Source organism: Gracilibacillus saliphilus (genome assembly GCF_010994085.1).
Taxonomy (GTDB): domain Bacteria; phylum Bacillota; class Bacilli; order Bacillales; family Amphibacillaceae; genus Gracilibacillus; species Gracilibacillus lacisalsi.
This window is the reverse complement of the sequence record NZ_WJEB01000016.1, coordinates 1-115,343: the sequence shown is the minus strand read 5'-3', so window position 1 is coordinate 115,343 and position 115,343 is coordinate 1. Positions and strand designations below refer to the sequence as shown.

Annotated in this window: 99 protein-coding genes, 1 pseudogene and 3 riboswitches (1 of these 103 running past the window's edge); of the genes and pseudogenes, 75 read left to right on the top strand and 25 right to left on the bottom strand. The window is 37.6% G+C overall.

The genetic code is table 11. The annotated features are described in order from the left end of the window. Positions 1-737, top strand: the end of a protein-coding gene (locus GHT08_RS12725; protein ID WP_163581770.1) for a transglutaminase TgpA family protein. 1,477 nt of this gene lie to the left of the window's left edge; only the last 737 of its 2,214 coding nucleotides appear in the window; its start codon lies beyond the left edge, outside the window; the stop codon is at positions 735-737. A 61-nt stretch (positions 738-798) separates the two neighbouring features. Continuing rightward, positions 799-900, top strand: a riboswitch (purine riboswitch). A 42-nt stretch (positions 901-942) separates the two neighbouring features. On the opposite strand, the gene GHT08_RS12720 is transcribed toward GHT08_RS12725, so the two are convergent. Then, entirely contained in the window at positions 943-1,596 is a 654-nt protein-coding gene (locus GHT08_RS12720) for a ribosomal eL19 family protein (RefSeq protein WP_163581769.1), read from the bottom strand. A gap of 149 nt (positions 1,597-1,745) precedes the next feature. On the opposite strand from GHT08_RS12720, the gene guaA reads away from it, so the two are divergent. Together guaA and GHT08_RS12710 are read left to right on the top strand one after the other, a co-directional pair. Further along, the gene (gene guaA / locus GHT08_RS12715) at positions 1,746-3,266 is read left to right on the top strand and encodes a glutamine-hydrolyzing GMP synthase (protein WP_272953896.1); all 1,521 of its coding nucleotides are present in this window, start codon (positions 1,746-1,748) and stop codon (positions 3,264-3,266) included. Between the two features lie 1,532 nt (positions 3,267-4,798). Then, positions 4,799-6,514, top strand: coding sequence for a hypothetical protein (locus tag GHT08_RS12710; RefSeq protein ID WP_163581767.1), 1,716 nt, complete (start codon positions 4,799-4,801; stop codon positions 6,512-6,514). Here GHT08_RS12710 and GHT08_RS22210 read toward each other — a convergent pair. The 4 genes and pseudogenes from GHT08_RS22210 to GHT08_RS12690 form a co-directional block, all read right to left on the bottom strand. Next, positions 6,511-6,795 (bottom strand): annotated as a pseudogene (locus GHT08_RS22210) (site-specific integrase); the annotation flags it as partial. The gene GHT08_RS12710 and the pseudogene GHT08_RS22210 sit on opposite strands and share 4 nt — an antisense overlap. 270 nt (positions 6,796-7,065) lie before the next feature. Beyond that, a complete protein-coding gene (locus GHT08_RS12700) occupies positions 7,066-9,408 on the bottom strand; it encodes an ABC transporter permease (protein ID WP_163581766.1) in 2,343 nt (780 codons plus the stop codon). Beyond that, positions 9,408-10,115: an ABC transporter ATP-binding protein gene (locus GHT08_RS12695; RefSeq protein WP_163581765.1), complete on the bottom strand. Its 708-nt coding sequence runs from the start codon at positions 10,113-10,115 to the stop codon at positions 9,408-9,410. Before GHT08_RS12695 ends, GHT08_RS12700 begins: the two co-directional genes overlap by 1 nt. Before the next feature lie 91 nt (positions 10,116-10,206). Then, on the bottom strand, positions 10,207-11,004 hold the full coding sequence (locus GHT08_RS12690) for a MerR family transcriptional regulator (RefSeq protein WP_163581764.1): 798 nt from the start codon (positions 11,002-11,004) through the stop codon (positions 10,207-10,209). A 993-nt stretch (positions 11,005-11,997) separates the two neighbouring features. On the opposite strand from GHT08_RS12690, the gene GHT08_RS12685 reads away from it, so the two are divergent. Further along, positions 11,998-12,714, top strand: coding sequence for a DNA alkylation repair protein (locus tag GHT08_RS12685; protein WP_163581763.1), 717 nt, complete (start codon positions 11,998-12,000; stop codon positions 12,712-12,714). A 724-nt stretch (positions 12,715-13,438) separates the two neighbouring features. Here the strand turns inward: GHT08_RS12685 and GHT08_RS12675 are convergent. After that, positions 13,439-13,960 (bottom strand): GNAT family N-acetyltransferase, encoded by a 522-nt coding sequence (locus tag GHT08_RS12675; RefSeq protein ID WP_163581762.1) that lies wholly within the window; start codon positions 13,958-13,960, stop codon positions 13,439-13,441. A gap of 447 nt (positions 13,961-14,407) precedes the next feature. Between GHT08_RS12675 and GHT08_RS12670 the strand changes: the two genes are divergently transcribed. The 7 genes from GHT08_RS12670 (at position 14,408) to GHT08_RS12640 (ending at position 22,299) form a co-directional block, all read left to right on the top strand. Further along, entirely contained in the window at positions 14,408-15,409 is a 1,002-nt protein-coding gene (locus GHT08_RS12670) for a ZinT family metal-binding protein (RefSeq protein WP_163581761.1), read from the top strand. Positions 15,410-15,597: 188 nt separating this feature from the next. After that, positions 15,598-17,253 carry a metal ABC transporter solute-binding protein, Zn/Mn family gene (locus tag GHT08_RS12665; protein WP_163581760.1) on the top strand — a complete coding sequence of 552 codons (1,656 nt, stop codon included), beginning with the start codon at positions 15,598-15,600 and terminating at the stop codon, positions 17,251-17,253. A gap of 52 nt (positions 17,254-17,305) precedes the next feature. After that, entirely contained in the window at positions 17,306-18,016 is a 711-nt protein-coding gene (locus GHT08_RS12660) for a metal ABC transporter ATP-binding protein (RefSeq protein ID WP_420370977.1), read from the top strand. Further along, positions 17,962-18,804: a metal ABC transporter permease gene (locus GHT08_RS12655; protein WP_163581759.1), complete on the top strand. Its 843-nt coding sequence runs from the start codon at positions 17,962-17,964 to the stop codon at positions 18,802-18,804. Before GHT08_RS12660 ends, GHT08_RS12655 begins: the two co-directional genes overlap by 55 nt. Positions 18,805-19,016: 212 nt before the next feature. Beyond that, the gene (locus GHT08_RS12650; protein WP_163581758.1) at positions 19,017-19,583 is read left to right on the top strand and encodes a DUF3267 domain-containing protein; all 567 of its coding nucleotides are present in this window, start codon (positions 19,017-19,019) and stop codon (positions 19,581-19,583) included. A 71-nt stretch (positions 19,584-19,654) separates the two neighbouring features. Continuing rightward, a riboswitch (purine riboswitch) is annotated at positions 19,655-19,757 on the top strand. Between the two features lie 99 nt (positions 19,758-19,856). Beyond that, the gene (locus tag GHT08_RS12645) at positions 19,857-21,158 is read left to right on the top strand and encodes an NCS2 family permease (RefSeq protein ID WP_163581757.1); all 1,302 of its coding nucleotides are present in this window, start codon (positions 19,857-19,859) and stop codon (positions 21,156-21,158) included. Positions 21,159-21,384: 226 nt separating this feature from the next. Further along, a complete protein-coding gene (locus GHT08_RS12640; RefSeq protein WP_163581756.1) occupies positions 21,385-22,299 on the top strand; it encodes a BMQ_0737 family morphogenetic spore coat protein in 915 nt (304 codons plus the stop codon). Positions 22,300-22,392: 93 nt separating this feature from the next. On the opposite strand, the gene GHT08_RS22005 is transcribed toward GHT08_RS12640, so the two are convergent. Beyond that, positions 22,393-23,799 (bottom strand): BclA C-terminal domain-containing protein, encoded by a 1,407-nt coding sequence (locus GHT08_RS22005; protein ID WP_193568294.1) that lies wholly within the window; start codon positions 23,797-23,799, stop codon positions 22,393-22,395. Between the two features lie 110 nt (positions 23,800-23,909). Next, positions 23,910-24,290: an S-Ena type endospore appendage gene (locus tag GHT08_RS12630; protein WP_337747526.1), complete on the bottom strand. Its 381-nt coding sequence runs from the start codon at positions 24,288-24,290 to the stop codon at positions 23,910-23,912. 387 nt (positions 24,291-24,677) lie between these two features. Between GHT08_RS12630 and GHT08_RS12625 the strand changes: the two genes are divergently transcribed. The 5 genes from GHT08_RS12625 to GHT08_RS12605 all read left to right on the top strand — a co-directional run bounded on the left by GHT08_RS12625 (position 24,678) and on the right by GHT08_RS12605 (position 30,427). Next, positions 24,678-26,261 carry a glycoside hydrolase family 43 protein gene (locus tag GHT08_RS12625; RefSeq protein WP_163581754.1) on the top strand — a complete coding sequence of 528 codons (1,584 nt, stop codon included), beginning with the start codon at positions 24,678-24,680 and terminating at the stop codon, positions 26,259-26,261. A 2-nt stretch (positions 26,262-26,263) separates the two neighbouring features. Continuing rightward, on the top strand, positions 26,264-26,914 hold the full coding sequence (locus tag GHT08_RS12620; protein WP_163581753.1) for a ThuA domain-containing protein: 651 nt from the start codon (positions 26,264-26,266) through the stop codon (positions 26,912-26,914). A 13-nt stretch (positions 26,915-26,927) separates the two neighbouring features. Further along, on the top strand, positions 26,928-28,040 hold the full coding sequence (locus GHT08_RS12615) for a Gfo/Idh/MocA family protein (RefSeq protein WP_163581752.1): 1,113 nt from the start codon (positions 26,928-26,930) through the stop codon (positions 28,038-28,040). Between the two features lie 267 nt (positions 28,041-28,307). Beyond that, on the top strand, positions 28,308-29,276 hold the full coding sequence (locus GHT08_RS12610; protein WP_163581751.1) for a sugar phosphate isomerase/epimerase family protein: 969 nt from the start codon (positions 28,308-28,310) through the stop codon (positions 29,274-29,276). Continuing rightward, positions 29,267-30,427, top strand: a complete 1,161-nt coding sequence (locus GHT08_RS12605; RefSeq protein WP_193568293.1) for a Gfo/Idh/MocA family protein — start codon at positions 29,267-29,269, stop codon at positions 30,425-30,427. The genes GHT08_RS12610 and GHT08_RS12605 overlap by 10 nt, the downstream gene beginning before the upstream one ends. Before the next feature lie 50 nt (positions 30,428-30,477). On the opposite strand, the gene GHT08_RS12600 is transcribed toward GHT08_RS12605, so the two are convergent. After that, a complete protein-coding gene (locus GHT08_RS12600) occupies positions 30,478-30,909 on the bottom strand; it encodes an Hsp20/alpha crystallin family protein (RefSeq protein WP_163581750.1) in 432 nt (143 codons plus the stop codon). 102 nt (positions 30,910-31,011) lie between these two features. Between GHT08_RS12600 and GHT08_RS12595 the strand changes: the two genes are divergently transcribed. The 16 genes from GHT08_RS12595 (at position 31,012) to GHT08_RS12520 (ending at position 47,045) form a co-directional block, all read left to right on the top strand. After that, positions 31,012-31,620, top strand: a complete 609-nt coding sequence (locus GHT08_RS12595) for a DUF2179 domain-containing protein (RefSeq protein ID WP_163581749.1) — start codon at positions 31,012-31,014, stop codon at positions 31,618-31,620. Continuing rightward, positions 31,610-31,774, top strand: a complete 165-nt coding sequence (locus GHT08_RS12590) for an NETI motif-containing protein (protein WP_163581748.1) — start codon at positions 31,610-31,612, stop codon at positions 31,772-31,774. The genes GHT08_RS12595 and GHT08_RS12590 overlap by 11 nt, the downstream gene beginning before the upstream one ends. A 121-nt stretch (positions 31,775-31,895) precedes the next feature. Further along, complete coding sequence (locus GHT08_RS12585) at positions 31,896-32,591, top strand: hypothetical protein (protein ID WP_163581747.1); 696 nt, start codon at positions 31,896-31,898, stop codon at positions 32,589-32,591. A gap of 204 nt (positions 32,592-32,795) precedes the next feature. Then, positions 32,796-32,894: riboswitch (purine riboswitch) on the top strand. A gap of 281 nt (positions 32,895-33,175) precedes the next feature. Continuing rightward, positions 33,176-33,667, top strand: a complete 492-nt coding sequence (purE, locus tag GHT08_RS12580) for a 5-(carboxyamino)imidazole ribonucleotide mutase (protein ID WP_163581746.1) — start codon at positions 33,176-33,178, stop codon at positions 33,665-33,667. Then, entirely contained in the window at positions 33,654-34,781 is a 1,128-nt protein-coding gene (gene purK / locus GHT08_RS12575; RefSeq protein ID WP_163581745.1) for a 5-(carboxyamino)imidazole ribonucleotide synthase, read from the top strand. The genes purE and purK overlap by 14 nt, the downstream gene beginning before the upstream one ends. A gap of 13 nt (positions 34,782-34,794) precedes the next feature. Next, complete coding sequence (gene purB, locus GHT08_RS12570) at positions 34,795-36,090, top strand: adenylosuccinate lyase (RefSeq protein ID WP_163581744.1); 1,296 nt, start codon at positions 34,795-34,797, stop codon at positions 36,088-36,090. Positions 36,091-36,103: 13 nt separating this feature from the next. Next, complete coding sequence (purC, locus tag GHT08_RS12565; protein WP_163581743.1) at positions 36,104-36,817, top strand: phosphoribosylaminoimidazolesuccinocarboxamide synthase; 714 nt, start codon at positions 36,104-36,106, stop codon at positions 36,815-36,817. Continuing rightward, positions 36,814-37,065 carry a phosphoribosylformylglycinamidine synthase subunit PurS gene (purS, locus tag GHT08_RS12560; protein WP_153836399.1) on the top strand — a complete coding sequence of 84 codons (252 nt, stop codon included), beginning with the start codon at positions 36,814-36,816 and terminating at the stop codon, positions 37,063-37,065. The genes purC and purS overlap by 4 nt, the downstream gene beginning before the upstream one ends. Next, positions 37,062-37,745: a phosphoribosylformylglycinamidine synthase subunit PurQ gene (purQ, locus tag GHT08_RS12555; RefSeq protein ID WP_163581742.1), complete on the top strand. Its 684-nt coding sequence runs from the start codon at positions 37,062-37,064 to the stop codon at positions 37,743-37,745. The genes purS and purQ overlap by 4 nt, the downstream gene beginning before the upstream one ends. After that, entirely contained in the window at positions 37,729-39,957 is a 2,229-nt protein-coding gene (gene purL / locus GHT08_RS12550; protein ID WP_163581741.1) for a phosphoribosylformylglycinamidine synthase subunit PurL, read from the top strand. Before purQ ends, purL begins: the two co-directional genes overlap by 17 nt. After that, positions 39,933-41,345, top strand: a complete 1,413-nt coding sequence (gene purF / locus GHT08_RS12545) for an amidophosphoribosyltransferase (RefSeq protein WP_163581740.1) — start codon at positions 39,933-39,935, stop codon at positions 41,343-41,345. Before purL ends, purF begins: the two co-directional genes overlap by 25 nt. A 161-nt stretch (positions 41,346-41,506) precedes the next feature. Further along, a complete protein-coding gene (gene purM / locus GHT08_RS12540) occupies positions 41,507-42,535 on the top strand; it encodes a phosphoribosylformylglycinamidine cyclo-ligase (RefSeq protein WP_163581739.1) in 1,029 nt (342 codons plus the stop codon). Beyond that, positions 42,528-43,100: a phosphoribosylglycinamide formyltransferase gene (gene purN / locus GHT08_RS12535; RefSeq protein ID WP_163581738.1), complete on the top strand. Its 573-nt coding sequence runs from the start codon at positions 42,528-42,530 to the stop codon at positions 43,098-43,100. Before purM ends, purN begins: the two co-directional genes overlap by 8 nt. A 2-nt stretch (positions 43,101-43,102) precedes the next feature. After that, the gene (gene purH / locus GHT08_RS12530) at positions 43,103-44,638 is read left to right on the top strand and encodes a bifunctional phosphoribosylaminoimidazolecarboxamide formyltransferase/IMP cyclohydrolase (protein ID WP_163581737.1); all 1,536 of its coding nucleotides are present in this window, start codon (positions 43,103-43,105) and stop codon (positions 44,636-44,638) included. A gap of 185 nt (positions 44,639-44,823) precedes the next feature. Beyond that, positions 44,824-46,080 (top strand): phosphoribosylamine--glycine ligase, encoded by a 1,257-nt coding sequence (gene purD / locus GHT08_RS12525; RefSeq protein ID WP_163581736.1) that lies wholly within the window; start codon positions 44,824-44,826, stop codon positions 46,078-46,080. A gap of 116 nt (positions 46,081-46,196) precedes the next feature. Then, positions 46,197-47,045, top strand: coding sequence for a VOC family protein (locus GHT08_RS12520; protein WP_163581735.1), 849 nt, complete (start codon positions 46,197-46,199; stop codon positions 47,043-47,045). 828 nt (positions 47,046-47,873) lie between these two features. Here GHT08_RS12520 and GHT08_RS12515 read toward each other — a convergent pair. Beyond that, positions 47,874-48,749, bottom strand: a complete 876-nt coding sequence (locus GHT08_RS12515) for a helix-turn-helix transcriptional regulator (RefSeq protein WP_163581734.1) — start codon at positions 48,747-48,749, stop codon at positions 47,874-47,876. A 141-nt stretch (positions 48,750-48,890) separates the two neighbouring features. Between GHT08_RS12515 and GHT08_RS12510 the strand changes: the two genes are divergently transcribed. The 4 genes from GHT08_RS12510 to GHT08_RS12495 all read left to right on the top strand — a co-directional run bounded on the left by GHT08_RS12510 (position 48,891) and on the right by GHT08_RS12495 (position 51,553). Then, positions 48,891-49,826 carry a WD40/YVTN/BNR-like repeat-containing protein gene (locus GHT08_RS12510; RefSeq protein ID WP_163581733.1) on the top strand — a complete coding sequence of 312 codons (936 nt, stop codon included), beginning with the start codon at positions 48,891-48,893 and terminating at the stop codon, positions 49,824-49,826. Further along, positions 49,810-50,670, top strand: coding sequence for a hypothetical protein (locus GHT08_RS12505; protein WP_163581732.1), 861 nt, complete (start codon positions 49,810-49,812; stop codon positions 50,668-50,670). Before GHT08_RS12510 ends, GHT08_RS12505 begins: the two co-directional genes overlap by 17 nt. Before the next feature lie 54 nt (positions 50,671-50,724). Then, a complete protein-coding gene (locus GHT08_RS12500) occupies positions 50,725-51,234 on the top strand; it encodes a MogA/MoaB family molybdenum cofactor biosynthesis protein (RefSeq protein ID WP_163581731.1) in 510 nt (169 codons plus the stop codon). Positions 51,235-51,316: 82 nt separating this feature from the next. Next, positions 51,317-51,553, top strand: coding sequence for a hypothetical protein (locus GHT08_RS12495; protein ID WP_163581730.1), 237 nt, complete (start codon positions 51,317-51,319; stop codon positions 51,551-51,553). A 134-nt stretch (positions 51,554-51,687) separates the two neighbouring features. On the opposite strand, the gene moaC is transcribed toward GHT08_RS12495, so the two are convergent. Further along, the gene (moaC, locus tag GHT08_RS12490) at positions 51,688-52,173 is read right to left on the bottom strand and encodes a cyclic pyranopterin monophosphate synthase MoaC (protein ID WP_163581729.1); all 486 of its coding nucleotides are present in this window, start codon (positions 52,171-52,173) and stop codon (positions 51,688-51,690) included. A 111-nt stretch (positions 52,174-52,284) separates the two neighbouring features. Between moaC and modA the strand changes: the two genes are divergently transcribed. From modA to GHT08_RS12460, 6 genes are all read left to right on the top strand, one after another. Next, positions 52,285-53,052, top strand: a complete 768-nt coding sequence (modA, locus tag GHT08_RS12485; protein ID WP_163581728.1) for a molybdate ABC transporter substrate-binding protein — start codon at positions 52,285-52,287, stop codon at positions 53,050-53,052. Next, on the top strand, positions 53,027-53,677 hold the full coding sequence (gene modB, locus GHT08_RS12480; protein ID WP_163581727.1) for a molybdate ABC transporter permease subunit: 651 nt from the start codon (positions 53,027-53,029) through the stop codon (positions 53,675-53,677). Before modA ends, modB begins: the two co-directional genes overlap by 26 nt. 95 nt (positions 53,678-53,772) lie before the next feature. Next, positions 53,773-55,515: an adenine deaminase C-terminal domain-containing protein gene (locus GHT08_RS12475; RefSeq protein WP_163581726.1), complete on the top strand. Its 1,743-nt coding sequence runs from the start codon at positions 53,773-53,775 to the stop codon at positions 55,513-55,515. A 122-nt stretch (positions 55,516-55,637) separates the two neighbouring features. Beyond that, positions 55,638-56,687 (top strand): DUF3048 domain-containing protein, encoded by a 1,050-nt coding sequence (locus GHT08_RS12470; RefSeq protein WP_163581725.1) that lies wholly within the window; start codon positions 55,638-55,640, stop codon positions 56,685-56,687. Between the two features lie 18 nt (positions 56,688-56,705). Then, positions 56,706-57,002: a YerC/YecD family TrpR-related protein gene (locus GHT08_RS12465; RefSeq protein WP_018932368.1), complete on the top strand. Its 297-nt coding sequence runs from the start codon at positions 56,706-56,708 to the stop codon at positions 57,000-57,002. Between the two features lie 186 nt (positions 57,003-57,188). After that, positions 57,189-58,175, top strand: a complete 987-nt coding sequence (locus GHT08_RS12460; RefSeq protein ID WP_163581724.1) for a Gfo/Idh/MocA family protein — start codon at positions 57,189-57,191, stop codon at positions 58,173-58,175. A gap of 90 nt (positions 58,176-58,265) precedes the next feature. Here GHT08_RS12460 and ahpF read toward each other — a convergent pair whose 3' ends face one another. Further along, the gene (gene ahpF / locus GHT08_RS12455) at positions 58,266-59,792 is read right to left on the bottom strand and encodes an alkyl hydroperoxide reductase subunit F (protein ID WP_163581723.1); all 1,527 of its coding nucleotides are present in this window, start codon (positions 59,790-59,792) and stop codon (positions 58,266-58,268) included. Positions 59,793-59,979: 187 nt separating this feature from the next. Beyond that, positions 59,980-60,543, bottom strand: a complete 564-nt coding sequence (ahpC, locus tag GHT08_RS12450; RefSeq protein WP_018932371.1) for an alkyl hydroperoxide reductase subunit C — start codon at positions 60,541-60,543, stop codon at positions 59,980-59,982. Between the two features lie 291 nt (positions 60,544-60,834). Between ahpC and GHT08_RS12445 the strand changes: the two genes are divergently transcribed. The 23 genes from GHT08_RS12445 (at position 60,835) to GHT08_RS12335 (ending at position 87,360) form a co-directional block, all read left to right on the top strand. Beyond that, positions 60,835-62,328 (top strand): nitrate/nitrite transporter, encoded by a 1,494-nt coding sequence (locus GHT08_RS12445; protein WP_163581722.1) that lies wholly within the window; start codon positions 60,835-60,837, stop codon positions 62,326-62,328. A gap of 389 nt (positions 62,329-62,717) precedes the next feature. Then, positions 62,718-63,236 carry a MauE/DoxX family redox-associated membrane protein gene (locus tag GHT08_RS12440; protein ID WP_163581721.1) on the top strand — a complete coding sequence of 173 codons (519 nt, stop codon included), beginning with the start codon at positions 62,718-62,720 and terminating at the stop codon, positions 63,234-63,236. 14 nt (positions 63,237-63,250) lie between these two features. Next, positions 63,251-63,736 (top strand): hypothetical protein, encoded by a 486-nt coding sequence (locus GHT08_RS12435; RefSeq protein WP_163581720.1) that lies wholly within the window; start codon positions 63,251-63,253, stop codon positions 63,734-63,736. 241 nt (positions 63,737-63,977) lie between these two features. Continuing rightward, positions 63,978-64,889 (top strand): ABC transporter ATP-binding protein, encoded by a 912-nt coding sequence (locus GHT08_RS12430; protein WP_163581719.1) that lies wholly within the window; start codon positions 63,978-63,980, stop codon positions 64,887-64,889. Continuing rightward, positions 64,882-65,607, top strand: coding sequence for a hypothetical protein (locus GHT08_RS12425; protein WP_163581718.1), 726 nt, complete (start codon positions 64,882-64,884; stop codon positions 65,605-65,607). The genes GHT08_RS12430 and GHT08_RS12425 overlap by 8 nt, the downstream gene beginning before the upstream one ends. A gap of 2 nt (positions 65,608-65,609) precedes the next feature. Then, positions 65,610-66,245, top strand: a complete 636-nt coding sequence (locus GHT08_RS12420) for a CPBP family intramembrane glutamic endopeptidase (RefSeq protein WP_163581717.1) — start codon at positions 65,610-65,612, stop codon at positions 66,243-66,245. Between the two features lie 73 nt (positions 66,246-66,318). Next, positions 66,319-66,783 (top strand): hypothetical protein, encoded by a 465-nt coding sequence (locus tag GHT08_RS12415; protein WP_163581716.1) that lies wholly within the window; start codon positions 66,319-66,321, stop codon positions 66,781-66,783. A 20-nt stretch (positions 66,784-66,803) separates the two neighbouring features. Next, entirely contained in the window at positions 66,804-67,802 is a 999-nt protein-coding gene (locus GHT08_RS12410) for an efflux RND transporter periplasmic adaptor subunit (protein ID WP_163581715.1), read from the top strand. Positions 67,803-67,820: 18 nt separating this feature from the next. Next, positions 67,821-69,008: an ABC transporter permease gene (locus GHT08_RS12405; protein ID WP_163581714.1), complete on the top strand. Its 1,188-nt coding sequence runs from the start codon at positions 67,821-67,823 to the stop codon at positions 69,006-69,008. A 14-nt stretch (positions 69,009-69,022) separates the two neighbouring features. Next, complete coding sequence (locus tag GHT08_RS12400) at positions 69,023-69,712, top strand: ABC transporter ATP-binding protein (RefSeq protein WP_163581713.1); 690 nt, start codon at positions 69,023-69,025, stop codon at positions 69,710-69,712. Positions 69,713-70,069: 357 nt separating this feature from the next. After that, positions 70,070-70,750 (top strand): heptaprenylglyceryl phosphate synthase, encoded by a 681-nt coding sequence (gene pcrB / locus GHT08_RS12395; protein ID WP_163581712.1) that lies wholly within the window; start codon positions 70,070-70,072, stop codon positions 70,748-70,750. Between the two features lie 15 nt (positions 70,751-70,765). Further along, positions 70,766-73,009 carry a DNA helicase PcrA gene (gene pcrA, locus GHT08_RS12390; protein ID WP_163581711.1) on the top strand — a complete coding sequence of 748 codons (2,244 nt, stop codon included), beginning with the start codon at positions 70,766-70,768 and terminating at the stop codon, positions 73,007-73,009. 18 nt (positions 73,010-73,027) lie between these two features. Further along, the gene (gene ligA / locus GHT08_RS12385) at positions 73,028-75,040 is read left to right on the top strand and encodes an NAD-dependent DNA ligase LigA (protein WP_163581710.1); all 2,013 of its coding nucleotides are present in this window, start codon (positions 73,028-73,030) and stop codon (positions 75,038-75,040) included. Continuing rightward, positions 75,040-76,209, top strand: coding sequence for a CamS family sex pheromone protein (locus GHT08_RS12380; protein ID WP_163581709.1), 1,170 nt, complete (start codon positions 75,040-75,042; stop codon positions 76,207-76,209). The genes ligA and GHT08_RS12380 overlap by 1 nt, the downstream gene beginning before the upstream one ends. Before the next feature lie 249 nt (positions 76,210-76,458). After that, a complete protein-coding gene (gene gatC, locus GHT08_RS12375) occupies positions 76,459-76,749 on the top strand; it encodes an Asp-tRNA(Asn)/Glu-tRNA(Gln) amidotransferase subunit GatC (protein WP_018932386.1) in 291 nt (96 codons plus the stop codon). Positions 76,750-76,761: 12 nt separating this feature from the next. Then, entirely contained in the window at positions 76,762-78,231 is a 1,470-nt protein-coding gene (gene gatA / locus GHT08_RS12370; protein WP_163581708.1) for an Asp-tRNA(Asn)/Glu-tRNA(Gln) amidotransferase subunit GatA, read from the top strand. Then, positions 78,231-79,664, top strand: coding sequence for an Asp-tRNA(Asn)/Glu-tRNA(Gln) amidotransferase subunit GatB (gatB, locus tag GHT08_RS12365; protein WP_018932388.1), 1,434 nt, complete (start codon positions 78,231-78,233; stop codon positions 79,662-79,664). Before gatA ends, gatB begins: the two co-directional genes overlap by 1 nt. A gap of 184 nt (positions 79,665-79,848) precedes the next feature. After that, on the top strand, positions 79,849-80,763 hold the full coding sequence (locus GHT08_RS12360; RefSeq protein WP_163581707.1) for a diacylglycerol kinase: 915 nt from the start codon (positions 79,849-79,851) through the stop codon (positions 80,761-80,763). A 192-nt stretch (positions 80,764-80,955) separates the two neighbouring features. After that, the gene (gene rlmD / locus GHT08_RS12355; protein WP_163581706.1) at positions 80,956-82,335 is read left to right on the top strand and encodes a 23S rRNA (uracil(1939)-C(5))-methyltransferase RlmD; all 1,380 of its coding nucleotides are present in this window, start codon (positions 80,956-80,958) and stop codon (positions 82,333-82,335) included. A gap of 73 nt (positions 82,336-82,408) precedes the next feature. Next, on the top strand, positions 82,409-82,906 hold the full coding sequence (locus GHT08_RS12350) for a YehS family protein (RefSeq protein WP_163581705.1): 498 nt from the start codon (positions 82,409-82,411) through the stop codon (positions 82,904-82,906). A gap of 321 nt (positions 82,907-83,227) precedes the next feature. After that, positions 83,228-84,208, top strand: coding sequence for a tRNA dihydrouridine synthase (locus tag GHT08_RS12345; RefSeq protein WP_163581704.1), 981 nt, complete (start codon positions 83,228-83,230; stop codon positions 84,206-84,208). A 221-nt stretch (positions 84,209-84,429) separates the two neighbouring features. Next, positions 84,430-85,725: a hypothetical protein gene (locus GHT08_RS12340; RefSeq protein ID WP_238343567.1), complete on the top strand. Its 1,296-nt coding sequence runs from the start codon at positions 84,430-84,432 to the stop codon at positions 85,723-85,725. Between the two features lie 501 nt (positions 85,726-86,226). Then, positions 86,227-87,360: an alcohol dehydrogenase catalytic domain-containing protein gene (locus GHT08_RS12335; RefSeq protein ID WP_163581703.1), complete on the top strand. Its 1,134-nt coding sequence runs from the start codon at positions 86,227-86,229 to the stop codon at positions 87,358-87,360. An 830-nt stretch (positions 87,361-88,190) separates the two neighbouring features. Here the strand turns inward: GHT08_RS12335 and cudC are convergent. Next, on the bottom strand, positions 88,191-88,769 hold the full coding sequence (cudC, locus tag GHT08_RS12330; RefSeq protein WP_163581702.1) for a choline uptake/conversion transcriptional regulator CudC: 579 nt from the start codon (positions 88,767-88,769) through the stop codon (positions 88,191-88,193). Positions 88,770-88,979: 210 nt separating this feature from the next. Here cudC and betB point away from each other — a divergent pair, with 210 nt between their 5' ends. Next, entirely contained in the window at positions 88,980-90,446 is a 1,467-nt protein-coding gene (gene betB, locus GHT08_RS12325; RefSeq protein ID WP_163581701.1) for a betaine-aldehyde dehydrogenase, read from the top strand. 61 nt (positions 90,447-90,507) lie between these two features. Continuing rightward, positions 90,508-92,193: a choline dehydrogenase gene (betA, locus tag GHT08_RS12320; RefSeq protein WP_163581700.1), complete on the top strand. Its 1,686-nt coding sequence runs from the start codon at positions 90,508-90,510 to the stop codon at positions 92,191-92,193. Positions 92,194-92,484: 291 nt separating this feature from the next. Here the strand turns inward: betA and GHT08_RS12315 are convergent, their stop codons facing one another. Next, positions 92,485-93,396 (bottom strand): glycine betaine ABC transporter substrate-binding protein, encoded by a 912-nt coding sequence (locus GHT08_RS12315; RefSeq protein ID WP_163581699.1) that lies wholly within the window; start codon positions 93,394-93,396, stop codon positions 92,485-92,487. Between the two features lie 629 nt (positions 93,397-94,025). Here GHT08_RS12315 and GHT08_RS12310 point away from each other — a divergent pair. After that, positions 94,026-96,746 (top strand): GTP-binding protein, encoded by a 2,721-nt coding sequence (locus GHT08_RS12310; protein ID WP_163581698.1) that lies wholly within the window; start codon positions 94,026-94,028, stop codon positions 96,744-96,746. A 369-nt stretch (positions 96,747-97,115) separates the two neighbouring features. On the opposite strand, the gene GHT08_RS12305 is transcribed toward GHT08_RS12310, so the two are convergent. The 6 genes from GHT08_RS12305 to GHT08_RS12285 form a co-directional block, all read right to left on the bottom strand. After that, complete coding sequence (locus tag GHT08_RS12305) at positions 97,116-97,730, bottom strand: GNAT family N-acetyltransferase (protein WP_163581697.1); 615 nt, start codon at positions 97,728-97,730, stop codon at positions 97,116-97,118. Beyond that, positions 97,714-98,274, bottom strand: a complete 561-nt coding sequence (locus tag GHT08_RS12300) for a hypothetical protein (RefSeq protein WP_163581696.1) — start codon at positions 98,272-98,274, stop codon at positions 97,714-97,716. Before GHT08_RS12300 ends, GHT08_RS12305 begins: the two co-directional genes overlap by 17 nt. A gap of 59 nt (positions 98,275-98,333) precedes the next feature. Continuing rightward, complete coding sequence (locus tag GHT08_RS12295; protein ID WP_163581695.1) at positions 98,334-98,918, bottom strand: TetR/AcrR family transcriptional regulator; 585 nt, start codon at positions 98,916-98,918, stop codon at positions 98,334-98,336. Positions 98,919-99,100: 182 nt separating this feature from the next. Next, positions 99,101-99,553: a CBO0543 family protein gene (locus GHT08_RS22605; protein WP_420370976.1), complete on the bottom strand. Its 453-nt coding sequence runs from the start codon at positions 99,551-99,553 to the stop codon at positions 99,101-99,103. 14 nt (positions 99,554-99,567) lie between these two features. Beyond that, on the bottom strand, positions 99,568-100,032 hold the full coding sequence (locus GHT08_RS12290; RefSeq protein ID WP_163581694.1) for a hypothetical protein: 465 nt from the start codon (positions 100,030-100,032) through the stop codon (positions 99,568-99,570). A gap of 5 nt (positions 100,033-100,037) precedes the next feature. Continuing rightward, positions 100,038-100,826, bottom strand: a complete 789-nt coding sequence (locus GHT08_RS12285) for a hypothetical protein (protein ID WP_163581693.1) — start codon at positions 100,824-100,826, stop codon at positions 100,038-100,040. A 546-nt stretch (positions 100,827-101,372) separates the two neighbouring features. On the opposite strand from GHT08_RS12285, the gene GHT08_RS12280 reads away from it, so the two are divergent. Then, positions 101,373-101,573, top strand: a complete 201-nt coding sequence (locus GHT08_RS12280) for a cold-shock protein (RefSeq protein WP_018932407.1) — start codon at positions 101,373-101,375, stop codon at positions 101,571-101,573. Between the two features lie 178 nt (positions 101,574-101,751). Further along, positions 101,752-103,194 carry a DEAD/DEAH box helicase gene (locus tag GHT08_RS12275; RefSeq protein ID WP_163581692.1) on the top strand — a complete coding sequence of 481 codons (1,443 nt, stop codon included), beginning with the start codon at positions 101,752-101,754 and terminating at the stop codon, positions 103,192-103,194. Positions 103,195-103,335: 141 nt separating this feature from the next. Here the strand turns inward: GHT08_RS12275 and GHT08_RS12270 are convergent, their stop codons facing one another. After that, positions 103,336-103,848 carry a type 1 glutamine amidotransferase domain-containing protein gene (locus GHT08_RS12270; RefSeq protein WP_163581691.1) on the bottom strand — a complete coding sequence of 171 codons (513 nt, stop codon included), beginning with the start codon at positions 103,846-103,848 and terminating at the stop codon, positions 103,336-103,338. A 485-nt stretch (positions 103,849-104,333) separates the two neighbouring features. Here GHT08_RS12270 and GHT08_RS12265 point away from each other — a divergent pair, with 485 nt between their 5' ends. Then, on the top strand, positions 104,334-105,005 hold the full coding sequence (locus GHT08_RS12265; protein WP_163581690.1) for a deoxynucleoside kinase: 672 nt from the start codon (positions 104,334-104,336) through the stop codon (positions 105,003-105,005). A 118-nt stretch (positions 105,006-105,123) separates the two neighbouring features. Here GHT08_RS12265 and GHT08_RS12260 read toward each other — a convergent pair whose 3' ends face one another. Beyond that, the gene (locus GHT08_RS12260; RefSeq protein WP_163581689.1) at positions 105,124-106,218 is read right to left on the bottom strand and encodes a hypothetical protein; all 1,095 of its coding nucleotides are present in this window, start codon (positions 106,216-106,218) and stop codon (positions 105,124-105,126) included. A 731-nt stretch (positions 106,219-106,949) separates the two neighbouring features. Here GHT08_RS12260 and GHT08_RS12255 point away from each other — a divergent pair. Beyond that, on the top strand, positions 106,950-107,879 hold the full coding sequence (locus GHT08_RS12255; protein WP_193568292.1) for a DMT family transporter: 930 nt from the start codon (positions 106,950-106,952) through the stop codon (positions 107,877-107,879). A gap of 86 nt (positions 107,880-107,965) precedes the next feature. Here the strand turns inward: GHT08_RS12255 and GHT08_RS12250 are convergent, their stop codons facing one another. Together GHT08_RS12250 and GHT08_RS12245 are read right to left on the bottom strand one after the other, a co-directional pair. Further along, complete coding sequence (locus GHT08_RS12250; protein ID WP_163581688.1) at positions 107,966-109,057, bottom strand: copper resistance D family protein; 1,092 nt, start codon at positions 109,055-109,057, stop codon at positions 107,966-107,968. Then, positions 109,054-109,638, bottom strand: coding sequence for a copper resistance CopC family protein (locus GHT08_RS12245; protein WP_163581687.1), 585 nt, complete (start codon positions 109,636-109,638; stop codon positions 109,054-109,056). The genes GHT08_RS12250 and GHT08_RS12245 overlap by 4 nt, the downstream gene beginning before the upstream one ends. A 330-nt stretch (positions 109,639-109,968) precedes the next feature. Between GHT08_RS12245 and GHT08_RS12240 the strand changes: the two genes are divergently transcribed. The 3 genes from GHT08_RS12240 (at position 109,969) to GHT08_RS12230 (ending at position 115,190) form a co-directional block, all read left to right on the top strand. After that, positions 109,969-111,879: a PTS mannitol transporter subunit IICBA gene (locus GHT08_RS12240; protein ID WP_163581686.1), complete on the top strand. Its 1,911-nt coding sequence runs from the start codon at positions 109,969-109,971 to the stop codon at positions 111,877-111,879. Positions 111,880-111,966: 87 nt separating this feature from the next. Further along, on the top strand, positions 111,967-114,045 hold the full coding sequence (locus GHT08_RS12235; protein WP_163581685.1) for a BglG family transcription antiterminator: 2,079 nt from the start codon (positions 111,967-111,969) through the stop codon (positions 114,043-114,045). 5 nt (positions 114,046-114,050) lie between these two features. Beyond that, positions 114,051-115,190: a mannitol-1-phosphate 5-dehydrogenase gene (locus GHT08_RS12230; protein WP_163581684.1), complete on the top strand. Its 1,140-nt coding sequence runs from the start codon at positions 114,051-114,053 to the stop codon at positions 115,188-115,190. Positions 115,191-115,343: the final 153 nt, after the last annotated feature.

The window sequence follows — 115,343 nt, the reverse complement described above, 5'->3', positions numbered from 1 at the left end:
ATATCCCAGCACGGTGGGTGAAAGGATTCACTGGAGGCGTGGAAGCGGCAGATCAGCCTCCACTTCCAGACGACTATTCTTTATATGAAGTGACGAATAATAACGCGCACTCATGGGTAGAGGTATATTTTCCTGAAACTGGCTGGGTACCTTTTGAACCAACAAGTGGTTTTACGAATCCAACTGACTTTTATCTAGAAACGAGCGGAGATGTGAATACAGAGGATTATATGATCGATGAAGAGGAAACGGAAGAAGAAACTGAGCAAGAATCAAGTGAAGTAGAACAGGAAAATGAACAACTAAATCCAGCTGAAGATGAAAGTGAAGTTGGTGGTGCCGATAATGAGGAGAAAGGAAATGGTGGGAACTATTATTGGATAGGTGCTGTACTGCTTATCTTAGCGATTCTTGCTACCATCATTTATCGTAAACGTACGGAACTAAGAGATTGGTATTTGTTAAAGAAATGGGATCGATTAAAACAAAGGTTAGAGATAGAAGCATCTTATGTCTACCTACTGGAAATACTAGAAAAAAGAGGCATGCCTAGAACGAAAGGGCAAACTTTACGACAGTATGCCAAAGAAGTAGACAGACGTTTAGGAACTTCAGAAATGTATGATATCACACTAGCATATGAAGAATACTTGTATCGTGATCAAACATCATTAGCAAAGGATAACAAGCGATTACATGGTTTATTCCAACAAATGATTGATCAAATATTAGCTTGACCAGTCTCGTATCGATTGATAGAATAGATAAAAATTAAAGCGAATATTCGATGCAGTCTTCCCTGCATCATCATATCACCTTCATATATGTTTGAGAATAAGGCTCAAACGTTTCTACTAGAACACCGTAAATGTTCGGACTATGAAGGCGGGGGTCTTGCCGGGATTTCTGCCTTTCTGTTTATTATGAAGAAAGGCAGATTTTTTATGATAAAGATGATTTCGCAATAAACGATGGGGATTTCGCAATAAAGGTAGCGAGTTTCGCAATAAACGATGGGGATTTCGCAATAAAGGTAGCGAGTTTCGCAATAAACGATGGGGATTTCGCAATAAAGGTAGCGAGTTTCGCAATAAACGATGGGGATTTCGCAATAAAGGTAGCGAGTTTCGCAATAAACGATGGGGATTTCGCAATAAAGGTAGCGAGTTTCGCAATAAACGATGGGGATTTCGCAATAAAGGTAGCGAGTTTCGCAATAAACGATGGGGATTTCGCAATAAAGGTAGCGAGTTTCGCAATAAACGATGGGGATTTCGCAATAAAGGTAGCGAGTTTCGCAATAAACGATGGGGATTTCGCAATAAAGGTAGCGAGTTTCGCAATAAACGATGGGGATTTCGCAATAAAGGTAGCGAGTTTCGCAATAAACGATGGGGATTTCGCAATAAAGGTAGCGAGTTTCGCAATAAACGATGGAGATTTCGCAATAAAGGTAGCGAATTTCGCAATAAATGATGGAGATTTCGCAATAAAGGTAGCGAGTTTCGCAATTAAACGATGGGGATTTCGCAATAAAGGTAGCGAGTTTCGCAATAAACGATGGAGATTTCGCAATAAAGGTAGCGAGTTTCGCAATAAACGATGGAGATTCCGCAATAAAGGTAGTGAGTTTCGTAATAAACAATGGAGATTTTACAACAAATAATGAGTAACTATCATCATGCATGTATGATATAGAATGTAATAAAACTGAAGGAGTGGACAACTTGGAAGTAAACAATGAAATGATATTAGTATTAGATTTTGGTAGTCAATACAATCAATTAATTACACGACGTATCCGTGAATTTGGGGTATATAGTGAACTGCATTCTCATCGTTTAACAATCGATGAAATAAAAGAAATGAATCCAAAAGGAATTATTCTATCAGGTGGTCCTCACAGCGTGTACGGTGAAAACAGCTTCCGTTGTGATGAGCGTATTTTTGATTTAGGAATACCGGTTTTAGGTATTTGCTACGGCATGCAGTTGATGACCCATCATTTCGGCGGTGTAGTAGAACGTGCTAATGAGCGCGAATATGGTAAAGCAGATATTCATGTCAAAGAGGGAGCATTACTTTTTGAAGGAACTCCGGAAGAACAAGTAGTTTGGATGAGCCATAGTGACAAGATTATCGAGCCTCCAAAAGACTTTGATATTGAAGCAACAAGCTCTTCCACCCCAGTTGCAGCAATGAGTAATAAAGATAAGCAGCTATTTGGTGTACAATTCCATCCAGAAGTACGTAACACGGAATATGGCAATGACTTATTAAAATCATTTGTTTTCCAAGCTTGTAACTGTGCAGGCGATTGGACCATGGCAAACTTCATTGATATGGAAGTAGATAAAATCAGAGAGCAAGTCGGTGACCGTAATGTACTATGTGCATTAAGTGGTGGTGTTGACTCTTCAGTTGTTGCTGCACTTATTCATAAAGCGATCGGTGATCAGTTAACATGTATTTTTGTTGATCACGGCTTATTACGTAAAGATGAAGGTGAGACAGTAATGCGTACCTTCCGTGATCAGTTTAATATGAATATTATCAAAATCGATGCCCAGGAACGTTTCCTTTCCAAGTTAGAAGGTGTGTCCGACCCTGAACAGAAGCGTAAAATTATTGGTAATGAATTTATTTATGTTTTTGATGATGAAGCAGCAAAGCTAGAAAACATGGATTTCTTAGCTCAAGGAACGCTTTATACGGATATTGTTGAAAGTGGTACGGAAACAGCCCAAACGATTAAATCTCACCACAATGTTGGTGGGCTACCAGAAGATATGGAGTTTAAATTGATAGAACCGTTGAACACATTGTTTAAAGACGAAGTACGTGCTTTAGGGACAGAACTTGGAGTGCCTGATGAGATCGTATGGCGTCAACCATTCCCGGGACCTGGCCTTGGTATTCGTGTACTAGGTGAAATAACGCCAGAGAAAGTAGAAATTGTCCGTGAATCAGATGCGATCTTGCGTGAGGAAATTAAAAAAGCTGGATTAGATCGTGACATCTGGCAGTACTTCACGGTCTTACCAGACATTCGCAGTGTAGGTGTCATGGGAGATGCGCGTACGTATGATTATGCGATCGGTATCCGTGCCGTAACGTCGATTGATGGAATGACATCTGATTGGGCCCGAATTCCGTGGGATATCTTGGAGAAGATATCCGTACGGTTAGTTAATGAAGTGGATCATATTAATCGTGTGCTGTATGATGTGACGAGTAAGCCGCCTGCTACGATAGAGTGGGAATAATTCACTAGAGGCATTCGAAGTGAAACCGTTGATTTGACTGCATTTCAATGGTACGTAAAATGGATGAAATGATTAAAAATGAATAGGTTCTCCGCCAAGATTCCGCCAGAGGAAATGGAGAAAAATGAGAGATATTGTGTAAAAACAATATCTCTTTTTTATTCTGAATTTAGTTTTAAGCCGTTATTTATTAGTGTTTGTCGCACATGTGTGATTAGAAAGTGATGAGAGTAAAATTAAATAAATAAATCTATTTATAAATGTCCCTTGAGGCTTCTCTCCGTCAAAATGGTACTTTTACAGTTGTGACTGACTCTAGGAATGGCAGAAGATGAAATATAAAACTATCCATGCTGATTTATAGAGAACGATATAAAATATAAAAAGCGGCTCGGTAAGAAATCTATCAACTCCATACATGTGGGGTGTGTATCGTTGCTACAAAGAGAAACTATATAGAAATCCTTAGTTTTAAACACTTTAACAAGCATTTCGTGTTTGTAAGAGAAGGTGAAAAAACGAGAAATAAAGTACTGAAAAATCACATTACCATTTCGGTGGTAATTGATCTGGGGTGTGGGAATACAAGAGGTAAATTATAAAATTCAATATTGGTGATATTAATTTTAACGGCGACAATAAGATAAGAAAATTTATTATCGCCGTTTTTCTATTTAATAATAATGGATGATTTATCGATTTTGAAATCAGTGTAAACAAATTGAAGATTGTAGTAATAACCAATGTATTCAGATAAAATATCAAAGTGATCCAGTCATAATAAGTTTAAATAATCCTTCATAAGGCAAAATTATTTGGATCATTGCTACTATTTCACTCTACTCTCACTGTAACCAAATAGAGAACAATATCATTGATTTAAAAGGGATTTCAGGAAGTGTTAGTGCTTAGAATATGATATGAAAAATTCTTAAAAATATAATTTTTAATGCAAATCACAGTTTGGAGTTATCACTATAAATAATTGATATCTTCAACAAAAGGGTAATGCACCCAAACAGACTAACTTCATCTCCTTATTAGAACCAATTTAGTATTTTTGATCCATAGAAATCGTGTATGTGAAAGTTGAATGGATAAAGTTAAGTGAAGGACTTTTATGAATAATTAATTGGAGAAGGTAAAATGAAACATATAGTCACGTTTGTGTAAGCAAAAGTACGTTGGTTATTAATAACCATAAAAGCTGTATATTTGAAGATGAATAAGAGCGCTCTGAAGCGGATTTCGAAATTTTTTATAAGCGAATCGTATCGTTGGAACAACAATATTCAGTGACAGATTTTAAACGAAGTTGTAATTGATAATGCATTTAGTCCGGATTAGGTGCGGTATCACTATTGTATAATTTTACTTTATTATATGTTAAAACTCTTTTGTAAAAGAGAATATTTGAAAAGTTCCCTCGTGTTTTTTGCTATACTATAATTAGTTTTACCAAGATGGAGTAACAGAAGGAAAGAATTCAAGAAATGAATATATGTTATAAATAGAGAAAAAAGGAGTTTTTTATGTTCAATTTAAGAGAAAATATTATATTAAACATGATTACTGAAAATACCTCTATAAATATTGAAGAGAGTAATTATGATGAAATAATAAAAACCATTCAAAAAGTGATTATTGGACAATTACGTGATTTAAATGACAATGAAGAACTTATGAAAGAGTTTGGTCCATTTTTTGATATTAATTCTTTGAACTATACTTCTTCTAAAATTATAGGAACAATAATTGAGGTTAACGGCTTTGATATTATCCCATTTGATTTCAGTTCATTTAGTAATAGAGATTTTAGAGACTTTCTAGATTTTATTGGTAATGAAATAGACATAGAGATTGAAAGGTATACTATCAATCATACAGCGGAAGAATTGTTGATAGAAGTTCTTAAGTTTGCAAGTGTTCTAAGTAGGTTGACATTCTTAGTATACGCAGAGGATAGCGAAGGTATAAACTTGAATGAAAGTTTCGAAAACACTGTGTTTTGGTTGCGGATGATAGATAGGAGTAATATTGATGATATTAGGGGGATTATGGGAGAAATAAAAGGGTCGTTAGAATGTGCTGTGGATTCAATTTTGTTAAGTAAAGTGAAGTTTAGCGATGAAGCGACAAAGAAGCCAGTCGACTTTTTTAAAATCCTAACACTATTTCATGCGAAAAACATACTCTATCAGATAGGTGAAGCTATTCCAATATTAGGAAGTGATCGTAAGGATTTTAAATTAGACAAAGAAAAGGGTATTATGCTACCGGAAAAAATATTAGAGGCATTCTCTTTATACAGTAATAAAACAAAAGGTGAAAAGGTACGAGTGGAAAACGACTTCACTAAAAAACTATTTGATATTTTTAAAGAATCTCTAGGTTTTCAGCCAAAAGATATAATTAAATATGTTACTACAAATGAAGGAGAACGAGCATTTAGAATACTTGATAATTATGTAAGTATAGCTGATAAAGAATTATTATCTATTGATATAATGCTAAACCAAGAACTTACATCCCAGGGTGTGAGTAACTTAATGAATGTTTTTACACTAAACAAAGAGGAATTTTATAAACAAAATGATGCTGATAAAGATAAAAAGACGAAACATAATATGGGGAGTGCAAATAGTCGACTTTTTAGAACGCCAATAATTAGATTGGAAACAAAAATTCTTGTTCCGACTTATACATGGCTAGAATCTCTGAATTACCTATCCCTTAGAATATTGAATAGAGATATATACTCAGATATGGTTACTAATACATGGAATGAGTTAATTAAGAAATCTTATGATGAGTATGATCTTCCAGAATTGGAACTATTCCTTCATGAAAAGAATATCAATGCACAGATAAATATAGATTTAGCACAAATTCCAGAAATAAAAAAAGATATAAAATCTATAAAAAAAATGCCTCATGAAATAGACTTACTATATTTTGAGAAAAATTCACTTGTTATTATGGATTTAAAAAATTATGGTATTCAGCATAATTTTATGGATGTTAGAAAAGTTGTAGATAAAATTAATCAACAAAAAACAAAAATGAATAAGCTAAGGCAGTTTGTATTAGACAGAAAAAATGTTTTTGAGCAGATTTTGGAATCGGAATTTAATGAAGTCAATGTGGGAATTTTAACTGTCAATCCTACCGTATATCCATATATTCAAAAAGGTGATAGTCTTGTAAAAGTTCTTTCTGTTCAGAGTTTTAAAGAGGTATTTGAGTAATTGAAGTAATCTTCCTTATAGAAAAAAGAGAGAACTTTTTCGAATTCTTCTTTTGTCCAAAAATCTATCTTTGTCTTTGTTTTCTTCACATTTCCCACAATTTTGGAAAGATTACTCTCAACTAATCCTAAAACAACAGAACGATCCATTGCGAGAGAAAACAACCCTTGTACAATTCTAATATAGGAAGGTGCATATCCTTTTTTGGATAAAAATAATTGCCACTTTTGCACATGAAGTGGGGTGATTTCTGTTATCAAAAAATCATAAAAATAAGAATAAGATAAAAACCACATTTAAAAGGATTTTTATCCAATATAGATGGATAACCTTTTTCGGAAAGGTTTCAAAACTCAAATATTTTTTGACTGTCAGTATATTGTATGAAGATTACCTCCTAATAGCCGTCATCTGTGAAAAGAGTATTCAATTAACGCATGAAAAGGATACTGCCGGATAACGGTTTTTTTAATTACTATCTGCCAGTAACTTTTCTATGATTGACGTTTGCCAGGACTAATTGGATAGGTTTTACTGTCTTTCAGAAAAACCTATTCAACACTCTTCAATGATTCAATCATATCGATTTTCATTATTTTTCTTCTGAGCAATAAATTCGATATGAATGTTAATACAAATGTAAGTAAGATTGCCAAACCTATTGAAACAAAACTAAGAGTATCAGGAATTTGTTGATTGGAACTGGATAATGCTTGAACAACCACTCTATACACATAACCGCTGATTGGTAGAGCAATAATAACTGCAATTGAAGTCAATATGATATTTTCAACAAAAATAATACGATTGATATTATTCTTTTGATAACCTAGTACTTTTAAGGTTGCTAATTCACGTGTACGCTCATAAATATTAATCGAGGAAATGGTAAATATTGCACCAAAGGATAATAAAATTGCACAAAGGATGAATATAATAAAAACTGGATTATTCTGCTCAATAATATTGTCCACTGATTTTTCAATATCACTCTTATCAGAAATCCTATCAACAGAAGAATCCTGTTCAAAATGATGTTGAACACTGTCTATATTTGCATTATTGTTCAAGTGAACCAACAAGGAAGATGGATTGTAATCAACACCAAGACTTTTGATGTACTCAGGAGTACTATAAAAAGACGGATTCGTATATTGAGTTGATATTTTAGCTACGTTAATATTGATATGCTGTCCTTGCTGCTCAGAACCAAGTAATTTAACTTTTATTGTATCTCCTTCTGATATATCATATATATCAGCATATGACTTTGGTACTAGCACACCCGTGTCATCTAATACAATATTGTTAATCCGATTATCAAAGAAGTGAATTAAATTATTCTCTTTTTCCGTAATAACCATGGAGGCATTATTTTCATCAGTAAAATCTACAAGCTCGATAGGGATCGTTTCAATTTCAAAATATTTATCAACATCAGGTGGCAAATTTACAGTCTCAAGTAATATTCCATCTTTATAATCCACTTTAAAATCATATTTATAAACTTTATTAATTTGGGAAGCAATAGTTTTCATGGAGCTTTCAAAGCCAAAAGCAGTGATTAAGAGAATTACACAAACAATTACTCCAACAGAGCTTGCTAAAGCCTTCTTTTTGTTTAGAAAAATGTTTCGCAGAATCAATTTATTTCCATAGGATAACTTTTTCCAAAATCCAGGGATTCTTTCCACTAAAATTTTTGTCGTTTTTTTTGGTGGTTTCGGTCTTAATGCCTGTGCTGCTCGTTCCTTTAAAATACTTCTTCCACTTAGAAAGCAGGCAATTACTCCGAAAAATATAGAAACAATAATTGGTGGAAATATAGTATAGAACGAAACTGACAAGCTAAGATTCGGTAAAGAATAGGTTTGTTCGATTACTGAGTTAAGTACATTAACAAGGGTTACGGCAGTAATTAACCAACCTAAAATAGAACCAGCAATTCCTATCAAAACAGGATATCCCATATAATGCAGTAAAATCTTACTGTCTTTAACACCCAATGCTTTCATAATACCAATTTGATTTCTTTGAGAGTCGATAAGTCTTGACATGGTTAGAAAAATGATAACGGCAGCAACCATAAACAGTATGAGAGGAGCCACAGTACTCATTAATTTGTTATTACTAATGGTTACGTTTATTGCAGAATAGCTAACTGCTCTTTCTTTATTTATCAAGTAAAGGTAAGGAAGTTCTTGTGAATATTCTTCAATGGCATTACTGATATGATTCATCTCATATCCCTCTTGTACATCTACAATTAATTCATTGTAATAAAATCCGCCTGCCATTTCTTCTATTCGATCTTCATGGATATAGGCCACACCATACGTATTGTGGTTTGGAAGAACAAGGGATGGGTCCTCAATATTAAATGCATGCTCCACGTTTTCTCCCAATCCGCTAATAATAAAATCAAAACTTCCATCATCTGTATGAATCGTGATCTTGTCACCAATTGCATAATCATGAGCTTCCCCATAACGGGAATCTAATAAGATCTCTTCTTCACTGGATGGAGTGCTGCCACTCGTTACAGCTATGGTGTTGATCTGGTTATTCTGCGGGATGCTATGTATTTTCAAGGATGTATGATAATCATCAAAAATTTGACTTGCCTCAAACGTATATCTGCCTTCAATATTATTAATCCCCTCAATATCCTGTATCGGAGATATTTCACTTTCCGTAATTTCACTGTAATAGACATTGAAATCTGCTAAATTATGTTCTTCAAAATAATTATCGGTATATTCGCTAAGATCACTGCTTATTGTAACTAATCCAGCATAAAAAAAAGCACCTACCGCAATAACCAACACTATTGATAAAAATTGCCCCTTGGACTTTCTTATATCTCTTCGTAATTTTAAATTTAACTTTCTCATTACCACTCAATCTCCTCTATACTCTGAGTTACATCATTAGTTTTCACTTCCTCTATTTTTCCGCTTTTCACTTTTATAACTCGATCAGCAATAGGAGCAATAGCAGCATTATGTGTAATTAAGACAATGCATTTTTGGATTTCTTTATTTAAATCCTGCAAAAGTTTTAAAACCGATTTACCTGTTTTGTAGTCCAGTGCACCAGTTGGTTCATCACAAAGCAACAGTAAAGGGTTTTTTGTAACAGCTCTGGCTATAGCAACTCTTTGTTGTTCGCCTCCAGAAAGTTGTGATGGAAAGTTATCCTTACGTTCATCAAGTCCAACTTCACCTAATATTTCATTTGCATTCAGATGATTTTTGCACACTTCAGAAGCAAACTCTACATTTTCAAGTGCAGTCAGGTTGGGAATCAAATTGTAAAATTGAAACACAAAACCTACATCTTCGGCACGGAATACCGTTAATTTTTTTTCGTCATATTGAGTAATTACATTTCCATTGACAAACACTTCACCTGACGTAACTGTGTCCATTCCACCTAGAATGTTTAAAATAGTACTTTTGCCAGCACCACTTGCTCCCAAAATAACAACCAACTCGCCCTCATAGATTGAAAAATCCACCCCATCTAAGGCTTTAATAGTCATGTCACCCATTTTGTATTCTTTCGTTACATTTTCAAATTCTATTAATTTCTTTTTCATCATAACCCACTCCTAAAAAATGAAGATGTTAGTAAAATTTTACTAACATCTTCATTCTAAACCTGTGGGTTACCCCCAGCTCAAGTCTTTTTTATTGTTTTATGGGAGCATACATTTCTAAAAACACACGTTCAAGTCCATTTTCATATGTAGTCAATAGTATGTTTATATAAGCTATTCCTATTAATTTATAACCTTTTTCTTGTGCTTCTTTTAAAAGACTTTGTCCCACTTCATGATCAATATTTTTTTCACCATTAACAAATCTACCATCTTCTATTACCGTATAAATACACTTTGAATGGGAAAGTACTTCTCCTTTTAGACTATTGTCGGTATCTTCTATTTCTCTTACAACGATGAATCTCTCCTTTTTTATCCCTTCTTCATCAAAATGTATTACACGTCTAGCACTTGTTAAAGTAACTGCTTTCTTTAAACTCTCGGTACTATTTCTTATAATTTCATATTCATCGTAAGCAGCATATTCAGTTAATTCACCTTTTACTTCTATTGGTTCCATCTCTTTAACCGTAAATTCACCTAAGTGTTCTTTAATTTTACAATAATCTTCCTTCACAGAATTTATCTTCTTTAAGAGACGTTTTTTATATGCAAGTTCCTCAAGTATTTTCGCTTCTTGCTCCACTAATAAAAATTCTAAATCATCTACGCCTTTACATTGCCTTATCTCTTGAATTTTCTTGATCTCTATATCTAACTCTCTATAAAAATTCGTCGTGATGACATCATGGATATCATAGGCATTATATTTTCTATAACCATTTTCATTATCATACTTAGGTTTGACCAATTCTTTTTCTTCGTAATACTTTAATGTTTCTCTTGAGACTCCTAAAAAATTACCTACTTGACCGATAGTATACATAATACTCCCCCCCATATTAATTGAGATGTAAGCACTTATTTAATATCCCTAATTTAATAAAATAATACTGCACTAGAAGAAGCTTAACTCTATGCTACCTTCATATTTAGAATATAATAAAAAATTTGTTTACACCACCAATATATGGTTGTTATCTGTCTAAATTCAGATTAGATTTCAATGATTAGTTTCCAGTTATAATAAATCGAAAATAAGTGAATTCAATTATAGGAGAAGACATTAAGCTGAAAAAAGAGGAGAAATATAAATTGTATATTCAGTAGGATTGAAATTTCTAGAAAGGGAACAAAGGCTAATTTTTCTTTGCTCCTTCATTTTACTTATTAAGTTGAAAAGAGAATAACATTGTATTATTGACCTCCACTGCTTTTAGCCATTAGCTCTCTTTTATAAACGATTGGGAGAAATGCAATAAAAATACAAGCAACTCCACGATCTCTACTAAGTTATCAGCGATCGGGACCCTGCCCCCAATCACTAGATAACTTAGTAGAGGCACTGCAGTAAAGGAAAAGCAGCTTTGCTGTGGCTATTGTAGTGGTAAACTTATTGTCAATCATTGGTAAAACAAGTGTCGGTGGAGGACATGCAGATGATTAATTCTAATAGGTTTCTTACCAAATTCCCTACCAATAAAAAATTTTGGTAGGGATTATTTTGGTGTTCGGCTTAGTAGTCTTATATTCGAAGATAATAAAGTTGTCTACCTTTATGGTGTCACTTCATCATTTTTTAAAGAACTAGTGGTAGTTTCTTAGCTAAATCAAATACTTTTTATTCTAAAATCATCAAACGGAACGGAAATGTCTCGTTTAAGAAACAGATCAGTCTGAGCAAATAAAGCGCAGTTGATAGCTCGTTGTTCGCGTTTATTTAAGGAGTGATTCCTCGCTTGTAGCAATCTAGAAGAAATATGGGAATCGTTAGTATGCTATACTTTTATTCCAACAAATCGAAAGGAGTTTTGCATTCTTGGATACTTATACCTCTGAACGCTTTATACATGAGTTGCAGCAACATCAAAATGAAGCGGAAATCGAAAAAGTGAAAAAGTTTTTTAAAGATTCGGATGAAAACACGAAGTGCTTAGGTCTTAACATGCGTACGGTATTCCAAATTGCTAAGCAATTTAAGGATATGACTTTAAGCGAAGTCGAACGGCTTCTGGAAAGCGATTATTATGAAGTGAGAATGGGCGCTGTGAGCATTATGGATTTTCAGGCCAAAGCCAAGAAACTCCCGGAGGAAAACAGGCAAGCTTTGTACGATCTATATATACGGAGACATGATCGAATCAACAACTGGGATTTCGTTGATAGAGCGGCACCTTCTGTAATCGGGACTTATTTGTTGGATAAACCAAAGGATAAACTGTACGAAATGGCACACTCCTCTAATATTTGGGAACGAAGAACAGCTATGGTAAGTACGTATAGCTTTATCAAAGCCGGCAACACGGAGGACACATTTGCTATCGCTGAGATTTTGGTACATGATCCTGAAGATTTAATCAACAAGGCTGTGGGCAGTTTTATTCGTGAAGCTGGCAAGAAAGACGAAGATAAGCTGAAATCTTTCTTAAATAAACACGCTCACACCATGCCCAGAGTCACCTTGAGATACGCTATAGAGAAGTTTGATAAAAGTACAAGGGACTACTACTTAACTCTAAAGAAGAAAGAGAGGTAGCAATGATGAAGCCTATGTCAGGGAAAGTGGCTTTGTAGCTGGAGGAACTCGGGGGGCAGGCATAGGTAGCGCCATTGAATTGGGGGCTACAGGTACAACGGTCTATGTCACTGGACGTACAACAAGGACGAGGTGCTCTGAATAAAACCGACGAAAACGAGTGAAGAAACCGCTGTATTGGTTGATCAGGCGGATGGCACCGGAATTGCGGTGCCAATCGATCACCTCGATCCTATTCAGATTCAGGCTTTAATCGCTGGAATTGAACGCGGGCATGGTCAACCGAATAATTTGGTCAACAATATCTGGGGCGGCGAATAAATGGTAGAGTGGAATGTCCCTGTGTGGGAACATTCATTAGAAAACGGGATGCGTATGCTAAATCTGGCCATAGACATCCATATCATTATAAGTCACTACATGCTGCCGCTACTAATCAGCAACCCCAACGGGCTTGTTGTTGAAGTCACGAACGGCACGAAACTCTATAATGAAACAAACTATCGGTTATTGTTATTCTAAGATTTGGCGAAGAACTCCGTCATCCGAAAGCCAAGTCTTTGGAAAATGAACTCGCCCCCTTCCAAGGAACTGCCCTATCCGTATAACCAGGGCTGGATTGAGTCCAGTTGAATACCGAACTCAATTCAGCCAATCAGCTTCATAATAAAACTCTAACTTTGGGGGTAACCACCATCGGTTTGGGCTATTTTTAGTCTAACTATCAATCAAGCAAAAGCTGGTATGCTTTACGCTCACCGTGTTCAATAGGAAAATAGATCATTCCCCTATAATTAAATCCTGCATTCACAATCACTTTTTGCATAATCTCATTTTTCGGATATGTATCAACACGTACATCTTTAAATTCCATTTGACGTGAGAGTACAATTAAATCATGTAATAATATTTTAGATAACCCTTTCCCACGGACCTGTAAATCTACCGCGATTCTATGGATAACGATGTAAGAATCTTCTTGTTCTTCCCATGATCCTTCCGTTATATTTTCGTAAGGCGCTTCTGGTCCAGGAACTAACGCACCGTACCCCGCTACCTTGTTATCGTAGATTAAGACATGTGCATATCCTTTTTCGATATCCTGTTTAATTAATTCAAGTGTCGGGCCTTCTCCATTTTGCCATTGTGGCACCTTTTGCTCCTTTAAATAGGCAATTCCATCATTTAAAATCGACATGATTGCTTCTGCATCATGTAATGTTGCTTTTCGTGTATAGACGAACATAGTTTAATCCTCCGTTTTTTTTAAAATGTGTTTTTTTATTATTAACGAGTTTATACCGCTTTAACAAGCAAAACGCATTTCTTAAAGATAGCAAATGGTTTTAAATTGTGTGCTTGCTGTTCTTCATACCGATTAAAGCTAAAAGAATAATAGTTTTTATCAAAAGATGACCAACTTCCTAACGACTCCCAAACAAAATGACTAACATCGCATAAATCATAATCATTACTATTTACGTTTTGGTTTCAATGGTTTATAATATCATATAATCGTAATGGTTACGATTTATGTAGTTTTTTTGGATAGTTAAATTGATTCTTTATAGAAAGGAGAACGTTGCTAGGTAGGTTTAAACTTAAATCTATTGGTCGAGAAGATAAATAAATGCTGCTATCCAAAACGTAATAATGATGATTAAAGAAAAAATGTATAGGAGAGGAAAGAAAAATGAAAAGGTTACTCACAAGTTTATCAATTTTATTGTTAATCAGTTTCCTGACAGCATGTCAAGGTACAGAAAGTGAGCAAGTGGATGGAACAGAGGAAGGAGAACAAGAAGTACATACAGACGAAGAACACGACCATCATGAAGACGAAGGACAAGAGATAGAAGCACCAGAAGGTATTGAAATCGAAGGAGTTGCTGACCACTATCATACAGGAGATACAATTGAGTTATCTGCAGTCTTAGAGGAAGATTCAGAGTTCGATCATTGGCACTGGTATAGTAGAGAAAGTGAAGACGCTGAATGGGAAGTTGTGTCAGGACAAGAAACAGAAACGTTTACAGGAGAAGCGACAGTAAACGGGTTAGAAATTAAAGCTGTTTTATTTGATGATGATCACGAACCGAGTGTTCAGTCTGCGTCAGTTAAGGTTGTTATTGATGACCATCATGGACATGATGAAGAAAGTCAACAAATCTATGAAGGTTACTTTGAAGATAGTCAAGTAGAAGATCGTGAATTGTCTGATTGGGAAGGAGATTGGCAATCGGTTTATCCATATCTTTTATCTGGAGATTTAGACGAAGTGTTTGAACATAAAGCAGAAGATGGAGATATGACAGAGGAAGAGTACAAGGAATACTACACTATTGGATACAAAACAGATGTTGAACGCATTATTATTGAAGATGGCCAGGTAACCTTTTTTGAAAATGGGGATGAATATACAGGAGAGTACAAATCAGATGGTTACGAGATTCTTACTTATGAAGCAGGTAATAGAGGTGTACGATTTATATTTGAATTAGTAGATGGATCAGATGAAATGCCTCAGTATATTCAATTTAGTGATCATAATATATTCCCGGTTGATTCTCATCATTATCACTTATATTGGGGAGACGATCGTGAAGAACTGTTAGAGGAAGTTACGAATTGGCCAACGTATTATCCTTCCGAATTAGATAAGGATGGAATCGTTCAGGAAATGCTAGCACATTAATTGTTTGAATGGCGTTATTACAATGGTTGGATAAGAATTTTTTAACCCTCAAGGGCTAACAAACCTGCTGAGGGAAGTCTGACTTTATCATAAGATAATAAAAAATGTAAGGAATATAACAAAGAAGGTATTTTTTTAGTGTTTAAATCGTAATCATTACGTATAAAGTGGTGTAAGGAGAATGGATAATGAAAAGAAATTGGTTAGTCACTGTTTTATTTAGTTTCATTATGTGTGCTACTCTCTTGGGATGTAATCAAAATGAGGGTGAAAGCACTGCAAATGAAAAGTTATCAGTTGTCACATCGTTTTATCCAATGTATGAATTTACTCAACAAGTAGCAGGGGATCAAGCGGATGTATCACTGATGGTCTCTGCCGGTGAAGATGCACACCATTATGAACCAAGTGCACAAGATGTAGCAGGTGTCAATGAAGCAGATGCATTTGTATACAGTAGCGAAGAAATGGAACATTGGGTTGAGAGTTTATTAAATACCATAGAGAACGATGAGCTTGTAATAGCTCGTACAGCAGATGGTGTTGATTTAGTTGATACTGAAGGATCAGACCATGGCCATGACCATGATCATGAGGATGAGGAAAATCATGAAGCTACTGGAAATATAAACATTCAAGGTGTTGCGGATCATTATCATACTGGTGACATGATCGAATTAACAGCGGAACTAGATGAAGATGTAGAATATGATCACTGGCACTGGTATACAAGGGAAAATGCTGATGAGCAATGGGAAACTATTCCGGATCATGGAGGACCTGAATTCGAATATGAAGCCTCAGGAGAAAGTTTCGAACTCCGAGCGGTACTGTTCGATGGCGAACATAATGAATATGCAGAATCAGAACCAGTAGAAATTGTCATTGATGATCATGATGGTCACGATGGTCACGATCATGACCATAGCGAAGAAGAACACGATCATAATCATGGTGACGAAGGCGGGCATGATCACGAACATGGTCAAGACGAGGAACATGATCATGACGAGGAATCTGGTCAGGATCATGAAAATGGAACTGGTGCCATTGAAATCGCCGGCTTGGCGGATCACTATCATACAGGAGATGTAGTTACACTTGTTGCTCAGCTCAATGAAGATCTAGAATATGATCATTGGCACTGGTTTACACGTAAAAGTGAAGAAGAGGAATGGGAAGTTGTATCTGGTCAAGATACCGATCACTTTGAGTATGAAACGACTGGAGAAAGTTTCAAAGTACAAGCGGTACTTTATGACAACGATCATAATACGTATGCGGAATCAGAGCCGGTGTCCGTTGTCATTGATGATCATGAATCACACGATCCACATATTTGGCTAGACCCGGTATTAGCACAAGAACAAGTGAATGTTATTCGTGATGCACTAATTGAAGCAGATCCAGATGGGAAAGAAATTTATGAAGAAAATGCAGAAGCCTTTAATGAAGAGCTTCAAGCATTAGATGAAGAATATCAGACTGCTCTTGAAGATGCAGAGAATCGTGCGTTTGTAGTGCAACACCAAGCATTTGGATACCTAGCACAACGATATAATTTAGAGCAAATCGCAATTGGCGGTTTATCTACAGAAGTAGAACCAAGTCCATCGCGTATTGCTGAGATTGGAGACCTTGTGAAAGAGTATAATGTTCCAGTTATTTATTATCAACAGGGTGCTAATTCAGCAATAGCAGAAACGGTCGCTACTGAAACAGGAACAGAGACAGCAGCTTTGTATGATTTAGAAGTATTGTCTGAAGAATTACAAGCAGAGGATTTAGGATATGTGGATGCGATGCGTCAGAATTTGGAAGCTTTACAATTAAGTGTTCAATAACAGGATTTTTAAATCATAAGTCGAAAGAATATCATAAAAGAAAGGTCGCTTAATGGTGCATTATATTGAAGTGAAAAACCTTGCCTTTCAGTACGAAGAAGAACCAGTGTTAGAAAATATTTCATTTGAAGTAGATGCAGAAGATTTTGTAATGCTAACAGGTGAAAATGGTGCAGCAAAAACGACACTATTACGCAATATTTTGGGATTACTTAAGCCATCGAAAGGTAGTGTCCAAATTGCTTCCCAAAATCGTTTGGGTGAGAAGTTAGTTGTCGGATATGTCTCTCAGCAAGTTGCTTCTTTTAACGCTGGCTTTCCAAGCACTGTACTGGAGCTTGTACAATCCGGTCGCTATCAGAGAGGTAAATGGTTTAAACGTTTAGATAAAGAAGACAAGGAGCATGTCCAACGTTCACTTGAATCAGTGGGAATGTGGGACATGCGTCATAAAAAAATAGGGGAGTTATCTGGTGGACAAAAGCAGCGGATTTCTCTCGCACGTGTATTCGCAACAGATCCTGATTTATTTGTGTTGGATGAGCCTACAACGGGAATGGATGTGAATTCTCGTGAGGAATTCTATAAATTATTGAAGCATAATAGCAGTGAACATGGTAAGGGAATTTTAATGGTTACACACGATCATGAAGAAATTCGCCACTATGCTGATAAACATATTGAGCTAGTGAGGAAGGAGGACTCACCGTGGAGATGTTTTTCCATGGATTCATGCAAAGAGCTTTCCAAGCCTCACTCTTAATATCATTAATTGCACCAGTTTTAGGCTTGTTTTTAATTTTACGTAGACAATCTCTAATGGCAGACACGTTATCCCATGTCTCCTTAGCAGGTGTAGCACTGGGCTTGTTAATTGGTGTTAATCCAACATGGACCAATATGTTAGTGGTAGCGGTGATTGCGATATTACTGGAATATTTGCGTGCGGTGTACCGCACCTATTCGGAAATTTCTATTGCGATTTTGATGTCAGCCGGAATGGCTCTAGCATTAGTCCTGATGGGATTAAGTGATGGCGGGGCAACTTTAAGTATCAACCAATTTTTATTTGGTTCGATTGTTACCATTAGTGAACAGCAAGTATGGATGTTATTAATGCTTACCATTATTATTAGTCTACTATATTTAGTTTTTCGCAAGCCTATGTATATTTTGACATTTGATGAAGAAACAGCCTTCACCGCTGGGCTGCCTATCAAAACGATGTCTGTTTTGTTTAATGTATTAACAGGAATAACAATTGCTGTGATTATGCCTATCGTTGGGGCTTTGTTGGTTTCAGCCATTATCGTTTTACCTGCTGCTATCTCGATGCGCTTAAGTAAAAGTTTTAATGGTGTTATTTTAATCGGAATAGTTATTGCATTAATTGGGATGTTAAGTGGCTTAGTCGCTTCTTATGAAGTAGGTACTCCCCCGGGAGCTACGATTACATTAATTTTAATTGTCGTTTTTGCTATCACAGCATTTATCAAGAATGTATTTGGTTACATTAAATTTGAAAGATTTTTTAAGAAAAGTAATATATGAGAATAGAAAAGAAGTCGCGACTTTAGAAAATGTTGCGACTTCTTTTGACTTCTGTTCATGACTAAACACAACATTTCCCAAAGTAGATGTCTCAGTTAAACCGACTTTTCTGGTTTATAGCTCTGCGCTTAGCTAAGAACATTAAAGTGATAAAGTTCTAGGATTTTCTATTCCAATTTATGCTAAAATAAAAGAAAAAAGGTGGAATACAATTGAACCTAAAGTTGATTGATGAAATCAATATCTTGGTTGATCGAAAGTTAGTTATATGGTTGAATGTATGGGCTATGGTGATGTTCTTCGTGTTGTTAGTTGGTGGATTTGGTTTATTCTTGCCTCCAGAAGGGTCTGTCCCTATTACTGCATTAGGTTTACTCAGCTTCTTCATCACTTTAGTCCTTACCTTCTTCTTGCATGAATGGATTCATGGCATCTTCTTTAAAATTTTTGCTCCTGGGTCCAAAGTGCAATATGGATTTAAAATTGGCATGCTTTATGCAGCTAATCCGGGCACGAAATACAACAAACAACAATTCACTGTGATTGTGACCATGCCTTTTGTTATTATCACTTTATTAGTTTTTTTGTCGTTTATTTTTCCCATTAATCGGGTGGCCCTCTATTTACTGTTTGCGATACATACATCTGGTTGTGTTGGGGACTTTTACTATTGCTATAAGTTATGGCGTAACAAAAATCGCCCGATTCTGATAGAAGATACTGCAGAAGGGATTAAAATATTTGAGGTATTAAAAACGAACAATACTATAGAAAGATAAAAAAATATTCGGATTTAGTCTTGACTAAATGAAAGCTGCCTAGTAATATAGTAATATATTAATGCAACTTCATATTAACCATAATCATTCGTCGTATAATGTTGGGAATATGGCCCAAGAGTTTCTACCAGAGCACCGTAAATTGCTCTGACTACGAGGAGGATGTAGGATATATTATTTTTATTTAAACTACGCCGAATTGTAAAGAAACACTCTTGGAATCTCTAAGAGTGTTTTTTGTTTGGCTAATGAATTATAGGGGGGAAAGTAAAAGTGAGAAAATATTTTGAATTTGATCGATTGGGGACAAACTATCGTACGGAAACAGTAGCAGGTATTACTACCTTTTTAGCTATGGCCTATATTTTGTTTGTTAATCCTGATATGTTAGCTACAGATGGAACAGGTATGGATAAGAATGCAGTATTCGTTGCAACAGCTCTAGCTGCAGCAATTGGTACGTTAATTATGGGGGTTTTTGCTAAATATCCTATTGCGCTTGCGCCAGGGATGGGATTAAATGCATTTTTTACTTATTCAGTTGTTCTAGGTCATGGAATCCCATGGGAAACAGCGTTAGCGGGTATTTTCGTATCAGGTATTATCTTTATTATTTTGACACTTACAGGTATTCGTGAAAAAGTAATTAATGCAATTCCTTCTGTTTTAAAGCTGGCAGTTGGTGCAGGTATTGGTTTGTTTATTGCATTTATTGGTTTTCAAAATGCTGAAATTATTATTGCAGATCCGTCTACCTTAGTTGCATTAGGTGATTTGACGGTGGGGACTACTTTGTTGGCGGTTTTTGGTATTGTGATCACTGTTATTCTACTTGCTATCGGGATGAAAGGTGGCGTATTTTACGGGATGATCATCACAGCCATTGTTGGGATGATCTTTAGTCAGGTGCCAATTCCTGAGCAAATTGTTGCGCCTGTACCTAGTATGGCTCCAACATTTGGTGCAGCATTTGCTCATTTAGGGGAAGTATTTACTTTAGAAATGCTAGTCGTTATTTTAACGTTCTTATTCGTAGACTTTTTTGATACGGCAGGTACGTTAGTTGCAGTTGCTTCGAAAGCAGGTTTATTAAAGGATAATAAACTACCAAGAGCAGGAAAAGCGTTATTCTCAGATTCAGCTGCTACTGTTGTGGGTGCAACTTTAGGAACATCTACAACTACTTCATATGTAGAATCTGCAACAGGTGTTGGTGCAGGTGGACGCTCTGGTTTTGCATCGGTTATCACAGCATTATTATTCATTTTAGCATTATTCTTTTCCCCATTGTTAGGAGTAGTTACTTCTGCGGTGACAGCACCAGCATTAATCATTGTTGGGGTATTAATGGCATCATCCTTAAAAGACATTCCATGGGATGAATTTGATGTGGCTGTACCAGCGTTTTTAACAGTTGTAACCATGCCATTAACATACAGTATTGCCACAGGTATCGCGGTAGGTTTTATTTTCTACCCGATTACAAAGGTAGCGAAAGGTAAAGCAAAAGAAATTCACCCAGTGATGTGGTTCCTATTTGTTATCTTCGTCTTATATTTGGCATTTTTACATTAAAGTAATGGAAAGCTCTGGCATTTGTCAGAGCTTTCGTTTTGAGTGAATTTCCGCTATCATCCCTCTCAAAACTGTTTCTATCCAAACTAGTTGTTTGTGCTTCACTATTTTACCTATTTCTTATTTGTTATACCTATTTATTTTACGTAACTATGAAAGACTGACTACACAGGCTATGTTAGACGGGCATATACTACTATAAACTAATAGACGGGAGAGTGTTTGAATGCCCGAACATTGTGTAAAAGTGCCAATTGTTTATGATTGGATTACAATAGATGACAAAATTAGCAAATGCAAATTCATTCCGGTGAGACAGAGTGTCAAAGAAATGGAAGATTGTATTTGTATAAATTTTAATGTCAATTGCCAGAACAACTTCCCAACAACTATTTGGCAGGCTGTTGGAGATACGGTTAATGCAGCAACATTTTCGATTGAGCACAAAGGAAGTTGTTCGTGCGATTTGATTATATTTGCTAACGATGAAGAAATAGCACAAGTATCGGAAAGTAATACGTTCAGTGGGACGATTGGTGAATTAGAAAAACTTTCTGTGTTATGTGCAAATGGTTGTGGGGACGAAATAAATTGTGAGGCAATGTTAACAATAGTTGTCCATTACCTGATTTGTGAAGAAGCAAATGTAGATGACAATCCAAAGGAAGTTTCATGCTTTTTATCAGATGAAAATGGAGATCCAATACGGACAGATAGAGAGAATCCGTTTGTGTGCAGAGAGATTAGTCGAAGTATAACGAGGCGAAGTGAGACTTTTCATACGTCAAGAAGCGGGAAAATATCTTTGCAGAAAGTAAGTATACTATTAGAAGGTCATGTAACGGTGAAAATTGTGAATGCAAGTGATGATTGTGTTGTATTGTGTACGTTTCCCATATCTATTATGAAAACAGTGCTTCTTTGTGCACCTGAAGGCACACAGGTTAAGTGTTCAATAGATCAAATTAATTGCAGTGCCAATATTATCGATGAAAACCGTTATAAAAATTGTTGGAAAGTATGTTTGAATATAGATTTTTGCTTAAGTGTTCAATCCTTTTATAAAGCAATTGTTCATATAGAAGGAAACTTATGTGAACCAAGAAAAGATATACGTGAAAGTGTCTATAATTGTTATTAAGGTTTAACATGCTATTCATTGTCTGTAATCTCCTCTACTTAATCCATAAAACAAAGGCTTTTCGTCTAATACTGACGAAAAGCCTTTTGTTCATTACACAAGTGTGTCATCTAATCGTACGATGGTTAATGCAGCACCTTGCCCAGCTTGTAATGTTGCTAGCCCTAGTAAACCGAAAAGTTGAAGTGTTACGGTATCTCCAGCATTTAAGTTTGTAATAACAAATGCGCTTAGATTACTAACTGTAAGAACTGGGTTTCTTTCCGAACTCTCTAACGGTGTACCATTTATTAAAAGGCGTGCACCAACTAATAGTCCTGCCGTGAAGTTTACATTGAATTGAATAAAGTATCTACCGGTTTCAGAAACGGTGAAAACCGTATTTGCGGCATTGGCTGTGATGCCATTTAAATTCTGTGCATTTGGTAAAGGTACAGGTGTACCTCCAAGTATAACTGAAATAGCTGATTGTGAAGTGTTAGCTGCAAAACCAGAAGTTTCAGTTATTACAGGTCCAGCCGGTCCTTCGGGTCCGATCGGTCCAGCAGGTCCCTCAGGTCCAGCCGGTCCTTCGGGTCCGATCGGTCCAGCAGGTCCCTCAGGTCCAGCCGGTCCTTCGGGTCCGATCGGTCCAGCAGGTCCCTCAGGTCCAGCCGGTCCTTCGGGTCCGATCGGTCCAGCAGGTCCCTCAGGTCCAGCCGGTCCTTCGGGTCCGATCGGTCCAGCAGGTCCCTCAGGTCCAGCCGGTCCTTCGGGTCCGATCGGTCCAGCAGGTCCCTCAGGTCCAGCCGGTCCTTCGGGTCCGATCGGTCCAGCAGGTCCCTCAGGTCCAGCCGGTCCTTCGGGTCCGATCGGTCCAGCAGGTCCCTCAGGTCCAGCCGGTCCTTCGGGTCCGATCGGTCCAGCAGGTCCCTCAGGTCCAGCCGGTCCTTCGGGTCCGATCGGTCCAGCAGGTCCCTCAGGTCCAGCCGGTCCTTCGGGTCCGATCGGTCCAGCAGGTCCCTCAGGTCCAGCCGGTCCTTCGGGTCCGATCGGTCCAGCAGGTCCCTCAGGTCCAGCCGGTCCTTCGGGTCCGATCGGTCCAGCAGGTCCCTCAGGTCCAGCCGGTCCTTCGGGTCCGATCGGTCCAGCAGGTCCCTCAGGTCCAGCCGGTCCTTCGGGTCCGATCGGTCCAGCAGGTCCCTCAGGTCCAGCCGGTCCTTCGGGTCCGATCGGTCCAGCAGGTCCCTCAGGTCCAGCCGGTCCTTCGGGTCCGATCGGTCCAGCAGGTCCCTCAGGTCCAGTAGGTCCTTCGGGTCCAGCCGGTCCTTCAGGTCCAATTGGTCCCTCGGGTCCAACCGGCCCAGCAGGTCCTTCGGGTCCGATCGGTCCAGCAGGTCCCTCAGGTCCAACCGGCCCAGCAGGCCCAACCGGTCCTTCAGGCCCAACCGGTCCCTCAGGTCCTCGAGGTCCACGTGCGCATCCTCCACCACTACTATCATGAAAATTAATGCCTGACAATGAATCATCACCTCTTTAATATTTGTTATGCAGAAAAACTACCTCCAGAAAACAGATCACAGTTAATAGTGAAGTATGAAATTTAGCTAACAGAGTTAAAAACAATGGAACTAAAAATCACATTCTATTTGATAACGCGGCGTAATACATAATTGTCCTATTGCTATATCGCCTTCAGCGCCCGGCGGTACAGTTACTTCGATTCGGGTAAAATTAATACTGGTGAATGCTACACTACTACCCTCATATACTGTTAGTGGCCCCCCCACTAGTTCACCACCATTGAAAAAGCTAAAAGTTACAAAATCTGAAGCCCCTTCATCATATGCTAAGTAACCTGAAGCTACTATATTCAAGCCGGAAGCGACATATATATCCTGTGAAACGCCTTGAGGAGAACTCCAACCAACACAAACTTGATCCATTACAAAATTACAATCTGGAGCCTGAGAGCAAACAGATGAATGACAGTTGCTGCAAATTTTCCCCATTTTCCCATTACTCACCCTTTCATCCAAGTTATTCATTATGAGTAGGAAGAAAAAAGATTAAGGGATTTGTTGTCATCTGGGAATCTATTAAATGAGAACAAACGAGTGATTCTCCTTCCTTCTCCATGTATCACTCGTAGTATATGCGGAAGGAGATAAAGAAATATGGACCAATATATTGGATAAGCTTCATTTGGACGAAAAAATATAAATAAGTAAGCAACTATGTCAATAATATAAAAGTTAGTTTTATATTATTGAACGAAATCTCGGATTATGTGAGCCCTTACATTTGGAAGTTTACCTTTTTTATTGGTATACTTTATAGCATAAGGGAAATAGTAACTGGACTTGAAGCAAGTTCAGTGAAAGGCTAAGGAGGCAAAAATGAAAACGATAACAAATCCAGTGTTACCTGGCTACCATCCTGATCCGTCAATTGTAAGAGTGGGAGATGATTATTATATTGCCGTTTCCACCTTCGAGTGGTTTCCAGGTGTGCAAATCTATCATTCTAAAGATCTAATAAATTGGGAGCTAATAGGTTATCCGTTAACAAGAGAATCACAGTTAAATATGTTAGGTAATGTTAATTCAGGAGGCGTTTGGGCGCCATGCTTATCTTATGCCGATGGTGTTTTTTACTTAATCTACACGGATGTCAAAAGCAGACAGGGAGCATTTAAAGATACCCATAATTACCTAGTAACAGCGAAGAATATCGAGGGACCATGGTCAGAACCTATTTATCTCAACAGTAGTGGGTTTGATCCTTCTCTTTTTCATGATGACGATGGTAAGAAGTGGCTTGTAAATATGATTTGGGACCATCGCAAAGGAACGAATTCTTTTGCAGGTATAGCTTTACAGCAGTATTTGCCTACTGAACAAAAATTAGTTGGCCCAATTAAGAATATTTTCAGAGGTACGGAACTAGGATTAACAGAGGCCCCTCATTTATATAAGCGAAACGGCTACTACTATTTGTTAACTGCTGAAGGTGGTACATGGTATACTCATGCAGCTACAGTAGCACGTTCCAAATCGATTGATGGTCCATATGAAGTGGATCCCACTAATCCAATTCTAACTTCTGATAAATCGCAAGAAAATCAGCTCCAAAAAGCGGGGCATGGTTGTTTTGTAGAGACACAAGACGGTGAATGGTATATTGCCCATTTATGTGGACGTCCTGTTATTGACGACAAGTGTATATTAGGGAGAGAAACAGCGATACAGAAATGCTATTGGACAGATGATGACTGGATTAGAGTTGTAGATGGACCACATCCAAGCAATATAGTCGAAGCTCCTAATCTACCAGAATTTGAAGCGGAAAAACTGCCAAACTATGATGATTTTAATGATATTAAACTACTAAAATATTGGAATGCATTGAGACGGACCTTTGATGGAGATTGGTTTAACTTAACAGACAGACCTAGTTATTTACGTTTGTTTGGTGAAGAATCAGTAAGTTCGTTCCATCGACAAAGTATGTTGATGAGAAGGCTGGAACATTTCGATGTAGAGGTCGAAACCAAAATTGATTTCCATCCCGATCATTTTCAACAAATGGCTGGACTAATGATTTACTACGATACCAATGATCTTGTCTATTTACGAGTAACAGAGCATGAGGAGCATGGTAAATGTTTAGGTATCATCGAAACGAAGTATGGTGAGTATGATGAACTGCTCGGTAAAGATGTCGCATTACCAGAAAACACGGAAATATATTTAAAAGCAGAGATTCATTGCCACCTTTTACAATTCTTTTACGCGACAGAAGAAGGAAACTGGCAAACGATCGGAGAACAAATAGATATAGGGCATCTTTCCGATGATGACGCCGAATACATTCGTTTTACTGGAACATTTGTTGGAGTGGCCGCTCAAGATTTAAGTGGTCAGCGCAAACATGCAGATTTCGATTATTTTCACTATAAAAGATTACTAATGGAGGGATAGTCATGAAGAAAGCGCTTATTTTTCAAGGTGGCTGGGAAGGTCATGAACCAAAAGAAGTGGCAGATATTTTAGGTGACATTCTTAAGGAAGAAAACTTTGATGTTAAAATAACGGATACGTTAACAACATTGCAAGAAGATGATTTAACCCAATATGACTTAATTGTTCCGAACTGGACACAAGGTACAATCGAAAAAGAACAACTGCAACCTCTATTAGACGCAGTGGCTCAAGGTACAGGTTTAGCTGGTTTACATGGCGGTATGGGAGATTCATTCCGCTGGGAAGTAGACTATCAATTTATGGTCGGTGGCCAATGGGTAGCACATCCGGGTAATGACGGTGTTTCCTATCATGTACATATAGTAGATCCAGATCACCCGTTAACAGAAGGGATGGAGGATTTTACCGTTGTATCGGAACAATATTATATGCATGTTGATCCTGCTGTGAAGGTGCATGCGACAACGCGTTTTCCAGTAGCAGAAGGGCCTTATCAGACCAATGGTGAAGTAGATATGCCGGTAGTCTGGACGAAAAAATGGGGCGAAGGAAAAGTGTATTACTGTGGGTTAGGTCATGTAGCTGAAATTGTCCGTATGCCAGAAGTAATGAAATTAATGAGAAACGGAATGACTTGGGCAAGCAGATAAAGGGGGAGTCAACATGAAGGTTGGAATTATAGGTTGCGGTAATATCAGTCGTATTTATTTACAGAATGCAGCAAGGTTTGGCAATTATGAGATTGAAGCAGTTGCAGATATTGTAAAAGAACGTGCAGAGGAACGTGCTCAGGAATACGGAATTCCGAAGGCATACACAACAGAAGAATTGTTAGCGGATTCAGATATTGAGTTAGTTATTAATTTAACAATTCCAGCAGTTCATGCAGAAATAGCGATTCTAGCATTAGAAAATGGCAAGCATGTTTATGGTGAAAAGCCGTTAGCAGTTAGCCGAGAAGACGGTAAGCGGATGTTAGAAGTGGCACAGGAAAAAGGATTATATATCGGTAATGCTCCAGATACCTTTTTAGGAGCAGGGATTCAAACGTCACGTAAATTGATCGATGATGGTTGGATTGGAAAGCCAATCTCTGCCACAGCATTTATGATGATTCCGGGTCATGAGAGCTGGCATCCTGACGCTACCTTCTATTATCAGGAAGGCGGAGGACCAATGTTTGATATGGGACCATACTATATAACGGCTCTTATCAATTTGATGGGACCGGTATCCCGTATTACTGGCTCTGCTCAAATGACTTATAAGGAAAGAACGATCACAAGTGAACCGAATTACGGTAAAAAAATTCAAGTAGAAGTTCCTACTCAGATTAACGGGGTACTTGATTTTGAATCTGGTTCAGTTGCTTCTATTATTACAAGCTTTGATACTTGGCACCATCAGCTTCCGAAAATTGAAATTTACGGTACAGAAGGTACGATTTCTGTCCCGGATCCGAATAATTTTGGTGGTCCTGTTTATATAAGAAGAAAAGAGCATAAAGAATGGTCTGAAGTACCTTTGACACACGGTTTTAGTGATAATAGCCGTGGGTTGGGTCTCGCAGATATGGTTGATGCTATTGAGAATAAGCGGACGGCAAGAACAGATGGACAGTTGGCATTTCATGTACTTGATATTATGCACGGGGTACATGATGCATCACGTGACAATAAACATTATGTATTAACAAGCAGTTGTAAACAACCCGAACCATTACCAATAGGCATTGATGAAACATTCTTTAATAAAAATACGTCGATCTCCAGGTAACTTAGGCAGAACGCGGACATTTGTTCCGCTATTTGTGACAAAAATGACGTTTTTAGGCTATCAGCGGACAGCTATTCCGTTATTCATCGAAGTTAATGCTGATTTTTAACGAAAGGTACCAAATAAGGGATTAAATGCCCGCCAACATCGAAAATAGGCTATTATTCATCTAAATAACGTACTAAATGTCCGCTCAACAAACGTTAGCAATAGTTATCTATCGGGCTTTTGTCCGGTTAAAAAAAATTACTTAATGAGGTGAATGAAATGAAGTTAGGAGTATTTGCTGTTTTGTTTGGTGATAAGTCGTTAGAAGAAGCACTTGATCAGGTAAAGGACGCAGGTTTGGAAGCTGTTGAAATAGGGACAGGAGGATATCCAGGGAATGCCCACTGTAATCCGACAGAGCTTTTAGCGGATGAAGCAAAATTAGCGGCATTTCAGCAAGCTTTTACTGAAAGAAATATTGAAATAAGTGCACTTAGTTGTCACGGTAATCCATTACATCCTAATCAAAATATCTCCGGTCAGCATCATCAACAGTTTGAAGAGACAGTGTTATTAGCCGAGAAGATCGGTGTCGACACGGTAGTTACCTTTTCCGGATGCCCAGGAGAATCGGAGTATTCTCAATATCCAGTATGGGTAACTGCTGCTTGGCCAGAAGATCATCCTGAAGTTTTAGAATGGCAATGGCAAGAGAAAGTCATTCCTTACTGGAAAGAGCAAAATGACTTTGCCGCACAACACAATGTCCGTATTGCCATTGAACCTCATCCAGGGTTTGTCGTATTTAATAATGAAACCGCTTTGAAGCTTCGTGATGCATGTGGGAAAAATATCGGTGTCAACTTTGACCCAAGTCATTTATACTGGCAGCAAATGGATCCTGTCGCTAACATTAAAGAGCTTGGAGAGCATGATGCGTTGTTCCATTTCCATGCGAAAGATACGGCAATTGATCCGCAAAACACAGCAGCAAATGGTGTGTTAGACACAAAACCATATAGTGATGAACTAAATCGTTCTTGGATTTTTCGTACTGTTGGTTATGGTCATGGTGAAGAAGAATGGAAAAGAATTATTAGTGCGCTGCAACTAGTAGGCTATCAAGGTGCTGTAAGTATTGAACATGAAGACAGTTTAATGTCTGTTGAGGAAGGATTCCAAAAAGCAGTAGCAATTCTGAAAAATGCTTTAATTAAAGAAAAGGTTGGTGAAATGTGGTGGGCGTAAATCAAAAAGTAAGAATCGGTATGATTGGTTATCAGTTTATGGGTAAAGCACATAGCCATGCTTATCGTGATCTTCCCTTTTACTTTGATAATCCGTTGGTACCGGAGTTAAAAGTGATTGCTGGTAGGAACGTAGAGGCGGTCAAAGAAGCCCAAGAGAAAATGGGATGGGAAAGCTATGAAACGGATTGGAAAAAGGTAATCGAGCGAGACGATATTGATGTGATCGATATCGTAACACCGAACCATACTCATGCTGAAATTGCGATTGCAGCAGCCAAAGCAGGAAAACATATTATTACCGAAAAACCACTAGCACTAACTGTAGAGGAAGCAAAAGAAATGCTTCAAGCGGTTGAAGAAAATGGTGTAAAACATATGATTTGCCATAATTATCGCTTTGCACCAGCTGTTCAATATGCCAAAAAATTAATTGAAGACGGTAAAATAGGCCGTGTCTATCATTATCGAGCGAATTATTTACAAGATTTTATAATGGATCCTAATTTTCCATTGGTATGGAGACTAAAAAAAGAAGTATCCGGATCTGGTGCGTTAGGTGATATCGGCGCTCACAGTATTGACCTTGCTCGCTTCTTAATTGGTGAATTCGCGGAAATCACTGCCACGATGGAAACGTTCATTAAACAGCGTCCAATCGGCGAGATGACTGGAGGTCTTAGTGCCAAAGGTGATACAAATGAAATGGGTGAAGTAACCGTTGATGATGCTGTAGCCTTTCTTGCCCGCTTTGAAAATGGCGCATTAGGTACATTTGAGGCAACTAGATTTGCTGGAGGAAACCGCAACAAAAACAAATTCGAAATTAACGGTGAAAAGGGCTCAATCCGTTGGGATATGGAAAATATGAATAATTTAGAAGTCTACTTTGCGGATGATGAGGAGGGTACACAAGGCTTTCGCCTGATCAATTGTACCGAAGAAGTCCATCCATATGTTGGAGCATATTGGCCACCAGGACATATTATTGGATATGAACATACCTTTATCCATTTAATTGATGAATTTTTCCGTGGTATCGCAGAAGATTATCAACCTGCTCCAAACTTTGAAGACGGTGTGAAGAACCAAGTCATCTTGGAAGCAGTAGAGAAATCATCAGAAACGAAATCATGGGTATCCATTAAATAATATGGAAAAACAGGAGAGACGACACTGATGGTTTCTCCTGTTTTTATCATCTACTCCTCAAATTCCTCAATGTCAATGGCATGCTTTTTCTTCTTATTATTTACCAACCGGTGAAGGTGGATCGTCATCAAACCTTGTTTCAATGTCGCTGTAATACGATCCTCCCTTACTGGAAAAGGTAAGTCAATTTTTCTTGAGAATTCTCCATGTAAGATTTCCTGCTTTATTAATTTTCCCGATTGTTTAACAGGAAAAAGCGTCCCCTTTAATTCCAATACCTCATAATCAACGAAAACTTTCACGTGTTTACGATCCTTAATTCCGGGCAAATTAACATAAACGATTACTTCATTGTCTAATTCGTACATATTAACTGCTGGAATTGGCGGTTTAACCATATGTTCAAAGTCGTCCCAAAAGTTGCCGCCAAAGAATTGATCTAAGTTATTTTTCCAATCATGCATATGTTGAAACGGATCCAAAATTACCTCTCCCCTTTCTCTTTTTGCTGTGATAAAATGGTTTCGCTATGTTATAAGATATGACTTTGACAAATCGTTGTGCATTAGCGGAGGTGTGTTAAAATGCTTGAAAACGCGTTTATGATGATTACTATTATTATGATCATCAATATTGTCTATGTATCGTTATCCACACTAAGAGTAATTCTTATGTTAAAAGGTAGACGATATATTGCCGGAGCAATAAGTATATTCGAAATCATGATCTATACGCTAGGTCTTGGCATCGTGTTAGATAACTTAGGAGAGATTCAAAATCTAGTGGCTTACGGGCTGGGCTATGGCCTTGGTGTAGTCATCGGTTCAAAAATAGAAGAAAAATTAGCGCTTGGATATATTACGGTTAATGTGATTTCTTCAGATCCAGATATCTCATTTACAAAACAGTTAAGAGATAAAGGCTATGGCGTAACGAGTTGGTATGCGTACGGCATGGACGGCGACCGGTTATCGATGCAAATTTTATCACCGAGAAAATATGAGCTTCATTTATACGAAACGATTAAATCGATTGATCCGAAGGCCTTTATTATCGCCTACGAACCAAAACAAATCCATGGTGGGTTCTGGGTAAAACAAGTTAAGAGAGGGAGGATTCGCAAAAGTGTCCAAAAAGCAGAAGAACAACAACAAGAAGCCAGCCAAGAAGAAGTTCGAAGTAATGGAGAATGAAACCATTGATGATTGCTTAGATAGAATAAAACAGGAAGGGTATCAGCCGACAAGGCGGGTGGAGGAACCAGTTTTCATAGAAGAAAATGGTCAACCAGTTCCTAATGGCAGAAAGATAGTATTTGATGCAAAATTAGTAAAACACGAACATTAAGAGACATTACCATACGTGAATGGTTCGCTTCATTCTGTTCTTTTTAATTTTCTGATGATAATAATCAACCTCTTGTAAATAATAATTTTGAATGATTGTAACTATTTAAAGGAGGATGATTATGAATCGTTTTAGATGGGGGATAGCTGTAGTTTTTCTTTTAGTAATAATTATGACTTTGAATTACACAGGTATTCTTAATTCTAGAGATGCAAATTCAGTAAGTGCAGTTGAAACAAGGACATTTACGAAGTATCACAAGCAGGAAGCTGTTCCGGTGTTTTTAAATAAGAAAGGTGAAGAAGAGAAAGAGAAAGAAGAAGACGTTGAAACGAAATTAAAGGAGCAAGCAAATCAAATTATAGAATTATTAGCAAATCAAAACTTTGAAGAGCTTGCAAACTATGTACATGAGGAGAAGGGACTCTTATATTCTCCATATGTTAATGTGAGTGAAGATGATCTTGTTTTTGAGCCAAGCGAAGTAGCAGCATTCAAGGAAGATACAGAAGAGTATGTATGGGGTGTGGAAGATGGTAGTGGATTTCCTATTGAGTTAACTCCAGTCGAATATCATGAAGAGTATGTCTATCAAGCTGATTACCTTAATCCGGATGAGATAACGTTTGATAACACGGATAGCCGTGGAAATATGGTCAATAATATTAAAGAATTCTTTCCAGATTCGCATCAAGTAGAATTTTATAAAGAAGGTCAGGAAGAGTTAGATTGGAGCAGCTTGCATGTCGTTTTTGAGCCAAATGAACAAGATGAATGGAAACTCATTGCATTGGTGAATGATGAATGGACGATATAAAAACAGGAGCTTGTATGGCCAAAGAGGCAGCAAGCTCTTGTTTTTAGCATTTAAACTGGTATCACTCTTGTTTGCTTCCTATTGAATAGAATTCAGACTCTTGTTTTCTTAAAAACCGAACATTGATATAAACTATTATTTTAATGTTCGATTTTTTGTTGACAGAATTCGAGTGCTCTTGTTATCATAACAGTGTAGTAAAAAAACCTAACAAAGTAACGACCTCATATAATTTGAGAATACGGCTCAAAAGTTTCTACCCATCACCGTAAATGATGGACTATGAGGGAAGATGACCGATGATTTTATCAAGAAAAATCATCAGGATAGTTATGGAATCACCACCTATTCATCTTCTCTCCTGATAGAGAAATGGATAGTTTTTTTTGTATCCAATGATTTATTAATTTCGATGAACGGAGTGGACATTTAATCCCTTATTCAGTTCCTTTCTGTTTAAATAAACGGTATTTTCCTTGAATAGCGGAGTAGATGTCCGTGAATGTATCAAAGTTCATGTTAATTGCAGTATATACTAATTATAAGCTTCAAACAGATATTAAATAGAGGGAAGTGGGAATTGTATGGCACAAGTTGGTGTTATTATGGGGAGCATATCGGATTGGGAAACGATGAAACATACTTGTGAAGCGTTAGAAGAGCTAGGCATTAGTTATGAGAAAGAAGTCATCTCTGCGCATAGAACGCCGGAAGATATGTTTGAATATGCCGAAACTGCACGTGATAGAGGATTAAAAGTAATCATCGCAGGAGCAGGTGGTGCAGCACACTTACCAGGCATGGTCGCATCCAAAACAACCTTGCCAGTCATCGGTGTACCAGTGAAAACAAGCACACTCAGCGGTGTTGATTCACTCTATTCTATCTTACAAATGCCGGGTGGAGTACCAGTCGCCACTGTCGCCATCGGTAAAGCAGGAGCGAAAAATGCAGGCATTCTCGCAGCGCAAATCATTGGCACAAACAATCAAGAAACCGCAGCACGATTAGCCGATCATCAAAATCAATTAAAAGAAAAAGTGGCAGAAATGAGGGACAATCTTGCAGAACAATAAATTATTATTCGGATCTACTATCGGAATTATTGGTGGTGGCCAGCTAGGACGAATGATGACAACAGTAGCTAAGCATATGGGATATCGTGTTATGGTTCTCGATCCTACTCCAGATTGCCCAACTGCACAAGTAGCTGACGAGCAAATAGTCGCAGCTTATGATGATTTAGACGCTGTCAGAGAACTTGCTGAGAAAAGTGATGTTGTGACATACGAATTTGAGAATGTTGATTTAACAGCAGCACAAATTATAGAAGACGCCGGAATTCTTCCACAGGGGGCAAACTCGCTGAAGGTTACTCAAGACCGTGAATTAGAGAAAAAAGCAATGGTTGATAGTAATCAGCCAGTTGCCGATTTTGCAATTGTCACAACCCCCGAAGAATTACAAACAGCAGTTGAACAAATTGGTTATCCATCTGTTGCCAAAACATGCCGTGGAGGATATGACGGAAAGGGTCAAGTGAAACTTTCTAATAAAACAGACATTGAAACCGCAGTTGAAATGTTACAACAAGCAGATCGTTTAATTATAGAAAAATGGGTACCTTTTGATAAAGAAATCTCGATTGTTTTTACAAGATCACTAGCAGGAGAAATCACTTATTTTCCAGTAGCCGAAAATATCCATCGGGATCATATTTTACACGCAACAATTGCACCTGCTCGAGTTTCTGAACAGATTGCTAAAAAAGCTCGGCAAGCGGCAAAAGCTATCGGAGAAACGATCGGTGTTGTTGGCACATTCGCCATCGAAATGTTCGTTTGTGGAGAAGATATCTTAATCAATGAATTAGCACCAAGACCACATAACTCAGGGCATTTTACGATTGAAGCATGTGATGTCTCGCAATTTGAGCAACATGTTCGTGCAATTTGCGGATTACCATTAATACCTGTTCACTCTCATGGTGGAGCAGTAATGGTTAACTTACTAGGAAAAGATGTAGAGCCTTTTTTCAATCAATTAGATGATCATCCACATGCACATATTCATATGTACGGAAAAGCAGAAAACAAGCCATTGCGTAAAATGGGGCATGTAACTTTTATTGGGGACAATCCTTTAATCATATATAATAAACTAGTGGAAAAAAAGATAATCGAAAACTAGGAGGAAACATTTTATGATCGAACGTTATACAAGAGAAGAAATGGGCAAGATCTGGACTGATGAGAATCGCTTTAACGCATGGCTTGAGGTGGAAATATTAGCATGTGAAGCATGGAGTGAATTAGGGATCATCCCAAAAGAAGATGTCAAAAAAATTAGAGAAAATGCATCTTTTAATATCGAACGTATTTCTGAAATCGAACAAGAGACTCGCCATGATGTGGTAGCATTCACTCGCGCTGTTTCGGAAACATTAGGTGAAGAGAAAAAATGGGTACACTACGGTCTTACTTCAACAGACGTTGTCGATACCGCACTTTCATATATGTTAAAACAAGCAAATCAAATTATCCGTCGTGATATTGTAAACTTTATTGAAATTTTAAAAGAGAAAGCAATCGAGCATAAAAATACCGTTATGATGGGTCGTACACATGGTGTACATGCTGAACCGACAACTTTTGGCTTAAAAATGGCACTATGGTACGAAGAAATGAAACGTAATCTTGAACGCTTTGATGCGGCAGCAAAAGTAATTGAAACAGGGAAATTATCAGGTGCAGTTGGTACCTATGCAAATATCGATCCGTTCGTTGAGAAATATGTTTGTGAACAATTAGGGTTGCAGCCAGCACCGGTTTCTACCCAAACATTACAGCGTGATCGTCATGCGCAATATATGTCCGCACTGGCATTAGTTGCAAGCTCTATCGAAAAATTCGCAACCGAGATCCGCGGTTTGCAAAAAACAGAAACAAGAGAAGTGGAAGAATTTTTTGCGAAAGGTCAAAAAGGTTCATCCGCAATGCCGCATAAACGTAACCCAATCGGATCTGAAAACATGACGGGGATGGCTCGTGTTATCCGTGGTTATATGATGACATCGTACGAAAATGTGTCCTTATGGCATGAACGTGATATTTCTCACTCTTCTGCAGAACGTGTCATTTTACCAGATGCAACAATAGCCTTGAATTATATGTTGAACAGATTTGGTAATATCGTGAAAAACTTAACGGTATTCCCGGAAAATATGAAACGGAATATTGATCGCACGTACGGTGTCATTTTCTCACAACGCGTATTGCTTTCTTTGATTGATCAAGGTATGAGTCGTGAAGAAGCATATGACATTGTACAACCGAATGCGATGCAGGCATGGGAGACAGCAACACCATTCCGTCAGCTGATCGAACAAGAAGATCGTATCAATAGTACATTATCGAAAGAACAGTTAGATGATTGCTTTGATTACACGTACCATTTAAAAAACGTTGATCAGATTTTCAAAAAAATAGGCCTGGCATAAGGAGAGGAATCCAATGAAAGACAAGCTGTTATATGAAGGAAAAGCAAAGCAAGTATTTACGGTAGCGGATAATCCGAATTTATTAGTCCTGTCTTACAAAAATGATGCAACAGCCTTTAATGGCGAGAAAAAAGCGGAATTTCAAGGGAAAGGACGCTATAATAATTTAATTTCTGCTAAAGTATTCGAATATCTCCATCAAAAAGGGATTAATAGTCATTTTAAAGAAGCATTAAATGAAACGGAACAATTAGTAGAAAAAACAACGATTATTCCGCTTGAGGTTGTCATTCGGAATGTTGCGGCGGGAAGTATCGTCCGCCGTACGGGCATTAAAGAGAAAACGATTTTTGATCCGCCGTTAGTGGAACTTTTTTATAAAAAAGATGAGCTTGGTGATCCGTTAATCAATGATGATCATGCATTGCTTTTAACAGATGTAAACGAAGCAGACCTTGTAAAAATTAAAAAAATGGCCCTTCAAGTAAATGAGCAATTGCAAGCTTTCTTCAAAGAAATCAATTTACAGCTTGTCGATTTCAAATTGGAATTTGGACGCAATGCTAGCGGGGAAATTGTGCTATCAGACGAAGTGAGTCCTGACACTTGCCGTCTTTGGGATATCGCAACAGGTGAGAAGATGGACAAAGACGTATTTCGTGAAGATTTAGGTGATTTAGTTACTGTATATGACAATATATTATCGAGACTGGAGGCAAAACAATGAAACTAGTAAAAGTACACATTACATTAAAAGAGGGTGTATTAGACCCACAGGGTAAAGCAGTTCAAGGATCTTTAAATACATTAGGCTATGACAATGTGAAGGAAGTTCGTGTTGGGAAATATTTAGAATTAACAGTGAACGATGATGCAAATATTGAAGCAGAAATCGAGGAAATGTGTAACAAGCTACTCGCAAATCCAGTTATCGAAAATTATAAATATACAGTAGAAGAGGGGGTTGCTCAGTGAAATTTGCTGTAATTGTCTTTCCTGGATCTAACTGTGACCGCGATATGTATTATGCAGCAAAGGATGCACTGGGTGAAGAAGCAGATATGCTTTGGTACCAGGAAGCAAACTTGGAAGGTTATGATGCGATTTTAATCCCTGGTGGCTTCTCTTACGGTGATTATCTTCGTTCTGGCGCAATTGCTTCTACATCCGATATTGTCGTGCAATTACGAGAACAAGCAGACAAAGGAGTTCCGATTCTCGGTGTCTGCAATGGGTTTCAAATATTACTAGAATCAGGTTTATTGCCAGGTGCAATGCTACGCAATAAGAATCTGAAATTTATGTGTCATTTTGAAAACTTAATAGTGGAAAACAATGATACCCTTTTTACCTCGAAATATGAAAAAGACGAAGTTGTCTCGATTCCGATCGCACATCATGATGGAAACTATTATTGTGATGAAGAGACACTTGCAAGATTAAAAGAAAACAATCAAATCGTCTTTACGTACCAAAATAATCCGAATGGTTCTGTTAGTGATATTGCCGGAATCACCAATGAACAAGGTAATGTATTAGGAATGATGCCACACCCGGAACGTGCAGTAGAAGCGATTTTAAATAGTGATGACGGTTTTAAACTATTCCAATCAATGCTAGAAAACTGGAGGGAACGTTATGTTGCAGGCGCCTGAAATTACTCCTGAATGGATAGAACAAGATAAAGTCTATCAGGAAATGGGATTAACAGATAAAGAGTATGACATGATTAAAGATATTATGGGTCGTCGCCCTAACTTTACTGAAATCGGTATTTTCTCGGTAATGTGGTCGGAACACTGCAGTTATAAAACTTCTAAACCATTATTAAAGAAATTTCCGACGGAAGGACCACAAGTTGTGCAAGGTCCTGGTGAAGGTGCCGGAGTTGTTGATATCGGTGATGGCCAAGGTGTCGTATTTAAAGTGGAAAGCCATAACCACCCTTCAGCAGTAGAGCCGTATCAAGGGGCGGCAACAGGTGTCGGTGGTATTATCCGTGACGTTTTCTCGATGGGGGCTCGTCCGATTGCCTCTTTGAACTCATTACGTTTCGGTAATCTTAACACTGGTCGGGTTAAATATCTTTTTGATGAAGTGGTTCACGGAATCGCCGGCTATGGTAACTGTGTAGGAGTACCAACTGTCGGAGGAGAAGTACAATTCGATGATTGTTATGAAGGTAATCCACTTGTTAATGCAATGTGTGTCGGTTTAATTGATACGAAAGATATTCAAAAAGGGATCGCATCAGGACTTGGAAACACGATTATGTATGTTGGTTCGAAAACAGGTCGTGACGGAATCCATGGTGCAACATTCGCTTCGGAAGATTTATCTGAAGACTCTGAAAGCAAACGTTCCAATGTACAAGTTGGCGACCCTTTTATGGAAAAATTATTAATTGAGGCATGTTTGGAAGTAATTCATTCTGACGCATTAGTTGGCATTCAAGATATGGGGGCAGCTGGACTTACTTCATCCGCAAGTGAAATGGCGAGTAAAGCTGGCATGGGAATGGAAATGAACCTAGATCTAATCCCGCAGCGTGAAGAAAACATGACAGCGTACGAAATGATGCTGTCAGAGTCACAAGAACGTATGCTATTATGCGTAAAAAAAGGTGAGGAACAAGAAATTGTTGATATTTTCAAGAAATATGGATTAGAAGCGGTAGCAGTAGGTCATGTTACCAATGATAAAATGTTCCGTTTATTGCATAAAGGAGAAGTTGTGGCAGACATTCCTGTTGATAATTTAGCAGAGGATGCACCGATTTTCCATAAAGAATCGAAAGTACCAAGCTTTTATGAAGAATACCAAAGAATGCCTGCATATATTCCAGAAGTGAAAGATCATGCAGAAACATTGAAGAAGTTATTACAGCAACCAACGATCGCAAGTAAAGAATATGTTTATGATCAATATGATTCAATGGTACAGGCGAACACCGTATTCTCTCCAGGTTCAGATGCGGCAGTTGTCCGTGTTCGCGGATATGACAAAGCTATTGCGATGACAACGGACTGTAATTCTCGGTATATTCATTTAGATCCAGAGGCAGGCGGCAAAATTGCGGTTGCAGAAGCAGCACGAAATATTGTTGCATCTGGTGCGAAACCATTAGCACTTACAGACGGATTAAACTTTGGTAATCCGGATAAACCAGAAAACTTCTGGCAAATGGAGAAAAGTGTAGAAGGTATGAGTGCAGCAAGTCAAAAGCTAAACACCCCTGTTATTAGCGGTAATGTTTCGCTTTACAATGAATCAAATGGTCAGGCAATTTTCCCAACTCCAGTTGTTGGGATGGTGGGATTACATGAATCGCTTGACCACATTACACCGTCCCATTTCCAACAGGAAGGTGATTTGATTTATGTAATTGGTGAGACAGAAGCAGAATTCGGTGGTAGTGAATTACAAAACCTTTTGGAAGGTAAATATTTCGGTAAAGCGCCAGCGATTGATTTAGAAATAGAAGCAAAACATCAAGAGCAATTATTAGCTGCGATCCGTGCTGGCCTTGTTTCCTCAGCTCATGATATTGCAGAAGGTGGACTTGGTGTTGCATTAGCAGAATCCCTTTTTACTGATAAAGGTCTTGGTGTAGACGTCCAAGTAGAAGGAGATTTAACAACGGTATTGTTTAGTGAAACACAATCACGTTTCATCGTATCGATTCCAGAGAAAGATCGTGAAACGTTCGAAGCTAAAGTAGAAGATGCAGCATTATTAGGAACAGTAACAAATACGAATAAACTAGTGGTTCAAAACGGAGAAACAGAAGCAATCACAGAAGATGTAAGATCATTACAACAACTGTGGAAAGGAGCTATCCCGTGCTTGCTGAAATCAAAGGCTTAAATGAAGAGTGTGGTGTATTTGCGATCTGGGGACATGAAAAAGCAGCCGAAATGACCTATTATGGTCTGCATGCACTCCAGCATCGTGGTCAAGAAGGTGCCGGTATTGTCACAACAGATGGTGAGAAATTAAATGTTCACAAAGGTGTCGGTCTTGTTAATGATGTCTTTTCAGAAGATCAGTTTTCCCGCCTGCAGGGGCACGCAGCAATCGGTCATGTTCGTTATGCAACACAGGGTGGCGGTGGTTTTGAAAATGTCCAACCATTAGTCTTCCGTTCTCAAACGACAAGTATGGCACTAGCACACAATGGTAATTTAGTAAATGCACATCAATTGAAAAGTCAACTTGAAGCACAAGGTAGTATTCTACAAACAACATCTGATACCGAGGTGATTGCACACTTGATTAAGCGGAGTGGTCATCTTCCGTTAGAAGACGCTATCGCCTCAGCATTAGGAATGATTAAGGGAGCATATGCTTTTTCGATTTTGACAGAGGATCAAATGTTTGTTGGATTAGACCCACGCGGTTTACGACCATTATCAATCGGACGTTTAGGTGATGCATATGTTGTAGCTTCTGAGACTTGTGCTTTTGATCTAATTGGTGCAACATATGTGCGCGAAGTACGTCCTGGTGAATTGATTATCATCGACGAAGATGGCTTCCGAACGAAAGAATTCACGTCACCATTACAACGTACCCTTTGCTCAATGGAATATGTCTATTTTTCTCGCCCTGATAGTGACTTAAATGAGAAGAATGTTCATGCTAGTCGAAAAACAATGGGAAAACAATTAGCAAATGAAGCACCAATTGAAGCAGATGTTGTCACAGGTGTACCGGATTCCAGTATATCAGCAGCAATCGGTTTTTCTGAAGCAACTGGTATTCCATATGAGTTAGGCTTAATCAAAAACCGCTATGTCGGTCGAACGTTTATCCAACCATCACAAGAACTACGCGAGCAAGGTGTAAAAATGAAATTATCCGCCGTACGAGGGATTGTAGAAGGAAAGCGTGTCGTTATGGTAGATGATTCAATCGTCCGTGGCACAACAAGTCGGCGAATAGTTCGATTATTAAAAGAAGCAGGAGCCACAGAAGTACATGTTCGAATCGCGTCTCCTCCAATTCAAAATCCGTGCTACTACGGTATTGATACATCGACAAAGGGAGAGTTAATCGCAGCAAATAATACGATCGAAGAAATGCGCGAAATTATCGGAGCAGACAGCTTATCCTTTTTATCAACAGAAGGATTGGAAATTTCAATCGTAGAGGACCGTGATCGTATGCAACATGGTGTGTGCCAAGCATGTTTTACAGGAAATTACCCGACCGAAATCTATCCAGATACCGTAATTCCTGCTTATAAAGAATAAAAGTGTCCAGTAAATGGGCGAAAGTGTCCAATAACTTCTGGAAAGTGTCCAATAAATAGCAAAAAATGTCCAGTAAATGTTGAAAAGTGTCCAATAAACAATGAAAAGTGTCCAATAAAATCAGACAATAAAAATTCCGCACCAAAAAGGAGTCTATAGGAATGAGTGATATCTATAAAGATGCAGGCGTCGATGTGAACGCAGGATACAAAGCAGTTGATTTAATGAAAAAACATATCGCAAAGACGAATCGCCCTGAAGTGATCGGAGGAGTCGGTGCTTTCGCCGGCCTGTTTGACTTAAGTAAATTCTCATATGAAGAACCAGTCTTAGTTTCTGGAACAGATGGTGTCGGAACAAAACTGAAGCTTGCCTTTATGTTGGATAAACATGACACGGTTGGCGTCGATCTTGTAGCTATGTGTGTCAATGATATTGTTGCCCAAGGTGCCGACCCACTCTTTTTCTTAGATTATATTGCTTGTGGTAAGAACCAGCCAGAAAAAATCGAGCAAATTGTAAAAGGCATAACAGATGGTTGTGTCCAATCCGGTGCTGCACTAATTGGTGGCGAAACAGCAGAAATGCCAGGCATGTACAGTGAGGATGAATATGATCTCGCAGGCTTTGTTGTTGGAATTGCGGATAAAAAACAAATTATTACTGGGGAAAAGATAGAAGCTGGTGATAAAATCATTGGTTTGACTTCATCAGGAGTACACTCCAACGGTTTTTCCTTAGTCCGTAAAATAATTGATGATAAAGGGTTACATTACCAAGATCAAGTACCAGAGTTGAGCAAAACATTAGGCGAAGCACTTTTAGAACCAACAAAAATTTACACGAAAGCAATCCAACAATTAAAATTAGACCTCACGATCAAAGGGATTAGTCATATCACTGGTGGTGGCTTCTATGAGAATTTACCACGTGCTATTCCAGAACATCTTGGTGTAAGAATCGAGAAAGGATCATGGCAAAAGCCAGCTATATTTGATTACTTACAAAAACAAGCAGATTTACAAGAAGAAGAGATGTACGGTGTCTTCAATATGGGTATCGGCATGGCGGTTATCGTTGAGGCACATGAAGCAGATATGGCACTTCAATTATTAAAAGATATCGATGAACAAGCAGCTATTATCGGAGAGGTGACAGAAGAAACTGGGGTGACATTCTCTAATGAATAAATTAGCGGTGTTTGCATCAGGTGCCGGCAGTAATTACGATGCTATTATCGAAGCAACGAAAAATGGTACACTTGAAGCGGAAATAGCCTTACTTGTTTGTGATAAACCGAATGCAAAAGTAGTAGAGAAGGCAAAGCAAAATGGAACACCTGCTTTTGTATTTGATCCAAAGCAATATCGAAATAAGCAGATGTTCGAAGCGAAAATAGTGGAAGTGCTCCAAACAGAAAAAATCGATTGGATCATCCTTGCAGGCTACATGCGCTTAATTGGTGACACTTTATTACGTCCCTTTGAAGGGAAGATCATTAATATTCATCCTTCGCTTTTACCAGCCTTTCCAGGATTGGACGCTATCGGACAAGCATTTGATGCGGCCGTAAAAGTGTCAGGTGTTACGGTTCATTACGTCGATTCAGGTATGGATACGGGAAAAATTATTGCACAACAAGCGGTAGATGTTGAAGACGGCATGACAAGGGAAGAATTGCAAAAAGCCATTCAGCAAGTAGAACATCAGCTTTATCCAGCTACGATTCAAAAACTGATCACGAGAGGAGAATAACGTTGAAAAAACGTGCATTACTAAGTGTTTCTGACAAAAGCAATTTAGTTCCTTTTGCAGAAGGATTAGATAAATTAGGTTATGAATTAATCTCAACAGGTGGTACATTAAGAGCATTACAAGATGCTGGATTACCTGCAAAAGGTGTTTCGGAAATCACCAATTTTGATGAAATCTTAGATGGTCGTGTTAAAACGTTACACCCATATATCCATGCGGGACTTCTTGCACGTCGAGACCAAGAGTCACATGTCAAGCAATTAGAAGAGCGTGACATCACACCGATTGATGTTGTCGTTGTTAATCTTTATCCGTTTAAAGAAACGATTGCAAAAGAAGATGTAACAGAAGAGGATGCAATTGAAAATATTGATATTGGCGGTCCAACGATGCTACGATCTGCATCGAAAAACTTCCGTGATGTCACGGTAGTAGTGGATCCATCTGATTATGATGCGGTGTTAGACAACTTAGGCAATAATGGTGGAACAGTTGAGTTTCGTAAACAACTAGCGGCAAAAGTGTTCCGTCATACCGCAAACTATGATGCAATGATTGCGAACTATTTTGTCGATATTACAGGTGAAGAGGATCCGGAAACATTTACTCAAACTTTCGAAAAAGTTCAATCCCTTCGCTATGGTGAAAATCCACATCAAAAAGCGGCATTTTACAAAGAAGGTAATGTAAAAGGCGCGTCTATCGCCAATGCAAAACAATTACATGGTAAAGAATTATCATATAACAATATTCAAGATGCGAATGCCGCTTTAGAGGTGGTACTTGAATTTCCTGAACAACCAGCAGCGGTAGCCGTAAAACATATGAATCCGTGTGGAGTTGGTATCGGTGACTCAATTTCTGATGCCTTCAAAAAGGCTTATGCCGGTGATCCGGTATCGATTTTCGGTGGTATTGTAGCATTAAACCGTGAAGTCGACGAAGCTACTGCCAACCAATTGAAAGAAATTTTCTTAGAAATCGTCATTGCGCCAAGCTTTTCTGAGAAAGCTCTCGAGATTCTAACAGTGAAAAAGAACATTCGTTTACTGGAAACACCAATGCAAGTAAACGAGAATGATACGAAAAAAGTAGTCAGCGTGATTGGCGGACTACTCGTTCAAGACCGAGACAATGGCAAAGTGTTAGCCGAAGATATCGAAGTTGTGACAGATCGGAAACCACATGCAAAAGAAATCGATGAACTTCTCTTTGCATGGAAAGTGGTAAAACACGTGAAGTCTAATGCAATTGTTGTTGCCAAAGGGGACCAGACTCTTGGAGTTGGTGCTGGACAAATGAACCGTGTTGGTGCTGCAGGAATTGCCTTTGAGCAGGCAGGAGAAAAAGCAGAAGGTGCAGTCATGGCATCAGATGCATTCTTCCCAATGCCAGACACCGTAGAAAATGCTGCAAAAGCAGGGATTAAAGCAATTATTCAACCAGGTGGATCCAAGCGTGACCAAGATTCCATTGACGAATGCAACAAACACGGTATCGCAATGGTATTCACAAAGATGCGTCACTTCAAGCATTAAGCAAAAAGGATTCTCAATAATTTGGGAATCCTTTTTCTCAGATTAAGCATTCTCATGGACAAAAGAAAGCGAAATCTGCAAAAAGTGTCCACGAGAAGTACTCTCTTGGACAAAATAATCCCAAATCCATAAAAAGTGTCTATGAGAATCTTCCCTTGTTCATAGATAGAAAAAGGAGGCCTCCTATGAAAATACTAGTAATCGGCGGCGGTGGTCGCGAGCATATCATCGTAAAAAAATTAAAGAGTAGTCAGCGTGTAACAGAAATTTTCGCTGCACCTGGAAATGGCGGTATTGCACAAGATGCCACATGTGTGCCAATCAAAGATGATGCAATTGAAGAATTAGTGGCATTTGCGCAAAAGGAACAAATCGATTGGACGATTGTCGGTCCTGAAGTTCCCTTAACAAAAGGTGTAGTAGATGCTTTCCAGGAAAAAAATCTAAAAGTATTCGGCCCTAAAAAAGACGCTGCTCTTATCGAGGGAAGTAAAGACTTTGCTAAAGCATTTATGAAACAATATGATATTCCGACAGCGAAATACCAGACGTTTACTGATGTAGAAAAAGCAAAGGCGTATATACAACAAGAGGGTGCACCAATTGTAATTAAGGCAGATGGACTAGCGGCCGGAAAAGGTGTAGTCGTTGCCATGACAGAGCACCAAGCGTTAGACGCTGTTGAAAACATGCTGATTGACAATAAATTTGGTGAAGCTGGAAGCAGAGTTGTGATTGAAGAATATTTAGAAGGAAAAGAATTCTCCCTTTTTGCTTTTGTTGATGGTGAAAATGTCTATCCGATGGTTCCTGCTCGTGATCATAAACGCGCCTATGACAATGATGAAGGGCCAAACACGGGTGGTATGGGGGCTTATTCTCCCGTACCGGATTTAGATCCAAAGCATATTGAGTTTACAGTGGAAAAAATCTTAAAGCCTGTTGCCAAAGGAATGAAAAAGGAAGGGCGCACCTATACCGGTGTTCTTTATGGTGGTCTGATTGAGACGAAGGAAGGACCTAAAGTAATCGAATTTAATGCTAGATTTGGTGACCCAGAAACACAAGTTGTTCTGCCACTATTGGAAAATGACTTGATCCAAGTGATTGAGGATGTCACCGCTGGAAAAGATCCACAGTTAAAATGGAAGAAAGGCTATGCAATCGGGACAGTAGTGGCTTCAAAGGGTTATCCTGGTTCATATGCTAAAAATGTAAGCCTCCCAGATCTTATGGCAGATGATCAAGTTTATGTAATCCATGCTGGAACAGGACGTACAGAAGATGGCTCATTCTCCTCGAAAGGTGGTCGTGTTCTTTTGGTAGGTTCGATCCAGGACAGTCCGGAGCAAGCACAAAAAGAGATTTATCAATACTTGGAACGATTTGATCAAAACGATGATTTCTTCTATCGAAAAGATATAGGCTTCTCTAAACAATAAAATAACGAACAAAAGGGAAAGCTACTATTCATGACAGATTAGTAGCTTTTTCTTGATATATCATACTTACAAAAGTATAATTACTTACATAAAATAACCTAAAAAGGAGACAAATAATGAATTTTCATCGAAAACCGATCACATTTGTCAGCAATGTCACCGTAAAAGTGCAGGATTTAACTAGATCGATAGCTTTTTACCAAAAAGTTATCGGGTTTGATATATTAGAAAAAAACAACACAACAGCTGAGCTAACTGCAGATGGTAAGACAAGTATTCTTACCTTAGAACAACCCGATAATGCTGAGCCGAAACAGACACGAACAACAGGTTTGTACCATTTTGCTATATTACTACCAACTAGGAGGGACCTCGCAAACTTTGTTTTTCATAGTATAGATGTAGGCTTACCTTTAGCATCGTCTGATCATTTAGTAAGTGAAGCATTATACTTCTCAGATCCAGATGGAAACGGAATTGAAGTTTATCGTGACAGAGATCCCGCTGGATGGACTTGGCAAGCTAATCAAGTAGAAATGGCTGTCGATCCATTGGACTTTGAAGATCTTTTACAAGCAGGAGAAAAAGGTGGATGGCAAGGACTTCCGAAAGAGACTGTGATGGGTCATATCCATCTGCATGTTGCAGAAATGGAGCATACCAAACATTTTTATGAAAAAGGTTTAGGTTTCGAAACGGTATCCCAATTCGGTAATCAAGCATTATTTATCTCAACAGGGAAGTATCATCATCACATTGGTTTGAACACATGGAATGGAGTAGGTGCCCCGCAACCTTCAGAAAATAGTGTCGGTTTGCAATCTTATACGATCAGCTATCCAACAAAAGAAGCGGTCCATCATACGGTACAAAATTTGAAGGCAATTGGTGCTTCAGTTGAGGAAGAAGAAAAACAGGCTATTACGAAAGATCCGTCTGGGAATAAGATTATTATTACTTCTTAAGGCAACTGATGTCATAAACGAAATGAAGGACAGAAAATAGGTAAATCCGAAAAAAGTATCCATCACAAGCGAAATGAAGGACAGAAATTAGATGAATCCGAAAAAAGTGTCCATCATAAACGAAATGAAGGAGAGAAATTAGATGAATCCGAAAAAAGTGTCCATCATAAACGAAATGAAGGACAGAAAATAGGTACATCCGAAAAAAGTATCCATCACAAGCGAAATGCAGGACAGAAATTAGATGAGTCCGAAAAAAGTGTCCATCATAAACGAAATGAAGGAGAGAAATTAGATGAATCCGAAAAAAGTGTCCATCATAAGTAAAATGAAGGACAGAAAATAGGTAAATCCGAAAAAAGTGTCCATCATAAGCGAAATGAAGGACAGAAATTAGATGAATCCGAACAAAGTGTCCATCATAAGCGAAATGAAGGACAGAAATTAGATGAATCCGAACAAAGTGTCCATCATAAGCGAAATGAAGGACAGAAATTAGATGAATCCGAACAAAGTGTCCATCATAAGCGAAATGAAGGACAGAAATTAGATGAATCCGAACAAAGTGTCCATCATAAGCGAAATGAAGGACAGAAAATAGGTGAACCCGAAAAAAGTGTCCATCATAAACGAAATGAAGGACAGAAAATAGGTGAACCCGAAAAAAGTGTCCATCATAAGCGAAATGAAGGACAGAAAATAGGTAAATCCGAAAAAAGTATCCATAATAAACGGTATGAAGGACAGAAATTAGAGAAATCAAAATAATATGTCTATCACAAATAATGCTATAGAAGGAGAAAAAGCTTGGTCTGCACCAAGCTTTTTTTACTTTTCAAAATTTAGGTTGGTTGGTTCATCCAGCAGTACCACATTAATCTCTAAATGTGTTGTAGGCACATTGTTATCTACCTCTTCAAACTTTAGTCCATCCAACCATACTTTACCTGCTCCTGTTAGTAAAATTCCGTATGAGATGGTGGCACTGTTTTCCGGAACATCAAGTATGATAGCATAGTGATTCCAATTATTTGTTCCCGTAATGGGACGATCATGCATGTTGTCAAATTGTAATAGGTCCTCTGATGCACTATTCACCCTCATCCACAAACCTGATAAAGTTGCTACATTTTCAGATTTGATAAAGCCTGAAAGCTTTATTCTTTTTCCTTTGTACTTGTCTGCATTAACTTGTCGCATTAGTGTTGCAAATTGGTCGTTTTCATCGACTGTAAGTGATTCTAAGTAAGCAGAAGCATTACCCTGGTGAACCTGTTCGCGATCAATTCCGCTTTTGTAAAAGTGCGGATGACTTCCGCTGATAAACCATCCATTAATTTCTTCATGCATGTGAAGTTCCTCCTTTTTTACAATCATTTGCTTCATGAATTTTCGATATTGTCCAGGGGGAAGGTGATATATTTTCTTAAATGCTCTAGTAAATGCTTCTTGAGATTCAAATTGATATGTTAATGCAATATCAAGGATTCTATCTGATGTATGTAGTAATTTCATTGCTGCATGAACGATTCTTCGTAATCGAATGTACGAAGCAACTGATATTCCTACTTCATTCTGAAAAATACGATGAAAGTGATATCTAGAGAAATGGCTGACTTTGGTAACATCGTCAATATGAATCTCTCTTTGAAGGTGCTGTTCGATCCAGTCAATTGTTCTTTTTATTGCTTCATTGTATGACAATATGAATTCCCCCTCACACATTCATTATAAAAGCACAATATTTTCTTTTTTTGATTTTTTTTGCTTCGAATATGGAAAAAAACTAATAATCCCCTTAAATGTAAGAAAATGTTGTATAATTCGATTAAGGAGGATCACATTATGCAAAAAGTATTAATAGCACTTAGTTGTATGATCGTTCTAACGATTATCTTAACCATTTTTTATGAGCAAAGTCGCGAACCAGTCCCTTTACCTTACTATAATGTTGAACAGAACCAACAACAAGAGGAAAGCAATACACCCGAAGAAAAGGAATCACTGGATCCGATAAAGGTAGATGTGGAGGATACAATAGGTTATAGCCTTCAAAATGATGAATTACAATTGACTTATGATGACGGTAATACATGGACGACTGTTCCTGTTGAAAAGAATCTACTTTTCCAAGGAGAATATCAAGGCGGAGAAACAGAGTTAATCGAAAATAGTTTTATTCTAACGGAGGATAATGTTGCTTTTCTTTATTCAGAAGGTGGAATAAAAGTGATCTATTCACAGAATCAGGGGGAAACATGGGAAGAGAGCATTGTAGATAATGGGATTCCTGTCATCAGGTTCAGAAAAATAGAATTCATGGATGATCAATTCTGGTATGTTATTTTATCTAATAATCGAACGATGTCACAGGAAAGATCATTGATATATATATCTACTAATCAAGGTGAAAGCTGGAAATCTATCAATATGCCGGCTACAACAAGACTAGTAGCGGATGGTGGGTTTGTTAATGAGGAGACAGGCTTTATGTCCTACGGTACGATAAACCCTGAGGCGCCTGATTTATATGTGACAAATAACCAAGGGGAGACATGGGAACAGGCAGTATTTAATATGCCTTCTCAATATGATAGAGTCTTTGTCATAGCCAGAGCACCATATAAAGAAGAGGATCACCTAGCGTTAATAATGGATCAAGGACCTAATGGTGATTACTACCAAGATGGATTGATTAGAGCAAAATTTATTTCAATGGATAATGGACGTACATGGGAGTTTGCAGAGGAGGTTGTGCCGGAAAATGAAGACATGGGTTAAGTGGATCGGGATCAGCTTATTGTTAATAGCTACCTCATTAACCGTATTGCAAATAGGTAGTCTAATTGTTCAATCATACTATCAGGCGGAGTACATTGATAATCGCTTACTTTATATTTTAAATATGATTATTGCCGTTAGTCTAGCGCTCAGTCTGTTGTTACTATTATCATTTAAGAAAATGGGAAATAGTATTCTTGTCGTGATAACGATAATAATCATTAGTGTAAATGGTTATCTGATGTCTCAAAGCAATCAAAAGATTGAAAATATCACAAGTATTTCACCAGATATGAAGCAAGTTTTCTCGTTGAAGAAAAATACCGATAAGAATGAAGCGGTCTATTATCGTAGTTATTATCGGATATTAGCTCGTCCGAAAGAAGCATTGCCCAGTTCGATTACTACTGCAGGAGAGATAAAATGGTTAGCGGATGATATTGCTGTTTTTACGTATAAAGATAATCAGAATCATATTCAGCAATTTGTAGGTACATATGGTGATCGAAATGACGGGTTATCCTATTCTTATGTTGGAGCTCAAATTCATGGACAATGGAAAGGGGAGAATACGGAAGTAACTGCTAGTTCAGAGGGGATCATGGTCGTCCATCATGATGACCAACATCTGTTTAAATGGGAACAGGTACATCAATATGGTACATTGGCTATCGTGTTAGTAGAAAATAACGAAGCTGTATGGACGATTGGATTAGGGGATGATTTTTACTTTGATCAAAACACAACAGATTCTCCTACCGGTGAAATTATTCTATACCCAGCAACAATTGTATATAATAAAATAATCCGATTACAGTACCAAGGAGAGGCACCGCTACGCTAGTTTTCTATGATAAAATGAACGAAACAGCTTTCTCTAAAAAAGGAGTTTAATAGCATGTCACAAGTACACAAAGCAGAAGCACCTAAAATAGTAAGATGTAAAATCGTTACCGTCAGCGATACAAGAACAAAAGACACCGATAAAAGTGGGAAACTAATGCACCAATATTTAGAAGAACACCATCATCAAGTGAATGCGTATGATATTGTAAAAGATGAACAAACAGAAATTAAACGAGCGATCGAAAATGGTATTCAGCAGACTGACATTGATGCAATCTTAATCAATGGCGGTACAGGAATTGCCAAACGTGATGTGACCATTGAAGTGATTGAATATATGCTAGATAAAGAAATACCAGGATTCGGAGAAATTTTTCGTATGCTAAGTTACACCGAAGATATTGGTTCAGCAGCGATTCTTTCCCGAGCAACAGCAGGAGTAGTGCAGGATAAAGCTATTTTTGCTACGCCAGGTTCCTCAGGAGCTGTTAAATTAGCGATGGAAAAATTGATTATTCCAGAATTGGGACATGTTATGAGGGAGATTAATAAGGATATCTAACGGTACTAATCATTCGTAAACCACCCGTTTGAGAGCATAGTGCTGCTTATACTTTTAAAATATTTGAAAGGTGGTAAGGATGTTGAGAAAAATGAAAATGGAAGACTTGGAGCAAAGAATTGAAGAAAACCGTACACAAGCAAATGCTATCATCCGAGAATCTCGACCACCAGGAAGACGAAAAAAATCCCGAACACGCAGTCCCGGAGAACGAAAAGCACTGGATAAAATCGCAATAGCGAGATGGGAAAAGGCTGTTGCAGAAGGTAAAATAAAACGGATCTCAAAAAGGAAAATGTATTATGATTACCGTGAATGAAATAAAACAGGTATTTCCTAAGCTAGAAGCAACTAATGTTTGGTCATATATAAAAGAATGGATGATATAATTGTCTATTCTTTATCATGTATAGGTAGATGCAGGTAGAGACGGAGAAAAGCCCTATTGAAGCTTTACTCTCCTCTCTTATATACCCCACTTTTCCCACCAGTTTTTTCAACTAAATAAGTCTGGCCAATGACCATACCTTTATCAACTGCTTTACACATATCATAAACGGTTATCGCTGTAACAGAAGCAGCGGTTAAAGCTTCCATCTCCACACCGGTACTTCCTTTAGTCTTGGCTTCTACTGTTATCACTAACTCATATGTATCCTCATCGTTTTTCCAGTCAAAATGAATGTTGACCCCGCTTAATGGTAACGGATGACACATTGGAATAATTGTCGATGTTTGCTTGGCTGCCATAATTCCGGCTACTTGTGCAACAGAAAGGACATCCCCTTTACCAATGGTTTGATCTACGATTTTCGTGTAAATCTCCTTGCTTAGCAAAATACTAGAGCGGGCAATCGCGGTCCTGCTCGTTGCCTGTTTGTCTGTTATATCCACCATTTTTGCTCTACCTTGTTTATTTATATGAGAAAATTCAGTCATGCTATCACCAACCTTCATCCCTATTATACGATAACAACTTGTGATACTCCTCACCATTATACTATAACAAAACATGTTATAATAGAAAGATCTTGACAGGAAGGGTTACCAATGAACATGAAACGAATACTATACATAATATTAGCTCTTGCCTTAATAACGGCATGTCAGCAGGAAAAAGAAGAAATAACGATTTCGGCAGCGGCATCCTTAACGGACACATTACAAGAAATTATAAATCAGTTTGAAGAGGAAAACCCTCATATCACCGTTTCACTTAATTTAGGCGGATCAGGTTCATTGAGTCAGCAAATTATACAAGGGGCACCAGCAGATATCTTCTTTTCTGCGTCTGTTCCACATTTTGAACGTGTTTTACAAGAAGGGTTAATCGAGGAAGAGAATGCTCGCGCTTTATTAGCTAATGAACTAGTGTGGATTCAGCCACAAAGTGATCAACTAGCCACTGCTGTGGAATCATTTGATCAAATAGCAATGGGTACACCAGAAACAGTACCAGCTGGTAACTATGCAAAACAAGCATTGGTTGCTCAAGGGATTTATAAGGAAATAGAAGAGCAACTCATTTTTACGAAAGATGTTAGACAAGTCGTGCAATATGTAGAAAGTAATAATGTAGAAGCTGGGATCGTATATAAAACGGATGCCATGATCTCTGATAAGGTGCAAATCAATGAAACTCTGCCATTGGGAGAGTATGAACCAATCATATACCCCGTAGGTATCATTAAGTATTCCCAAGCGGTTGAAGCTTTTTATAACTATTTACAGTCAGAAGCAGCACTCGAAATATTTCAACAATACGGATTTCAAGAAATAGATGGTGACACAGATGGAAGCATTTTTTCAACCGATTAAATTATCATTAATTGTTGCAAGTATAGCATTATTGATCGTCTTTATTTTAGGCGTTTCAGCAGCATGGCTGATGTCCAGAAAAGAGTTTAGGGGCAAAGTATTGATTGAAACAATATTATTATTGCCAATTGTTTTACCTCCAACAGTAATTGGTTTTATTTTAATTATGTTATTTGGTCAAAACGGAATATTGGGTACATTAACGAATCTGCTCTTTCATCAATCACTTATGTTCACGATTTGGGCAGCTATTATCGCAGCTGTAGTAGTTGCTTTTCCACTTATGTATCAGTCTGTTAAAACAGGTTTATCATTTGTGGACCGTCATATTGAGGATGCTGCAAGAGTAGATGGCTCCACCGAATGGGACGTTTTTCGGTATATCACCTTACCATTAATTCAGAAGCCTATTCTTTCGGGTGTGATTCTTAGCTTTGCCAGAGCGTTAGGCGAATTTGGAGCTACATTAATGTTTGCCGGAAATATTCCCGGACGAACACAGACAATACCAATGGCGATTTATGTGGCCTTTGAATCCAATAAAATGACATTAGCATGGTCATGGGTTTTGTCTATCATTGTCGTATCTTTTGTTATGCTATTTTTTATACGTAAATCTGCCTAAAAAATAGTCATAAATTTGTAAAAACCACACAATGCAAACGCTATCAAAGCGTGTTAGAATAGAAGGAAATCACAAAAGAAGTTGAGGAGATTAGGATGAATGATCATTTATATAGATGGAGAAATAAAGAAATTCGTAAGCAAGTAGCTGTTATTGATGATAAAGAGTCACCTACACTGATTTTGACAAATGCCTATTATTTAAACGTTTTTTTAAGAAAATGGCTGGAGGCTCATATTTGGATTTACCATGACCGAATTGTATATGTGGGTTCGAAATTACCAACATCCTTAACAGGTATAGAAGTAGTGGATTGTACAGGTAAATATGTGGTGCCAGGATATATTGAACCACATGCACATCCATTTCAACTTTATAATCCTTATGAATTAGCTATGTATGCCGGTCAAACAGGAACAACAACATTGATGAATGATAACTTACCATGGCTTTATTTAACTAACAGAGAGAAAGCGTTTACATTGTTAGAGGATTTCATGAAGCTCCCTGTATCCATGTATTGGTGGGCAAGATTTGATTCACAATCTGAAATTAATGAGGAACAAGAGATTTTTAAGGATGAGGAAGTGCAAGCATGGTTGCAGCATGAAGCCGTCGTGCAAGGAGGAGAATTAACGGCATGGCCGCAAGTCATGCGTGATGATGACCGTATTCTTTATTGGATGCAGGAAGCAAAGCGACTTCGTAAGCCGGTGGAGGGGCACTTCCCAGGTGCTTCTGAGAATACATTGGTAAAGCTAAAACTTCTCGGTGTCAGCTCAGATCATGAAGCATTATCTGGTGAAGAGGTATATAATCGTCTATCAATGGGGTATCGCGTAGGTTTGCGCAATTCTTCGGTACGCCCTGATTTGGCAAAGTTGTTAAAAGAACTACAGGATCTCGGAATCCATTCTTATGATTTCCTAACGATGACAACAGACGGTTCTACACCTGCCTTTTATGAGAACGGCATCATTAATCAATGTATTCAGATCGCAATAGACAGTGGGGTGCCGGCGATTGAAGCATATATGATGGGGACATATAATGCAGCAGAGCAATTCCATTTAGAGGAACGACTCGGTGGCATTGCACCAGGTCGAGTAGCACACCTAAATATCTTATCAGAAGTAAACAATGCCACACCTGAATCTGTTATTGCTAAAGGAAAATGGTTGAAAAGAGACGGACAATTGGTTGAGCAAGATATCGAAATCGATTGGGATAAATACGGATTAGGAGAGCTTAGCTTAGATTGGCAGTTAACAGAAAAAGACTTGCAATTCTCGATGCCGGTTGGACTGAAGATGGTTAATGATGTCATCATGAAACCATATCCGATTACGATTGATGCCAATACGGAAGAAATTACAAATTCAAAAAATGAATCGTTCCTGATGTTAATCGATCGTGAAGGACAGTGGCGAGTAAACACGATTATAAAAGGATTTACGAAAACATTAGGTGGATTGGCCAGTTCCTATTCGTTAACCGGCGATATTGTGTTAATTGGGAAAAGTAAATCAGATCTGCTACTAGCGTTTTCAAGAATGAAGGAAATTGGCGGTGGGATTGTCCTTGTACATCAAGGAAAAGTTGTTTTTGAATTACCTTTACAAATTGCTGGCATGATGTACGCTGGCAAGATGCCAAAACTGATAGAAGAAGATAAGCAATTAAAGGAAATTTTAATCAATCACGGCTATCAATATGAAGATCCACCTTACAATTTACTTTTTTTATCGTCGATGCATTTACCTTTTGTCAGGATTACTCCGTTGGGCATAATAGATGTGAAGAAAAAAGACATACTCTTTCCAGCGATTATGCGTTAAGAAAAGAGGTTGGCGATTAGTCAACTTTCCTCTATAATAGAATTAGTTCTATCGGCATGCAGTGAATAAGCATGCCGATATTCCGTTTAAACTATTTTTAGAGATTAGAAAAGGTGGCCTTTATGAAGAAATGGTGTGTGCTTTTTTTTATTGTATTATGTTCACTTGTAGCATGTTCTCATGATGAAGAAACGACAAACGAGCAAGATCAGGAAGAACCAGAAGAAATTGTGGAAGAAGAGCCGATTGAGCCTAAAGAACCGGAGAAACCAGAGCATATTTACCCTTTAACAGGGCTTGAAGCGGAGGAGGATGTGACCGATCGATTAATTGCTGTTATGGTCAACAATCATCCAAAAGCAAGACCGCAAACAGGCCTTTCTCAGGCAGATATAGTTTTTGAAATTTTGGCAGAAGGCAACGTAACTCGATTTATGGCGCTCTATCACAGTCATATGCCTGTTCGTGTTGGCCCTGTCAGAAGTGCAAGACCATACTATTTTAATCTAGCAAACAATTATAATGCGCTCTATGTCTATCACGGTGCTGCAGATCATATTGAGAATATGGTTCAATCTGGAGCAGTACAGGGACTAAATGGCATGTACTATGATAATGATAAAGTGTTATTTGAAAGATCAACGGATCGTAACCCACCGCATAATTCGTATACCTTATTTGACGGTATCTACCAGCGAGCAGAAGAGAAGGGATTTTCAATTGACGCGGAGTATCAACCGATGACATTTTTAGAGGATGAGCCGGTAGAAGGTGAAGTTGCGACTGATATCAGCTTTTCTTATGGTAATAATAGTGTAAGATACAAATATGATGAGACAACAGAGAAATATTTGCGATATAGCGATGGTGTACAAACAGTAGAATATGCAGACAGTTCACCTATTCAATTGGATAATGTATTAATCATGGAAACAGCCCATCAAGTAATTGATGACGAGGGACGTCGTGAAATTGACTTTAACTCTGGAGGAAAAGCTTTATTGCTACAGCAAGGTAAAGTACAAGACGTGCAATGGGAGCGAAATGATGGTAGAATAATCCCAACGAAAGATGGAGAGCCTGTTCCGTTTGTTCCAGGTCAAACGTGGATCAATGTGATTCCTACGAGCCCTGGTATTGATGGTGTAGAACTTTCAAACACGGCGGAGTAAAAAGGAGAGATGTATACCATGCAAATCGATAAATTGCGTGGCAAACAATTAGATCAATTATTTGATGCTATTTTATCGCTGGAAGACCGGGAAGAATGCTACCGCTTTTTTGATGATATTGCAACAATGAACGAAATTCAATCATTGGCACAACGCCTGCAAGTAGCGAAAATGCTTGACGAAGGCAGAACTTATACGGCTATTGCAGAAGAATCTAGCGCATCTACGACAACTATCTCTCGAGTGAAGAGATGCCTTGCTTACGGTACCGATGGATATCGTATGGTGCTAGACCGATTGAAGGAAAAAGAGTAAAATCAGGAGTGCCTTCTTAGTTGAAGGGACTCTTTTTAGGTAGTGTCCAGAAAAATGACGAAAGTATCCAGATAACAGTGGAAAATGTCCAGATAATGCACATAAGTGTCCAGAAAGAGTTGGATAGTGTCCAGATAATCTTTGAAAGTGTCCAGAAAATATAATAACAAAATGGAGGCAATATATATGATTAGCTTTGGAGTAATAGGTACGAATTGGATTACCGATCGTTTTATTGATGGAGCAAGTAAATTAGACGATTTTAAGTTAAATGCTGTTTATTCACGAACGGAAGAAAAAGCAAGAGCGTTTGCGAGTAAGTATAATGTCGAGCATACATATACAACTATTCAGGAGTTGGCAGACAGTGACAAAGTCGATGCCGTTTATATTGCTTCACCGACAGCTTATCACTGTGAACATGCGATAGCTTGTATGAAAGGTGGTAAACACGTTATTGTTGAAAAACCTTTTGCCTCTAATCAGCAAGAGGTACAAGCGATGATTGATACCGCAAAACAACAAAATGTCACGCTGATGGAAGCAATGAAAACGACACATACTCCTAATTTTAAGCTTATTCAAGAAAGTTTAGCAAAAATTGGACCGGTTCGCCGCTATGTTGCGAACTTTTGTCAATATTCCTCTCGTTATGATAAATACAAAGAGGGAATTGTATTAAACGCATTTAAACCAGAATTGTCAAATGGGTCATTAATGGATATTGGTGTATATTGCATTTATCCGATGGTCGCTTTATTTGGCGGACCAGACCGTGTAAAAGCAACAGCATATATGTTGGAATCGGGCGTTGACGGTGAAGGAACCGTGACAGTGGACTATCCCTCATTGAACGGTGTCTGTATGTTTTCTAAAATTACGAACTCTGCTATCCCATCAGAAATTCAAGGGGAAAAAGGATCTATTGTTATTGAGAAATTTTCCGATATGACTGAAGTGAAAATTGTGTACAAAGATGGTTCTCAAGAGGTTTTAGATGCTGGACAAGAAGATAACACGATGTATTATGAAGCAAAATCATTTATCGAGTCAATTGAACAAAAGAAGCTTGAAAATGACATCAACACATGGGAGAATTCCCTTACAACGATGCGAATACTAGATCAGGCACGAAAAGAAATAGGTCTAGTATTTCCGGCTGATAAAAAATAAATCTTACGGACAAAAAATGCAACCATCACTAAAACTTGTCTATAAGAAACGAAAAAGGCTGTCATTATTGTGACAGCCTTTTTTCTTATGTTAATTACGAATCAAATGATCAAATGCGCCCAATGCTGCAGTAGCACCAGATCCCATTGAAATAATGATTTGCTTATAAGCGCTATTCGTACAGTCACCTGCTGCAAATACACCAGGGATACTTGTGGTACCACGCTCATCGACTACAATCTCGCCAAACTTATTTAACTCCAAGGTACCTTTCAACCATTCTGTGTTTGGAACAAGTCCAATTTGAATGAAGACACCTGCAAGCTCAATTTGTTTCTCTTCTTCTGATTCACGATCTACATATTTTAGTCCTTCGACTTTGTCAGAACCATAGATTTCAGAAGTTCTTGCGTTTGTAAGCACTGTTACATTGGATAGACTATATAGGCGGTCTTGTAAAACGTTATCTGCTTTTAATTCTGGAGCGAATTCAATCAGTGTTACATGTTTAACAATACCTGCTAGATCAATAGCTGCTTCGACACCAGAGTTTCCACCACCGATTACAGCAACATCTTTTCCTTCAAAGATGGGACCGTCACAGTGTGGACAGTATGCAACACCTTTGTTCTTGAACTCGGCTTCGCCAGGAACACCGATATTACGCCAGCGAGCACCGGTTGAAAGTACAACAGTTTTACTTTTAAGTGTTGCACCGTTTTCTAGTTCTACTTCAAAGAGATCTTTTTTCTCTAAAGATTTTGCACGCATAGAATTCATGATGTCCACATCATAATCTCGAACATGCTCTTCCATGTTAGCAACCAGCTTAGGACCTTCTGTATAAGTTGTGGTGATGAAGTTTTCAATACCAAGTGTGTCTTGTACTTGTCCACCAAAGCGTTCTGCCAATATACCAGTACGGATACCTTTACGAGCAGCGTAAATAGCAGCACTGGAACCGGCAGGGCCTCCACCAACGACTAATACATCATAAGGATCTTTATCGTTTAGCTCGGAAATATCAGCACTGCTTCCTAGTGCTTCAAGGATGCTTTCGATTGTTTGTCGACCATCAACAAACTGTTCGCCATCTAAATAAACGGAAGGAACAGCCATGATGTCTTTACTATCTACTTCCTCTTTAAAAGCAGATCCTTCTACCATTGTATGAGTAATGTCAGGATGTACAACACTCATAATGTTAAGTGCTTGAACGACATCAGGACACTTTTGGCATGATAAGCTTACATACGTTTCGAAGTTAAGTGGACCTTCTAGTTTTTTGATTTGTTCAATAATAGAATCATCCACTTTAGGTGGACGTCCACTTACTTGTAATAATGCCAACACAAGAGAAGTAAACTCATGACCAAGTGGGACACCAGCGAAAATAACGCCAGTGTCCTCGCCTGCACGATTAATACTAAAGCTAGGAGTACGGTCAAAGGAGCCTTTCTCTACTGTGATTTTATCAGACATACTTGCAATTTCATTTACTAGTTCGTCTACTTCTTTTGAAACATCGTCAGAACCGACGCTTGCCTTGATGACAATATCATTTTCTAATAGTTTCAAATATTCATTAAGCTGTGATTTTATTTCTTGATCAAGCATTTTGACCCTCTTTTCTTATATTTCTGAGAAAGAATATATGAAATGTCTACGCAAGCGCCCAGAAACTATGCGACTTCACGAATCGACCTACGATAAGTCATCATCGGTTCGCAAAGCTCACCGTGATTCCTTTATCTCAGTTGATTCTGAAGTCGCTACGTTTCTAAACGGACGCACTAAGCTTTTCTTATATTTTCCCTACTAGATCAATACTTGGTCTAAGTGTTTCGCCGCCTTCTTCCCATTTAGCTGGGCACACTTCACCAGGATTGTTACGTACGTATTGAGCTGCTTTAATTTTATTAATTAGTGAGCTTGCGTCACGACCAATACCTTCTGCATTGATTTCCGCTGCTTGGATAACACCATCAGGGTCAATAATGAATGTTCCGCGATCAGCTAAACCTTCGTCTTCGCGTAGTACATCAAAGTTTTGAGAGATGATGTGTGAAGGGTCACCAATCATTGTGTATTCGATTTTGCCAATTGCATCAGAGCTTTCGTGCCATGCCTTATGTGTAAAGTGAGTATCCGTTGATACAGAGTATACTTCTACACCTAGCTTTTGTAATTCTGCATACTGATTTTGTAGGTCTTCTAATTCTGTTGGGCAAACGAAAGTAAAGTCTGCGGGGTAGAAGCAAACAATGCTCCATTGACCTTTAAAATTTTCTTCTGTTACATCTACAAAGTCTCCTTGACGGAATGCAGATGCTTGAAATGGTAGTACTTCTTTACCGATTAATGACATAATGATTGTCCTCCTTGTGTATTTTTTTATTTTGAATACTTATTCTCTAAAAAAAGTATTCATTACACAACAATTATTATAAAATAAATTATCTTATAAGTGTAATGATACAAATGATATTTCATAAATTCGTAAAAATAAATCTATCTATTCTACCATTTTGAACGGAAAGTTCATGGTTTATTCACAATTATAAAATTATTATTAAAGATGTGAAGAAGATCACACACTTTTTAAAAGAGAGCCGATATTATGACAATAACAAAACAGTGTAAGAAAGGATGGGCGAACATGAAGAATGTGAATAAAATGCAACTACCCTTACAAACGCTTAGCCTTGTCGTCGGCTTTATGGTCTGGGTATTACTCTCATCTTTAATGAGTTTTATTAAGCAAGATATTAGCTTAACAGCAGGACAAATATCGTTTGTTACCGCAGTTCCTGTTATCTTAGGTTCTGTGTTACGAATTCCGCTAGGTTTTTACACAAATCGTTTTGGGGCACGCGGTTTATTTGTGTTAAGTTTACTTTTTTTAATTCTGCCAGTTGGTTATTTAGGCATGGCAAATAGTTTCACAGATTTAATTCTATCAGGATTATTCCTTGGTATTGGTGGAGCGGTATTCTCTGTCGGGGTTACGTCGTTACCGAAATATTATCCGAAAGAAAAACACGGATTCGTGAACGGTATTTATGGTGTTGGGAATATCGGGACGGCGATTACTTCATTTGGTGCACCAATTATCGCTGGAATGTTTGGTTGGCGAATGGCAGTATTTACATTTATTATTCCCTTATTACTGTTTGCGGTTCTCAACTTTATATGGGGAGATCGCCATGAACCAAAAGTTCAAACTTCATTAAAACAACAGATGTTAGGAGTTTATAGAAATAATAAACTATGGTTTTTAAGCTTCTTTTACTTCTTAACATTCGGGTCCTTTGTTGCTTTAACCGTTTATTTACCAAACTTTTTAGTGTCGGAATTTCAACTATCTGAAGTTGATGCCGGATTACGAACAGCAGGTTTTATTGCATTATGTACATTACTCAGACCTGTTGGCGGCTGGTTAGGAGATAAGTTTAATCCCTTTAAAGTGTTAATGTTCGTTTTTACAGGCTTAACGATTTCTGGTATTCTGTTATCTTTTTCACCAACGATACTGCTATACACAATTGGCAGTTTATCAGTGGCACTATTTGCTGGTATTGGCAATGGGACGATTTTTAAACTAGTTCCTTTATATTTCACTAAACAAGCAGGGATCGTCAATGGTATTGTGGCTGCCATGGGAGGATTAGGTGGATTTTTCCCGCCGATTATTCTCACTTTAGTTTATGATATCAATGGTCACTATGCGATTGGCTTTATGGCACTATCCCAGTTTGCACTTGCGAGTTTAATCATCATTATTTGGATGTATTATACTGATAAATTGAATTTGTCCAACTATATTGTGAATAATGCGGGACAAGGCATTTTAGTGACAGATGAAAATGGCAGAATTACAAAGATAAACCGTGCTTTTGAACGAATAACCGGTTATCGCGAAGAAGAAGTAATTGGTCAGAATCCTAATATATTAAGCTCTGGACAGCAAGATCCACGTTTTTATGGTGGAATGTGGAAGCAGTTGAAAGAGAAAGACATTTGGCAAGGTAAGATTACCAATAAGCGTAAAAGCGGAGAACTCTATACGCAATGGTTGTCCATTAGTGTGCTAAAAGATGCAGGGGATAATATAACTAATTATGTCGGAGTATTTAGTGAATTAAATGAGTGACCAGTTACCTATTGGTAGCTGGTTTTTTTCAAATGGAAAGAAACTATATAATCTCTGGTACCATCTTATTTTGAACTATGATAAGCGAAACTTGAGAATAACCAAATTGCTAGGTCTAACATTTGTTGTAGAGCAGGTCTTAGCTGAAGTGGTGGTCAAGCTGTTCAAGTATTTCATAATGGATGCTAGTGAAATGATAAATCTTTAGCTTTTTGACTAATGATTCACTACCAAATAGTAAAATGGTTATAAGTAGAAAGTATGGTAAATAATTACCAAGCGTTAACGTTTAATTAAAACTCTCTTAACATATAATTGTTATATTATAAGTAAGCAAAAACCTCCAAGACTTTCTTCCCCAAAAATATATAGATGGAGTGGAATGACATATGTCATGGATTGCGGTAGGACATGCATTTGTAGTCATCTATTTCTTATTCTCAAGCTTGGCTAAACTAGTCCATTACCCTTATTTTGTAGGACAGCTACCAAAGACTTTAGTCCGTCCCTATTCACATCTAATCGCGCTGATGATTTTAATTACAGAACTTACATTAACGATAGCTCTTATTTTTCATTTTTACACCCATATCATGTTAGCCGGTCTTGTGATGCTTGTCTCCATTTTTACCGTTTATCTTATCATCATGATTCAAAAAGGGATAACGAAAGAAGATTGTGGTTGCTATGGTGGTTTTCTAAAAGAACGGCTTGACTATCAAAAAGTAATCAAAAACATCTTGCTTATTACCTTTTTAATCGTTCTTCTATTACAAGCTTCTGCTGCAGTACAGCTTAGAGACTATGGTGTGGCCACTGTCGGATTTGTCACCTATTTGTTCGTACATCACTTATATCAGAAACTCCAACAGAACCAAGTGAAATTGGCGAAAATCAAATCGATGTAAGGAAGGAGAAGCATGTGTATATTCTAATTGGTATTCTCACAATCATTGTTATTGGTCTTGCTGTTATTTCTTGGATTCTTTATCAGCAAATACAGCAGCTCTATCTCTTCTTCTTCCATTATTCAGGTGTGGCAGTTGGTCAGCAAGCACCAGCCCTCCAGAATGTCAATATGGATAAAGAAATAGTACTAATTTTTGCAGACATAGATTGCCCTAAATGTCGCAAAGTAATGGAAGAAATAAACCGTAAAAAGAATCGCATCAAACAAACGTACTGTATCGTGATGATACGTAATCAACAGGAAATAGACACATTTTTAGCAGACAAAGGCTGGAATATCGTTGTGAAGTCAGTAACCGAACGAGAGAAGGAAAGGTTTCAAGTTATTGTGAAGCCCTTTTTCTTTCTGGTAAAGGAAGGGGTTATTCATAAAAAAGGATTAATAGACTCGCTTGAAGACATATTGATGAACGAGTCGTCAGAAGCTCAAGCGAGTTAATATCACTTTGAAAGGAGGTGAAACAAATGAAAAAACGTTTAGGTTGTGTTTCTCTTGTTGTTTTTGGTAAACGCATCGAAAAGTGCTATGGTCCATCATGGTTAAGAGTTTAATACTTAATGCTGGAGGTATTTTGTGGCCGCAAGATACCTCCTCTAAAATGTATGAATGTAATTATATAATATATTACTAATTTTTTCTCTTTTTGTAAATATATATGCATAGTGATGAGGTGATCAAAATGAGTCCACCGTTATTAGAGGTTAATCAAATCACGAAGCGTTTTGTTAGTAAAAAGCAAGAGATAATGGCAGTAAATAATGTTAGCTTTGAGATTAGTTCTAACGAAATTGTAGGACTTGTTGGACATAATGGTTCGGGAAAGACAACGATTTTGAAAATGCTTGCAGGGTTACTGCATCCAGATGAAGGCATTATCAAAATAGAAGGTGAGCTTTGGAAAGAGAAGCAAGTTAAAGAGACCGTTGCTATTCTATTAGAAGGTTCGCGTTCCTTCTACTGGAACTTAACGGGCAGACAAAATTTAGCATACTTCTCTGTGTTAGCAGATGTTAAGCATGTGAAGGATAGAATAGCGGAATTAATCGAATTGTTAGGGATGTCTGCTTTTGTTGATCGAATGACAGGAACCTATTCAAGAGGAATGCAACAGAAACTGTCACTTGCTATTGCCTTATTACAGCAACCGAAACTATTAATCTTAGATGAACCTAGTAATGGACTTGATTATGAATGGTCACAATTGTTAGCTGAATTGTTACAGGATTTAACAGCAAAAGTGAACATGAGCATCATCGTTGTCAGTCATGACTTTCATTTTCTATACCAATTTGTCAATCGAATCTTACATCTCAAACAAGGAAAGTTGGTTCGAGAACTGCCTGTTTATCGGACCAATATACAGAGTAGGGAGCAGTATGTTGCTTTCCATTTACAAGGCGAACTCCCGGCAAATATCGATATTCCTGTTTCTTTACTAGTACAACAAAAGAAAAACGGCTGGATTGTTAATGGTAATCCAGATTCCACCGAGGTTTATCATTTTATCAGTCTGGCGGTATCAAATGGTCTTACAGTAGAACAAGTAACCACATCATTCGCGGCTATAGGAAAGGAAGAAGCTTATGGCTAAAGTGGTGATGGCAGAGTTCCTTAAAGGTTTTCAACTACAATGGAATTATCCATTCTCTTTTTTATTACATACGATTCAGAATTTAATCATTACTGGTGTGCTGATTTGGATGCTTAGCGGTTTAACATCATTGGAGCAGGTGATTGGCTTATTATTTTGGCCAGTCGTCATTAGTGCTATTTCATCCAGTGCACAATCGGTTCAGGACGATATGCAATATGGGACATTTGAGAGAATTGCCGCCAGTAAAAGAAGTTTATCCTTTATTTTATTAGCAAGAAGTTTGTCAGACTTTATTTTTTCTGCATTATTAACCATTATCGCAATTGCAGGAGCAACTCTGTTATTTGATATTTCGCTAAGGATAGAAGCTGTCGCGGCATGTCTGTTTATTGTTTTGTTTACTGGTACTGGATTAAGTTTCATTTTAACTGGCTTGCAAATTTACTACCGAGACATCGGACCGTTAGGGAACATGATCGTATTTGGTTCGGTAGTTGTTTTACTGTTGCCGTGGGATCAATGGCTTCAATTTTTTGAAGTATTTGTTTATCTCTTCCTTCCATTCACAGCTAGTGCCATGTATCTTCAGTCATTGGAAGCTAGTTATCTAGTTTACGCATGTATCAATAGTTTGCTTTTTTTTGTGGTAGGTTTAGTCTATTTGCCATTTATGGTTAGAAAAACAAAAACTAAAAAGGGATTAGGGAGATATTAACAATGGGTACTACTGTTGCTTTTGGTGGTGAAATGAGCAAAATTCATTATCTTCTATATACGCTTAACCTTGTTGTAGGGTGCTTTGGTATCTCTATTATTCTGCCATTCATCATCATGTATGGTATGGATCGATTTGCTGTTTCGGAAGATCTATCCATACTATTTCTGTTTACCATTCCAGCATTTATTGGTTTTATTCTCTTTCCGCTATTATGGTATATCCTTTCTGATAAACTCCAATTACAGGATATCGGAATGGTTCATCGCCTAAATAGAACCACTATAACAATTTGTGTCATTTCCTTTGCGGTAATTATTTATAGCTGTATACAAATACAAGACATACCGTGGATCATGTTGGTACATTTTGCGGTGATTGGTTTAGGAGAAGAATTAGTCTTCAGAGGGATATTACTTTATCGACTACAACAGGTGATGAATAGCTGGTTAGCCATCTTGATATCAGCCGCTGTATTCGCTTTTGTTTTTCATTCAGGTCAGCCATTCTTAGACAATGTCAGTTACAGACTGATCCTAGGTGTTGTATTTGGCTTTATCTTTTTACGTTCAAAAAATATATGGGGAGTGGCAAGTATTCACTTTGCTTATAACTTTTTTGTAACCTATCAATTATAAAGTGAGACTTCCATCAAAGTGGAGGATTAACCCATTGATGGTAATCGTCTGTGATAAATAGGAGGAATTAATCTTGAAAATGAATAGTTTTTTAGCTGTTATAGCTAGTCTATTTTTAATCGTAAGTTATGGATTGTTTTTAGTATTAATGGATACAGAGAGTAGTTCTTTACTTTTTTATGACGTAGTAACCATTTGGCTACCTATTGGGGTTATCGTTGCCATTGCTTTTATTGCGACACAGCGCGGACCTTTAATTAAAGACAGTAGTTTATTAACAGGCGCATTTGTAGCTTTCGTTACACATATCTTTTTTTATTTAGTTTTGGTTATTTCTCGAAATTTGGAACATGTTCAAGAATTTCTTACATATTATGGGAATGAACGAAATAATGAAGTAATGGAAACTATTGTCAATCAGACATGGAGTATTATTTTACAAGGTTATTTTACGGAATTAGTTATGATGGTTTTATTGGGATCAATTGGCGGATGGCTAGGAAGTAAAATGGGTCGCAATAAAACTGAGAGTGCTTAACAGATTGGAGTAGGTCAGGTATGAAAAAGAAATGGATTATTCGCACTGTACTAATGGTACTTGTTCTGTCACTAATTGGCTATTTTGTATTTGGTGGAACAGACCCGGTACCGTGGAAAGTAGTGCAAGCAGAAGTAAAACAGATGACGAATGCGAATCAAGTAACAGCTACGGGAGTGTTTCGTTATAAAAATACAGTAGAACAACAGGCGGCTGATAGTGGTATGTTAGTGGAACGCCATGTTGATGTGGGAGATGAAATAGACGAAGGAGATAAACTGGTAGATTTAGAGGTTTCTTTAGGTAATGATACCGAAACAGTCGAAGTAACTGCTATTACTGATGGTGAGGTTTTATCTATACATGGAGATAAAGGAAGTTATATTCACACAGGTGATCCTTTAATCATGTTCGGTGAGCAGGATCAATTAGAAATTTATGGGGAATTGTCTGAATTTGATTATGACAGTGTGGCCAAAGGAGATAAGGTCTCCATTGAAAGTAATGCATTTAATGAAGTAATGCAAGGAAAGGTAACAGAGGTTGACCAAGAAGTGACAGAATCAGATTTGTCAGATGGTTCAGTGATAAAAATGCGAGTGGAATTGGAAGATACATCTGGTCAAAATCCAATTCCAGGATTACAGGCGTTTTTAACGATTGAAACAGAGCAACAAACAGCTGAAGTAGACGAGGCATTTATGATACCGGAGACTGCTTTAGTAGAAGAAGAAGGGCTTTTTTATGTCTATACGGTTGAGGATGGAAGTATTACAAAGAAAGAAGTGACACTTCAGTCCGTACCAGTTTTAGCTTCTGAAGACGAAGGAATTGGCAATGATCAATTTAGAATTTGGGTAGAACAAGAAACAACTGATGAGGAAATCTTAGCTAATATGTTAGAAGTAGATGAGGGAATTACAGCGGATGATTGGATTATCGCTAATCCAAAAAATGATATCGAAGAAGGATCATCCGTTGATACAAATAGTATGGAAAGATTAGATGTCACCTCGTAAATAGAAGGAGTGCCGGATATGCAAATAAAAAATACGTTGCGTTTAGCTTTAGAACAGCTAAAAGCTAATAAGCTACGCACTTTTTTAACGTTAATCGGAATTATTATCGGGGTGGGATCTGTAGTCGCAATTCTATTAATTGGTGAGAGCGGACGAAAGGACATAATCGGAGAATTCGAGCAAGATGCCAATCAATTATTTTATTTACACCTTGATACGAGTGAACAATCTAACACGCAGCAAGCTTCTCTTAGTTGGCGGGATATCAGTTTATTGCGTGAAAAATATCAAAGTCAGGCACAGGTTGCTGCCTCTTATTTAGATCAGAAAGAAGTAGTATTTGAGCAAAACACAGAACAAGTAGATATTACAGCAGTAACCGATAATTATAGTCAAGTTTCCAATATGTTCGAGATAGCGTACGGCAGTTTTTGGGAGGAAGGGACCAATCAGAATGTTGTCCTTATAAATGAGGCGTTAGCGGAGAAATATTTTGGCAGAGCAGGTCAAGCAATTGGACATTCGGTCATAATAGATAGAATTCCTTTTACGATTCAGGCGGTATATACAACAAATGATTTTATTCAAAGTGGTTCTCAAGCGAATCTATATGTACCATTGCAGGCATGGTATAAAATCCATTATTTAACCGATCAACCTGTCCATAGTATCGAAGTCCTCACTTTATCTGAGAACCATTTTGATCAACTTCGTACAGAAATGGTCAGGACTTTAGCAGAGTCAAAAGGTGTAGTAGAATCCACTTTTCGTACACAGGCGGTGGCCGATCAGTTAGATATGGTAAATAATGTTTTGCGCATTTTTACAGCTATTATCAGTTCTGTCGCGGGTATTTCATTATTAGTTGGCGGTATCGGTGTCATGAATATTATGCTAGTATCAGTCATGGAGCGGACACGGGAAATCGGAATTCGCAAAGCAATCGGCGCTAAGCCACGGCATATTCTCCAACAATTTTTAATTGAAACATTGGTGTTAACTTCACTTGGTGGTTTAATAGGCTGTTTGTTTGGATTGGGATTGGCACTGTTAGTCACACAGTTAGCTGAAATGAGCTTTGTGTTCTATTGGCCTGTGTTTCTGATCAGTTTTTGCATTACGACCATTATTGGTATTTTGTCAGGGTTCTATCCAGCCAAGAAAGCAGCTAAACTTGATCCGATCGTTTCATTACGTTATGAATAACAGGAGGCATATGCATGGCATTAATTGAATTGAAAAGAATTACAAAGCAATATATCACTGGGGAAGAAAAGGTAGATGCATTAAAAAGTGTCGATTTAACAATTGAAGAAGGCGAATTTACTGCGATAATGGGAAGTTCAGGTTCGGGTAAATCGACTTTATTAAATATATTAGGTTGTTTGGACCAGCCGACTTCTGGTGAATATTGGCTGAATAATAAGGATGTACAGCATCTAAATGTAAATCAGCTATCAGATATCCGTAATCATTATTTAGGTTTTATCTTTCAATCATTTCACCTACTACCTAGGTTAAACGTATGGAAAAATATAGAGCTGCCAATGTTATATCAAAATATTGGAAAACAAGAGCGTAAACAACGTGCAAAAGCCTTGGCAGAACGAATGGGGCTCGGCGAACGTATGCAGCATATGCCTAGCCAATTATCGGGTGGACAACGGCAACGCGTAGCAATCGCGAGGGCATTGGCTAATAAACCGAAATTATTATTAGCAGATGAACCAACTGGTAATTTAGATTCCAAAACGACGGTTGAAATCATGGATATTTTGCAAGAACTAAACCAATCTGGTGTTACCATTATTCTCGTCACACATGAGGACGAATTAATAGATTACACAAAACGAACGATCATATTGCAGGACGGGATCGTTATAAAAGACGAGAAGAAACAGCTTGCTTAATGATACACTCTTTTCGTGAAGAACACTGTACAATACCGGAAGCCACGCTTTTAAGGATGTGTCTTTTACCCTTTTGATTTTGGATGCAGGCTACGGTAGAAGGTTTTTCTTAGTAACTTACGGACAATTTAAGCTATGTTTGGAGAAAACTGTCCATAAGAATAGATCTTATGGACAGTTTTCTTCTATTTTAAATGATTGTGTCCGTAAGAACCTCGTTGCAGCTCTCTTTATCAACTCCTATAAAAAAGATTACGATGTTTTCTTAAATTCTCTCCTATATCATTCTAAAAAGGTGTATATTTTTGCTATAATGAAATAATGGATATAGAATCGTCATTATTGGAGGATTATAAGGTGTATAATATCGACGAATGGAAACATATCTTCAAGCTAGATCCAGCTAAAGAGATCTCTGAGGAAATGATAGATAAAATATGTGAATCAGGAACAGATGCGATCATGGTCGGAGGTACAGACGATGTAACATTGGATGGCGTCTTACAATTATTAAGCAGAATTCGCCGTCATACAGTGCCTGTTATCTTAGAAATATCGAATATTGAATCAGTGACACCAGGTTATGATTATTACTTCGTACCACTGGTGTTAAACAGTCAAGATAAAAAATGGATGATGGATGTCCAACATCAAGCAGTAGTAGAATATGGCGATATCATTAATTGGGAAGAGATGTTTGCTGAAGGCTACTGTATTATGAATGAAGAATCCAAAGTGTTTCAGCATGCAGGCTGCAAGCTGCCGACACAAGATGAAGCAATCGCCTATGCAAGAATGGCAGAACATTTATTCCGCTTGCCTTTTTTCTATTTAGAGTATAGTGGTACATATGGTGATCCGTCATTAGTTCAATCGATCAGTCAAGAACTCGGGCACACGAAATTAATATATGGCGGTGGGATTGAAACAAAAGAACAAGCCGCTGTAATGAGCGAATATGCGGATATCATTGTGGTCGGTAATGCCCTATATGATAATCCAAAAGAAGCATTAAAAACGGTTAAAGTAACAAAGTAAAAGGACGGTGTTACAATGAGTCGGATGATGCACGACTTGTTAAAAGGATTAAATAAAGAACAGCGTGAGGCTGTACAACATACAGAAGGCCCCTTGTTAATCATGGCTGGTGCCGGAAGTGGGAAAACACGTGTACTAACCTACCGTATTGCTTATTTATTAGATGAAAAGGAAGTTTCACCAAGAAACATCTTAGCGATTACGTTTACCAATAAAGCGGCACGTGAAATGAAAGACAGGATTGCAGGACTTGTTGGACCATATGGAGCGGATATGTGGGTATCAACCTTCCACTCGATGTGTGTACGTATCCTGAGAAGAGATATTGATAGAATTGGATATAGTCGTAATTTTTCGATACTCGATAGCAGTGATCAGCTAACGGTAATCAAAAATATCGTAAAGGATAAAAATATTGATGCGAAAAAATTTGAACCAAGAGCAATACTAGGTATGATCAGCAGTGCGAAAAACGAACTAATAACACCTGAAAAATTTGCGGAATCAGTAAACAACTTTTTTGATCGCCAAGTTTCCGAAGTTTTTACCGAATATCAGCGGCGATTACGGAAAAATCAAGCTCTAGATTTCGATGATTTAATTATGCAGACTATTCACCTTTTTAAACGGGTACCGGAAGTATTGGAGTACTATCAGCGTCGTTTTCAATATATTCATGTTGATGAGTACCAAGATACTAACCATGCCCAATATTCACTAGTAAAACAGCTGGCAGCTCGTTTTCAAAATCTCTGTGTAGTTGGGGATTCCGATCAATCAATCTATGCATGGCGTGGTGCTGATATTTCTAATATCCTTTCCTTTGAAAAGGATTATCCGTCCGCCCGTGTTGTCATGCTCGAACAAAATTATCGTTCAACGAAATCGATTCTTCAGGCTGCCAACCAAGTTATTGAAAATAATATGGGCAGAAAACCGAAAAATCTCTGGACAGAGAATCAAGACGGGAACAAAATTCGTTATTTCCAAGCATCAACAGAACGAGAAGAAGGATTATTTGTTGCCGAGCGGATTGAAGAATTAATCAAGGAAAACAAATATAAGCATAAAGATATTGCGATTCTTTACCGTACGAATGCCCAATCCCGTGCAATAGAGGAAACCTTTATGAAAGCTAATATCCCCTATCAAATGGTAGGAGGCACGAAGTTCTATGATCGTAAGGAGATTAAAGATTTGCTCGCCTACTTACGTTTGATCGTCAACCCAGATGATGACATCAGCTTTGTCCGTGTTGTCAATGTGCCAAAACGAGGTGTGGGAAAAACAAGTATGGACAAGCTCCAAGCTTATGCTACGGCAAATGATATTTCCTTATATACAGCCGTGCAGGAAGTAGACTTTGTCGGTGTCAGTGCTAAAGCTGCAAAATCGTTAATGGAGTTTGGCCAAATGATCAAAAACTGGGAACAACAGCAGGAATTTTTATCCGCAACTGATATGGTTGAACAAGTCATTGAAAAAACAGGCTACGAAGAAATGCTCCATAATGAACGAAGCATTGAAGCACAGACACGTTTAGAAAACATTGAAGAATTCAAAACCGTTACGAAACATTTTGAGGAAACCAATGTGGACAAAACATTAGTCAATTTCCTGACAGACTTAGCATTGATCTCAGATATTGACCGGATGGATGATGATCCGACAGCAGATGACAGTGTCACGATGATGACCTTGCACGCAGCGAAGGGGTTAGAGTTTCCTGTTGTCTTCCTGATTGGTATGGAAGAGAGTGTTTTTCCACACAGTCGGTCGATGATGGACGAAGAGCAGATGCAGGAGGAGCGCCGCCTCGCTTATGTAGGAATTACTAGAGCTGAAGAGCTCCTTCACGTATCCCATGCGAAGATGCGGACATTATTTGGTCGAACGAATATGAACCCAATAAGCCGTTTTATTGATGAAATCCCGGCTGATTTATTAGAAGGTAAAGAAGAGATACAGGAATCGAGGTTTGGCTCCTTCGATAAAATAGCGATTCAAGATCAAGATCTACCTTTTGAAAAGCAGCCAGAAAAACCGAAACGTCAACCAATGCGTCATGTCAATCAAACAACAGGTGGGGAGAAAGAAGCTTGGAATGTTGGTGACAAAGCGAACCATAAAAAATGGGGACAGGGAACAGTTGTCAAAGTGGAAGGTTCTGGTGATGCGATGGAATTAGACATTGCTTTCCCGGCACCAACTGGTATTAAACGACTACTCGCCAAATTTGCCCCGATTACGAAAGTGTAAAAAGGAGGTGTTCGTCCAATGTCAGAACAAGAGGTACGCGAGAAATTAGCAGCGCTAAGAGAAGAATTAACCGAATATAACTACCAATACCATGTGTTAGATAACCCGAGTGTTTCAGATGCCGAATATGATGCGAAAATGAAGGAATTAAAAGCAATAGAAGCAGAATTTCCTGATTTGATTACACCTGACTCACCTTCCCAACGTGTTGGAGGAGAACCTTTAGAACAATTCGAAAAAGTAACCCATCGTGTTCCGATGTTAAGTTTAGGTAATGCTTTTAATGAAGAAGAGCTAAAAGATTTTGACCGCCGTGTTCGTGAAGGTTTAGCCACTGACGATGTGACGTATGTTTGTGAATTGAAAATAGATGGGCTAGCGATTTCCCTACGTTATCAGGATGGTCTTTTCGTCCAAGGGGCGACCCGTGGCGATGGAACTACTGGTGAGGATATTACCAGTAATTTAAAAACGATCAGAAGTATTCCGCTTAGAATTAAGGATCCTTCCCCGATTGAAGTTCGTGGGGAAGCATATATGCCACAGAAAGCATTTGTCTCTTTAAATGAAGCGCGTGAAAAAAATGGAGAAGAGCCTTTTGCCAATCCACGAAATGCCGCGGCAGGTTCATTACGTCAGTTAGACCCGAAAATCGCGGCCAAACGTCATTTGGATATTTTCTTATATGCTGTTGGTGAATGGGAATCCGGTTCATTAGAAACACATAGTGAACGTCTCACTTATCTTCAAGAGTTAGGTTTTAAAACAAATCCAGAATGGCGAAAATGTCATGGTATTGAAGAAGTGATTCAATATGTCGAAGAATGGGTAGAAAAAAGAGCGACCCTTTCCTATGATATTGATGGTATCGTGATAAAGGTAGATAATCTCGAAGCACAAGAACAGCTTGGCTTTACAGCGAAAAGTCCGCGCTGGGCAGTTGCTTATAAATTCCCAGCAGAAGAAGCGGTGACGAAGCTTACCGATATCGAACTAAGTGTTGGCAGAACGGGTGTTGTTACACCTACAGCTATCCTAGAGCCGGTTAAAGTGGCTGGTACTACCGTTCAACGAGCATCATTGCATAATGAAGATTTAATCAAGGAGAAAGATATCCGTATTGGGGATACAGTTGTTATTAAAAAAGCTGGCGACATTATCCCTGAAGTGGTTCGGGTAGTCGAGGATATGCGAACAGAGGAACAGGAACCTTTTGCGATGCCAGAAGCATGCCCATCATGTGGGGATGAACTCGTACGTTTAGAGGAAGAAGTTGCACTAAGGTGCATTAATCCAAATTGTCCGGCGCAATTGAAAGAAGGTTTGATTCACTTTGTTTCAAGGCTTGCGATGAATATCGACGGACTTGGAGAAAAAGTTATAGAGCAACTTTTCCACGCTGAATATATTCACACCATTGCCGATCTTTATCGGTTACAGCGTGAGGAATTGCTGAAGCTGGAGCGTATGGGTGAAAAATCTGTAGAGAACTTGTTAACTGCGATTGAAAAGTCAAAGCAAAACTCACTGGAACGATTGCTCTTTGGTCTAGGTATACGCTTTGTCGGTTCCAAAGCAGCAAGAACATTAGCAGAACACTTTGAAACAATGGACCGTCTGCAGCAAGCAAGCTTTGAAGACTTAATTACGATTGATGAAATCGGCGATAAAATGGCGGACTCGATTGTTCATTATTTTGAAGATGATCAAGTAAAACAGCTTATTTCCGAGTTGAAAGATTTAGGCTTAAACCTCACCTACCAAGGACCAAAAGTAAGTGAAGTGGCAGCGGACAGTCCTTTTTCAGGTAAGACTGTTGTCTTAACAGGTAAATTAGCAATCTATACTAGGCAGGAAGCGAAGCAGCAAATTGAAGCGCTTGGCGGTAATGTTACAGGCAGCGTAAGTAAAAAGACAGATTTGCTGATTGCCGGAGAAGATGCTGGATCTAAATTAGATAAAGCGAAAAAATTAGAGGTTGAAGTTTGGGATGAGGCAAAACTCCAAGAAATATTAGAGGAGGAAGCATAATGAAACAAATACTAGCTAGCCTCTTCATCGTTGTATTAATTTTAGCCGGTTGTGCACCTGATTTTGGAGAACAGGAGGAAGCCGTAATTGATGAAAGTATCGACGATGAATCGTTAGAAGAGACAGCGATTGTTCCAAAATATAATTTGGAAGATAATTATCGGGTATTGATTGACTCTAATTTAAGTCAGGCAAGAGGTGTGATTACGAACCAAGTGGCAAATCGACTCGATATCGATGAACTTGAAGAAGGATTACGTCGTCACTCGATGGAAGTATATGATCCGGATACTTATTACTTTCAAGAAGGTCAATATTTGACTGATAACATATTATATCAGTGGTTAGATCGCTATGATGAAGAGGATAACCCACAGGGATTGAACCCAGAAGCAGATGAATCTAAAGACGATGATGAGTTAATAGAAGAAGAAAAAGACAATCCAAAATACTTGTCACACATTTTGGAACAAAATTATTTAAGAAAGACAGAAGATGATTCTGTTGAGTTAGCAGGAATTTCAATCGGAATTGCGATGAAATCTGTTTATCGTTTTCGAACACAATTTGATGACGGTACATACTCCCCCTATTATGAAGAAGAGATATCAGAAAGTGAGATGCGGTCAGAAGCAGAGGAAATAGCGGATGAAGTAGTACAACGAATTCGTCAGATGGAAGGGTTAGGAAATGTCCCAATAATGTTAACGATCTTCCGTGAAGAGTCACAAAATTCCCTTGTCCCTGGTAACTTTTTAGCTAAGGCAAATGTCGCTGGTGATAGTTCATCTGTTGATGACTGGCAAGAATTAAATGAAGAGAATGTCTTGTTCCCGTCTAATTATGGAGAAAATACGTATCCGGATGTATGGGCGACATTAGTGGACTTTGAGTCAGATATCGCTTCGTATTTTCCTAACTATGTCAGTGTAATCGGAAAAGGCTTTTTCCAAAATGGTGAGCTGCGTAAATTAACAGTAGAAATTCCAGTTTCATTTTACGGAAAGGCCGAGTTAATTGGTTTTACCCAATATGCTTATGGACTTGTATTATCAGGCTTTCCTAGCGATTATCAGTTGGAGGTAAATATTACTTCAGGAGATAAACAAGAAGCCTTAATTGTAAGAAAGGCAGGAGAAGAGGAAGGATTTGTCCATGTCTACCGTTAATTCTATTCAAAAAAGTTTTGCAAAGATAGGATTAATGATAGAATAAAGTGAGAATATGATCAGTGGGGAATTTCCCCATTGATTATTAACGAAACTTATCAGGGTGTTAGCGTCTGATAACCCCCACTTGGCTTCCATGTGTTACGGGAAGCTTAAAGTGGGGGCTTACAGACGTTTAGGACTGTGGTAAACGTTATGGATTTTACTAATAAATGAATGATTTTCAACTATATATGGAGGTGAAGCAATATGACAGAAATCTCAAAAGAACAAGTAAAACACGTTGCCAATTTAGCACGCCTAGCATTAACAGAGGAAGAAGTAGAAACATTTACCCAACAATTAGGAGATATCATCAACTATGCAGAGCTTTTAAATGAGTTAGATACCGATAATGTCGAGCCGACTACTCACGTTTTAGATTTAAAAAATGTAATGCGTAAAGATGAGCCGAAAGAATGGATTAAGAAAGAAGATGCATTGAAGAATGCACCAGATCAAAAAGATGGTCAATTCCGTGTGCCATCAATTCTTGAATAAGGAGGGTTTCTTTTGTCACTTTTTGATTATACGTTAAAAGAATTACAAGAAAAACTACATAACAAAAAAATTACTGTTAGTGATCTTGTCGAAGCTTCATATAAACGAATTAATGAAGTAGATGATCAAGTCAAAGCATTTTTGACATTGAATGAAAAAGAAGCAAAAAACCAAGCAAAAGAGTTAGATGAAAAATTAGGTTCCGATGCATCGATCCTATACGGGATGCCAATCGGAATCAAAGATAATATCGTAACAAAAGGATTGCGAACCACTTGTGCGAGTCAAATCCTTGATAACTTGAATGACCCTTTGTATGATGCAACCGTCATACAAAAGTTAAACGAAGAAAATACGGTGAACATCGGGAAATTAAACATGGACGAGTTTGCGATGGGTTCTTCAACAGAGAACTCCAGCTATGAAAATACTCGCAACCCTTGGAATACAGATTATGTTCCTGGTGGTTCTAGTGGTGGTTCTGCGGCAGCTGTAGCAGCAGGAGAAGTATTTTTCTCACTAGGGTCTGATACAGGTGGTTCCATTCGTCAACCAGCAGCATTCTGTGGTGTGGTTGGAATGAAACCTACATATGGTCTTGTATCGCGTTTTGGTCTTGTAGCGTTCGCATCATCACTCGATCAAATTGGACCAATTACAAGAACAGTAGAAGACAATGCTCACTTATTACAAGCAATTGTTGGTCATGACAACATGGATTCCACTTCTGCTAATGTAAATATTCCAAACTATAGTGATGCATTTAAAGAAGATGTGAAAGGTCTACGTATTGCGGTACCAAAGGAGTACTTACAAGAAGGGGTAGACCCGGAAGTAAAAGAAGCGGTCCTTACGGCATTAAAACAATATGAAGAATTAGGTGCAACATGGGAAGAAGTATCGTTACCACACTCTAAATATGCGGTTGCAGCCTATTACTTACTAGCTGCATCAGAAGCAAGTGCCAACCTAGCACGTTTTGATGGGGTTCGCTACGGTAAACGTACAGAGAAAAATGTTGATATGATTGATATGTTCAAAGAGTCTCGTGCAGAAGGCTTTGGTGACGAAGTGAAACGTCGTATTATGCTAGGTACCTTTGCATTAAGCTCCGGTTATTACGATGCTTATTACAAAAAAGCTCAAAAAGTACGTACCCTAATTAAAAATGACTTCGAAAAAATCTTCGATGAGTACGATGTAGTAATTGGACCTACAACTCCAACACCAGCATATAAAATCGGAGAAAAAATCGATGATCCATTAACGATGTATACAGATGATGTTTTAACAACACCTGTAAACCTTGCTGGACTTCCGGGAATGTCGATCCCTTGTGGATTCTCAAGTGAAGGCTTACCGATCGGATTACAAATCATTGGCAGACACTTTGATGAGTCAACGATCTATCGCACGGCTTACGCATATGAGCAGGCAACAGATCATCACAAGAAACGTCCTAATTTAGGAGGTGACAGGTAATGACAAATTTTGAAACAGTTATTGGTTTAGAGGTACACGTCGAATTAAAAACAGCGTCCAAAATCTTCAGTCCAAGTCCGAATGCATTTGGTTCAGAGCCGAATGCGAATGTCAACCCCATTGACTTAGGATACCCAGGTGTATTACCTGTTTTAAATGAAGAAGCAGTTAACTACGCGATGAAAGCAGCAATGGCAATCAATTGTGACATCGCAACAAATACAAAGTTCGACCGTAAAAACTATTTCTATCCAGACAACCCGAAAGCTTACCAAATTTCCCAATTTGATCAACCAATCGGGGAAAATGGTTGGATTGAAATTGAAGTTAACGGTGAAAAGAAAAAAATCGGCATCACTCGTCTTCACTTAGAAGAAGATGCAGGGAAATTAACCCATGGTGATGACGGATATTCGTTAGTGGATTATAACCGTCAAGGTACACCACTAGTAGAGATTGTATCCGAACCAGATATCCGTACTCCAGAAGAAGCATATGCTTACTTGGAAAAATTAAAAAACATCATTCAATATACAGGCGTATCTGACTGTAAGATGGAAGAAGGTTCTCTACGTTGTGACGCCAACATCTCGATCCGTCCAGTAGGGCAAGAAGAATTCGGTACAAAAACAGAATTGAAAAACTTAAACTCTTTCTCTTTTGTACAAAAAGGATTGGAATTTGAAGAAAAGCGTCAACGTGAAGTATTACTAAACGGAGGCGAAATCCTTCAAGAAACTCGTCGTTACGATGAACAAAAGAAGGAAACAATTCTTATGCGTGTCAAAGAAGGTTCTGATGACTATCGTTATTTCCCTGAACCAGATCTTGTTCCACTTTATATTGATGATGCATGGAAAGAGCGTATTCGCGCTGAAATTCCAGAATTACCAGATGCTCGCCGTGAGCGTTATGTGAAAGAGTTAGACTTGCCAGCTTATGACGCAGGTGTATTAACAAGTACAAAAGAAATGTCTGACTTCTTTGAAGAAGCGATCGAAGCAGGTGCAGATGTAAAACAAGCATCTAACTGGCTCATGGGTGAAGTTTCTGCTTATATGAACAAACAACAAGTTGAAATTCAAGACTTAAAGATGACGCCAGCAGCCCTTGCGAAAATGATTCAGCTTATTGAGGATGGTACCATCTCCTCTAAAATGGCGAAAAAGGTCTTCGCAGAGCTTGTAGAAAATGGTGGAGACCCAGAAAAAATCGTCAAAGATAAAGGCCTTGTACAAATCTCTGATGAAGGTCAACTTCGCGAGATCATCACAGGAATCCTTGACGAAAATGAACAATCGATCATCGATTTCAAAAATGGTAAAGACAAAGCCCTTGGTTTCCTTGTTGGTCAAACCATGAAAGCTACAAAAGGACAAGCCAACCCACCGATGGTTAACAAGATCATCAAAGAAGAAATCGAAAAACGATAATATGAATAAAGGAAGGCTGTGTTCCATCGCACAGCCTTCTATTTAATTGATATATTTATAAGTGGCCATAAAAGTATGAAAAGTGACCATAAAAAATTTATGGTATCATTTTGAGTAAAGATTTGCATTTTTATCCAAAATGATTATGATTAAGGTAGGATGTAACACTTAGAGGAGAATGAGTATGAAACGTGCACGCATTATCTATAATCCAACGTCTGGTCGTGAGGCTTTCAAAAAGGAGCTGCCAGAGGTATTGAGGCGCTTTGAAGAAGCTGGATATGAAACATCAGCCCACGCTACTAAATGTGAAGGTGATGCGACAAACGCTGCGAAAATTGCAGTAGATCGTAAATTTAATTTGATAATTGCTGCAGGTGGGGATGGTACCATTAATGAAGTCATTCATGGTATGGCAGAGCAGGAATATCGGCCACAGCTAGCGATTATTCCAGTTGGGACAACCAATGATTTCGCCAGAGCACTAGGGATTCCTCGTGAGATCCAGAAAGCTGTTAGTGTGATCCTCGAGCATCATACTCGCAAGCTTGATATCGGTAAAGTAAATGATCATTACTTCATGAATATTGCAGGTGGCGGCAAGTTAACAGAATTAACCTATGAAGTTCCAAGCAAATTAAAAACGATGCTCGGCCAGCTCGCTTATTATTTGAAAGGTATTGAGATGCTTCCATCTTTAAAACCAACCAAAGTTCAAATTGAGTATGATGGAAAATGGTTTGACGATGAGATCATGCTTTTTCTTGTCTCTAATACCAACTCGGTAGGCGGCTTTGAGAAAATTGCTCCAGAAGCTATAATGGATGACGGTTATTTTGATTTAGTCATACTTCGCAAGACGAATCTAGCCGAATTTGTTCGCATTGCTAGTCTTGCTACTAAAGGTGCCCATCTAGACGACAAAAATATTTTTTACACGAGAGCGAACCGGATTAAAGTCCATACTGAGGAAAAAATGCAGCTTAATCTAGATGGAGAGTATGGCGGTCTGCTACCTGGTGAATTTGAAAACCTGTATCAGCATATCGAATTTTTCGTTTCCGAGGGATTTATCGAAAAACAAGCAAAAATTGAATAGTTAAAAATGGTGCATTCTGTCGGAGAGTGTACCTTTTATTTTTCGATAAAATATTTCCCAGGAAATGATTAAATTAGACACGGAAATTTTCTATTTGTCATTAGCTATGATAAAATTTGGACAACATATGATAAGAGAGAATGTCGACTGACGAAAGAAGACATTTTACCTGAGAAAAAGGACGTTGATATTATGACAAAAACAACCCCACCTGTAACAAAAAATCAAACAATCGAATTAACTTTTGAAGATATAACTCACGAAGGTGCCGGAGTCGGCAAGATAGATGGCTACCCACTTTTTGTGCCTTATGGATTACCTGGTGAAAAAGCTGAAGTGAAAGTAACTAAGGTCAAAAAGAATTTCGGATTTGGTCGATTAATTGAAGTGACAGAGGAAAGTGAAGATCGTGTCAAACCACCGTGTAATGTGTATTATCAATGTGGTGGTTGTCAGTTGCAGCATATGAGTTATGAGATGCAACTCGACATGAAACGAAATCAAGTACAAAACGCTTTGAAAAAGATCGGACATATTGAAGATATCCCGATTCATTCAACGATTGGTATGGAGGATCCATGGCGATACCGTAATAAAGTTCAAATGCCAGTAGGATCGAAAAATGGTCAATTAATTACAGGATTTTATCGAAAAAGAAGTCATGAAATTATTGATGATATGGCTCGCTGTATTATCACGGATGAAGTAAATGACCGCATGGTAGAGGCAGTCCGTGAAATTGCCAATCGATTAGGGATCCCGGCTTATGATGAGAAAAATAACCGTGGTATTTTGCGACATATTATGGTGAGATCTGGCCAGGAAACAAAGCAGACAATGGTCGTATTAGTTACAAGAAAAGAAAAAGTAAATGGGTTAGAGACATTAATCAAGGAAATAACGGAAACCAATCCTCATGTTAAATCAATCGTCCAAAATATTAATCCTGATCGTACCAACGTGATTCTTGGTAAGAAAACGAAAGTGCTATGGGGAGAAGAATATATTTATGATCAGATTGGAGATATTAAGTTTGCCATTTCTGCTAAATCATTCTATCAAGTAAACCCGCCACAAACGAAAAAGTTATATGAGAAGGCATTGGAGTACGCCAATCTTTCAGGAAGTGAAACCGTAATTGATGCTTACTGCGGCATTGGGACAATTTCGCTATTCCTTGCACAAAAGGCGAAAAAAGTATATGGTGTCGAAATTGTTCCGGAAGCAGTAAGTGATGCCAAAGAAAATGCGAAACTAAATCACATTGACAATGCAGAATTTTTTGTAGGACAAGCAGAAAAAGTAATGCCATGGTGGCGAGCACAAGGGCTTAAGCCTGATGTTATTGTCGTGGACCCACCAAGAAAAGGCTGTGATGAAGCATTACTAGAAGCAATGCTAGAAATGAAGCCAAAACGAATAGTTTATGTTTCATGTAATCCATCAACATTAGCAAGGGATTTGCGGATTTTAGAAGATGGTGGATATGAGACAAAAGAAGTGCAGCCGGTTGATATGTTTCCTCAAACGACTCACATTGAGAATGTTTGCTGGTTGGAACGGAAAATGTAACAAATTATTTAACAGGATACAAGTACACTGCAAGAGGTGATGCTCGTTCTTTTCCAATGTAGGAGGTTTATAGATGACTAATAACGATATATTAATTAGACTAAGATATGCATTAGATATTAAAGATAAAGATATGGTAGAGATTTTTAAACTTGGTGGTATGGAAGTAACAATAGAAGAAGTGCAAAAAATGCTCACAAAACCAAAAGATGGTTACGATTATGATGTTGAAGATGATGAGAGTATAAATGTAAATAATAAGAATTTGGAATTATTTTTAAACGGCTTAATCATTTTTAAAAGAGGGAAACAAGAGCCAAAACCAGGGCAACCCGAAAGATCTCCACTGTCCAATGAACCTGTTAATAACATCGTTTTAAAAAAGTTAAAAATAGCACTGACATTAACAAGTGAGGATATTATTGAAATATTAAAAGGGGTAGGCGTGACTATTTCCAAAAGTGAATTAGGAGCCTTATTAAGAAAACAGGGACATAAGCATTTCAAAGAATGTGGCGATAAATATGCACGTAATTTTTTGAAGGGATTGGCTGTTAGCTATAGGGGATGAGGGAATGTGTTTAACTAAAAAATACTCTAGTTAAATATAATATACATTTAATAGTCCGACCCTGATTTCGTAAACATTCTCTTGCGAATTCGGGGTTCTATTCTTTCATTCTAATTTGTTATTTTCACCAATATATATTTTTAACTTCCGAAAAAAGATACAAAACAGGCGAGAAAATGGGCGGTATAAAATAAACTATTACGATCAGTTTGATTAAAGGTACTTAAACATGGTATAAGTATAAAAGAAGCAAAGAAACTTTGCTTTTTTAATTTTGGGATAAGGATAAGTCTTATCTCCGGTAACGAAAGGATTTTAATTATGACAGAAAATTTTTGGCGTGATTTACCACGACCGTTTTTTATATTAGCACCAATGGAAGATGTAACAGATGTTGTGTTTCGTCATGTGGTGAGTGAAGCAGCTAGACCGGATGTGTTTTTTACAGAGTTTACCAATACGGAAAGTTATTGTCACCCAGACGGAAAACAAAGTGTTCGTGGGCGTTTGACATTTACAGAGGATGAACAACCAATGGTCGCCCATATTTGGGGGGACAAGCCTGAATACTTTCGGGAAATGAGCATTGGTATGGCAAAAGAAGGGTTTAAGGGTGTCGATATCAATATGGGTTGTCCAGCACCTAATGTCACAAAAAGTGGTAAAGGATGTGGGCTCATCCGTCGTCCAGAAGTTGCAGCAGATATCATTCAAGCAGCGAAAGCAGGAGGGTTGCCTGTAAGTGTGAAGACAAGGCTTGGTTATACTTACGTAGAAGAATGGCGCGATTGGCTCACGCATATCTTGAAACAAGACATCGTTAATCTTTCCATTCATCTCCGTACCAAAAAGGAAATGAGTAAAGTTGATGCTCATTGGGAATTAATTCCGGAAATAAAAAAACTACGTGATCAAGTGGCACCAAATACACTTTTGACGATCAATGGCGATATCCCGGATCGTCAAACCGGATTGAAACTTGTCGAGCAATATGGTGTTGATGGGGTGATGATTGGACGTGGAATTTTTCATAATCCATTTGCCTTTGAAAAGCAACCAAGAGATCCGAGTAGTAAAGAATTGCTCGATCTTTTGAGATTACATCTCGATCTTTTCGATAAATATTCAAAAATAGAATCACGTCTGTTCAAGCCTCTTCGCCGCTTTTTTAAGATATATGTTCGTGGATTTAGAGGGGCGAGTGAATTAAGAAATCAATTGATGAACACAGAATCAACAGATGAAGTACGTGAATTACTTGATCGTTTTGAGGCAAAAAATGTTGAAGGGGTGGAACAATAGTAGAAGCTCCCTAATTCAAGATGAAAGCTAATAGGGATGTTAAACTAGTTTGATCCTTAAAAATTATAGCTTATAATATACAAAAAATTGGCTGGTGTGAATTCGGTATTGAACTGGAATCATACCGGCCAATTTTTTTATGTGAACCGATATAAAAATTAGTATTTTCCTATAAAGTAAGAAATTAGGAGATACCTCCAGCTTTTCGAGTTTAATCTTCAATGTTTAAGGATAATGAATCAATAGAGAGGAGGTTTAATATTACTGCAGAAATTGTAATTATGAATAAACAAGGAATAGCATTGGCAGCAGATAGTGCTATTACAAGTGGGCGTGATGATATTAAAAAGGTCTATAATACGGCAAACAAGCTTTTTTCTTTAACAGAGGATCAAGCTGTAGGAGTGATGGTATATGGTTCTGCTTCCTTTATGGAGATTCCGTGGGAAGTAATCATTAAGTGTTATCGTGAGTACTTAGGAACGCGTACCTTTTCTACCCTTCCTCAATACATGGAACACTTTTTAGAATTTCTCCGCAATGATGACAGATGTAATAACCCTGAAATGGAAGAGGTAAGTATTTACAACACCTTTTACGAAATATTAATACAAATCGTTCGTAAAGTAGAGGATGATATCAATGAAAGTGAAGAAGAAGCAACTGACAATACAGTAGCCAAATGGATGGATAAATATATCGATGAAGATATTGAAGAGTTCCAGCAAAAGGATGAGATTCTGCTGGAGTTGAACTATGACGATTTTAAAGAAAAGTATCGTCCAATCATAGAGGAAATTGAAGAAGACCTAATCTCCTTTTCCTTAACAGAGCTGTTGAAAGAAAAATTGATAAAATTAGCGTATGAAGCTGCAAGAACTAATTCCTTTAGCACTGGTAGTAGTGGCTTGGTATTCGCTGGTTTTGGGGATAAAGATTTATTTCCCCACTTATTGAATTACCGTCTGGAAGGATTTATTCTAGGTCAACTGAAATTTACCAAGGAAATAGAAAAACAGATTAGTTATACGAATCAACAGAAGGATGGAACCGCTGCTATTGTACCTTTTGCCCAAAGAGAAATGATTGACTCCTTTATGGGAGGTATGGAGCCTAATATGCAGGATGCTATCTTCAATATTATTCAAAAAGTACTTACTGAATATCCCACTCAAATACAGAAGCACGTAGAGGATATCTCCTTGTCTGAAAATCATGTTACAAGCCTAGAAAAATTGGGTAAAGATGTATATCAAACGATTAAGGAAGCTGTCTGGGAATATCAACAGGATTATTATATAAATCCTCTGCTTGGTATTGTACGTTCCTTACCAAAAGAGGACCTTGCAGATATGGCTGAAACACTGATTAACCTTACTTCCTTTAAAAGAAGAGTTAGCAGAGCCACTGAATCAGTAGGTCTTCCTGTAGACGTTGCCTTCATTACGAAGGGAGATGGTTTTGTATGGAGGAAAAGGAAAAACTTTGTTAACCATGAGCTTAACGCCAGACTCTAAAAAAGAAAGGCTGATCTAAATGGTCCCCAAAGAGAAAAGTGGAAAAAAGAGATTCTTTAACGTACCTAAAGAGGACGAGCTTCACTTTACCCTGAAGGATAAACAAAAAGCAGAAAAGGAACAAGTAGTAGAAAAGGTTTTCCAAGCCCTGGATAATAAATACCGGAAGGAAAGGAATAAAAAATGATTTTCATAGATAGATGAGGGAAGTAACAATTAAATATAAAAGTATCCATGGAAAACACCCTGTAGAGCAGGAATTTTAAGGCTCTATAGGATATTTTTTTACTTCATTTGATGAGATGACCATTATTCAAAAAAACAACACACTATTAAATTTGCTTACATAAAGTGAGGCAATGATCAATCGAGGGCTTACAGACGGTTAGCACCGTGATAAAAGAGATTGTTTAATGAAACGATACAGTGGGAAGAAGACGAAAAAGGCTTCATTCCTGACTAGGAAGAGTCCTCAATATTCAATAAGAAGGGGTGAATCTTGTGAGAGCAGTAACTTTTCAAGAAGAAAAGCGTGTAGAGGTTAAAGAAGTTCAAGAGCCGTCCATCCAGCAAAAAGATGAGATGATTGTACGAATAACAGCAAGTGGGATTTGTGGCTCTGATTTACATCTTTATCATGGAGGAATTCCTTTGCCGCAAGATTATATCATTGGGCATGAACCAATGGGAATAGTAGAGGAAACAGGGCCAGAGGTCAAAAACTTAAAAAAAGGAGATCGAGTGGTAATTCCATTCAATATTAGCTGTGGTCACTGTTACTATTGCAACAACCATATGGAAAGCCAGTGTGATAACTCCAATCCTCATGGAGAAATAGGTGCTCTCTTCGGGTATTCCAAGCAAAATGGAAATTATCCTGGTGGACAAGCAGAGTATCTACGTGTACCTTATGCAGACTTCTCCTCTTTTAAAGTGCCAGAAAGCAGTGAACTTGATGATGAAAGTGTACTTTTTCTCTCTGATGTAATACCAACCGCTTATTGGAGTATTGAAAATAGTGGTGTCAAAACAGGAGACACGGTCATTGTTCTCGGGGCAGGTCCGGTTGGACTGATGGTGCATAAATTCGCCTGGTTAAAAGGAGCAGAACGAGTGATTGCCGTCGACCAAGTTGATCACCGACTCGAACATGCGAAAAGAACGAACAATGTAGAGACGTATAACTTTAAAGAAACTCAAGAGATTGGAAGTCTTTTGCACGAGGAAACAAAAGGAGGAGCAGATGTAGTCATTGACTGTGTTGGGATGGATGGTACTGTTCCATCCAATACAACTTATGGTTCTGAGGGGGATAATCAAATTGGTACAATAAGTCCTATTATTACGGCGTCTCAGGCTGTTAGAAAGTTTGGGGTCGTTCAATTAACAGGAGTGTACGGGACAGAAGCTAATAATTTTCCTCTTGGGGACTTTTTTACCCGTAACGTAGCTTTGACCATGGGTCAAGCACCTGTTATTCACATGATGCCAGCTTTATATAAAATGGTAGAGAATAAACTTATCGATCCAACAGATATTATTACACATACTCTGCCACTAACAGAAGCAGGTGAAGCTTATCGCATTTTTGATGAGAAAGAAGATGGAAGCATTAAAACAATTTTAAAACCATAGCAAAAAGCAAGAAGGAGCAGCAAGTGTTTATCGCTTTTGAAAGAAACGTCAAATTAAAACTGGAGACTAGATTGCATTGATAGTGAAGAAACAGTTTTATCAACAGTACTCATAATGTAAGCAACAGTGAATTTCACTGTTGCTTAATTTGTTTATAGGTTATTTAATATTTAAGAAGGATGGTCTATCAGGCGTCAAATATTCCCGTATGTATTTGTTGGCTGTTATATTTTTATTTTTTTGGTGGGTGTTTTTATTATGCTAGATGTTCGTACAGATATCGTGGACTTGTCCTTATTGTTTTTAAATGAAGATTATAGAAATAATTTTTTAAAAAAACTTATCATATCCAGTATATTACTAATTCTGTTGTTTTGTATTTCGATTTTCATTCGTAAACCGAAAAGAAAAAATAGTAGAATCAGTTGGCTTGATAAAACGGTAAAGTATATGAATCATACTGACCATTAAAGTACCTTACCTAATCCCTATTATAACAATAGGAGGGCCACTTGCTATTATTTTTACACCTCCCCTGTCATGGGGAGTTACTAGGCTTATCTTTTACCTTTTTCCACAGAAAGCAGAACATCGTTAGGAGGTTTTTGGAAATTATTACTTGTGGCTTAACATTCTTCATGTTAATAGTATCGATTATTGAATTTTTAATATGATTTAAAGTAACAGTTGTAATAGTAAATTAAAGTTCTAATCTATTTATATACAATTTTGATCTTTGTAAAAGGAAATCTTAGAACTAACTTTTGGGTTCTAAGATTTCTTTAGAATTCGATGGATAATATTACGATTTTTTCATTAACATTTATATGCTAATCCTCTTTGTGATCCTCTTGACTCGTATCTTCAATCGGTAAGAACTCAAAAATCTCACCAGATTCAACGGATTCGACAAGTCTCTCCAACCAGTGGCAATAATTCCTATATTCCTTGAGTTGCTGTAAATCTTGCTTAGCTCGATGTTTCATTTCTACATCGATTTCCTCCATATTAAGGACTTCCTGCAGTTTTTCTATAGCATCATTGATGGACGAAAGATTTAATTTTGCTTCTCTTTCCCATTTATCACCAAAGAAATGGGAAAAGTATTGGAAGAAATTTTTCTCGGCCATAAATAAATCTTTACGAGAGCCTCTTCTCCAAACTTTCTTTACAATGTTGATATCTTGTAACTTACGGACTGCTGTACTCATGCTCGGCTTACTCATTCCAAGGTCGTTTTTCATATCATCAAGAGTCAAAGGATCATGCTTGAAATACATAGTTGCGTATAATCTTCCAATGGATGGCGTGACGCCGTATAGATCCATTGTTTCGGCAATCGAGTCAATGACTAAGCGCTCAGCATCTTCAAGCAATTCTTCTGCTTTTTGCTGTTTTTCATCTTCCAATGATATCCCTCATTTCCTATTAGTAAAATTTAAATGGTTAAATATGAATTTAACTACTTTAATTTCAACTATAACTTATCTTGTGTGAATGTCAAAAATTATTTAACCGAAGATAGCCACTGGTTTACAAAGAAAAAACACTATGATATATTTATAATGTTAAAAACGTTAAAAAATAATTTAACAAAATTAATGTTAGGGGGAGAATATATGAAAAAAATGTTCATCAACGGGGAATGGAATGAGGCTCGCACCGGTGAAAGTAGGAGCATCATCAACCCGTTCAATCAGGAAATTATTGCAACAGTCGCTGAAGGGAACGCTGAAGATGCAAAACTAGCAATCTCTGCAGCACGTGAAGCCTTTGATCATGGTGATTGGAGGCATACCCCTGCTAATGAACGAGGTAAAAAAGTACTCCAAATCGCTGAATTAATAGAAAGAGATAGTGAAGAACTAGCAGAGCTTGAATCTCTTGATACTGGCAAAACAATTGAAGAAAGCCGTGCAGATATGGCTGATATCGCTGAGGTTTTTCGTTATTTTGCTGGGTTAGCTGATAAAGACGGTGGAGAAATCATTGATTCACCGATTCCAAATAGCCAAAGTAAAGTGGTTCGTGAACCGGTCGGAGTTTGCGGTCAAATCATGCCATGGAATTACCCACTATTACAAGCAGCTTGGAAAATTGCGCCTGCGCTTGCTGCAGGGAATACGATTGTAATGAAACCAAGTGAGATCACGCCGTTAACAACCATTAAAGTGACAGAATTAATGGAAGAAGTCGGTTTACCAAATGGTGTAGTTAACCTTGTTCTCGGAAAAGGCGCCACAGTTGGTAACGAGCTAGCAGAAAGCCATGACGTTGACCTCATATCTTTTACAGGTGGAATTGATACAGGTAAGAAGATTATGCAGACGGCAAGTGGCAATGTGAAGAAGATTGCACTCGAACTTGGAGGGAAAAATCCGAACATTGTATTTGCAGACGCTGATTTCGATACGGCACTTGATCAAGCCTTAAATGCTGTTTTCTTCCATGCTGGTCAGGTTTGTTCTGCAGGAGCTAGATTGCTCGTAGAAGATTCGATTCATGATCGCTTTGTCGAAGCACTCGCTGAGAGAGCTAAGCGGATTAAATTAGGTAACGGATTTAATGACGAAACGCAGTCTGGTCCATTAATTTCAGATGAACATCGGGCAAAAGTTGAAAAATACGTAGAAATTGGAAAACAAGAAGGAGCCAAAGTCTTGGTTGGTGGTTCTCGTCCAGATGATCCCGAATTGCAAAACGGCTTCTTCTACTTGCCTACTATTTTAATCGATTGTCATTCCGATATGCGCATCGTACAGGAGGAAGTATTTGGCCCTGTTCTAACGGTCGAACGTTTTAAAGATGAACAAGAAGCAGAACGTTTGGCTAATGACACGATTTATGGCCTTGCCGGTGCAGTATGGACGACTGATGTTGATAAAGCAGAACGTGTTGCGTCTGCATTACGAATGGGTACAGTGTGGATCAACGATTTCCATCCATATTTCGCACAGGCTCCATGGGGCGGATATAAACAATCAGGAATGGGACGTGAGTTAGGCAAAATGGGATTGGAAGAGTACACAGAAACGAAACATATTTACCGTAATCTCAATCCAGAGCCACTTGATTGGTTTAAATAATAATATAACTGAATTTCGTTTGAATATGCTCATTTTATATTTAAATAAGGAGGTTCTTAGAATGAGTGAAAGATTTGACTATGTAATCATTGGCGGTGGAAGTGCAGGTTCTGTACTTGGTAACCGCCTAAGTGAAGACGGAACAAAGAGTGTTCTTATATTAGAGGCAGGACGTAGTGACTATCCATGGGATTTATTGATTCAAATGCCAGCAGCATTGCCATTCCCATCTGGGAAAAGCTTGTACGACTGGAAATATGAATCTGATCCTGAACCTTATATGGGTGGTCGACGAATTAAGCATGCTCGTGGTAAGGTGCTTGGTGGTTCAAGTTCTATAAATGGCATGATTTATCAGCGAGGTAATCCCAAGGACTATGAACGATGGGGAGCCGATCCCGGTATGGAAACATGGGATTTTGCACACTGTCTTCCGTATTTTAAGCGTTTGGAAAATGCATTAGCAGCAGATCCAGATGATGACCTTCGTGGTCATGATGGTCCGATTAAATTGGAACGCGGTCCCGCTAAAAATCCATTGTTCCAAGCCTTTTTTGATGCAGCTGTCCAAGCAGGGTACAATCGAACACCTGATGTAAATGGTTATCGTCAAGAAGGATTCGGACCATTTGATAAGCATGTGTATAAAGGTAGAAGGATGTCTGCTTCACGTGCATATTTACACCCATACAAGCACCGTAACAATCTTACGATAAGAACACGTGCTTTCGTTACCAATATTGATATAAATGGTGAACGAGCAGAGGGTGTGACATATCGACGCAACGGGAAAATGTATCAAGTGAAAGCAGGTGAGGTGATCCTTGCTGGTGGTGCGATTAATACGCCACAACTATTACAATTATCAGGTGTGGGTGATGCAGAGCATTTACGTTCAGTCGGTGTCAAACCGAAAGTGAACCTTCCTGGTGTTGGTGAAAACCTTCAGGACCACCTTGAAGTTTATATCCAACACGCTTGTCCGCAACCAGTATCTGAACAGCCTAACCTGAAGTTATGGCGGATGCCTTGGGTTGGTTTGCAGTGGATATTCGGTCGCAAAGGTCCAGCAGCAACAAACCATTTTGAAGGTGGAGGATTTGTCCGTTCGAATGAAGATGTCGACTATCCAAATTTGATGTTTCACTTCCTTCCGGTAGCAGTAAGATATGATGGACAAAAAGCAGAAACAGATCATGGATTCCAAGTACACGTTGGACCTATGTATTCTGATGCTCGCGGATCATTAAAGATTCGTTCAAATGATCCTAAAGACCATCCAAGTATGGTTTATAACTACCTTTCAACTGAACAGGATCGACGTGAATGGGTTGAAGCAATTCGAGTTTCTCGAAATATTTTATCTCAGCCAGCGATGGCACCTTATAATTCTGGAGAAATCTCCCCTGGTCCTTCTGTTCAAACAGATGAAGAGATTTTAGATTGGGTGGCAAAAGATGCGGAGACTGCGTTGCACCCGTCCTGCACGACAAAAATGGGGCCAGCTTCAGACCCGATGGCAGTCGTAGATCCGAATACAATGAAAGTCCATGGACTTGACAATGTAAGAGTTGCTGATGCATCTGCAATGCCTTACGTTACTAATGGTAATATCCATGCTCCTGTATTGATGTTGGCGGAAAAAGCAGCTGACTTAATCCTTGGACGTAAGCCACTAGAGCCGATTCATGCCGATTATTATCGTCATGGCATTGATCCAGCCGATGCAGGAACAGTTAATCGCTAAGACAAATAAAGTTTCTATAAGAAGCACTTATATTTAATCTATTCCCCCCTTTTTTTGAAATAGATGTAGAGCATTAAATTGCAAAACAAAGCAATTTAATGCTCTTTTTACTTGGAGAAGTATCGCTCTTCCTTGGATAAAGACTTATATCCAAGGAAGAGAACAAGGTATCCCAGGAGGAGCGGTTATTGCTCTATTTATCCAGTTGTCTATAGTAAGGTCTGCTCATTTAACTACAAAAAAGAAGCTAGTCTCACCAGTAAGAGAGACTAACTTCTTTTATCTTTTTCCTTATTCTACCCATTCATCAACCAATTCTTGATTTTCATCGATCCATTCTTTAGCTCCATCGAGTGGTTCTTCAGCATTTTCCACATAATCAATTAGTTCACCAATTTGCTCGTCATTCATTTTCCAGTTATTAAACCATTCGCTAACGTTTGGAAAATCTTCGCTAAATCCTTCTCTTGTAGCATGGTGAATTTTTTCTACTCCACCGTACGTGTTTTGTGGGTCTTCTAGGAATTTTAAGTCATATTTAGAGAAAGCCCAGTGTGGCGTCCATAGTGGCGCAACGATTGGTTCTTCATTTTTTATTGATTCTCTAATCTCAACTAACATGGTAGCTTCAGAGCTTGCTAATAGTTCAAATTCAAGATTATAATCATCAATTAATTCTTTCGTCACATCCATTGTACCTGCACCAGCGTCAAAACCAACAATTTCTCCTTCAAACAATTCTTTGTGTTCATTTAAATCTTCTATACTATTTACTTCTTCTACATATTCTGGAACTACAAGCCCTACTTTAGCATTATCAAACCAAGTAGCTTCTGAGAAATTAACTGTTTCCTGATACTCTTCAAGGTAATTAGCATCTTGAACCGGTAACCAAATTTCTAAATGAGCGTCCAGATCGCCACTTTCTAATGCTTGCATCATCACACCCATGTCTAATACATTTAACTGGACGTTATAACCTTTATCTTCTAATATCGCTTTCCACATATTCGTTACAGCGATGTTTTCGGCCCAATTAATTTGACCAATTGTTATTTCTTCATTATTTACTGCTGTAGGTGACTCCTGGTCTTTCTCTGTTTGGTCACTGTTTGATGGATCACTAGTGTCCCCGCATGCTGTCAATACAGCAACCACTAATAGTGTAAAAATAATACTTAACTCTTTCTTCCATTTGTTCATTGTTGAAAACTCCCTTATTATCTATTTATTTAAAATATTCCAAACATAAAATTAGTTCAGAAATATTTTAATATAAAAGCAAACATCAACTTATCTCCTATTTAGAAGCATAGAAGTCATGTAATGGTATTCTTAAACTATATATAAGAATACAGGCTTTTTCGATATTAAAGCAAATGAATCATATCCCTCCTTAATAAATTTGTTAAATTTTTTTAAAACGTTCTTTACATATTTTATACTAACGTGTTTAAGCTAAATGTTCAAGTGGTAAAAGGTGATTTCAGTTAATTCATACTAAAAGCGAAGTCATTATAGCAATTCTAGTAACTCTTTTTAATCCATTCATTATATTCAGCTGAGGAGAGATACACAATTGTATTCTAAATGATAAAGAATTGAAATATTGTGTTGGGTTATGTTTGTTAGAATATAGGATAGAGTTTTATCACCGTGCTAATCGTCCGCAAAACTCCACTTTAAGGTTCGAGTAAAACAAAGAAGCTAAGGTAGAAGAGAACGGACGCTAATACTCTGATAAGTTTCACTAATCACCGGTGGAGAGCAAAAACCTCCACTGATAGAAGTATATATAGCACGTTTTAAATAAAGCAATATGGGGGAGCAGGATGACAATGGAGAAACAACTAATTAGTAAATCCTATTATCATACATTTATAGAAGGTATTCATAATGTGGAGCCAATCAAGGTATTGGGTGAATTATATACTGATGAGCAGCAAAATGAAATGCCTGATTTATCGTATATTCGTTTTGCTCAGGGAGAGGTTTATTTTCTGTACAAAGATTACGAGGCGGCCATTTTTAAATGGGAAAACGTTACTAATGAATTGAAACCTTGGGCGCAGAAAAATATAGCAGATGCTCATGCAAAAATGAATTTACTTGCCATTGCCGAGGACTACTATAATGCAGTTGACACAGATTCTGAGGTTTTAAAAACAGAAGTCCTTCTACAACTATTTTCACTCTACATACAACTTGGTAAGCATGCAAAGGCAATTGAATCGATTAAGCATGCGGTGGATATAAATCCAGACTATCCTGATGTTACTGATGTAGCACGAGTTTTCTTTGAAGACCAACAGGATTGGGACAATGCTGTTGAGCTAGCGGTTAATGAAGCAATACGAACAGAATCATTATCATGGTTTATGACCTTAGAAGAGTATGTAGAAAATGGGCATACTGTAAAAATAAAACCAAACTATTTCCGCGAAGTATTAATGACTTTATCTAACATTGATCAAAATCGCTTTGAAAGTTTAGCAACAGCACTATGGAATAGTTATAAACAAACGGATTCATATTTTCCTTGGCTGGAAGAAATAAATGATCTAATGCTAAACATGGAGCCGGGGCCTTCCTGTGTTTGGAGTAAGCTTTCTAATCAGTTTAGGGGAACATACTTTGAATTAATAAATGGTACATTTTTGATTAGAGAATTTTCTTATTTAATACCAAGTCATTTAACCAATTGGATGAAAGTATCTACGGCTTCAGATGCTGCGATAGCATCATCAGCTGTACTAGCGTGGAGCGAAATGTATCCATCCGATATGGAAGCTTCTATTATTAATAAGGCGGAAAGTCTGTTAAGCCGGTCTGCTTATGATCAGAAAGGTATAGAAGATGGATTCAAGCTTTTCAAGTCGATTATGAAATGGGCAGGGAGTGAAGGCTTGTTATTGGATAAACGTTTCGAATGGATCGTTCACGAATTGCAGAATTTAAATCAATACCACTTGATGATTACAGGAACAGAGACGAGTGGAAAGGCGTCATTTGTGAACATGTTGCTTGATGAGGAAGTTTCAGAAGAGCCTGCTAATGCTACCATCATTTATAAAGATGCAGATAATGCGAAAATTCATGCCATTACGAATGAAGAAGAAAGAAGTATAGCTGAACATAACGAGTTTAAAGAAGCAACAAAAGATAAGCAGACATTTGTTTCTTGTAAGATGCCGGTACCGTTTTTAAATGAAAATAAACTTACCTTAATTGACACTCCGCAGACTGATGATAATCATTATCTGTATGTAGCAGACAGCTTATTGTTTGTATTAAATGCGGACTCCAATTTGACAGGTAATGAATTGGATATGGCTGTTCAAATCAAGGAACAGGTACCAGAACTCCCTATTCATTTTCTATTATGCAATACAGGCCGAAATACGGACAGTCAGGAAGTGATGGAACGGACGGAGAAAATAATATCTAGAATTGATGCTTATTTCCCAAAGGCAAAAGCATTCACTTATTCCACATATGGAGAAAGAAATAATCAAATAAACGAATTTTCTGCTTTTACTAGGTCTATAATGGGTGGACATAGCTTAGAACAAGAGCGTGCGTCAAAGATTTTGTATTATATTCGGAAATCGATTAAGTATTTGCTTTTAAAACGTGAAGAAGTAGAAAATTCATTAATCGATAACATTAAATGGAATGAAGATATAGTCACTAAACTGAAGGGTGCTCAACATCAGTTAAGTGATTTAGAAGAGAATACGGTTCAAGTTATTAAAAAGTCATACAGCAAAATTATAGAAGAATGGAAAAAGGATTTGACGATAAAGATTCCAGAATTGGTTCGACAAAGTTCTGAAGTGATTAAGGAAGATAGTGATTTTGCAAAAATTCATACTGTGCTTAACGATGAAATAAATAAGCGAATTAATCATTATATTGAAGAGACAGTTTTACCAGATTTATATATAGAACTGCAAGAATGGATGGAGAATAGTGAAAGGGAACTGAATGACAGCCAAGAGTACTTAGGTGAAATGAGCGAGAGTTTTAATCATCTATATGGTGAAGACAAGATATTTTTCGAGTGTGACAGAAGGGTACTAGATGACTGGAATCGGGATATGAACCGAATGACAAGAGGGAATATACAGTTGACAAAGGCGACTTTTATGAGCAATGCTACCATTTCACAATTTTTATGGAAAAGTGCAGGAAAGCTTGTGGGTGCATTATCAAAAAATAAAGAAACTCTCCATGAGAAATATAAACACTATATGGAAGGGAAAGACTACAGCAAAACAAGCGAAGTACTTATAGATGAATTTATGCAGCAATTCGAAATATTTGGGAAATCTTTAGAACGGGATATTAAGATATTCTTTACAGATCCGTATGATGAATTAGATGCAGTCTTAGCAGAAACATATGATGAGATTGAAGAAAATAAAGATATCCTAAGCGAAATGCAACAAAAACCAGAGGTATACCGCAACCCGATTACCTTGTTTGAATTAAGACTACGTCAATATGAATGGATGTTTGCTACAAGAGAACGAATCTATGAAAATAGTTAATCAAAATAAACTTAGTGGTATTGTAATGGCTTTTTAAAGAAGGGAAGAAAGGATATCATCCGCCGCGAAACAAAAGTATTTTGAACTATAAAAAGCGAAACTGGAGAATAACCCAGGTTGCCAAGTCTGACGTATGTTGTAGAGCAGATTAACGAAGGCTGCTCATTTCCACTCTTGTGGGAATTGTTTGACCTAAAGATCCACTTTTTCGAGCGGTTGCTCGAAAAAGTTAGCTGAAGGGCAAACCCTCAGGAAAGGGAAGTGGGCAGCCGGAGTCAACTTGTTCAAATATTTCATCATTACTACCAAAGTAATAATCGACCGGCGTGAGTTGCCGTTTTTTCTTAATACCTACTTTTGCCAAGGGTTCTACGTGACATTATAATAATTCGATTCTTTAGATTTCGTCATACAATAAACGCTAAGTCCATCGATTATGGTTGTATTTCTTAACTCATAGCCAAATCGTTCATAAAAGGCAACATTCTGCTGATTCTCTGTATCAAGTGATATGGAATAGGAGATTGGTGAAGACGCAGCAATTTCATCGAGCTGTTTTAGAACCTTTTTACCTATTCCCTTTCCTTGATAGGAGGGATCTACCCCGATCATAGTTAGATAATAATGTGGTTCATTGGGGGCATTTGAAAAAGTTACTTTTTGATACTTAGTTAAATACCTAAGTACACGAAAAGGTAGCTTCAATACTAATAAAAGCATTTCGATATTTAAGTTAATCTTAGCTTTTATAGATACGTTTGTAAGATTGCTAGGTCGATCGACAATTGCGATGTAACTTGGCTTCGTAGCATGGTCTGTGAGGATCAGCCCATCTAATAAATGATTTCGTTTAATGATAAATCGAATTAAACTTTTCATTTGCCGCTCTCTTTTTTGATTTGAGAATAAGTGGATAAACATAGGGTCTTTCGCAAAAGCTCGAGTAAGTAAGGATATATGATTTTCGTTAATTTGTTTGTTCATGATGAGCCCCCCTGTGATGAAAAACAGAAAAGCTGTACAATACCTTAAAAACATAAAAAATGAATATAGCGGAAGCGAAAAGTGGAATTGTCTGCCCAAGGTAAACCACCATTAGTAATCCTAACCCAGTTAATCCACCGGCTAAGAGGTTATGGATGGAGGAAGACCTCATCCAATTTAAGACTACGGCACTAATTAAAGTGTAGAGACAAACTATAATCCCATAGTAAATGGAGATTTCCATTGCCCATGAAAGGATAATCGGTTGAATATGGATGGCTATAAATATCCATCTCATTCTTGGGTGCTGCTCATAAAAAATATCGGTTCCCTTCGTTAAGTTTGCGACAACACCTCCTGAAATATCTAAAAACAAAAACCAAATGACAATTTGTTTTAGCAAAGATAAACCGCGCCATTCATCAAACGTTAATATACCTATTGTACTGCCGGATATCAGTACAAAAAAAGCAATCACAAGTAAGGATGATTTCGTCTGGAACTCACCTAATAGCTCATGGAAAAACGAGGGAATTTTAATCATAGAGCACTCCTTCTAACCGTTCGATCGGTCAATTTTATTTTTGGAAGAAATGGCAGTAGTTATTTTAATAAAGACTGCCATGCTTTTATTTGTAAAGTCCAAATTTCTTTAAACGTTACGACATCTGATTCTAGTAAAGAATGGAGACCGTAACCATCTAACGTCATAATAATCATTTCAGAAATTTTGAAAAGCCTCTCTTTTTCTTGAGTGCTATAGTGTGATAATTGTGTAGCAATAGCGTCAACGATCTCGTGCTTAGCCTTTAACAAATAGTCCCTGTATTTTTCATTGTGTAAGCACGTATTATAGAAATGAAATAAAACAGAATAAGATAACCTCTCTTCGTCACTTAGGGAGTAGATACTCTCACCAAGAAAAAGGAAAAATCCTTCCAAATCCTTACCCTGATAGGTTTTAACAGGTTCGACTAAATCAACAAGTATATGCTCGAAAATGGTATCTAAAATGCTATCTACAGAGCCAAAGTGGTGGAAAATATTGCTCTTACTAATCCCCAAAAGATCTGCTATTTTTTTTGCGCTTAATCCTTCGATACCTTCTTCAGCAATGATTGTCATAGAGGCAACCAGAATACGCTCTTTTGTTTCATTGCCTTTTGTAATCCTTAAATCGTGACTCATTTCAACCTCCTGATTGAACCTTTATATAATTTTATCTTAACACTAACTGTCCGATCGGTCAATATTTATAGGTGACCTTGAACCGTTTTGTTTATTGTCTGGCTTCACCAAACTTTAAGATTGCAATTTGAATTAGGTACTTTATTCCTTTTACTCCTTAGAAGCCAACAATGTAAGCAATTTTATTTATGGCTTATCTTTTGAATAAACTTCCAATGGATAATAAGGGTAAGAAAGATGAAAGGGTATAATAACGCGGAATACCAAAGTTTCCAGCTAACGTAGTAAAAAAAAGCTGTCTGCAAAGAAACCCATTCAAAAACAACGGAAAATGCAGTCCAAAGTAAGATATAGAGAACTTTATTGCCTAACTTTTTAGTAGAAGGATAAAAATTCAGAAATAAAAAACTAATGGAAGGAAAGTACAATAATATTCCTAGCAGGGCAAGCCAGTCAAATCCTTCTTGAAAATAACCATATAAATGATAATGTAGGTTAAGTATCATATCAGTTAAAAGTCCATATACAAAAGCAAAAATGGATGTAGCATAAATTTCAATCTTATTTAGCTTTTTAGGAGAAAAAAATGCAATTAAGTTGAAGAATACAAAAATGACAAAAATGAATATCCACACATCTATATTCCTTTCTATTTGGAGGTTACTTTTGCGACTCCAATCGCAAAGTGATTCCACAGTATATTTTCTACTAATTCTGCTTGTGTTTCCTCACACTCAATGATTACAATAACTTCTGAATGTTTTCCTTTTAATAATCGTTTCTTTCTTTTAATAACCCGTTCAGTAAAAAGACGAATAATAAGTCCGATTATGAAGCCTATGACTGCACCGATTAACCCCCAATATATTGGACCTAATGCTAATTCAAAGCCTATACTTGCTCCAATAACAGAGAAGGCGGTCGCAAGTGCTAAACCAATATCAATCATGCTTGTACCGTCTGAACGATGCAGTGTATCAAATAATTTCCACTCTTCTTCTCGGTTATCAAGTGGAACAGCATATATATTTTCTTTCATAATTCCCTTTTTCTCTAGCGTAGAAATAGCTAATTCTAAAAAGGTATTATTTTCAAATGTTGAAAATAGTTGCATTATAATCACTTCACTTTTTGTCTTTTTAGAATCTGAAAATTAGCGTTTTGATAATGGTCTTTTAAATATGATCTTTGTTCTTTTTCATAGAGTTTGTTGTTTTCAACTGTCGCTGAATATGAATCATAAATAGCAAAGCCATACAGAGACGGAAAAAATAATAACCATTGTGGATTTAAGATTGTAGTTGCTTTTTGGATTTCTCCTAAAAATAATAAAGACACAGCCTCGAGAGCATGAGATTGATAAAAAAAGACAATAGCCCAAATGCCTACAAAAGCAGCCGTTAAGATTCTATGGATATATAATTGCCCTAGACCAGGCATGAATAACGACCAGATACAAGCTAGTATAGGATTTCTCTTATCTAGGTAATTTATTTCTATTGGTGATAAGACAAAAGAGTTAAAACGATGATTTTCTCTTTCTGCCAATAGGTAAATTTTATTCAAGTCGATGGTTGTTCGATAGCTATCCCAAATGGCGAAAAGGTAAACAGGGATATAAATAAGCAGCCATCGTGTATCTAAAACCTCTTTAGCCATGTCCATTTTCCCTTGAAACGAATAAATCATTGCAAGGTTAAGATTCGTTTGGACATTGATTATAACTTCCCAGATAAACAATAAATAGCCACGTATATATTTGGAAAGTAATAAATGTCCGAATCCTGGACATGCCGCACTCCACCAAGCAATAATATCTGGATTTCTTAGATGAACTTGTGTTGTTCCCAGTATACTGACATGTGCCTTGTAACGCCTTGCTGTATTGTCATTATTGTAGTTTTGCATTTTTAATCCACCTAAAAAATAATCTTTAACATGATTTACATGATATATACTCTATTTCAACCATTCTGGGCCTCTGAATAACAATCTCTTACAAGTTCTTCTTGTAGTGGAGAGGTCACGTTATTCGCTTCTTTATTTGCCAATACAATAGATGGGGATAGAATGGTTAATATAAATGCTACTATTACAACCTTATCATGTTGGAACACCTCTTAATGATTAATGTCTCTCTAGTTTTCAAAATTATGTAAATAAAACGTCATTAGAGATGTTGATTTAATTATTTAGTATAAGTGTATCTCTTCTTTGGTAAATGTTTTATACTTAAGAAAAAGAATTAGAAATCAATCAATATAGTAACGATAGGAATGGGTCTATCCAAATATTAGTTGCTATTCCAGACATTATCTGCTATTCTAAATAAGACTTATTTTTGTTCGGTATCGGTCTGAGAGAAAAGAGTAAATTTTGCACTTTTCGCCTTTTATCTAAATTGAACATTGATAGTAATAAATGGTGGGGATATCCACATAGGAGGAAACAAATATGCAACAAGGTACAGTTAAATGGTTTAATGCAGATAAAGGTTTCGGTTTTATCGAAGTAGAAGGTGGCGAAGATTTATTCGTACATTTCTCAGCTATTCAAGGTGAAGGATTTAAAACTTTAGAAGAAGGTCAAACAGTTACGTTTGATACTGAAGAAGGTCAACGCGGACTTCAAGCTACTAACGTTAATAAAGCATAATGATTAAAGGGCTCTTCCATAGAGTCCTTTTTCTTTTTAGCAGGAAAAACATCCTCCAATAATGTGATCAGTCTATATTACAGCAACAGTGAAAAAAGATTCGCTTTTCTTATATTTGAATATGATGGACAGTCTGCGCAAATAGTATAAATAAATCTAATAAAAATGAGGGTAACAAATGAATGAAAGAGATTTTGAAAGCTATCTATTAAGCACTGAATTAAAAAAGGCACTAGATGTATTAAAATACAATAAGCCTACAGAGGTACAAAGTGAAGTCATTCCACGAGTATTGGATAACCAAGATCTAATAGTAAAGTCTCAAACCGGAAGTGGAAAGACTGCTGCTTTTGCAATTCCTATTTGTGAAAAATTAGTCTGGGAAGAAAATAAGCCACAAGCATTAGTGCTAGCCCCGACTAGAGAATTAGCTGCTCAAGTTCGTGAAGATATAACCAATATCGGCAGGTTTAAACGGATTAAATCATTAGCTCTATATGGCAAAGAATCCTTTACTATTCAAAAGGATGAACTGAAACAAAAAACACATGTAGTTGTAGGTACTCCGGGTCGAGTAATGGATCATATCGAAAAAGGGACATTAGATTTAGAGCAAATAAAATATCTTGTTATTGATGAAGCAGATGAAATGCTTAGAATGGGCTTTATAGATGAGGTAGAAGCTATCATTAAACAGGTACCATCAAACAGAGTAACGATGTTGTACTCGGCAACCTTACCAAAAGAAATCGAAAAGCTTTGCCATCAATATATGAAAGACCCTGTAAATGTTGAAATTACAACAGAAGTCACAACTGATCGAATAGAGCACAGTTTATTGGAAGTGAAAAAAGACGCGAAAATGGCTCTACTTAAGGATGTAACCATTGTTGAAAATCCAGATAGCTGTATCATTTTCTGTAATACACAAGAACAAGTAAACGAAGTATGGAGTGAGTTGGAACAGTCTCATTACTCTTGTGAACAGATTCATGGTGGACTGGAGCAAGAAAAACGATTTGCGGTAATGAAAGGATTCAAATTGGGTGAATTTCGTTATCTTGTAGCAACAGATGTAGCTGCCAGAGGCATAGATGTAGATAATGTGTCTCTCGTTATTAACTTTGATGTCCCAATGGAAAAAGAAAGCTATGTACATCGAACAGGTAGAACAGGCCGTGCAGGTAATAAAGGAAAAGCGATCACCTTTGTGGCTGATTATGAAAACAAAAAATTGCGACCAATTGAGGAGTATATCGGTTTTGAGCTTCGTAAACGAGAGATACCTTCGAAAGATGCAGTAAAGGAAGCAAAAGAAGCCTTTAATCAAAAAATGACGGCACGACGGATTGTTAAAAATAATAAAACAGCTAGAATCAATCAAGATATTATGAAATTGCATTTTAATGGTGGTAAAAAGAAAAAAATTCGGGCTGTGGATCTTGTTGGTACTATTTCAAATATTCCAAATGTAACAGCAGACGATATTGGGATTATTACCATTAAAGATAACTGGTCTTATGTTGATATATTGAATGGCAAAGGATCTCTAGTTTTGGAAGCGATGGAACATACAAAAGTTAAAGGAAAGAAATTAAAAGTAAGTAAAGCAAGGAAATAGAAATATTCAAATACGTAACTGGCCCCCTTAAACTCTATTATTAATATCTCTTTAGCAAGCTATCAAGAGCTTGAGAGTTATATAACATTAAGAAAAGGAAAGCGCAAAGTCATCCTATGCACTTTCCTTTTCGTTTTTCTACTAGTTTTCCAATAATTTAAGTGACTCTCTATTGAATGCAGGAAGGTCATCAGGAGTTCTGCTAGTTACCAGGTTGTTGTCTACAACCACTTCTTCATCTTTTACTATTGCGCCAGCATTTTCTAAATCTTTACGTACAGACACAAAGCTTGTCATTTCTCTATCTTTTAATAGATCTGTTTCTACAAGGAATTGTGGCCCGTGGCAAATGGTGAATACTGGCTTGTCTTCTTGTAAAAACGCCTTTGCAAATGCACCATTTTTCGGGTTAATACGTAATAAATCTGGTGAAAACCCTCCAGGGATTAATAAAGCGTCATAATCACTAGGATTTACCTCATCAATACCTTTATCAGCTTTGATTTTGTCACCATTTTTACCGGTTATTTCCTTGTTTGCTTCTTCACTAATAATCTCTATTGTATGACCTGCATCTTCAAACGCTTTTGCGGGATCAGTTAATTCGATTTCTTCTACCATATCTGTTACAAGTGCAGCAATTTTCTTACCCATGTTAACTCATCCTTTCTATTTTTGAATTCAAATCCAATCATAAGAAATAAGTTTTAATAAGTAAAGTAGACTGCTTAAAGAAGCTTTATTAAATAGAGTGAATTCTCCGTTAGACCTAAGAATCCATCTAATAGACACTTTTTTTCACTGTTTCAATCGTTTTTGTCTTTGAGAGCGCTTCTCTAGGGTTTCAACTTTTATACAAGTAAGTATATTTTCTTCCTCATAAACGTTATTTCGCATGAACAGTCTGTGTTATAATATACAAGTTGCTTTTCAATACTTAGACTAAAAGCATGTTTATAAGAACCAATAAAATCTCGTTTTTGAATATGTTTTCATATGCTATTATTTTATCATGGTGCTAATCGCCTGTATGACCGCCAATTCAAGCTTTAAGTGCTCAGTGGGGGAAAGTTTTACTTTATTATTTGCATAGCTTCGAGGGATACGGGTTCTAGATTTTTTAAAAGGGGCTAAATAGAATGAAAAGCTTTTATCAAGATTGTTTAAAAAGGTTAAAAAGGACAGAAGGAGATGGATGGAAAATGATTACGATAGATGGTGTAGTAGGTGTAGGGAAGACAACTTTAATGGATATAGTTGTAAACGAGTTAGGGTATACACCATTTGAAGAACCCGTTGTGAATAATCCAATTTTAGATAGATTTTATTATGACCGTGAACGGTACAGCTTTCCGTTACAAGTATTCTTCTTGAATGAACGGTTCAAACATATAAAAAATGCTAGTAAATTGAACAAGGCAGTGCTGGATCGCTCTATCTATGGAGATGTTATTTTTGCCAAAATGTTAAAGGATAATGGTGAAATGTCTGAAGAGGAATTTAATATTTACTTAGACCTATTCAAAAATATGATTGAACACTGCGAGCCACCTGCATTAATGATATATCTTGAAATATCAACAGATGAAGCGATTCGTCGTATTAACAAACGTGGTAGAAGTTATGAAGTTGATACAGAAGATGCATATTGGGAGAGGTTGAATAAAGAATACAGAGAATATTTTGAAGCATATGACGCATCGCCGGTTTTGAAAATTAATGTGGATCAATTAGATTTTGAAAACAATCTATCTGATCGTGAATATGTCATAGCTCAAATAAAAAAAGAATTAGAGGTACTAAACGTATAGAAGCCATTGCGAGAAGTACTCAGTTTATTATAAAAAGACCGCACATGCCCAAGCATGAGGCGGTCTTGCATGTAACAGGTGGGTGACTACTCTTGTTGTGTTAAAGCAAACCAATCATTTAACGACGGATGATCTTAATGATTGTCTTATCTTCTTCATCGTCCTCTTTTTTCTTATACCCATAAGCGATAGTATTTCCATCCCCGCTTACTAAAACTTTTTTAAGATCTTCTTCTTCACCAAGTTCGATCGTATAAAATGGAGATGTTTCATCTGTTTCAGTATCATAAACTGTCAGTTCATTTTCTTTTTGTATTACTATCTTACCAGCAGCAATGGGGAAAATATTTGTACCTTCACCAATTTCTTTTTGTTCAAAACTGTCTCTGTCTGTAATATAAAAGTTAGCGAGACCCATGATCTCCTCACTTCCCGTATATTTCCGCGTGACAGCATATTGATTATCTAACGTTACTTTGACTGAATTAGCATCCATATCCTCACCAATCGACACTTCATTTAATTCACCTGTTTCCGTATTATAGTGCGAAATTCCTTCTGTGTAACTGATATACAATGATTTTGCATCGCGTGATAAGGCTAGTTTAGGTTCATGAGTTCGTTCAATTTCACCAAATAGCTCATATAATTCTTCTGTCAACTCATACATTTCTATTTCATCATTTTGATAATCCCATAAATAAAAATTCAATTCATCATATCCGTCACTTCTCACTGGAATTAATCCTTCTTCTTCACTTACATACCTTGGTCCTACATGAAAGAAGTCTTCAGGTTCAACCGTTTTTAAAAACTCTTCAGATTCCCCTGTTCGAGGATCATATATCACGAGAGTGTAGGGAGTTGTTTCATTATTCGAGTCATTCACAGTTGTATAAATGTTACCTTCAGGATGTAAATAAGAAAAGTGATCAAAGGTTTCCATATCAAGTTCTTCAATCTCTCCATCCACCCAAACTTTCATTCGATCTGGTTCAGCAAGCCTATCATCTTTTTCCCCGTAATTTAAAGCTTCTCCATCATCTCTTATAAAAAAATTATTAAGTGCGAGATGACCTTCAACATCAATAGAATCTATCTCTTTAAATTCACCTGATCCTCCTTTTGACCCTGAAGCGTCATCACTACCGCATCCAACTATTCCAAAAAGCAAAATAATAGATAGTCCCGTAAGAATATTACCTAGTTTCATCTTTCTTTCCCCTTTCCATTCTATATCCTGAATAAGAATACCATAACTTTCCATCATACTATATAGTATAAAAGCTTCATTTTTTCCTAGTTATTATATTTGTGATTGAAGGGAAATTAGAGGAATTACATCACGATTCTAATGATTTTGCGAAGAAAAGCATGTAAGTACCTAAGAGAGGGTATTTGTTTTGGAAATACGCTTTATTCGTATTCGTTAATACAGTATCTCTCCTGTTTTTTCAACTATGTCTGCATAATTAATAGTGAAAAGTAAAATGCCATGAAAGTAAAAGAACATGTAAATAAAATGGTATTGATGGTTGTAGATTCTTCATCTTTTATTTTCCTAATTATTGAAATCAAATTCACACATAAAATTATGGAGAATACAGGCAATAGATAAAAGCCAATAATACTTATAGCCATCCAGATAATATCCCTCCTAAAAATTAACAACACTTAGCATAACATATTTGCAACTAACTACAACATTAATGCTTGAATTTTGATGAAAAAAACTAAAAACTAAATAACTAATCAAATAGCATGCCAAATCGTACATGGAGTGGTATGCTATTTTGGTGATGCTTCAATAAAGTGAATCGTTTCTGCTACTGAACATATTAAAATGTTCAATAATGGCGAGGAAACTCATTTCGGATCTATTTCAGGTAATTAGTAGATTAACAGGTCTCAAGACACCAAGCGGTTAGCTAGGAAGGAAGAAAAGTGAGTATTCAATCTGAAGAAAAGAGCAAAAAAATTTATTTTCTATTATTTTTGGTTCCACTCTTTTGGGGTGGGGCTTTTGGAACAGCTCAACATGTTATTACGGAGATTTCACCACTAATAGCAGCAACATTACGATTTGGTTCCGCTGGACTGTTATTATTGATTATTGTTTTACTACGCGGTGAATGGAATTGGAAAGTATTAAGAAGACGATGGTTCGGCCTTTTTTTGATGGCAATTACAGGAATATTCAGCTATAATGCTTTCTTCTTTATCGCTTTAAAATATACCAATGCGGTTAATGCCTCTTTAATCATGGCAACTTCTCCTGTTTTCATTACATTAGGGGCGATTCTCCTTTTTAATGAAATATGGAGCAAACGCTTAGGAGTTGGCTTATTTCTATCCTTAACAGGTGTAGTTCTGGTCATTATGCAAGGGTCCATTCAAACTTTACTTTCCCTCTCCTTTAACAAGGGGGATTTATTGTTTATGGCGGCTTTAGCTAGTTGGGTTATCCACGGCTTAATAGGAAAAGTTGTGATGCAAGGGGTTTCTCCATTATTTACAACAACTATTACTACTTTAATTGGTTCGATCTTTCTTGCGATAGGCTCATTATTCGATGGGGAATGGAAAGCAGTATTAGCTATGTCTGGTCAATCATGGCTGGAGATGATCTACATGGTTGTTTTTGCAACTGTCATTGGTTTTCTTCTTTGGAATATGGGGATTCACCAGATTGGTGCGAGTAAAGCGAGTATTTACATGAATCTTGTTCCGATTAATGCTGGCTGGATTGCTGTTGTCTTGTATGGAGAAAGTGTAAAATGGCAACAGCTTTTTGGTATGTTACTCGTCATTACCGGAGTGTTCATTGTTACATATAATAAAAGTTTAAGAGGGTTGAAAGTACAAGCGAGATGATAAAATATAACAATTAGTATCAAAGAAGTCGTGTTCCATTCATTAAAAAATCACTCAAGATATACCTGAGTGATTTTTTTAGTCTTTTAGATCGCAACAGCATTCATTAATCCAAAGTACAGACTTGTGGCACCAAGTCCGGCCATAACTAGAGCGATATAAGGAGAAGTTTTTTGGACGAAAGTGTAGAGTATACAGCCTAGAAACAAAAGACCTATTAGTAAGAACAATACACTTAGACCGTTTAACTCTAAGATTATATCTGTAGTGGTGGGAACAGAAGCGATTGTCTGAAATAAAATGGACGATTCTCCTGCTTGCAGTGTCTGTTCTATGTTGTGTGGTGGTTCTTGTTCAGTCATTATTGCCGTTACCGCAATAACAGTTAAGATAATGACGCTTTCTGCCCGCCACCAATTTATAGGAGAATATTGTGCATCCTTCTTTGCTCTTTTTCGAATAAGCACGCTATTGATAAAGGCGAAAAAGAGAATCGGAATAAACAATAAAACCTTCCATAATAATGCTTGGCCATATGGCAATGTCCATGAATTAATGAAATTTTCGTTTAGAAAATAGTTCATAAACATTCCAGATAAAGCTAAAATAGCTACACAGCCAATGGCAAATGGGGTAAACCAACTAATAAACGCTTGCCAATTGTCATCATTCTTTGAAAACCAACTGGTGATAAATAATACGCCAATCCAAGCAGTAACAGCCGTATAATGAAACAAATGTGCTGTCGCTCCAGGATAGCTTCCCATACTGGCTGAATGCCCAACGATAGCCTGTGTTAATAACATTCCGAACGTTAAGAAAAGCCCAAGCGTATACAAAATTGGCATTGTCTTATTGTGACGTAACACAAACAATAAAATGATAAATAGAAGAGCTAACACACTTAATGCTAGCCAAGCTTGTCCTAGTGCAATATTGCTGATCACATAACCTATACTTGCAATAATAGGCTCTTCACTGTAATGGTTCAGTGAAAAGGCAAGATCTAACAATGAAATAAATGAAAGCAAAGGGATAAGGATAATAGCTATAGCCATCGTTTTTTTGGGTATGTCGACAGATGCTTTCTTATCCTTAGGAATAACCCCAAGCAAACATACTCCCATAAGAATGGCGAAACAAATGTATAACAAGCCATTACTTATCGATACAATCATTTTTTCTTCTTCCTAAGCATCAAGATGGCAAGAATAGCAACAATGACAAGGGCAATTGCGAATACAACTATCAGTGTGTTATTTTCATTCTCCTCATCAGTAGCGTCGTTAGCTTCATTTTCCTTCGCCTGGTCTGTTTCAATTAATTCTTCTTCTGTAGTTTCTTCAGTAGCCTCTTCTGATGTTTCTTGATCATCAATTGCTTCTTCCGTTTTCTCTTCCTCTACACTTTCAAATTGATAAGCTAACTCTTGTTCCATCACATGTCCGTCTTCACCAACAATACTGTAAAACAACGTGTAATTTCCATCTTCCAATGACTCTGGAAGCGTGACAACGAATGTGTCTGCTGGTTCATGGGTCACTTCCTCTAGTTGGAATTCTTCCCCATTTTCATGTGTTAAGTTGATTTCATTTAGCTCTTGGACAGTTGATTCAAAAATTAAGGTGATTGTTCCCGTATCTTCATTCAAAACTGAATTTTCTTCAGGCTCTGATGTTTCTAAGTGGGTATGTGCACCAACAATAGTTGGGAAAACAGTCAGTAATACAATAATAAAGAAAAAGATTCGTTTAAACATTTTTCATCTTCCTTTCAGTTATCTAACAATAATATATCTCTTTTATAACAGATCACCCCCCTTTTTACTATGGATAACTTTCGACAAATCTATGATGAAAATATGAAGGGATGCAGTTGATGAGTTCAAAACAACCTCGGTCAAATAAGAGAATCAATCACACCAAGGAATAACATTCGATTTGTGTATAAAGTGTATTCTGTCAAGAAAAAATAGGTTTGTCATCAGCCGTGCGACAAAGTTAGTTTTCAAGTATCTTGAAGGTAGGATAACTGTGTCATATGATTTAATTGAGGGATATAAAAAACTACATGGAAAGGGAGAAATATAATGGCTCAGTCAAACATAAAGGTGAAAGTCCAGCAGTTTGGTAACTTCCTTAGTTCGATGGTACTACCAAACATTGGTGCATTTATTGCATGGGGACTTATTACTGCGTTATTTATTGCAGATGGTTTTCTTCCGAATGAAAACCTTGCAAAATTAGTTGATCCAATGGTGTTTTACTTACTTCCATTGCTAATCGGTTACACAGGTGGTAAATTGATTCATGACCAACGTGGTGGTGTCGTAGGTGCGATCGCTACAATGGGGGTTATTGTAGGTGCACCAGATACACCGATGTTCTTAGGTGCTATGATTATGGGTCCGCTTGGTGGTTACGTAATTAAAAAGTTCGATCAAGCAATTGAAGGAAAAATTAGATCTGGTTTTGAAATGTTGGTGAACAATTTTTCAGCTGGGATTCTCGGTGGACTACTTGCGATTCTTTCATTCTTGGGTATTGGCCCAGCTGTAAATGGATTTACTCAATTACTTGTTGCAGGTGTGGATTGGTTAATTACTGCAGGATTATTACCATTAACAAGTATATTTATCGAACCTGCCAAAATTTTATTCTTAAATAATGCAATCAATCATGGGATTCTTTCTCCAATTGGTCTGGAACAGGCTAGAAGTACTGGTGAATCTATTCTTTTCTTATTAGAAGCAAACCCAGGCCCAGGTCTTGGAGTTTTATTAGCATTTATGCTGTTTGGAAAAGGTTCTGCAAAGCAATCAGCTCCGGGAGCAGGAATCATTCATTTCTTCGGGGGTATTCATGAAATTTATTTCCCATATGTATTAATGCGCCCAATGCTATTAATTGCTGTTATTCTAGGTGGTATGAGTGGAATTTTCACCTTAGTACTATTAGGTGGAGGTTTATCAGCTCCTGCATCACCAGGTAGTATATTTGCGATTGCTGCAGTTACACCTGGAAAAGCAAGCGTCTATTTCGCCAACTTCGCTGCTGTAATCGTAGCTACGATTGTTTCGTTCGTTGTTTCTGGATTTGTGTTAAAATCAAGTAAACAAGAAGACGAAGATATTGAAGAAGCTACACAAAAAATGCAAGAAATGAAAGGGAAGAAAAGTTCTGTTGCTGGAGCACTACAATCTAATCCAGGAACTCTTCCAGAAAGTGTAAATAAAATTGTTTTTGCTTGTGATGCCGGAATGGGTTCAAGTGCAATGGGAGCTTCCTTATTACGTAAAAAAGTGAAAGCTGCAAATTTAGACGTTTCTGTCACCAATACAGCAATTAGTAATTTACCAAATGATGCACAGATAGTTATTACACAAGAAGAATTAACTCCGCGTGCGAAAGATAAATTACCTAATGCTTATCATATTTCAGTTGATAACTTCTTATCAAGTCCGGAATATGACAAGTTAATTGACAGTCTACAAAACGGTGTCTCTGAAGAACAAGCTGAAATGGTTGAAGAAACAGAGGCAGATGTAACGGCTGCAGATCATGATCACGATGATGACGATTTGTTACGCGAAGAGAACATCTTCCTTAATCAGGAATTTGCTACGAAGGAAGAGGCTATTCGTTTTGCAGGTGAAGTGTTAGTTAAAAACGGTTATGTAGAAGAAAGTTATGTGGATGCTATGATCGATCGTGAAAATGTGACTTCAACTTACATGGGAAATAATGTGGCAATTCCACATGGTACAGAAGAAGCGAAAAAAGCGGTATTACGTTCAGGATTTACTGTTCTTCAAGTTCCTAATGGTGTTGATTTTGATGGTCAAGAAGCGAAACTAATCTTTGGTATCGCAGGAAAAGATGGTACGCATTTAGATATTCTTTCTGGGATCGCTGTGGTTTGTTCAGATGAAGAAAATATTGAACAGATGGTACAAGCGCAAACAACGAAAGAATTGTTAGACATTATCAATAGTAAATGATCCAAAAAAGAGTAGAAAGATGGTATCTTACTGTCTTTCTATTCTGTTATATTACCTGAGAATCAAAAAAAGAAACGAGTGGGTAGCATGTTTATAACGTCAAGAGAAAAATCAATCATTGATTTAGTAATGAAGACGTCTGGTAAGCACACACCACATTCACTTGCAAGCTATCTTCATGTAAGTGTGAGAACAGTACAGCGTGATTTGAAGGCTGTTGAAAACATTTTGAAGTCCTTTGAATTACAATTGAAGCGCACAACCAATGATGGTCTGATGATTGATGGAAAAAATGAGAATATTTTTAAGCTAATGCAGCAGTTGTACCATGTACATCCAACAGATGAAACACCAGAAGAAAAAAAGTTGCAATTACTCATTACATTATTACATGAAGGATCGTTTTTTAAGGCACAGGTGTTGGCAAAACAGCTAGGCGTAAGTGTTACAACACTTGCTTCTTATTTGGATGATCTGACAGATTGGTTAGCGAATTTTTCGATTGAGTTGACACGAAAAAGAGGCGTCGGTGTAAGTATAGATGGTAGTGAAGCAAATATGCGCAAAGCATTAGCAACTTATTTTTTGTTTCATTTCCATGAAGAGTTGTTAGAAAGCTTGTATCTTTTGCAGAAGAATAGCCAATTGGAAAGTCCTGTACTCAGTTACTTTGCTCCGGATAATCTTGTCGTCATTGATGAGATGGTACATCATTTGTTTGACAGAGGGCAGACAAGGTTAGCAGATAATGATTACTTAGGGCTTATCGTTCACATAGCAATAACATTGCAACGGGTAGAGAATGATTTTGTGTTGGAGGAAGCAACAGAACTAGATGATGAAGAATCGACAAGAGCATTTGAGCTAATTAGTCAGTTATGTGACGATTTGAAATCCGAATTATCGATCCCATTAACAAAAAAAGATGTTCATTATTTAGCGGTTATTTTAAAAGGGTCCAAATTGCAAGATTCTGAAACGGTAGATTATGACAGTATTATGCTCGGGCAGATTATAAAGAATATTATTCAAGATGTTTCAAGCCAATTACATGTTGATTTATCTCGAGATTTTTCGCTATTTCAAGGACTGCTAGCCCATATGGAACCTTCGATCTTTCGGTTAAAGCATCAGATGGGACTGTTTAATCCATTAACAGAACAAATAAATAAGAAATATCCTGTGTTATTTATGGCTGTTCGGAATAGTTTGGAGAAAGAATTTCCTGACATCAGCTTCCCAGACGATGAAATTGCTTTTATCGTTCTGCATTTTGGCTCGGCATTATTAATGAATGAAGAGAAGACAGCGATACATGCTGTTATTGTTTGTCCAACCGGAATAGGTACTTCCAAGATGCTAGCAAGTCGGATCCAAAAAGAATTTACGGAAATCAATTCTGTTGAGATCAAATCCATGAAAGCAATGGAAATGTCGAATTTAGATAAGTTTGATCTTGTTATTTCCACTGTCAGGCTTCCTTTTGATGATGTTCACTATATATTAGTATCACCGTTATTAAGTGATGGAGACATCGATATGATTCGCAGCTACTTGCAGAATAATATTCAACAATTAACCAGTAAGAATGAGTATGTGAAGGACAATGGTAAAGTGAAGTTACAAGCACCATCAAGCTTGCAAGATGTTTTACAGGAGATGAAAGATGTTCAAACGAGTATCGAATCGATCTTGAATAATTTACGCATATATTGGAAGGTTAACACAGATTATCAGCAAGTGTTAAAAGAGATGACAGCAGACTTAGAACAAGAAGGATTAATTACAGATGCTACTAAAGTTTTTGAGAAGCTACAGGAAAGAGAGAAAGTAGGCGGTCTAGGAATTCCAGGTACGAATATGGGATTATTTCACTGCCGAGATGACAGTGTTCAACAGCTTATTTTTCAAGTATGTCATTTAAAACATCCTTGTGTGATTAAAGGTATGGATGGCAAGGAAGTACAGTTAAAAAATGTACTATTAATGCTATCTCCCGAAAATCTAAGTTTAAAAGAACAAGAAATATTAAGTCTCATCAGTACTAGTCTGATTGAGAATGATGCAGCATTGATGATTTTTTCATCATCAAGTGAAGCAATGATTAAAGGTAAGTTAGAGGAGTTATTTTCAGATTACCTTCAAAATAAATGGATAAAGGAATGATCATCATGAAACAAGCAGTTCATTTTGGTGCTGGAAACATCGGTAGAGGTTTTATCGGAGCATTATTTTCTGAGTCAGGATATCATGTAACTTTTGTAGATATTGCCGATAAAATCATCAATCAATTAAATGAACAAAAGAGTTATCAAGTAAAGTTAGCAACAGATAAACAAGAAACAACTACGGTTAACCATGTATCTGGCCTCAACAATTTGACCCAGGAAAATGAAGTGATTGAAGCAATTACAAACGCAACCTATTTGACTACTGCTATTGGCCCTAACATCTTGCCAAGAATTGCACCGTTAATTGCACGTGGTATCTCTGAACGAGTGTACCAAACAGATGAAAAGCTATATGTAATTGCTTGTGAAAATCAGATCGGTGCAACAGATATTTTGAAGCAACATATTTTAGACAATGTTGATGAAGATACAAAAGAAAGATTAGCAGGACGAGTGCAGTTCTTTAATTCTGCTGTTGACCGTATTGTACCAATCCAAGAAGATAATGAATCACTTGATGTATTAGTGGAGCCATATTACGAATGGGTTGTCGAAACAGCAGAAAATATTCCAACTGTTGAAGGAATGACCATTGTTGATGAACTTGCTCCTTTTATTGAGCGAAAGCTATTTACTGTAAATACAGGACATGCAGTCATTGCCTATCTTGGCTACTTAAATAGCAAGTCAACGATTGATAAAACCTTAGCAGATGAAGCAATCGAGAAACAAGTGGAAGCAACGTTACAAGAGACCGGTGATTACTTAGTGAAGCAATATGGTTTAGATGGAAAAGAACACTTTAACTATATTCGCAAAATTGTCGAGAGATTCAAAAATCCATATTTAAATGATGGTGTAACTAGAGTAGGCCGTGCTCCAATCCGAAAACTTGGACCAGAAGACCGTTTGGTTCGCCCAGCAACTGAAGCACAAAAAGCAGGCTTGCCGTTTACAAACTTAGCCAAAGCCATTGCTGCCGCGTTATTATTTGATCATCAAGAGGATGAAGAAGCAGTAAAACTTCAAGCAATGATCGAAGAAAACGGAATTGCCAAAGTGTTGCAGGAAGTGAGTAATCTTGCAGAAGATAGTGAGATTACACAAGAAGTTGTGAAACAATATGATTTGTTAAAATAAATAAGGAAAAAATGGTTCAGTTACGTATAAAAAGTAGCTGGACCTTTTTTATTTGATAGTTTTTCTTTAGGGAAATAGTTTTGTGATAATATGGTATCTTAGAATTTTTGTTTCTGGTGTTGCTTGTGAACTACTCCCACCACTTACCACCCT

What these genes read in the sequence shown, in the direction of transcription:
- guaA (WP_272953896.1), top strand. Translation starts at nt 1,746, where the DNA reads ATGATATTAGTATTAGATTTTGGTAGTCAATACAATCAATTAATTACA.
- GHT08_RS12710 (WP_163581767.1), top strand. Translation starts at nt 4,799, where the DNA reads ATGTTCAATTTAAGAGAAAATATTATATTAAACATGATTACTGAAAAT.
- GHT08_RS12700 (WP_163581766.1), bottom strand. Translation starts at nt 9,408, where the DNA reads ATGAGAAAGTTAAATTTAAAATTACGAAGAGATATAAGAAAGTCCAAG.
- GHT08_RS12695 (WP_163581765.1), bottom strand. Translation starts at nt 10,115, where the DNA reads ATGAAAAAGAAATTAATAGAATTTGAAAATGTAACGAAAGAATACAAA.
- GHT08_RS12690 (WP_163581764.1), bottom strand. Translation starts at nt 11,004, where the DNA reads ATGTATACTATCGGTCAAGTAGGTAATTTTTTAGGAGTCTCAAGAGAA.
- GHT08_RS12675 (WP_163581762.1), bottom strand. Translation starts at nt 13,960, where the DNA reads ATGTTCGTCTATACACGAAAAGCAACATTACATGATGCAGAAGCAATC.
- GHT08_RS12670 (WP_163581761.1), top strand. Translation starts at nt 14,408, where the DNA reads ATGAAAAGGTTACTCACAAGTTTATCAATTTTATTGTTAATCAGTTTC.
- GHT08_RS12665 (WP_163581760.1), top strand. Translation starts at nt 15,598, where the DNA reads ATGAAAAGAAATTGGTTAGTCACTGTTTTATTTAGTTTCATTATGTGT.
- GHT08_RS12660 (WP_420370977.1), top strand. Translation starts at nt 17,306, where the DNA reads ATGGTGCATTATATTGAAGTGAAAAACCTTGCCTTTCAGTACGAAGAA.
- GHT08_RS12640 (WP_163581756.1), top strand. Translation starts at nt 21,385, where the DNA reads ATGCCCGAACATTGTGTAAAAGTGCCAATTGTTTATGATTGGATTACA.
- GHT08_RS12630 (WP_337747526.1), bottom strand. Translation starts at nt 24,290, where the DNA reads ATGGGGAAAATTTGCAGCAACTGTCATTCATCTGTTTGCTCTCAGGCT.
- GHT08_RS12625 (WP_163581754.1), top strand. Translation starts at nt 24,678, where the DNA reads ATGAAAACGATAACAAATCCAGTGTTACCTGGCTACCATCCTGATCCG.
- GHT08_RS12620 (WP_163581753.1), top strand. Translation starts at nt 26,264, where the DNA reads ATGAAGAAAGCGCTTATTTTTCAAGGTGGCTGGGAAGGTCATGAACCA.
- GHT08_RS12615 (WP_163581752.1), top strand. Translation starts at nt 26,928, where the DNA reads ATGAAGGTTGGAATTATAGGTTGCGGTAATATCAGTCGTATTTATTTA.
- GHT08_RS12610 (WP_163581751.1), top strand. Translation starts at nt 28,308, where the DNA reads ATGAAGTTAGGAGTATTTGCTGTTTTGTTTGGTGATAAGTCGTTAGAA.
- GHT08_RS12595 (WP_163581749.1), top strand. Translation starts at nt 31,012, where the DNA reads ATGCTTGAAAACGCGTTTATGATGATTACTATTATTATGATCATCAAT.
- GHT08_RS12590 (WP_163581748.1), top strand. Translation starts at nt 31,610, where the DNA reads ATGGAGAATGAAACCATTGATGATTGCTTAGATAGAATAAAACAGGAA.
- GHT08_RS12585 (WP_163581747.1), top strand. Translation starts at nt 31,896, where the DNA reads ATGAATCGTTTTAGATGGGGGATAGCTGTAGTTTTTCTTTTAGTAATA.
- purE (WP_163581746.1), top strand. Translation starts at nt 33,176, where the DNA reads ATGGCACAAGTTGGTGTTATTATGGGGAGCATATCGGATTGGGAAACG.
- purB (WP_163581744.1), top strand. Translation starts at nt 34,795, where the DNA reads ATGATCGAACGTTATACAAGAGAAGAAATGGGCAAGATCTGGACTGAT.
- purC (WP_163581743.1), top strand. Translation starts at nt 36,104, where the DNA reads ATGAAAGACAAGCTGTTATATGAAGGAAAAGCAAAGCAAGTATTTACG.
- purS (WP_153836399.1), top strand. Translation starts at nt 36,814, where the DNA reads ATGAAACTAGTAAAAGTACACATTACATTAAAAGAGGGTGTATTAGAC.
- purL (WP_163581741.1), top strand. Translation starts at nt 37,729, where the DNA reads ATGTTGCAGGCGCCTGAAATTACTCCTGAATGGATAGAACAAGATAAA.
- purM (WP_163581739.1), top strand. Translation starts at nt 41,507, where the DNA reads ATGAGTGATATCTATAAAGATGCAGGCGTCGATGTGAACGCAGGATAC.
- purN (WP_163581738.1), top strand. Translation starts at nt 42,528, where the DNA reads ATGAATAAATTAGCGGTGTTTGCATCAGGTGCCGGCAGTAATTACGAT.
- purD (WP_163581736.1), top strand. Translation starts at nt 44,824, where the DNA reads ATGAAAATACTAGTAATCGGCGGCGGTGGTCGCGAGCATATCATCGTA.
- GHT08_RS12520 (WP_163581735.1), top strand. Translation starts at nt 46,197, where the DNA reads ATGAATTTTCATCGAAAACCGATCACATTTGTCAGCAATGTCACCGTA.
- GHT08_RS12510 (WP_163581733.1), top strand. Translation starts at nt 48,891, where the DNA reads ATGCAAAAAGTATTAATAGCACTTAGTTGTATGATCGTTCTAACGATT.
- GHT08_RS12505 (WP_163581732.1), top strand. Translation starts at nt 49,810, where the DNA reads ATGAAGACATGGGTTAAGTGGATCGGGATCAGCTTATTGTTAATAGCT.
- GHT08_RS12500 (WP_163581731.1), top strand. Translation starts at nt 50,725, where the DNA reads ATGTCACAAGTACACAAAGCAGAAGCACCTAAAATAGTAAGATGTAAA.
- moaC (WP_163581729.1), bottom strand. Translation starts at nt 52,173, where the DNA reads ATGACTGAATTTTCTCATATAAATAAACAAGGTAGAGCAAAAATGGTG.
- modA (WP_163581728.1), top strand. Translation starts at nt 52,285, where the DNA reads ATGAACATGAAACGAATACTATACATAATATTAGCTCTTGCCTTAATA.
- modB (WP_163581727.1), top strand. Translation starts at nt 53,027, where the DNA reads ATGGAAGCATTTTTTCAACCGATTAAATTATCATTAATTGTTGCAAGT.
- GHT08_RS12475 (WP_163581726.1), top strand. Translation starts at nt 53,773, where the DNA reads ATGAATGATCATTTATATAGATGGAGAAATAAAGAAATTCGTAAGCAA.
- GHT08_RS12470 (WP_163581725.1), top strand. Translation starts at nt 55,638, where the DNA reads ATGAAGAAATGGTGTGTGCTTTTTTTTATTGTATTATGTTCACTTGTA.
- GHT08_RS12465 (WP_018932368.1), top strand. Translation starts at nt 56,706, where the DNA reads ATGCAAATCGATAAATTGCGTGGCAAACAATTAGATCAATTATTTGAT.
- GHT08_RS12460 (WP_163581724.1), top strand. Translation starts at nt 57,189, where the DNA reads ATGATTAGCTTTGGAGTAATAGGTACGAATTGGATTACCGATCGTTTT.
- ahpF (WP_163581723.1), bottom strand. Translation starts at nt 59,792, where the DNA reads ATGCTTGATCAAGAAATAAAATCACAGCTTAATGAATATTTGAAACTA.
- ahpC (WP_018932371.1), bottom strand. Translation starts at nt 60,543, where the DNA reads ATGTCATTAATCGGTAAAGAAGTACTACCATTTCAAGCATCTGCATTC.
- GHT08_RS12445 (WP_163581722.1), top strand. Translation starts at nt 60,835, where the DNA reads ATGAAGAATGTGAATAAAATGCAACTACCCTTACAAACGCTTAGCCTT.
- GHT08_RS12440 (WP_163581721.1), top strand. Translation starts at nt 62,718, where the DNA reads ATGTCATGGATTGCGGTAGGACATGCATTTGTAGTCATCTATTTCTTA.
- GHT08_RS12430 (WP_163581719.1), top strand. Translation starts at nt 63,978, where the DNA reads ATGAGTCCACCGTTATTAGAGGTTAATCAAATCACGAAGCGTTTTGTT.
- GHT08_RS12425 (WP_163581718.1), top strand. Translation starts at nt 64,882, where the DNA reads ATGGCTAAAGTGGTGATGGCAGAGTTCCTTAAAGGTTTTCAACTACAA.
- GHT08_RS12420 (WP_163581717.1), top strand. Translation starts at nt 65,610, where the DNA reads ATGGGTACTACTGTTGCTTTTGGTGGTGAAATGAGCAAAATTCATTAT.
- GHT08_RS12410 (WP_163581715.1), top strand. Translation starts at nt 66,804, where the DNA reads ATGAAAAAGAAATGGATTATTCGCACTGTACTAATGGTACTTGTTCTG.
- GHT08_RS12405 (WP_163581714.1), top strand. Translation starts at nt 67,821, where the DNA reads ATGCAAATAAAAAATACGTTGCGTTTAGCTTTAGAACAGCTAAAAGCT.
- GHT08_RS12400 (WP_163581713.1), top strand. Translation starts at nt 69,023, where the DNA reads ATGGCATTAATTGAATTGAAAAGAATTACAAAGCAATATATCACTGGG.
- pcrA (WP_163581711.1), top strand. Translation starts at nt 70,766, where the DNA reads ATGAGTCGGATGATGCACGACTTGTTAAAAGGATTAAATAAAGAACAG.
- ligA (WP_163581710.1), top strand. Translation starts at nt 73,028, where the DNA reads ATGTCAGAACAAGAGGTACGCGAGAAATTAGCAGCGCTAAGAGAAGAA.
- GHT08_RS12380 (WP_163581709.1), top strand. Translation starts at nt 75,040, where the DNA reads ATGAAACAAATACTAGCTAGCCTCTTCATCGTTGTATTAATTTTAGCC.
- gatC (WP_018932386.1), top strand. Translation starts at nt 76,459, where the DNA reads ATGACAGAAATCTCAAAAGAACAAGTAAAACACGTTGCCAATTTAGCA.
- gatB (WP_018932388.1), top strand. Translation starts at nt 78,231, where the DNA reads ATGACAAATTTTGAAACAGTTATTGGTTTAGAGGTACACGTCGAATTA.
- GHT08_RS12360 (WP_163581707.1), top strand. Translation starts at nt 79,849, where the DNA reads ATGAAACGTGCACGCATTATCTATAATCCAACGTCTGGTCGTGAGGCT.
- rlmD (WP_163581706.1), top strand. Translation starts at nt 80,956, where the DNA reads ATGACAAAAACAACCCCACCTGTAACAAAAAATCAAACAATCGAATTA.
- GHT08_RS12350 (WP_163581705.1), top strand. Translation starts at nt 82,409, where the DNA reads ATGACTAATAACGATATATTAATTAGACTAAGATATGCATTAGATATT.
- GHT08_RS12345 (WP_163581704.1), top strand. Translation starts at nt 83,228, where the DNA reads ATGACAGAAAATTTTTGGCGTGATTTACCACGACCGTTTTTTATATTA.
- GHT08_RS12340 (WP_238343567.1), top strand. Translation starts at nt 84,430, where the DNA reads ATGTTTAAGGATAATGAATCAATAGAGAGGAGGTTTAATATTACTGCA.
- betB (WP_163581701.1), top strand. Translation starts at nt 88,980, where the DNA reads ATGAAAAAAATGTTCATCAACGGGGAATGGAATGAGGCTCGCACCGGT.
- betA (WP_163581700.1), top strand. Translation starts at nt 90,508, where the DNA reads ATGAGTGAAAGATTTGACTATGTAATCATTGGCGGTGGAAGTGCAGGT.
- GHT08_RS12315 (WP_163581699.1), bottom strand. Translation starts at nt 93,396, where the DNA reads ATGAACAAATGGAAGAAAGAGTTAAGTATTATTTTTACACTATTAGTG.
- GHT08_RS12310 (WP_163581698.1), top strand. Translation starts at nt 94,026, where the DNA reads ATGACAATGGAGAAACAACTAATTAGTAAATCCTATTATCATACATTT.
- GHT08_RS12305 (WP_163581697.1), bottom strand. Translation starts at nt 97,730, where the DNA reads ATGAACAAACAAATTAACGAAAATCATATATCCTTACTTACTCGAGCT.
- GHT08_RS12300 (WP_163581696.1), bottom strand. Translation starts at nt 98,274, where the DNA reads ATGATTAAAATTCCCTCGTTTTTCCATGAGCTATTAGGTGAGTTCCAG.
- GHT08_RS12295 (WP_163581695.1), bottom strand. Translation starts at nt 98,918, where the DNA reads ATGAGTCACGATTTAAGGATTACAAAAGGCAATGAAACAAAAGAGCGT.
- GHT08_RS12290 (WP_163581694.1), bottom strand. Translation starts at nt 100,032, where the DNA reads ATGCAACTATTTTCAACATTTGAAAATAATACCTTTTTAGAATTAGCT.
- GHT08_RS12285 (WP_163581693.1), bottom strand. Translation starts at nt 100,826, where the DNA reads ATGCAAAACTACAATAATGACAATACAGCAAGGCGTTACAAGGCACAT.
- GHT08_RS12280 (WP_018932407.1), top strand. Translation starts at nt 101,373, where the DNA reads ATGCAACAAGGTACAGTTAAATGGTTTAATGCAGATAAAGGTTTCGGT.
- GHT08_RS12275 (WP_163581692.1), top strand. Translation starts at nt 101,752, where the DNA reads ATGAATGAAAGAGATTTTGAAAGCTATCTATTAAGCACTGAATTAAAA.
- GHT08_RS12270 (WP_163581691.1), bottom strand. Translation starts at nt 103,848, where the DNA reads ATGGGTAAGAAAATTGCTGCACTTGTAACAGATATGGTAGAAGAAATC.
- GHT08_RS12265 (WP_163581690.1), top strand. Translation starts at nt 104,334, where the DNA reads ATGAAAAGCTTTTATCAAGATTGTTTAAAAAGGTTAAAAAGGACAGAA.
- GHT08_RS12260 (WP_163581689.1), bottom strand. Translation starts at nt 106,218, where the DNA reads ATGAAACTAGGTAATATTCTTACGGGACTATCTATTATTTTGCTTTTT.
- GHT08_RS12250 (WP_163581688.1), bottom strand. Translation starts at nt 109,057, where the DNA reads ATGATTGTATCGATAAGTAATGGCTTGTTATACATTTGTTTCGCCATT.
- GHT08_RS12245 (WP_163581687.1), bottom strand. Translation starts at nt 109,638, where the DNA reads ATGTTTAAACGAATCTTTTTCTTTATTATTGTATTACTGACTGTTTTC.
- GHT08_RS12240 (WP_163581686.1), top strand. Translation starts at nt 109,969, where the DNA reads ATGGCTCAGTCAAACATAAAGGTGAAAGTCCAGCAGTTTGGTAACTTC.
- GHT08_RS12235 (WP_163581685.1), top strand. Translation starts at nt 111,967, where the DNA reads ATGTTTATAACGTCAAGAGAAAAATCAATCATTGATTTAGTAATGAAG.
- GHT08_RS12230 (WP_163581684.1), top strand. Translation starts at nt 114,051, where the DNA reads ATGAAACAAGCAGTTCATTTTGGTGCTGGAAACATCGGTAGAGGTTTT.